The organism is Fictibacillus macauensis ZFHKF-1, from assembly GCF_000269865.1.
In the GTDB taxonomy this organism is placed as follows: Bacteria; Bacillota; Bacilli; order Bacillales; family Fictibacillaceae; genus Fictibacillus_C; species Fictibacillus_C macauensis.
Map to the genome: position 1 here is coordinate 1 of NZ_AKKV01000026.1, position 115343 is coordinate 115343.

General features: G+C 41.3%; 132 protein-coding genes and 7 tRNA genes (1 of these 139 running past the window's edge). 25 read left to right on the forward strand and 114 right to left on the reverse strand.

Annotation, left to right across the window (positions count from 1 at the left end; translation table 11 throughout):
* On the forward strand, window positions 1–863 hold an 863-nt coding region (locus A374_RS20825; protein ID WP_007202177.1), incomplete at its 5' end, for a hypothetical protein.
* Window positions 864–1235: 372 nt separating this feature from the next.
* Window positions 1236–1433, forward strand: coding sequence for a hypothetical protein (locus A374_RS10445; RefSeq protein ID WP_007202178.1), 198 nt, complete (start codon window positions 1236–1238; stop codon window positions 1431–1433).
* A gap of 34 nt (window positions 1434–1467) precedes the next feature.
* On the opposite strand, the gene A374_RS10450 is transcribed toward A374_RS10445, so the two are convergent.
* Genes A374_RS10450 through A374_RS10460 form a run of 3 tightly spaced genes read right to left on the reverse strand, consistent with a single transcriptional unit; the run spans window position 1468 to window position 3709 of the window.
* Window positions 1468–2445: an ROK family glucokinase gene (locus A374_RS10450; protein ID WP_007202179.1), complete on the reverse strand. Its 978-nt coding sequence runs from the start codon at window positions 2443–2445 to the stop codon at window positions 1468–1470.
* A gap of 15 nt (window positions 2446–2460) precedes the next feature.
* Window positions 2461–2649 carry a YqgQ family protein gene (locus tag A374_RS10455; protein WP_007202180.1) on the reverse strand — a complete coding sequence of 63 codons (189 nt, stop codon included), beginning with the start codon at window positions 2647–2649 and terminating at the stop codon, window positions 2461–2463.
* Between the two features lie 19 nt (window positions 2650–2668).
* Entirely contained in the window at window positions 2669–3709 is a 1041-nt protein-coding gene (locus A374_RS10460) for a M42 family metallopeptidase (protein WP_007202181.1), read from the reverse strand.
* A gap of 89 nt (window positions 3710–3798) precedes the next feature.
* Here A374_RS10460 and A374_RS10465 point away from each other — a divergent pair, with 89 nt between their 5' ends.
* On the forward strand, window positions 3799–4650 hold the full coding sequence (locus A374_RS10465; protein WP_007202182.1) for a hypothetical protein: 852 nt from the start codon (window positions 3799–3801) through the stop codon (window positions 4648–4650).
* On the opposite strand, the gene A374_RS10470 is transcribed toward A374_RS10465, so the two are convergent.
* The 6 genes from A374_RS10470 to rpmG form a co-directional block, all read right to left on the reverse strand.
* Entirely contained in the window at window positions 4622–5329 is a 708-nt protein-coding gene (locus A374_RS10470; RefSeq protein ID WP_007202183.1) for an HAD family hydrolase, read from the reverse strand. The genes A374_RS10465 and A374_RS10470 overlap by 29 nt on opposite strands.
* A 25-nt stretch (window positions 5330–5354) precedes the next feature.
* Window positions 5355–5531: a hypothetical protein gene (locus A374_RS20915; protein WP_169313999.1), complete on the reverse strand. Its 177-nt coding sequence runs from the start codon at window positions 5529–5531 to the stop codon at window positions 5355–5357.
* Between the two features lie 50 nt (window positions 5532–5581).
* Complete coding sequence (locus A374_RS10475; RefSeq protein ID WP_007202184.1) at window positions 5582–6166, reverse strand: molybdenum cofactor guanylyltransferase; 585 nt, start codon at window positions 6164–6166, stop codon at window positions 5582–5584.
* Window positions 6167–6294: 128 nt separating this feature from the next.
* A complete protein-coding gene (locus A374_RS10480) occupies window positions 6295–7080 on the reverse strand; it encodes a DUF92 domain-containing protein (protein ID WP_007202185.1) in 786 nt (261 codons plus the stop codon).
* Complete coding sequence (locus A374_RS10485; protein WP_007202186.1) at window positions 7077–7646, reverse strand: 5-formyltetrahydrofolate cyclo-ligase; 570 nt, start codon at window positions 7644–7646, stop codon at window positions 7077–7079. Before A374_RS10485 ends, A374_RS10480 begins: the two co-directional genes overlap by 4 nt.
* A 72-nt stretch (window positions 7647–7718) precedes the next feature.
* Window positions 7719–7868, reverse strand: coding sequence for a 50S ribosomal protein L33 (gene rpmG / locus A374_RS10490; protein ID WP_007202187.1), 150 nt, complete (start codon window positions 7866–7868; stop codon window positions 7719–7721).
* A 391-nt stretch (window positions 7869–8259) separates the two neighbouring features.
* Here rpmG and A374_RS10495 point away from each other — a divergent pair, with 391 nt between their 5' ends.
* Together A374_RS10495 and A374_RS10500 are read left to right on the forward strand one after the other, a co-directional pair.
* Window positions 8260–8454 carry a hypothetical protein gene (locus tag A374_RS10495; RefSeq protein WP_007202188.1) on the forward strand — a complete coding sequence of 65 codons (195 nt, stop codon included), beginning with the start codon at window positions 8260–8262 and terminating at the stop codon, window positions 8452–8454.
* 22 nt (window positions 8455–8476) lie between these two features.
* Window positions 8477–8935, forward strand: coding sequence for a hypothetical protein (locus A374_RS10500; protein ID WP_007202189.1), 459 nt, complete (start codon window positions 8477–8479; stop codon window positions 8933–8935).
* Between the two features lie 65 nt (window positions 8936–9000).
* Here A374_RS10500 and phoU read toward each other — a convergent pair whose 3' ends face one another.
* The 18 genes from phoU to A374_RS10590 form a co-directional block, all read right to left on the reverse strand.
* Window positions 9001–9657 (reverse strand): phosphate signaling complex protein PhoU, encoded by a 657-nt coding sequence (gene phoU, locus A374_RS10505; RefSeq protein WP_007202190.1) that lies wholly within the window; start codon window positions 9655–9657, stop codon window positions 9001–9003.
* Between the two features lie 17 nt (window positions 9658–9674).
* A complete protein-coding gene (gene pstB, locus A374_RS10510; protein ID WP_007202191.1) occupies window positions 9675–10448 on the reverse strand; it encodes a phosphate ABC transporter ATP-binding protein PstB in 774 nt (257 codons plus the stop codon).
* Window positions 10449–10461: 13 nt separating this feature from the next.
* Window positions 10462–11304, reverse strand: coding sequence for a phosphate ABC transporter ATP-binding protein PstB (gene pstB / locus A374_RS10515; RefSeq protein ID WP_050979740.1), 843 nt, complete (start codon window positions 11302–11304; stop codon window positions 10462–10464).
* A gap of 11 nt (window positions 11305–11315) precedes the next feature.
* A complete protein-coding gene (gene pstA / locus A374_RS10520; protein WP_007202193.1) occupies window positions 11316–12203 on the reverse strand; it encodes a phosphate ABC transporter permease PstA in 888 nt (295 codons plus the stop codon).
* Window positions 12200–13129 (reverse strand): phosphate ABC transporter permease subunit PstC, encoded by a 930-nt coding sequence (gene pstC, locus A374_RS10525; protein ID WP_007202194.1) that lies wholly within the window; start codon window positions 13127–13129, stop codon window positions 12200–12202. Before pstC ends, pstA begins: the two co-directional genes overlap by 4 nt.
* Before the next feature lie 70 nt (window positions 13130–13199).
* Window positions 13200–14114, reverse strand: coding sequence for a phosphate ABC transporter substrate-binding protein (locus A374_RS10530; protein ID WP_007202195.1), 915 nt, complete (start codon window positions 14112–14114; stop codon window positions 13200–13202).
* A gap of 240 nt (window positions 14115–14354) precedes the next feature.
* Entirely contained in the window at window positions 14355–16367 is a 2013-nt protein-coding gene (locus A374_RS10535) for a peptidoglycan D,D-transpeptidase FtsI family protein (RefSeq protein ID WP_007202196.1), read from the reverse strand.
* Between the two features lie 160 nt (window positions 16368–16527).
* Window positions 16528–17805 carry an MFS transporter gene (locus A374_RS10540; RefSeq protein WP_007202197.1) on the reverse strand — a complete coding sequence of 426 codons (1278 nt, stop codon included), beginning with the start codon at window positions 17803–17805 and terminating at the stop codon, window positions 16528–16530.
* A 238-nt stretch (window positions 17806–18043) separates the two neighbouring features.
* Entirely contained in the window at window positions 18044–18655 is a 612-nt protein-coding gene (locus A374_RS10545; protein WP_007202198.1) for a superoxide dismutase, read from the reverse strand.
* A 207-nt stretch (window positions 18656–18862) separates the two neighbouring features.
* A tRNA-Phe gene (locus A374_RS10550) sits at window positions 18863–18938 on the reverse strand.
* 5 nt (window positions 18939–18943) lie between these two features.
* Window positions 18944–19020 (reverse strand) — tRNA-Met (locus A374_RS10555).
* A 22-nt stretch (window positions 19021–19042) separates the two neighbouring features.
* A tRNA-Ser gene (locus tag A374_RS10560) sits at window positions 19043–19135 on the reverse strand.
* A gap of 13 nt (window positions 19136–19148) precedes the next feature.
* Window positions 19149–19225 (reverse strand) — tRNA-Ile (locus A374_RS10565).
* A 28-nt stretch (window positions 19226–19253) separates the two neighbouring features.
* Window positions 19254–19329, reverse strand: a tRNA-His gene (locus A374_RS10570).
* A 23-nt stretch (window positions 19330–19352) separates the two neighbouring features.
* Window positions 19353–19429 (reverse strand) — tRNA-Met (locus A374_RS10575).
* 3 nt (window positions 19430–19432) lie between these two features.
* Window positions 19433–19507, reverse strand: a tRNA-Asn gene (locus A374_RS10580).
* Window positions 19508–19654: 147 nt separating this feature from the next.
* The gene (locus A374_RS10585) at window positions 19655–20137 is read right to left on the reverse strand and encodes a DUF456 domain-containing protein (protein ID WP_007202199.1); all 483 of its coding nucleotides are present in this window, start codon (window positions 20135–20137) and stop codon (window positions 19655–19657) included.
* 18 nt (window positions 20138–20155) lie between these two features.
* Window positions 20156–21763 (reverse strand): Na/Pi cotransporter family protein, encoded by a 1608-nt coding sequence (locus tag A374_RS10590; RefSeq protein ID WP_040340544.1) that lies wholly within the window; start codon window positions 21761–21763, stop codon window positions 20156–20158.
* Between the two features lie 178 nt (window positions 21764–21941).
* Between A374_RS10590 and A374_RS10595 the strand changes: the two genes are divergently transcribed.
* A complete protein-coding gene (locus A374_RS10595) occupies window positions 21942–22709 on the forward strand; it encodes a DUF1189 domain-containing protein (RefSeq protein ID WP_007202201.1) in 768 nt (255 codons plus the stop codon).
* Between the two features lie 52 nt (window positions 22710–22761).
* Here the strand turns inward: A374_RS10595 and A374_RS10600 are convergent, their stop codons facing one another.
* Complete coding sequence (locus A374_RS10600) at window positions 22762–23637, reverse strand: DUF1002 domain-containing protein (RefSeq protein WP_007202202.1); 876 nt, start codon at window positions 23635–23637, stop codon at window positions 22762–22764.
* Window positions 23638–23820: 183 nt separating this feature from the next.
* Here A374_RS10600 and A374_RS10605 point away from each other — a divergent pair, with 183 nt between their 5' ends.
* Both A374_RS10605 and ispG read left to right on the forward strand, forming a co-directional pair.
* On the forward strand, window positions 23821–24141 hold the full coding sequence (locus tag A374_RS10605; protein WP_156793203.1) for a hypothetical protein: 321 nt from the start codon (window positions 23821–23823) through the stop codon (window positions 24139–24141).
* A 118-nt stretch (window positions 24142–24259) separates the two neighbouring features.
* Window positions 24260–25366 (forward strand): flavodoxin-dependent (E)-4-hydroxy-3-methylbut-2-enyl-diphosphate synthase, encoded by a 1107-nt coding sequence (gene ispG, locus A374_RS10610; protein WP_007202204.1) that lies wholly within the window; start codon window positions 24260–24262, stop codon window positions 25364–25366.
* Window positions 25367–25421: 55 nt separating this feature from the next.
* Here the strand turns inward: ispG and A374_RS19545 are convergent, their stop codons facing one another.
* From A374_RS19545 to A374_RS10635, 5 genes are all read right to left on the reverse strand, one after another.
* Window positions 25422–25811, reverse strand: coding sequence for a hypothetical protein (locus A374_RS19545; protein ID WP_007202205.1), 390 nt, complete (start codon window positions 25809–25811; stop codon window positions 25422–25424).
* A 124-nt stretch (window positions 25812–25935) separates the two neighbouring features.
* Window positions 25936–26148, reverse strand: coding sequence for a DUF1540 domain-containing protein (locus A374_RS10620; protein ID WP_007202206.1), 213 nt, complete (start codon window positions 26146–26148; stop codon window positions 25936–25938).
* A 73-nt stretch (window positions 26149–26221) separates the two neighbouring features.
* Complete coding sequence (locus tag A374_RS10625; RefSeq protein WP_007202207.1) at window positions 26222–26635, reverse strand: Fur family transcriptional regulator; 414 nt, start codon at window positions 26633–26635, stop codon at window positions 26222–26224.
* 18 nt (window positions 26636–26653) lie between these two features.
* On the reverse strand, window positions 26654–27502 hold the full coding sequence (locus A374_RS10630; protein ID WP_007202208.1) for a metal ABC transporter permease: 849 nt from the start codon (window positions 27500–27502) through the stop codon (window positions 26654–26656).
* 18 nt (window positions 27503–27520) lie between these two features.
* The gene (locus A374_RS10635) at window positions 27521–28276 is read right to left on the reverse strand and encodes a metal ABC transporter ATP-binding protein (protein WP_007202209.1); all 756 of its coding nucleotides are present in this window, start codon (window positions 28274–28276) and stop codon (window positions 27521–27523) included.
* Between the two features lie 172 nt (window positions 28277–28448).
* Between A374_RS10635 and A374_RS10640 the strand changes: the two genes are divergently transcribed.
* Window positions 28449–29753, forward strand: a complete 1305-nt coding sequence (locus A374_RS10640; RefSeq protein WP_007202210.1) for an NCS2 family permease — start codon at window positions 28449–28451, stop codon at window positions 29751–29753.
* An 84-nt stretch (window positions 29754–29837) separates the two neighbouring features.
* Entirely contained in the window at window positions 29838–30098 is a 261-nt protein-coding gene (locus A374_RS10645) for a DUF2624 family protein (protein ID WP_007202211.1), read from the forward strand.
* Between the two features lie 48 nt (window positions 30099–30146).
* On the opposite strand, the gene A374_RS10650 is transcribed toward A374_RS10645, so the two are convergent.
* On the reverse strand, window positions 30147–31040 hold the full coding sequence (locus tag A374_RS10650) for a deoxyribonuclease IV (protein WP_007202212.1): 894 nt from the start codon (window positions 31038–31040) through the stop codon (window positions 30147–30149).
* Between the two features lie 18 nt (window positions 31041–31058).
* Window positions 31059–32354 carry a DEAD/DEAH box helicase gene (locus tag A374_RS10655; protein WP_007202213.1) on the reverse strand — a complete coding sequence of 432 codons (1296 nt, stop codon included), beginning with the start codon at window positions 32352–32354 and terminating at the stop codon, window positions 31059–31061.
* Window positions 32355–32533: 179 nt separating this feature from the next.
* Between A374_RS10655 and vrrA the strand changes: the two genes are divergently transcribed.
* Both vrrA and A374_RS10665 read left to right on the forward strand, forming a co-directional pair.
* Window positions 32534–33277 (forward strand): VrrA/YqfQ family protein, encoded by a 744-nt coding sequence (gene vrrA / locus A374_RS10660; protein WP_007202214.1) that lies wholly within the window; start codon window positions 32534–32536, stop codon window positions 33275–33277.
* 82 nt (window positions 33278–33359) lie between these two features.
* Window positions 33360–34301: a 4-hydroxy-3-methylbut-2-enyl diphosphate reductase gene (locus A374_RS10665; protein ID WP_007202215.1), complete on the forward strand. Its 942-nt coding sequence runs from the start codon at window positions 33360–33362 to the stop codon at window positions 34299–34301.
* A gap of 54 nt (window positions 34302–34355) precedes the next feature.
* Here the strand turns inward: A374_RS10665 and A374_RS10670 are convergent, their stop codons facing one another.
* From A374_RS10670 to gpr, 37 genes are all read right to left on the reverse strand, one after another.
* A complete protein-coding gene (locus tag A374_RS10670; protein WP_007202216.1) occupies window positions 34356–35474 on the reverse strand; it encodes a Nif3-like dinuclear metal center hexameric protein in 1119 nt (372 codons plus the stop codon).
* Window positions 35471–36175 (reverse strand): tRNA (adenine(22)-N(1))-methyltransferase, encoded by a 705-nt coding sequence (locus tag A374_RS10675; protein ID WP_007202217.1) that lies wholly within the window; start codon window positions 36173–36175, stop codon window positions 35471–35473. The genes A374_RS10670 and A374_RS10675 overlap by 4 nt, the downstream gene beginning before the upstream one ends.
* Before the next feature lie 121 nt (window positions 36176–36296).
* Window positions 36297–36641 (reverse strand): cytochrome c550, encoded by a 345-nt coding sequence (gene cccA / locus A374_RS10680; protein WP_007202218.1) that lies wholly within the window; start codon window positions 36639–36641, stop codon window positions 36297–36299.
* A 174-nt stretch (window positions 36642–36815) separates the two neighbouring features.
* Window positions 36816–38435, reverse strand: coding sequence for an AMP-binding protein (locus A374_RS10685; RefSeq protein ID WP_007202219.1), 1620 nt, complete (start codon window positions 38433–38435; stop codon window positions 36816–36818).
* A gap of 26 nt (window positions 38436–38461) precedes the next feature.
* Entirely contained in the window at window positions 38462–39601 is a 1140-nt protein-coding gene (locus A374_RS10690; protein WP_007202220.1) for an acyl-CoA dehydrogenase family protein, read from the reverse strand.
* A 281-nt stretch (window positions 39602–39882) separates the two neighbouring features.
* Complete coding sequence (gene rpoD, locus A374_RS10695) at window positions 39883–41013, reverse strand: RNA polymerase sigma factor RpoD (RefSeq protein WP_007202221.1); 1131 nt, start codon at window positions 41011–41013, stop codon at window positions 39883–39885.
* Between the two features lie 33 nt (window positions 41014–41046).
* Window positions 41047–42861, reverse strand: coding sequence for a DNA primase (gene dnaG / locus A374_RS10700; RefSeq protein WP_007202222.1), 1815 nt, complete (start codon window positions 42859–42861; stop codon window positions 41047–41049).
* 83 nt (window positions 42862–42944) lie between these two features.
* Window positions 42945–43424 (reverse strand): YaiI/YqxD family protein, encoded by a 480-nt coding sequence (locus tag A374_RS10705; RefSeq protein ID WP_007202223.1) that lies wholly within the window; start codon window positions 43422–43424, stop codon window positions 42945–42947.
* 258 nt (window positions 43425–43682) lie between these two features.
* Window positions 43683–44507, reverse strand: a complete 825-nt coding sequence (locus tag A374_RS10710) for a pyruvate, water dikinase regulatory protein (protein WP_007202224.1) — start codon at window positions 44505–44507, stop codon at window positions 43683–43685.
* Window positions 44508–44529: 22 nt separating this feature from the next.
* On the reverse strand, window positions 44530–45180 hold the full coding sequence (gene ccpN / locus A374_RS10715; protein ID WP_040340548.1) for a transcriptional regulator CcpN: 651 nt from the start codon (window positions 45178–45180) through the stop codon (window positions 44530–44532).
* Window positions 45181–45271: 91 nt separating this feature from the next.
* Window positions 45272–46015 (reverse strand): DNA repair protein RecO, encoded by a 744-nt coding sequence (gene recO / locus A374_RS10720; RefSeq protein ID WP_007202226.1) that lies wholly within the window; start codon window positions 46013–46015, stop codon window positions 45272–45274.
* A gap of 35 nt (window positions 46016–46050) precedes the next feature.
* Window positions 46051–46191 (reverse strand): YqzL family protein, encoded by a 141-nt coding sequence (locus tag A374_RS20035; RefSeq protein ID WP_007202227.1) that lies wholly within the window; start codon window positions 46189–46191, stop codon window positions 46051–46053.
* A gap of 90 nt (window positions 46192–46281) precedes the next feature.
* Window positions 46282–47190: a GTPase Era gene (gene era, locus A374_RS10725; protein ID WP_007202228.1), complete on the reverse strand. Its 909-nt coding sequence runs from the start codon at window positions 47188–47190 to the stop codon at window positions 46282–46284.
* Window positions 47183–47581, reverse strand: a complete 399-nt coding sequence (locus tag A374_RS10730; protein WP_007202229.1) for a cytidine deaminase — start codon at window positions 47579–47581, stop codon at window positions 47183–47185. Before A374_RS10730 ends, era begins: the two co-directional genes overlap by 8 nt.
* Window positions 47582–47631: 50 nt before the next feature.
* Window positions 47632–48003, reverse strand: a complete 372-nt coding sequence (locus A374_RS10735; protein WP_007202230.1) for a diacylglycerol kinase family protein — start codon at window positions 48001–48003, stop codon at window positions 47632–47634.
* 5 nt (window positions 48004–48008) lie between these two features.
* The gene (gene ybeY / locus A374_RS10740; protein ID WP_007202231.1) at window positions 48009–48479 is read right to left on the reverse strand and encodes an rRNA maturation RNase YbeY; all 471 of its coding nucleotides are present in this window, start codon (window positions 48477–48479) and stop codon (window positions 48009–48011) included.
* A 9-nt stretch (window positions 48480–48488) separates the two neighbouring features.
* Complete coding sequence (locus A374_RS10745; RefSeq protein WP_007202232.1) at window positions 48489–50612, reverse strand: HD family phosphohydrolase; 2124 nt, start codon at window positions 50610–50612, stop codon at window positions 48489–48491.
* A gap of 115 nt (window positions 50613–50727) precedes the next feature.
* The gene (locus A374_RS10750) at window positions 50728–51693 is read right to left on the reverse strand and encodes a PhoH family protein (protein ID WP_007202233.1); all 966 of its coding nucleotides are present in this window, start codon (window positions 51691–51693) and stop codon (window positions 50728–50730) included.
* Window positions 51694–51698: 5 nt separating this feature from the next.
* Entirely contained in the window at window positions 51699–52892 is a 1194-nt protein-coding gene (yqfD, locus tag A374_RS10755) for a sporulation protein YqfD (RefSeq protein ID WP_007202234.1), read from the reverse strand.
* Between the two features lie 29 nt (window positions 52893–52921).
* Window positions 52922–53206 carry a sporulation protein YqfC gene (gene yqfC, locus A374_RS10760; RefSeq protein ID WP_007202235.1) on the reverse strand — a complete coding sequence of 95 codons (285 nt, stop codon included), beginning with the start codon at window positions 53204–53206 and terminating at the stop codon, window positions 52922–52924.
* Between the two features lie 160 nt (window positions 53207–53366).
* Window positions 53367–53729 (reverse strand): hypothetical protein, encoded by a 363-nt coding sequence (locus tag A374_RS10765; RefSeq protein WP_007202236.1) that lies wholly within the window; start codon window positions 53727–53729, stop codon window positions 53367–53369.
* Between the two features lie 2 nt (window positions 53730–53731).
* Window positions 53732–54724, reverse strand: coding sequence for a flotillin-like protein FloA (floA, locus tag A374_RS10770; protein WP_007202237.1), 993 nt, complete (start codon window positions 54722–54724; stop codon window positions 53732–53734).
* Window positions 54725–54726: 2 nt separating this feature from the next.
* Window positions 54727–55578, reverse strand: coding sequence for an NfeD family protein (locus A374_RS10775; protein ID WP_007202238.1), 852 nt, complete (start codon window positions 55576–55578; stop codon window positions 54727–54729).
* A 127-nt stretch (window positions 55579–55705) separates the two neighbouring features.
* On the reverse strand, window positions 55706–56152 hold the full coding sequence (locus A374_RS10780) for a GatB/YqeY domain-containing protein (RefSeq protein ID WP_007202239.1): 447 nt from the start codon (window positions 56150–56152) through the stop codon (window positions 55706–55708).
* Between the two features lie 14 nt (window positions 56153–56166).
* Window positions 56167–56340: a 30S ribosomal protein S21 gene (rpsU, locus tag A374_RS10785; protein ID WP_007202240.1), complete on the reverse strand. Its 174-nt coding sequence runs from the start codon at window positions 56338–56340 to the stop codon at window positions 56167–56169.
* 114 nt (window positions 56341–56454) lie between these two features.
* Window positions 56455–57123 (reverse strand): deoxyribose-phosphate aldolase, encoded by a 669-nt coding sequence (gene deoC / locus A374_RS10790; protein ID WP_007202241.1) that lies wholly within the window; start codon window positions 57121–57123, stop codon window positions 56455–56457.
* A gap of 77 nt (window positions 57124–57200) precedes the next feature.
* A complete protein-coding gene (gene mtaB, locus A374_RS10795) occupies window positions 57201–58553 on the reverse strand; it encodes a tRNA (N(6)-L-threonylcarbamoyladenosine(37)-C(2))-methylthiotransferase MtaB (protein ID WP_007202242.1) in 1353 nt (450 codons plus the stop codon).
* A gap of 6 nt (window positions 58554–58559) precedes the next feature.
* Window positions 58560–59312: a 16S rRNA (uracil(1498)-N(3))-methyltransferase gene (locus tag A374_RS10800; protein WP_007202243.1), complete on the reverse strand. Its 753-nt coding sequence runs from the start codon at window positions 59310–59312 to the stop codon at window positions 58560–58562.
* A gap of 5 nt (window positions 59313–59317) precedes the next feature.
* Window positions 59318–60274 (reverse strand): 50S ribosomal protein L11 methyltransferase, encoded by a 957-nt coding sequence (gene prmA / locus A374_RS10805; RefSeq protein ID WP_007202244.1) that lies wholly within the window; start codon window positions 60272–60274, stop codon window positions 59318–59320.
* A gap of 28 nt (window positions 60275–60302) precedes the next feature.
* On the reverse strand, window positions 60303–61427 hold the full coding sequence (dnaJ, locus tag A374_RS10810; protein ID WP_007202245.1) for a molecular chaperone DnaJ: 1125 nt from the start codon (window positions 61425–61427) through the stop codon (window positions 60303–60305).
* A 152-nt stretch (window positions 61428–61579) separates the two neighbouring features.
* Window positions 61580–63412, reverse strand: a complete 1833-nt coding sequence (gene dnaK / locus A374_RS10815; protein ID WP_007202246.1) for a molecular chaperone DnaK — start codon at window positions 63410–63412, stop codon at window positions 61580–61582.
* Between the two features lie 51 nt (window positions 63413–63463).
* Window positions 63464–64015: a nucleotide exchange factor GrpE gene (gene grpE / locus A374_RS10820; protein ID WP_007202247.1), complete on the reverse strand. Its 552-nt coding sequence runs from the start codon at window positions 64013–64015 to the stop codon at window positions 63464–63466.
* 33 nt (window positions 64016–64048) lie between these two features.
* Complete coding sequence (hrcA, locus tag A374_RS10825) at window positions 64049–65071, reverse strand: heat-inducible transcriptional repressor HrcA (protein ID WP_007202248.1); 1023 nt, start codon at window positions 65069–65071, stop codon at window positions 64049–64051.
* 88 nt (window positions 65072–65159) lie between these two features.
* On the reverse strand, window positions 65160–66305 hold the full coding sequence (gene hemW / locus A374_RS10830; protein WP_040340527.1) for a radical SAM family heme chaperone HemW: 1146 nt from the start codon (window positions 66303–66305) through the stop codon (window positions 65160–65162).
* A gap of 80 nt (window positions 66306–66385) precedes the next feature.
* The gene (lepA, locus tag A374_RS10835) at window positions 66386–68209 is read right to left on the reverse strand and encodes a translation elongation factor 4 (RefSeq protein WP_007202250.1); all 1824 of its coding nucleotides are present in this window, start codon (window positions 68207–68209) and stop codon (window positions 66386–66388) included.
* 174 nt (window positions 68210–68383) lie between these two features.
* The gene (locus A374_RS10840; RefSeq protein WP_007202251.1) at window positions 68384–68710 is read right to left on the reverse strand and encodes a DUF3679 domain-containing protein; all 327 of its coding nucleotides are present in this window, start codon (window positions 68708–68710) and stop codon (window positions 68384–68386) included.
* 21 nt (window positions 68711–68731) lie between these two features.
* Window positions 68732–69847: a GPR endopeptidase gene (gene gpr / locus A374_RS10845; protein WP_007202252.1), complete on the reverse strand. Its 1116-nt coding sequence runs from the start codon at window positions 69845–69847 to the stop codon at window positions 68732–68734.
* Between the two features lie 152 nt (window positions 69848–69999).
* Here gpr and rpsT point away from each other — a divergent pair, with 152 nt between their 5' ends.
* Window positions 70000–70266 carry a 30S ribosomal protein S20 gene (rpsT, locus tag A374_RS10850; protein ID WP_007202253.1) on the forward strand — a complete coding sequence of 89 codons (267 nt, stop codon included), beginning with the start codon at window positions 70000–70002 and terminating at the stop codon, window positions 70264–70266.
* 86 nt (window positions 70267–70352) lie between these two features.
* Here rpsT and holA read toward each other — a convergent pair whose 3' ends face one another.
* Window positions 70353–71372: a DNA polymerase III subunit delta gene (gene holA / locus A374_RS10855; RefSeq protein ID WP_007202254.1), complete on the reverse strand. Its 1020-nt coding sequence runs from the start codon at window positions 71370–71372 to the stop codon at window positions 70353–70355.
* 408 nt (window positions 71373–71780) lie between these two features.
* Here holA and A374_RS10860 point away from each other — a divergent pair, with 408 nt between their 5' ends.
* On the forward strand, window positions 71781–71915 hold the full coding sequence (locus A374_RS10860) for a YqzM family protein (RefSeq protein WP_007202255.1): 135 nt from the start codon (window positions 71781–71783) through the stop codon (window positions 71913–71915).
* 62 nt (window positions 71916–71977) lie between these two features.
* Here A374_RS10860 and A374_RS10865 read toward each other — a convergent pair whose 3' ends face one another.
* The 3 genes from A374_RS10865 to A374_RS10875 all read right to left on the reverse strand — a co-directional run bounded on the left by A374_RS10865 (window position 71978) and on the right by A374_RS10875 (window position 75563).
* Window positions 71978–74284, reverse strand: a complete 2307-nt coding sequence (locus A374_RS10865; protein WP_083842017.1) for a DNA internalization-related competence protein ComEC/Rec2 — start codon at window positions 74282–74284, stop codon at window positions 71978–71980.
* Window positions 74281–74856 carry a ComE operon protein 2 gene (locus A374_RS10870; protein ID WP_007202257.1) on the reverse strand — a complete coding sequence of 192 codons (576 nt, stop codon included), beginning with the start codon at window positions 74854–74856 and terminating at the stop codon, window positions 74281–74283. Before A374_RS10870 ends, A374_RS10865 begins: the two co-directional genes overlap by 4 nt.
* Window positions 74857–74921: 65 nt before the next feature.
* Window positions 74922–75563: a helix-hairpin-helix domain-containing protein gene (locus A374_RS10875; protein ID WP_007202258.1), complete on the reverse strand. Its 642-nt coding sequence runs from the start codon at window positions 75561–75563 to the stop codon at window positions 74922–74924.
* Window positions 75564–75654: 91 nt separating this feature from the next.
* Between A374_RS10875 and comER the strand changes: the two genes are divergently transcribed.
* Window positions 75655–76488: a late competence protein ComER gene (gene comER, locus A374_RS10880; RefSeq protein ID WP_007202259.1), complete on the forward strand. Its 834-nt coding sequence runs from the start codon at window positions 75655–75657 to the stop codon at window positions 76486–76488.
* Window positions 76489–76623: 135 nt separating this feature from the next.
* Window positions 76624–76794 carry a hypothetical protein gene (locus A374_RS20625; protein ID WP_156793205.1) on the forward strand — a complete coding sequence of 57 codons (171 nt, stop codon included), beginning with the start codon at window positions 76624–76626 and terminating at the stop codon, window positions 76792–76794.
* Window positions 76795–76846: 52 nt separating this feature from the next.
* Here A374_RS20625 and A374_RS10885 read toward each other — a convergent pair whose 3' ends face one another.
* The 8 genes from A374_RS10885 to A374_RS10920 are packed head-to-tail and all read right to left on the reverse strand — an operon-like array spanning window position 76847 to window position 81861.
* The gene (locus tag A374_RS10885; RefSeq protein ID WP_007202260.1) at window positions 76847–77581 is read right to left on the reverse strand and encodes a class I SAM-dependent DNA methyltransferase; all 735 of its coding nucleotides are present in this window, start codon (window positions 77579–77581) and stop codon (window positions 76847–76849) included.
* 8 nt (window positions 77582–77589) lie between these two features.
* Entirely contained in the window at window positions 77590–77943 is a 354-nt protein-coding gene (gene rsfS, locus A374_RS10890; RefSeq protein ID WP_007202261.1) for a ribosome silencing factor, read from the reverse strand.
* A 19-nt stretch (window positions 77944–77962) separates the two neighbouring features.
* A complete protein-coding gene (gene yqeK / locus A374_RS10895; RefSeq protein ID WP_007202262.1) occupies window positions 77963–78532 on the reverse strand; it encodes a bis(5'-nucleosyl)-tetraphosphatase (symmetrical) YqeK in 570 nt (189 codons plus the stop codon).
* Window positions 78501–79100, reverse strand: coding sequence for a nicotinate-nucleotide adenylyltransferase (locus A374_RS10900; protein WP_007202263.1), 600 nt, complete (start codon window positions 79098–79100; stop codon window positions 78501–78503). Before A374_RS10900 ends, yqeK begins: the two co-directional genes overlap by 32 nt.
* A gap of 5 nt (window positions 79101–79105) precedes the next feature.
* Window positions 79106–79396: a ribosome assembly RNA-binding protein YhbY gene (gene yhbY / locus A374_RS10905; protein WP_007202264.1), complete on the reverse strand. Its 291-nt coding sequence runs from the start codon at window positions 79394–79396 to the stop codon at window positions 79106–79108.
* Window positions 79383–80228 carry a shikimate dehydrogenase gene (gene aroE / locus A374_RS10910; RefSeq protein ID WP_007202265.1) on the reverse strand — a complete coding sequence of 282 codons (846 nt, stop codon included), beginning with the start codon at window positions 80226–80228 and terminating at the stop codon, window positions 79383–79385. The genes yhbY and aroE overlap by 14 nt, the downstream gene beginning before the upstream one ends.
* Window positions 80229–80239: 11 nt before the next feature.
* Complete coding sequence (gene yqeH, locus A374_RS10915) at window positions 80240–81340, reverse strand: ribosome biogenesis GTPase YqeH (protein WP_007202266.1); 1101 nt, start codon at window positions 81338–81340, stop codon at window positions 80240–80242.
* Complete coding sequence (locus tag A374_RS10920; protein WP_007202267.1) at window positions 81337–81861, reverse strand: YqeG family HAD IIIA-type phosphatase; 525 nt, start codon at window positions 81859–81861, stop codon at window positions 81337–81339. Before A374_RS10920 ends, yqeH begins: the two co-directional genes overlap by 4 nt.
* 411 nt (window positions 81862–82272) lie before the next feature.
* On the opposite strand from A374_RS10920, the gene A374_RS10925 reads away from it, so the two are divergent.
* Together A374_RS10925 and pssA are read left to right on the forward strand one after the other, a co-directional pair.
* Entirely contained in the window at window positions 82273–82413 is a 141-nt protein-coding gene (locus A374_RS10925; RefSeq protein ID WP_007202268.1) for a sporulation histidine kinase inhibitor Sda, read from the forward strand.
* Window positions 82414–82658: 245 nt separating this feature from the next.
* Complete coding sequence (pssA, locus tag A374_RS10930) at window positions 82659–83198, forward strand: CDP-diacylglycerol--serine O-phosphatidyltransferase (protein WP_007202269.1); 540 nt, start codon at window positions 82659–82661, stop codon at window positions 83196–83198.
* 354 nt (window positions 83199–83552) lie between these two features.
* On the opposite strand, the gene A374_RS10940 is transcribed toward pssA, so the two are convergent.
* On the reverse strand, window positions 83553–85331 hold the full coding sequence (locus tag A374_RS10940; RefSeq protein ID WP_007202270.1) for a M3 family oligoendopeptidase: 1779 nt from the start codon (window positions 85329–85331) through the stop codon (window positions 83553–83555).
* A gap of 927 nt (window positions 85332–86258) precedes the next feature.
* Between A374_RS10940 and A374_RS10950 the strand changes: the two genes are divergently transcribed.
* Window positions 86259–87623, forward strand: a complete 1365-nt coding sequence (locus tag A374_RS10950; protein WP_007202272.1) for a hypothetical protein — start codon at window positions 86259–86261, stop codon at window positions 87621–87623.
* A 511-nt stretch (window positions 87624–88134) separates the two neighbouring features.
* On the opposite strand, the gene A374_RS20630 is transcribed toward A374_RS10950, so the two are convergent.
* The 3 genes from A374_RS20630 to sigK all read right to left on the reverse strand — a co-directional run bounded on the left by A374_RS20630 (window position 88135) and on the right by sigK (window position 90096).
* A complete protein-coding gene (locus A374_RS20630; RefSeq protein ID WP_156793206.1) occupies window positions 88135–88308 on the reverse strand; it encodes a hypothetical protein in 174 nt (57 codons plus the stop codon).
* A gap of 60 nt (window positions 88309–88368) precedes the next feature.
* Window positions 88369–89226 (reverse strand): type II toxin-antitoxin system SpoIISA family toxin, encoded by an 858-nt coding sequence (locus A374_RS10955; protein WP_007202273.1) that lies wholly within the window; start codon window positions 89224–89226, stop codon window positions 88369–88371.
* Window positions 89227–89370: 144 nt separating this feature from the next.
* Entirely contained in the window at window positions 89371–90096 is a 726-nt protein-coding gene (gene sigK, locus A374_RS10960) for an RNA polymerase sporulation sigma factor SigK (RefSeq protein ID WP_007202274.1), read from the reverse strand.
* 176 nt (window positions 90097–90272) lie between these two features.
* Here sigK and A374_RS10965 point away from each other — a divergent pair, with 176 nt between their 5' ends.
* Window positions 90273–90548, forward strand: coding sequence for a DUF4359 domain-containing protein (locus A374_RS10965; protein ID WP_007202275.1), 276 nt, complete (start codon window positions 90273–90275; stop codon window positions 90546–90548).
* 182 nt (window positions 90549–90730) lie between these two features.
* On the opposite strand, the gene A374_RS10970 is transcribed toward A374_RS10965, so the two are convergent.
* The 6 genes from A374_RS10970 to A374_RS10995 all read right to left on the reverse strand — a co-directional run bounded on the left by A374_RS10970 (window position 90731) and on the right by A374_RS10995 (window position 96253).
* Entirely contained in the window at window positions 90731–91987 is a 1257-nt protein-coding gene (locus A374_RS10970; protein ID WP_007202276.1) for an MFS transporter, read from the reverse strand.
* Between the two features lie 172 nt (window positions 91988–92159).
* Window positions 92160–92576 (reverse strand): arsenate reductase (thioredoxin), encoded by a 417-nt coding sequence (gene arsC, locus A374_RS10975; RefSeq protein WP_007202277.1) that lies wholly within the window; start codon window positions 92574–92576, stop codon window positions 92160–92162.
* 12 nt (window positions 92577–92588) lie between these two features.
* Window positions 92589–93887 (reverse strand): arsenic transporter, encoded by a 1299-nt coding sequence (locus A374_RS10980; protein ID WP_040340530.1) that lies wholly within the window; start codon window positions 93885–93887, stop codon window positions 92589–92591.
* Between the two features lie 5 nt (window positions 93888–93892).
* Window positions 93893–94216, reverse strand: a complete 324-nt coding sequence (locus A374_RS10985) for an ArsR/SmtB family transcription factor (protein WP_420794947.1) — start codon at window positions 94214–94216, stop codon at window positions 93893–93895.
* A gap of 125 nt (window positions 94217–94341) precedes the next feature.
* Window positions 94342–94746: a hypothetical protein gene (locus A374_RS10990; protein WP_007202280.1), complete on the reverse strand. Its 405-nt coding sequence runs from the start codon at window positions 94744–94746 to the stop codon at window positions 94342–94344.
* Complete coding sequence (locus tag A374_RS10995) at window positions 94730–96253, reverse strand: FTR1 family iron permease (protein ID WP_007202281.1); 1524 nt, start codon at window positions 96251–96253, stop codon at window positions 94730–94732. The genes A374_RS10990 and A374_RS10995 overlap by 17 nt, the downstream gene beginning before the upstream one ends.
* Window positions 96254–97129: 876 nt before the next feature.
* On the opposite strand from A374_RS10995, the gene A374_RS20040 reads away from it, so the two are divergent.
* Both A374_RS20040 and A374_RS19550 read left to right on the forward strand, forming a co-directional pair.
* Window positions 97130–97342: an excalibur calcium-binding domain-containing protein gene (locus tag A374_RS20040; protein ID WP_420794948.1), complete on the forward strand. Its 213-nt coding sequence runs from the start codon at window positions 97130–97132 to the stop codon at window positions 97340–97342.
* Window positions 97343–97414: 72 nt separating this feature from the next.
* Window positions 97415–98569 carry a thermonuclease family protein gene (locus A374_RS19550; protein WP_007202283.1) on the forward strand — a complete coding sequence of 385 codons (1155 nt, stop codon included), beginning with the start codon at window positions 97415–97417 and terminating at the stop codon, window positions 98567–98569.
* Between the two features lie 61 nt (window positions 98570–98630).
* Here A374_RS19550 and bcaP read toward each other — a convergent pair whose 3' ends face one another.
* The 4 genes from bcaP to A374_RS11020 all read right to left on the reverse strand — a co-directional run bounded on the left by bcaP (window position 98631) and on the right by A374_RS11020 (window position 102167).
* The gene (gene bcaP, locus A374_RS11005; protein WP_007202284.1) at window positions 98631–100037 is read right to left on the reverse strand and encodes a branched-chain amino acid transporter BcaP; all 1407 of its coding nucleotides are present in this window, start codon (window positions 100035–100037) and stop codon (window positions 98631–98633) included.
* A 312-nt stretch (window positions 100038–100349) separates the two neighbouring features.
* The gene (locus tag A374_RS11010) at window positions 100350–100997 is read right to left on the reverse strand and encodes a response regulator (RefSeq protein WP_007202285.1); all 648 of its coding nucleotides are present in this window, start codon (window positions 100995–100997) and stop codon (window positions 100350–100352) included.
* Entirely contained in the window at window positions 100994–101821 is an 828-nt protein-coding gene (locus A374_RS11015; RefSeq protein ID WP_007202286.1) for a sensor histidine kinase, read from the reverse strand. The genes A374_RS11010 and A374_RS11015 overlap by 4 nt, the downstream gene beginning before the upstream one ends.
* Before the next feature lie 154 nt (window positions 101822–101975).
* Window positions 101976–102167 carry a CsbD family protein gene (locus A374_RS11020; RefSeq protein WP_007202287.1) on the reverse strand — a complete coding sequence of 64 codons (192 nt, stop codon included), beginning with the start codon at window positions 102165–102167 and terminating at the stop codon, window positions 101976–101978.
* 145 nt (window positions 102168–102312) lie between these two features.
* Between A374_RS11020 and A374_RS11025 the strand changes: the two genes are divergently transcribed.
* A complete protein-coding gene (locus A374_RS11025; protein ID WP_007202288.1) occupies window positions 102313–102879 on the forward strand; it encodes a LemA family protein in 567 nt (188 codons plus the stop codon).
* Entirely contained in the window at window positions 102879–103586 is a 708-nt protein-coding gene (locus A374_RS11030) for a TPM domain-containing protein (RefSeq protein ID WP_007202289.1), read from the forward strand. The genes A374_RS11025 and A374_RS11030 overlap by 1 nt, the downstream gene beginning before the upstream one ends.
* Window positions 103587–103636: 50 nt before the next feature.
* Here A374_RS11030 and A374_RS11035 read toward each other — a convergent pair whose 3' ends face one another.
* The 3 genes from A374_RS11035 to A374_RS21305 all read right to left on the reverse strand — a co-directional run bounded on the left by A374_RS11035 (window position 103637) and on the right by A374_RS21305 (window position 104327).
* Window positions 103637–103816, reverse strand: a complete 180-nt coding sequence (locus A374_RS11035) for a hypothetical protein (RefSeq protein WP_007202290.1) — start codon at window positions 103814–103816, stop codon at window positions 103637–103639.
* Between the two features lie 107 nt (window positions 103817–103923).
* Entirely contained in the window at window positions 103924–104067 is a 144-nt protein-coding gene (locus A374_RS20830; RefSeq protein ID WP_162098296.1) for a YrzI family small protein, read from the reverse strand.
* Window positions 104068–104195: 128 nt separating this feature from the next.
* A complete protein-coding gene (locus tag A374_RS21305) occupies window positions 104196–104327 on the reverse strand; it encodes a hypothetical protein (protein WP_274517056.1) in 132 nt (43 codons plus the stop codon).
* A gap of 664 nt (window positions 104328–104991) precedes the next feature.
* On the opposite strand from A374_RS21305, the gene menA reads away from it, so the two are divergent.
* Window positions 104992–105888 carry a 1,4-dihydroxy-2-naphthoate octaprenyltransferase gene (gene menA, locus A374_RS11040; protein WP_007202291.1) on the forward strand — a complete coding sequence of 299 codons (897 nt, stop codon included), beginning with the start codon at window positions 104992–104994 and terminating at the stop codon, window positions 105886–105888.
* A 341-nt stretch (window positions 105889–106229) separates the two neighbouring features.
* Here the strand turns inward: menA and A374_RS11045 are convergent, their stop codons facing one another.
* The 13 genes from A374_RS11045 to ruvX form a co-directional block, all read right to left on the reverse strand.
* Complete coding sequence (locus A374_RS11045) at window positions 106230–106472, reverse strand: YrhC family protein (protein ID WP_007202292.1); 243 nt, start codon at window positions 106470–106472, stop codon at window positions 106230–106232.
* Window positions 106473–106598: 126 nt separating this feature from the next.
* Window positions 106599–107735 (reverse strand): bifunctional cystathionine gamma-lyase/homocysteine desulfhydrase, encoded by a 1137-nt coding sequence (locus A374_RS11050; protein WP_007202293.1) that lies wholly within the window; start codon window positions 107733–107735, stop codon window positions 106599–106601.
* Between the two features lies 1 nt (window position 107736).
* The gene (locus A374_RS11055) at window positions 107737–108660 is read right to left on the reverse strand and encodes a PLP-dependent cysteine synthase family protein (RefSeq protein ID WP_007202294.1); all 924 of its coding nucleotides are present in this window, start codon (window positions 108658–108660) and stop codon (window positions 107737–107739) included.
* A 14-nt stretch (window positions 108661–108674) separates the two neighbouring features.
* Window positions 108675–109142, reverse strand: a complete 468-nt coding sequence (locus tag A374_RS11060; RefSeq protein ID WP_007202295.1) for an S-ribosylhomocysteine lyase — start codon at window positions 109140–109142, stop codon at window positions 108675–108677.
* A complete protein-coding gene (mtnN, locus tag A374_RS11065; protein ID WP_007202296.1) occupies window positions 109135–109839 on the reverse strand; it encodes a 5'-methylthioadenosine/S-adenosylhomocysteine nucleosidase in 705 nt (234 codons plus the stop codon). The genes A374_RS11060 and mtnN overlap by 8 nt, the downstream gene beginning before the upstream one ends.
* A gap of 22 nt (window positions 109840–109861) precedes the next feature.
* Window positions 109862–110506 (reverse strand): class I SAM-dependent DNA methyltransferase, encoded by a 645-nt coding sequence (locus A374_RS11070; protein ID WP_007202297.1) that lies wholly within the window; start codon window positions 110504–110506, stop codon window positions 109862–109864.
* Between the two features lie 173 nt (window positions 110507–110679).
* Window positions 110680–111243: a YrrS family protein gene (locus A374_RS11075; RefSeq protein ID WP_007202298.1), complete on the reverse strand. Its 564-nt coding sequence runs from the start codon at window positions 111241–111243 to the stop codon at window positions 110680–110682.
* A gap of 178 nt (window positions 111244–111421) precedes the next feature.
* Window positions 111422–111898, reverse strand: a complete 477-nt coding sequence (gene greA, locus A374_RS11080; protein WP_007202299.1) for a transcription elongation factor GreA — start codon at window positions 111896–111898, stop codon at window positions 111422–111424.
* Window positions 111899–112033: 135 nt separating this feature from the next.
* Window positions 112034–112675 (reverse strand): uridine kinase, encoded by a 642-nt coding sequence (gene udk, locus A374_RS11085; protein WP_007202300.1) that lies wholly within the window; start codon window positions 112673–112675, stop codon window positions 112034–112036.
* A 40-nt stretch (window positions 112676–112715) separates the two neighbouring features.
* Entirely contained in the window at window positions 112716–113357 is a 642-nt protein-coding gene (locus A374_RS11090; protein WP_007202301.1) for an O-methyltransferase, read from the reverse strand.
* Window positions 113358–113423: 66 nt separating this feature from the next.
* Complete coding sequence (gene mltG, locus A374_RS11095; RefSeq protein WP_007202302.1) at window positions 113424–114599, reverse strand: endolytic transglycosylase MltG; 1176 nt, start codon at window positions 114597–114599, stop codon at window positions 113424–113426.
* A 395-nt stretch (window positions 114600–114994) separates the two neighbouring features.
* A complete protein-coding gene (locus A374_RS11100) occupies window positions 114995–115288 on the reverse strand; it encodes a DUF1292 domain-containing protein (protein ID WP_007202303.1) in 294 nt (97 codons plus the stop codon).
* Window positions 115289–115299: 11 nt separating this feature from the next.
* Window positions 115300–115343: the end of a Holliday junction resolvase RuvX gene (ruvX, locus tag A374_RS11105; protein WP_007202304.1), read on the reverse strand. Its footprint extends 385 nt past the window's final position; only the last 44 of its 429 coding nucleotides appear in the window; its start codon lies beyond the right edge, outside the window; the stop codon is at window positions 115300–115302.

Consider the following 115343-nt stretch of genomic DNA (forward strand, 5'->3'; position numbering starts at 1 on the left):
ACTTCTTAAGGAGACTCATTGATTATGCTAAAAAACAAAAAGAAGAAGATTTCTATTTACTATATTGCGTAGCAATAGATCGGATGCATCCGCGTAATGCCGGAGTATTTTTATGGGTAACGCTGCTGATTGGAGGAATCATAACCCTTATCATCACAGTTGCTATTTATGGATCGGATTATGACTTAAAACCTTCTTGGTTTTATTTCGCAAACAGCTCCATTGTCATTAGCTTAATCCATTTTTTAATTTTCCGTTTTTTTACAAAGACAGAGAATTTCTATCGCTTTCAAAAAACGCTTGCCGTGATTTTAAGCATCGTAACGATAAAACTCTCATTAGACTTTTATATAGGTTTTATCATTTTTTCTGAAGGAGAGTACCTTTCTAGTACGTTTCGAAGGATTGCCCTCGTATCCTGCATTGGGGGTGTGATTTTTATGATATTGTCTTCGATTCGAGGCATTATAAAAGTAAGACAAGGAGCCTTTCGAAAAGGAGGGACAGGACTTTACAATTTCAAAGAGAATATCACTTCTCCTTTCAATGCTCCATTGATACTCGGCATTTTACTGATAAGTGGATCACTACTGAAAACATTTAATAAAATAAATTATAATTTCACAAAAACATTCAAGCTAGTTATTCTTCTATTGGTAGCTATTCTTCTTCAATATGCGCTTGCCATGGCCATTCCTGAATTTTTTCTCATTATCTATTGCAAATTCCGCTTCAAGTCATTCATCATCACTCCACCAAAACCTCCTTTACAGGAAATGCCGCGCGATGTGATTTTAGCGAAGAAAAAACCGATACATGCGAAAGCAAGTAAAACGGCAAAATCTAAAAAACATAAAGGGTAAAACTATTTGACGAGGTGAAGAAATTGAAAGTAAAAAGAGCTCCACTTGCATTCCAAAATGTTTTAAGTACTACAACGCGATGTCATATTAATGAGTGGTACGTTGTTGCCCGCGAGTTTTGGAATGAGTCCAATTATTTATCAAAATGTTCAACTGGACGAAATCATTTTGCCCACTCGAAAAATAGCAACGTCATTAGCAGAAAAATAGATCTGTTCACTAAAAAGGTAACTGAGTGTAGAATGACTCGGTTACCTTACACTTCAAACCCTCTGATCCAACTTTCCACACCCAAAAACTAGCCAAATACGTCTCCCCCTCTTTACCAAATCTAGTTAATTAGCTACACTAATAAAAAAGGGGGATTCACGAATGAATAACAAACAATGGACACTTATAGTAGCTTTCGTATGGCTTGGGACGATTGCACTTGGTTTCGCAAATGTCATCGGAACGTTGCCACGTCATGCTTTGTTTCTTAGTATTTTCTTTGTTTTTATGGCCGTCGCATTGCTCTCCTCTCTCATCGGTCTCTACATACTTAAACGCAAGAAACCAAAAACAACCTAGCTTCCCCACCAAAGGGAATGCTAGGTTGTTCTCGTTACATTTTCGTTTCTTCACAGCTACGTTTTGCCATCCAGGCACCGCCGAACACGCCTGCGTCGTTGCCGAGTGTGGCAATGGCAAATTCTGCGCCTTCTTTGACGCGTGGAAGGGCAAATTTTTCAAAGTTAGCTTTGACCGGCTTTAAGAGCTGATCACCAGCTTTTGAAACGCCGCCGCCAAGGACAATTTTGCCTGGGTTAATCGCATTGGATAAGTTGGCAATCATCAGGCCGAGATGATAGCCTACTTCGGCAAGAATGGAAAGAGCGAGTTCATCGTTTTGTTCACAAGCCTCAAATACATCTTTACTCGTAATGCCACCTTCTTTAGCCGCTGCGGCGTGAAGAATGGAATCTGGGTGTGCGTCTAAGCCTTCGTTTGCTAAACGGCTAATGCCGGTTGCTGAGGCGATGGTTTCAATACAGCCTGTTTTTCCACAGTTACACGGTGCGCCGCCTTCTGCAATCGCTGTAATATGACCAATTTCTCCGGCCATACCATTCGTTCCGTGTAGTATTTTTCCGTTTGCCACAATGCCGCCACCAACACCGGTACCTAACGTGACACACAGCAAGTCTTTCGCTCCATCACCTGCGCCGCGCCACATTTCACCGACAGCAGCAAGGTTCGCATCGTTATCAACAATCACCGGTAGACCTGTTTCCATTTCAAGTCGTTCTTTTAGTGGAAAGTTCACCCATCCGATATTAACCGCTTTATAAATAAAGCCACGTGAAAGATCAATAAAGCCTGGCGCGCCCATGCCAATACCATTTAGCTTTTCTTTTGACACTTGTAGGGCGTCTAACATTTCATCAATGCTTTTTCCGATATCCTTCGTAATGTTTTTTCCTTGGTCGGACGTGTCGGTCGGAATTTCCCACTTCTTAATGAGTTCACCATACTCACTAATAAACGCCATTTTAATTGTGGTGCCACCTAAATCAACACCTGCATACCATTTTTCATTCATCGCTCTTCACCTTCTCTAATTCAATCGTACATTCGCTCGCAGGATGAGCACTGCTTTTTGATAATCAGCAATGGTAATTAACCTCATATCATACAAGCCTCGTAACTCTTCTTGCATCAATTCTAGATCACCTTTCGGATGACCCGTATAGACAAAAATGCCATAACGCTTTAATAGTTGTTGAACATCGTACACTGTTTTCATCCGTCAGTCACCGCCTTTCTTACACGAGCGGAGATTGCACGTAACGCAATAACAGTTCAGCCGTGTGACGCAGTGAATCCACATGGGTGCGTTCAAATGCATGGGAGGCATCAATCCCTGCGCCAATTAAACCGTGCTTGACGTCATAGCCGGCACGTAAAGCCGCCGAGGCGTCTGAGCCGTAGAACGGATAGATATCCACTTTATATTCAATTTGATGCTTCTTTGCTAGTGTAACTAAATGTTTGCGTAATTCAAAGTGATACGGTCCGCTCGAGTCTTTTGCGCAAATGGAAACGGTATATTCATCTGTCGCTTGACCATCACCAATCGCTCCCATATCGACCGCAATGTATTCAACCGTTTCACTTGGGATGTTGGAATTACCGCCATAGCCGATTTCTTCATTATTAGAAATTAACAGATGAAGCGTATACGGCAGTTGTATTTGTTGCTCTTTGATCACGGAAACGAGATGCATAAGGATGCCTACACTCGCTTTATCATCTAAATGACGCGATTTAATAAAGCCGCTGTTCGTTACTTCGACGCGTGGTTCAAATGATATAAAGTCACCGGGAGCGATGCCTAGTTTTTCAGTATCTTCTCTTGATTTAACTGGTTCATCAATACGCACTTCAATATGTACTTCATCACGCGCTACGTCGCCTGCATTTTTGTACACGTGCACCGAGGTTTCGTGGACAAGAATCGTACCGGTATACACCTGGCCATCCATCGTATGAATGCGGCAATATTCTCCTTCAACTGCATTCCAACGAAAGCCGCCAATCATCGATAAAGACAGGCGACCAGACGGTTTAATGTCTTTTACCATGGCTCCTAGCGTATCAACATGGGCCGTTAATAAGCGATGCTTAGAATCATCAGCACCTTGGATCGTTGCTAATAAGCCACCTTTTTTACTTATTTCAAATGGTATCTCTTGTTCTTCAAAAAAACGAGCCACATAGTCAATGGCTTCCTTCGTATACCCTGATGGACTTGGAATGCGCACAAGTTCTTCAATATAACGCACAATTTCATTTACTTGAATCATTTACATTCGCTCCTTTTTCGTTCTTCTATTACGTACAAGCTATCATACACTATACTATGTAAGGTCATTTTTTAGGGAGGGATTTATCTGTGAAAAGAAAAGATTGGTCACTCCTCTTGATTGCCGCGTTTCTTTTCACTATCTTTTTGATTACCCATCAAGAAAAGAAACACATTCAAGAAAGCATCACGTACTTTCCGATTGATCACAGCGCAGGCTTTACAACGAGCGCGACAACACTTGCGTTACAGGATCAAATCTTTCTGTGGAGTACTTCCTCGACATCACAGCGCCCTTTATACTTGCGCCAAGATCTTTCATTTCTGTTTCATAACGGTGTACTCGCTAGTAAAGAAAGTAGTTGGGATCAGGAAACGACGACGATTAAGCAGCAACGCTCCTATACGAAGCCGACACCTGGGCTATATGAGAGCATCACCGATCACTACGGCGAAGTACATTCGTCTTCTTCACGGTTTGCCAGTGTGCAACAGATGAGTCAAGCTTCTCTCTATATTCAAAATAAAGCAGGCACACTCGCTGCCTTCACAACAGCAAACGACCGCCAAGAGCAGCAATTCAAAGAACAATCAGACGAAAAAAAGGCACGTTTCTTAAGTGAAACGTGGGCTTCGCTCTATCGAATTTTTCACATCCGAAGCGCTGATTATGACCGGCTGCCGCTTACAGCGTTAGCTTCCTATAATCACCAGGCTTTGTTTGGCTATAGCAAAAAAGAAAGTGCAGCGATCATCGGAAAGCTATGGGAAGGCTTGTACAAAAATTATTATCTAGGCGTACGTTCAGCAAACGGAACGCTCGTATCACCGCTTGGCAGTTCGGAGCCATTACTTCTATTTAGCAAAGATCGTACGCACATTCTCATCATTTTTCAGCTTTACAATCACGAGCCTATTTCGCTGCTTCAATATACGCGCTAAGCTTTGTCAACAGTGCCTCTGGTGTCGTTAAGCAGGCTGCATCACTTTCTTCGCTACTTGGTGCATACCAAATCGTCTGCCAGCCAGCTTGACGGGCTGGCACAATGTCAAGATGCCAGGAGTTCCCGATATAAAGCGGGGCTTTGTCGTTGTGAATGGTTTGAACCGTTGAAAAAAGCTGTGGGTTCGGCTTTTGCAACGTTCCTTCTTCACATATGTGAATGCGATCAGCACACAGCCACTGATTTAGTTGCAACGCTACAAGCTTTGCTTGTTGAAATGATCGACTGCCATTTGTAATCATGCCAAGCGGAATCGCCTGTTGTGTTAACTTCTTCAGTATATCAGAAATACCTGGAAAGAAGGTACACAATCGTGGGATCTGTTGCCGTAATGCTGCTTCAAACGAGTGCCATGACACAGCGCTCGCTACGTTCGCTCGTTGCAAGGAACGATGAAAACGGAGCGCGAGATAACGGTCGCGCGATAGTCGTTTTTTTTCATACGCTGGCCAATAGTCGTCACAACACGCCTTAAAATGGGGCAGCCAGTATGTCACGTCGTGCGAAGATAAAAAAGGATGCAAGGCCGCAAAGCTTGTAGACGCAGCGCGCGTAAATGCGTCGTTATAATTCAGCAATGTATCGTCAAGGTCCCAATAGATACTATCGATCATCATAAAAGAAGAGGCGCCACTATGCGCCTCAAAAGAGCTGTTTCATCATGGCATTCCGCACACCCGGTAAGCTCATCATCCGACCGACTGCAAATCGGCGAATCCACGGAACACCTAACACTTCATTTAATAAACGATATCTTGCTTGATAGCCAATGGCAATAATCGCCACAATCACAGCAAGTTTAATCAACCATCGTAACATCGTACCCGCCTCCTTACTGCTACTGTTTGCATAAGAAGGAAAAATTATTCTTACTTTACGTATTTCTCGTAATCCTCTTTCGTATTAATGTTCACAAAAAGCGACGCATCGTCTTCGGTTACAAATTTGACAGCGATTTGTTCAAGAAGCGCGCGGACGCTCCGCTTGCCTTCGTTTAACAATTGCATGAGCTGTGGCAAGATACGACGATGATACAGGGCTGTTAACGGTTGAATGACCCCCGCACTTACCGGGACGATTGCATCTCCATCAGGTTCTTGCTGCGCCATGTGCAGCAAACGATAATATACATCTGCTGTCATAAAGGGCGTATCGCACGTAATCACTGCAAACCACCCCTCAACACCTATCGCATTCATGCCCGAATACAAGCCAGCAAGCGGACCTTGGCCCATCACTTCTTGGCGATCTTGAATCACACTGACGTTCGTGGAAAGCTGTGATGCGATACGGTGATACGCAACTACTACACATTGTTCGGCAACTTCTTGTACGACACTAACCGCAATTTCATAAAAATAACGCTCTTTATACTGTGCGAACGCCTTATGCTCTCCAAAACGACGCGACGAACCACCGGCTAAAATAATTCCCCCTGTTATTGCTGCGTCCATACAACGATCCCTCCTGCCCTTCCTACTATAAAAAAAGCCTGACGCCTACTCAAGGATAGGGTTAGGCTTTCGCTCACTTTTTTCGATTGGTAACGTGTTACTCTACCTTAATTATAACATTGAACTTGCTACTGCATATATAGAAACAACATACCGGCAAGGAGACCACCGAGACAACAGCTTACAAAATTAACAACGTTATTATCAAAAAAGCGCCAGCCTTTATAGCGCTTTGTACGGTGTCCACAATGAATCTCTTCTTCCACCTCAGTCTGACATACGCGACAATGATAGGAAACTTGGAGTGAACCACCGACAATCGTATCGATGAGATTACCGCCAAAGCCTCCGAACACGACACTTAGCAATAACCAACCGTTAGAACTAGGAAAAGAAAAAAAGGCGAGCGCGACCGTTGCTGTAATCAATGCACCTAAAAACGCAGCGGTGGTGCCTAAAAGTGACACCGCACCGGACACACCGGGCGCCACTCGTTGCAGGCGCAAGAGATGAAAAGGCTGTCCTTTTGCTAATACGCCTACTTCTGAAGCCCACGTATCGGCCGTTGCTTCCGCTAAGGAACCAACAAACAAGACGAGCCAAAATGGATGCGGCAGAAGACATTGACCGCTCGCTGCTAGGAGCGCCACTCCTCCGTTTGCTAACACTTGGCCAATCGTACGTCCGTGTTTTTCATGAACCAGTGTAGCTAATTCTCTTTTTCGGCTTTTCCCCCATAATCCTATTACACTTGAGCTAAGAAAAAAGAACAATAACAGAATAAGACCGGCTCCACTAAAAGCTACATAAACGAGAATGCCGATTAACCAGCTACATAGCGCAGCTGCTCCCGTGAGTAACGAAAAACGATACGCACAGTAAACCGCAACAGCTAACAAAAGGGCAATGATCATTGCGCTTCTACCGTATAGATTTGCTCATCTGTCACAAGGCACTGCACGTTCACATCAAACGGTTCAGCAGGAATGTCCTCCATCACTTGAAAAGCATATGCAAGCGCAAGTGTCATGCCGTGATAGTCTGCTAAATAGCGATCATAATAACCGCCACCAAAGCCAATACGCTGGCCTGACGGGCTAAATACGAGGCCAGGCACGATGATAAGATCTATTTCGTTTCTAGAAAGCAGGCGACACGTTGCCTTCGGTTCATATAAATCTAAGTAAACGTTCTCAAGATCATCCCAGCTCGTAATTTCAAAAAATTGCATCGTCCTCTGACTAGGATTCACACATTTTGGAGCACATACGCGCTTGCCTTGTGCCCAGCTAGCTTCAATGAGTGCTTTTGTACTTACTTCAAAAGCGCGTGAGATCGTTATACTTACCGTTTGTGCTTGCTGCCATTCTTTCATCCCTACTACTTTATTAGTGATGCAATCGGCACGCACGAGATGTTCATCTGTCGATACGTTTTGTAACCGCTTCTTCATGTCACTTCGCAACGCCGCTTTATCCATGTTCGTCCCCCAACCTTTCTTTAGGTCATAAAAATTGCCCCTTCTGTGAACAGAAGAGGCAATTTTCTCACATTACTTCGTTTCGCGATGCAATGTATATTTTTTTAGACGTGGGCTATATTTTTTAAGCTCCAAACGCTCTGGGTTATTACGTTTGTTTTTCTTCGTAATATAGTTGCGATCACCAGTTTCAGTGCAAGCAAGAGTGATGTTTACACGCATGTATTTTCCCTCCAAACCTTAACCATTCAAGAATGGTGTACTGCTTTGATTAGTTTGTTTCCAAATTAATTCATACCCTAATATAATACCAGACACTTTTTATTTAGACAAGTGGTTTTATAGGAACAATTCCATTGCTTTTAGAAACCTTTTGATCTGCTCATGCTTGGAAAGTAATACCCATGTAAAAAAGGTTTTGTTTTTTAGTAATATATTACTTTTTTCTACAAATTTCTACAAAAACACATCTTTTTTACTTCTATTTCCGAACATTTTCCTAATTGAAAGGTAAAATTAAGGACAAAATTTAACGATTTGTCGAAAAAACTACTTTTCTTTCCAAGACTATGGTATAAAAATAGTGGAAGAATTTTATACAAGGAGGGTTATTATGGAATTTGCGATCTTTGCACTTCTGGCCGTTGGTCTTATTTTGCTCGTGTTTTCATTCCGTAAAGAACAATCAAGCAATGTTGAAGTTCAAATCGAAAACTTCTCCATTCAATTGATGAAGGAAATGTATGAAGTAAAGAAAAAGCTGAAGGTTCTTGAAGAAGAAATGATGATTGAGAAAACAAATAAATAATTCATTCTCAAAAGGAGTTCACATGACTAATCAAACGTTACGGGGGCTCGCTGCAGGATTCATTCTTTCTGCCGGAGTGATGGCAGCCGTTTATTATACCCAGCCAAAAACTACTGATGACAAAGCGTTGAACGCAAACAATGTAAATGATTATCTTCATGCAAAAGGCATGACGGCAGTAACAAATGATGAGCTTGAAAAGCTAAAAGCAAACCCAGCTCCACAACCTACGGCAACAAAACCTGCCGAAAAAGAAAAAGAAACAAAAAAGATTTATACAGCGAAAGTAAAAGTTTCTAAAGGCATGAGCTCTGGGGAAGTCATTGATTTCTTAAAAGAAAAGAAAATCATCACTGACACAAAAGGCTTTGCTGATTATTTAGAAAAACACAAGCTAGAAGGCGATATAAAATTTGGCTCACATAAAGTAAGCAGCGATATGACGTTTAAAAAGCTCGCTGAAGCCATTACATCGTATTAATGCACAAACGGACAAAGACTACAACTCACCTTCTATGGTGCGTTGCAGTCTTTTTTTAATACTTGTTATTCATTGAGGCCGTAACGTTTTCCTTTGACGAGGAAAAAGATGCTTTCGGCAATATTCGTCGCATGATCGCCTGTTCGCTCTAAATAGCGCGCAACGAGCAGCAGCTGGGTAATTTGACTAAGCGCATTCGGATGTTTCGTCATCACGTGCAATAAGTCTTCAGAAATGCGGCCATATAAGGCATCGACTTCATCATCGGTATCCGCTAATTGCTTAGCTAGGACAACGTCTTCTTCAACATAAGCTGTAACGGCATCATGGAGCATACCGATTGCGAGATCCGCCATCCGTGGCAAGTCTTGCAACGGCTTAATGAACGGCTCTTGAATGCGCAACGTCGCTTTAGCGATATTCACCGCAAAGTCGGCCATACGCTCAATATCTGATGAGATTTTAAGAGCGGCAATAATTTTTCGCAAATCGCTCGCCACAGGCGCTTGTTTTGCTAACAGCAGCAGCGCTTGCTCATTAATTGCATCTTCAAGCTCATTAATGCGACGATCTTCTTCGATGACCGTTAAAGCTAGCTCCCTATTCTGAGCAGTGAGCGCGATCATTGCTTTTTGGAGAGCTTCCTGAGCTAATTCTCCAATTGAAACAAGCTTGTCTTTTAATTCTTCTAACTGACTCGTGAAATTTTCTCTAACGACCATTTCGCTCTCCCCTTTGCTTATCCAAATCGACCCATCACATAATTCTCGGTACGAGTATCATTCGGCGTTGAAAAGATTTTTCCTGTTTCATCATGTTCAATGAGCTCTCCCATAAGGAAAAAGGCGGTTCGATCCGACACGCGTGCTGCTTGCTGCATGTTGTGCGTTACCATAACAATGGTATAGTCCTTCTTTAGTTGCATCGCTAATTCTTCAATCTTACTCGTAGAAATCGGATCGAGCGCTGAAGTAGGCTCATCCATAAGCAACACTTCTGGTCGTGTCGCAATGGTACGCGCGATACATAAGCGTTGTTGTTGTCCTCCTGACAGGCCAAGTGCCGAGGTGTGCAGACGATCTTTCACCTCATCCCACAAAAAGGCATCGCGAAGCGCTCTTTCGACGGTTTCTTCGAGCTCTTTTTTCTTAGACATTCCGTGAATGCGCGGACCGTAGGCGACATTTTCGAAAATTGATTTTCCAAACGGATTGCCTTTTTGAAAGACCATCCCTACTTGCTTACGAAGCGAAACAAGGTCCACCCCTTGATCCAGTAGATTGCGTTCTTGATAAAGAAGCTCTCCCGACATGCGTACTCTTTTCACATGTTGAATCATCAAATTGAGCGTTTTTATAAACGTTGATTTCCCACAACCAGACGGTCCAATAATCGCTGTCACTTCATTTTTGTAGATGGGTAATTCAATGTCCTTTAAGGCATGTTGACTGCCGTACCATACATTTAAATTTCGTACCGAGAAAATTTGCGCTTGTGCTGTTGCCACACTCATTGACTTCCCCTCCTTATCCGAATCGGCCTGTAATATAATCTTCGGTTTCTTTTTTTAATGGATTCGTAAATAGCTGATTGGTCTCACTATATTCGACCAAAATACCATCTAGGAAAAAGGCCGTTTGATCAGATATACGTGATGCTTGATGCATGTTATGTGTCACAATAAGAATGGTAAATTCTTCTTTTAGCTCTATCATTAAATCTTCTATTTTACTATTTGAAATCGGATCAAGCGCAGAACACGGTTCATCGAGTAGTAAGATGTTCGGCTTAAGCGCTAGCGCGCGCGCGATACATAAACGTTGCTGTTGACCTCCTGATAACGACAAGGCTGACTGATGAAGACGATCTTTTACCTCTTCCCAAAGCGCCGCTTTTCGTAAACATTCTTCAACCGTGTACATGAGTTCGTCTTTACCGGTTATGCCATGAAACTTAAGTGCATGAATCATGTTTTGATAAATAGATTTTGCAAATAAATTCGGTTTTTGAAACACCATGCCAATTTCTTTGCGCAGAGCTGCTGTGTTAATCTCTTGACCTAATAAATTCACATCATCGTATTGAATGACACCCGTACTCCGTGCACCCGCGATTGTATCATTCATGCGATTAATGCTGCGCAAAAACGTTGATTTTCCACAACCAGATGGTCCAATTAAAGCCGTGATCGCGCGCTCAGGAATTGAAAAGGAAACATTTTTAACCGCTTGATGCGTTCCATAATAAATGTTCACATCTTCAAAGGTTAGAGCTTGTTTACGTGCTAAAAGTGAGGAACCTTCGCGCACTTCTTTCTCTTTTGGTAACGTAGCTTGCTTCACTTTTTCCATTGTCATACTCAACATCATCACGTCCTTTTTTAAGCTTGTGCGGTTATTTTCTTATGAAGTAGTGATCCAATCCAACGTGCAAGCAAGTTAAACACAAGCACTGCTAGAATGAGAACCGCTGCTGATCCATCTGCTACTGCTCGCACATCAGGAATTAAACCTTGGGTATTCACAGACCAAATATGAACCGCTAATGTTTCTGCTGGTCGGAAAATGTTAAGTGGTGAAACAGAATCAAATGGATTCCAGTTACCAAAATCAAGCGTTGGTGTTGTAATCCCTGCCGTAAATAGTAAGGAAGCAGCTTCTCCAAACACACGGCCAGAAGCCAAGATGGCACCTGTTAAAATACCAGGAAAAGCAGCTGGTAGCAGCACCGTTTTAATGCTATGCCAATGGGTCAGGCCGAGTGCTAAGCTTGCCTCTTTTTGCTCCCGAGGGACAGAGCGCAGCGCATCCTCACAGACGCGAACCATGACCGGTAAGTTAAATACCGTTAGCGCGAGCGCCCCACCAATCATCGTATAACCCCAACCTGTTAAGTTAACAAAGACTAACAATCCAAACATACCTATGACGATAGAAGGCAAGGATGCCAGCACTTCAATACACGTACGAATTGTACTCGTAAGCTTGTTATCACGTGCATACTCAGCCATGTAAATTCCTCCACCTAAGCCGAGCGGAATCGTAAATAGCATTGTTAGCACTAAAATGTAGAAAGAGTTAAACAATTGACTGCCAATGCCACCTCCCGCCTTAAATGAGCTAGACGGTGACGTAAGAAAATCTAACGTTAATTTAGGGAATCCTTGATACAACATATAGCCAATTAAACCGAAGAGCAAGGCGGTAATCCCTGCTGCAATGCTATAAAAAACAAGTGTTGCTAGTTGGTCTCTTTGTCGACTATTCATGAAAACTTCCTCCTTGATGACAGATAGCGAATAAATAAGATGAAGAAGAAAGACATTGCTAATAAAATGAGCGCAAGCGACCATAACACATTGTTTTCCGTACTGCCAAATGTCGTGTGTCCCATATTTAACGTAATAATTGTCGTTAAAGTAGCTGCAGGATCGGTAAGTGCTTCCGGCAACGTTCGTACATTCCCAATGACCATTTGCACGGCAAGGGCCTCTCCAAAAGCGCGCGCCATTCCTAATACGATCGCTGTTAAGAGCGTAGGCATCGCTGCAGGTAAAACAACGCGCCAAATCGTTTGCCATCTTGTCGCACCAAGCGCAAATGAACCTTCACGCAATCCTCCTGGTAAGCTATTTAAACCATCAGCCGCAATACTTGCAACGGTCGGTAAAATCATAACAGCTAACACGAGCGTTCCCGCTAACACACTAAATCCTTGACCGCCAACGACCGAACGAAGAAACGGAACAAGCACTGATAAACCAATAAAGCCATAAACGACGGATGGTACCCCAACGAGTAACTCAATGACAGGTTGCAGTACTTTTTTCCCCCAAGATGGCGCAATTTCTGTCATGAAAATCGCACACCCAATCCCGAGCGGAGCCGCCAAACAAGCGGCTAAAATCGTGACAAGAAATGAGCCGAAAATAAAAGACAACGCACCATACGTTGGACTTTTGTGATCGGTTGGATTCCAGTTCGTACTACTTAGAAAATCAACAATACTCACACCATTTTCCAAAAATGCATCTAATCCTTTAACGGTTAAGAAAATCGTAATACTAAGTGCCGCACTAATAATAAGAAAGGCGCATACCATGACCGTCATCTTTCCGCGTCTTTCTAAATGAAGCGCGGTTTTATTTGTACTTTTTAAAAGACGACTACTCGCTCGTACCGTGTTACCATCCATTTTTCATACCCCTTTCATGACAGTAAGGGTTATGATTCGAGTGAACCATCCCCTTACCCATCATGCGTCTTTATTTCTTTGTGATTTTCCCCTTTGCATCACGTTCAACTTTCATTTTGCTTACAGCGATGTAACCTTGACTAGGGATGAGCTCTCCTTGAATAGCATCGCTCATCATATAGTCTAAAAATTCTTTTTCTAAGCCTTTTGGCTCACCTTTTGTATAAGAATGCTCGTACGCCCAGATTGGGAACTTCCCATCGATGACATTTTCCGCTTTTGGGGCAACACCGTTAATGCTTAATGGCGTAATCCCACTATTTTCTTTAAAGTAAGAGAAGGCTAAGTACCCGATTGCGCCTGGTGTTTCTTTAATAAGCTTTTGAACCGTGTTCGATGAATCTTCTGTTGCAGCACCTTCTACTGGTTTATTGCCATCTAATGCGTACTTTACGAATGTAGCACGTGTTCCTGATGAATCCGGACGATTAATGAGTGCAACCTTTTGATCTTTTCCACCGATTTCTTTCCAGTTCTTCACTTTTCCAGTAAACACTTTAATGAGGTTTTCTTTCGAAATATCTTTAAGGCCTACTTCTGGGTTAACAGCTGCTGACATACCAACAACCGCAATTTTATGATCAACAAGCTGATCAGCGGCAATGCCTTCTTTTTCTTCAGCAAACACATCAGAGTTCCCGATTTTCACGGCTCCTTGCGATACTTGGCTTAAGCCTGTACCACTTCCGCCCGCTTGTACTTGAATGTCTGCTTTCGGATTTTGCTTTTTAAATTCTTCTGCTGAGGCAGCAACAAGAGGTTGCATGGCGCTTGATCCCGAAATAACCATTGACTCAGAAGAAGAACTACTTTTATCACCCGCTGAAGCGGCTTTATTATCTCCATTTTTATTTCCACATGCTGTACTAACCACTAGCATGAGCGCAAGTACCGCTAAAAGATAGACTGATTTCATTTTTTTCATCATTAGGTCCCCCTAGAATTTTTTTCTAACGAAATAAAACACATCTTTCTTTTGATTCGGTCCTTTCTCTACCCCCCGGGTTTGAATATCTTTCTTACAGTTTTAATCATAATGAACGTTTATTAATGCCGTTTGAATCGTATGTAAAGAGATTGTAAATTAGTCAACGTACTTTACGGCGTGCAACGTGCACAAAAAACCCCCGCTGCTTGATCGCTACGGGGGTTTGCTTCTTATTTATTATTGATCTAATTCACCTTTTTGTTTCATTTTAAAGTACGTATCAAGCACGTCAGAGGCAATTTCGCTATTCGTTTGTCCTTCACGAATCTTCGGAACGACGACAGAAATCGCTACTTCTGGATTGTTATACGGCGCATAACTAACGAGTGTCTTATTATCTAAACCAGATTTCTTATCCACTTCAGCTGTGCCGGTTTTTCCTGCAGGGTTATACGTTTTATTGCGGAAAATCCCTGCTGCCGTTCCTTTACTTCCTATCATTACTTGACGGAAGCCTTGTTGCACAACATCAATATAACGTTGTGGCATTTCTAAGCGATTCAAAACATTCGGTTCAAATTTATAGAGCAGTTTACCGAGTTTACCATCTTTGACAGAAGGCTCGCGTACTTCTTTTAAGAAGTGGGGTTGCATGCGGTACCCATTATTAGCAATCGTCGAGACATATTGCGCCATTTGGAGCGGCGTATACGTATCAAACTGGCCAATCGCAAAGAACATCGCTTGCGCTAACTGATCGCTCATTCCCGTATTATAACCGGTCGCTTCTGAAGGCAAATCTACCCCAGTTGAAACGCCAAGCCCAAATTGGCTATACGAATTACGAAGCGTACGGAACGCTTGCTCTACGTGCTTATCGATATACCGTTTATGAGGATAATCATAACCTGCTAGCTTCATGGCAATGTTCCACATGTATACGTTAGAAGAAGCTTCTAACGCTTGAACAGGTCCAATATTCCCTAAGGAGTGAAAGGATTTCATCTTACGACCATCACCAAACACAAGGGGGGCATCATAAAAATGAGTCGATGGCGTAATGGCGCCTGATTGTAACCCTGTTAAAACCGTTGCTCCTTTGACAGCCGATCCCATCGCGAAGGAATTATACACGGCACCGTACGGAGCATTTTTATAGTTCCCTGTATCTTTATTGTATTGCTTACCGGCCATAGATAAAATAGCACCTGTTTTCGGGTTCATCATAACTACGTAGGCTTCCGTTAGATCGCGATTAGCATACGCCGTTCCCCCAGACTTCACTTGCTTTAAGCGTTTTTCTATAATGTTTTCTACTTGTTTTTGTAGCTTCAAATTCACAGTTAGTGAAATATCATTTCCTCGTGTACCGTCTGTTTCATCTGGATTGCCAACGGGCTTTCCACTTTTATTGGTCACATAGTGCATCGTAGATTTCTTCCCACGCAATAACGATTCATATTGCGCTTCAATAAAGCTCGTACCAATTAAATCTGTACGATCGTTACCGTGTGATTGATAGTAGGAAAGCGCATTTTCTGGAATACTTTTCACTTGTCCGAATAATTCCTTAAAGGTGCCTTTAAATGGATACGTTCGTTGCGCATCAGGCTTTACATCAACACCTGGTAGTTCATTTAAGTGCTCACTCACAACAGCAATTTCTTCTTGCGTAGCACCCATTTTCACCCGTTGTGGAGATAGGGCATATCCGCGCATCATTTCACTCTTAATCGCTAATACTTTGAGCTGCTTTTTCGTTAAAGAGGCGAGATCTTTTTTGGTCACAGAATCGATTAGACGCTGGTTATACGCTTTGTCGCTGAGCTTTTTTCGCTCTGAAGCTGAGACCCGCTTTTCCATTTCTTTTTTGTGTAAGTATATAAAATAGTCTTTTTTATCCCGATCGGTAAGACTTTTTGTACTTTTTGAAATATACAATGAAAGTTTTTTAGCAAGCGCATCAATTTCTTCCGGCGTTGTTTTTTGATTGCGCGTATATGTAATAGAATAAATCGGCTTATTATCCACAGCAATTTGATTCGTATCATCATAAATTTTGCCTCGAGGCGCATCAAGCTTAGCGGTTACATTTTCTGTACTTGAGACAGCGCGATGATATTCTTCTCCATCAACGATTTGAACAAATCCTAAGCGGAAAATCAAAACAGAAAAGAGGAGAAAAACGCCGAGGAAGAGAACATTCATTCGAAGTGGCACATGATTTTTTTTCTTTTTCTTTTTTTTCATTTCGTTCACCCTAACTTTTTTTAAGAGAGCTTTCATTTACTGAAATAATTTTAACAGTAAATTAATTAGAGTGAAAGCAATATGGTGAACTTCCCATCATTTCCTCATTTTTTCCGAAATTTCTTATAGGAAGCTTCTTATCAAGAGTATTTACATCATGTTACACTTTTGTTCCATCTTCCTTATCAGCATTATTTTCCGATGCATGGCGATCAACCGGTTGTCCCGCTCCGTGCAGAAAAGTAATATGACGAACACATAAAAAAATAAAAAAGTGACCTGCTCCTAAAATCGGCAATAGAATGGGAATGCTATCGTCACTCGTAAACAACGTAATTCCACTAATAAACACGAGAATCGACACAATTCTTCCCGCATTTAAAAACCATTCCCGAACCACAACGTATTCTACCCTTCTAGGGCCTGCCTCCTCCGCTCTGCCAATTACGTCATAGGTTAAAGAGGCATAGGGGACGAGCAATAAAGGATACGCTGCTGACACAAGCGCTCCATAGCCTAATAGCAGGGCATACGTAACCGGTAACCAAAAAATAAACGTTGAAACTAAGAGACAGAGACCGCCTACTAACATAGCACGTGTTCTTCGTGATGGCGTAATAAAGCGTGACACGAGAAAATAAGCAATAAAGGAAACGGCGGATTGCAACAGACCAAATGTACCAAGTGCCAGTTCACTTTCAGTGAGCATGAATACCCAAATCACAATTAAAAATACAAACGTCCCTTCACGAATGCCTTGAAAAAAATGCGCATGCAACACTTTTCGCCACTGATGATTGACTTTACGCAAGCGCCACACGACCCCAATGCAATAGCTTCCCTCGGACGTTCGTTTTGATAACAAGAAACTTAAGCCTACCGCTAAAAAAAATAAAAAGAGCGAAAATCCAAAGATAAAAGGATACCCCGCTTTTTGACTAAATACCGAAATAATAAGCCCTGATGCAAATGGACCCATCATACCTGCTAATGAAGAGAGAACTCCTAAATATCCATTAAATGCATCCCGTGTGTTCGGCTCCGTTACTTCAAACGTTAAAACGTTAAAAGCTAACCAGTAAAAACCAAGTCCAGCACCGAGCATCCCACCGAGTAACAGGAGATGGTTATTCACTTCTGCACCGAACAAGACAACGAGTAAATAAAAGAGAGATAAAATAGAAACACCGATTCGCAACACAACGACACGATCGATTTTTTTCGTCAACATGCCCGCCACATAAAATGCAATCGGCTGTACACAAACCATCGCCAAGTTGTAGAGCGCAATATTTAAAAGCTCTCCGGACTGCTTCCAAATGTAAATATTAACAAAGGAGTTCGATAGCGCCGTGCTTAAATAAAATAAGCCTCCGACAATGAGAAGCAAGCTCCACTCTTTGTCTCGTCTGAATACTTTTAGAATCGAAAAATTCATACGCACATTTGCTCCTTTCCCATGTGTAGTTTTCACTACAGATAAGGAGCTATTCATGAAAGTAAAAACTGGGTTAATTTCACACTTGTGCAGACGAATGGAAACTACTTGGTAAAAAAACGAGGGATTTACGACGTATGTATGTTGAATAAGGCACAGCAATCATCGAACAGGTTTATGTAAAGACAAAAAAAACACAGAAGTATACGCATGCGCAACTCCTGTGTTTTTAAAAAAATTATTTAGCGTTGTTATAACGTTTTTCTACTTCATCCCAGTTAACAACGTTCCAGAATGCATTGATGTAATCTGGGCGTTTGTTTTGGTAGTTTAAGTAGTAAGCATGCTCCCAAACATCAAGACCGAGGATTGGTGTTTTCCCTTCCATTACTGGGTTGTCTTGATTCGGTGTGCTAGTGATTTCAAGTTCGCCATTGTTCACAACAAGCCATGCCCAACCAGAACCGAAGCGGCCTTTTGCTGCATTTGCAAATTGCTCTTTAAATGCATCAAAGCTACCGAATTTGTTTTCTAGTGCTGTTGCAACTTCACCTGTTGGTTGTGAAGAACCACCTGGTGTTAGAAGCTCCCAGAACATTGTGTGGTTCGCGTGGCCACCACCGTTGTTACGTACAGCTGTACGAACGTTTTCTGGTAGAGAATCAATGTTAGCAAGCAAGTCATGTAAATCTTTGCTTGCAAGCTCTGCTTGACCTTCAAGCGCTGCATTCAAGTTATCCACATACGTTTTATGGTGACGATCGTGGTGGATGTTCATTGTCATTTCATCGATATGAGGTTCTAACGCATTTGCTGCGTATGGTAGAGCTGGTAGTTCAAACTTTGCCATTGTAGATCTCCTCCTTGGTATGTAAACCGAAATTTTAGATAAGAAACAAGAATGTTTCTAAAGTATCACAATACTTACTGTAACAGGTTTATCAGAAAGTTTCAATGATAACGCCTGATTGAGCTTACCTATAAAATGTACCCGAATTTTCATCGTTTAAACATACAAAAAAACCACTGCTTACGCAACGGTTGACTGTAAAAGAAATGGTGGCTCGAGACGGAATCGAACCGCCGACACGAGGATTTTCAGTCCTCTGCTCTACCGACTGAGCTATCGAGCCACATTTGGTTGCGGGGACAGGATTTGAACCTGCGACCTTTGGGTTATGAGCCCAACGAGCTACCAGACTGCTCCACCCCGCGATGATATTGTATGAAGTTAAAATGGAGGAGGTAGAGGGATTCGAACCCCCGCGGGTTGTTACACCCCTGTCGGTTTTCAAGACCGATCCCTTCAGCCAGACTTGGGTATACCTCCGTATAAAGTTACATGGTGGACCCTGTAGGACTCGAACCTACGACCAATCGGTTATGAGCCGACCGCTCTAACCAACTGAGCTAAGGGTCCGTACAGATAAACTATGTAAGTAAAAAAATGGGGCGACTGATGGGAATTGAACCCACGAATGCCGGAATCACAATCCGGTGCGTTAACCACTTCGCCACAATCGCCAGGATAAATCATTATGTGTATATGGTAGCGGCGGAGGGGATCGAACCCCCGACCTCACGGGTATGAACCGTACGCTCTAGCCAGCTGAGCTACACCGCCATATGGCTCCACAGGTAGGACTCGAACCTACGACCGATCGGTTAACAGCCGATAGCTCTACCACTGAGCTACTGTGGAATGTTGTCATCCTTTTTCACAAGGACAAGATTTACTATATCACGTTTTCATTATGTATGTCAACCTCTTTTTTCAAGGTTGTTTAACGTGCGTCGTTAAGACATGTATAAATATATCATGCCTTTCTTGCTTTGACAACCCCTTTTTTTAAAAAATATAAAAAAGAAAAATACCAATCATAAAAACGTGTAGCAATGCCTTGACTACTGTTCCTCCTAAAAAGCCGAGTACAGAGCCGATTCCTACTTTTATCGCTTGCCCCACGGACTGTTTTCCTGTGATGAGTTGCCCAATAACCGCACCGGCAAATGGACCAATTATGAGCCCAATGCCTGGAATGACAAATGGGCCAATTAAAAGGCCAAGCGTGCTTCCCCACGCCGCAGCCTTTGAACCACCAAACTTTTTTATACCATAGAGGTTACTTGCATAATCAACAAGAAAAAGACTAATCAAGCTAATGCCTTCAATAATAAGAAGCGTTGGCGTAAAAACATGAAAAGAATAAATCCATCCATATAACACAAAGCCTAACACGAGAAAAAGCGCACCTGGTAGAATCGGATAAACAAACGCCACAAAAGATAGTACAAAACAAAGACCAATGGTTACACTATATAAAAGATCCATCCATTCGTTCCTCCTTCGTTACGGGCGTTCCATGACCGCTTCAGCAATGTTAACGGCGTGATCACCGATTCGTTCGAGATTGCTAATAAAATCAACATACACAACACTTTCTTGTCCTGAGCTTACATTGTTATTAATGTTTAAGATATGTTTTTTGCGCAACGTTTTCTCCATTTCATCAATATCATCTTCTATATCTAACACTTCTTGAGCATATGCTTTGTTATTGCTTTCTAATGCTTCAATGGCTTTTTCAAAGCACGATTGCGTCAACACGAGCATTTTTTCAAAATCCGTTACCGTTAATGGCGATAGCTTAATATTGTTCCGGACCATATAGCAGACAAGATCAATCATATTTTTCATATGGTCGCCGATTCGTTCAATATCTTTGCACAAGCTTAATAACATCGTATGCTCCGTCGATTCGTTTTTTGATAGCGAGTGAATCGATAGCTTGACAAGAAATTTTGTAATTTGCCGATCAAAGCGATTGATTTCTGTTTCATATTGCATCGCAGCATCTGCATGCTTATTTTTACGCGTTAAAAAGAATTGCTGTGCTTGATACAACCCTTCCTTAGCGTAGAACGACATTTTTAATAGCTCTTGTCTTGCTTGGTGCAAGGCAAATTCAGGTGAGCTATTAATCACTTTTTCATCCAGCTTGACGGTTTTCGTATCCACAGTCCATTCATCGTCTTTAATGACTTTTTTCACAATAAGCACAAGGAGCGATATAAACGGAAACAATAAGATTACATTACCGACGTTAAAAATGCCATGCGCAAAGGCAATTTGCATCGCTTGCTCTAAATGAAGCACTTTCGTGAGCCAAAGAAGAAACGCCTTGTACGGTGTGAAGAGACAAAGAAACACAATCGTTCCAATTACATTAAACAACACATGAATAAGCGCGGCGCGTTTGGCATTTTGTGAGGCACCAATCGCGGCAATGACAGCTGTAATCGTCGTGCCAATATTGTCACCAAACAATAAAGGCAGCGCTCCATTGATAGAAATTAAGTCCATGGAAAACAGCTGTTGAAGAATCCCAACTGTTGCACTTGATGATTGCAGAATCATCGTAATGACCGTACCGAGAGCAACCCCGGCAAATGGCTGATGATTAATATAATCGCTAATGAGTTTAAAATTCAGGGAAGATTGCAGCGGTTCAAGGCCACTCCCCATTAATTGCAAGCCAAAAAACAGGCCACCTAAGCCAAATAAAATCCGTCCGATAAACACATATTTATAGTTTCTCATAAAAAAGACAAAGAAAGCGCCAATTGCTAGCACCGGTAAGCCGAAGCCAGCCGCATCAAACCCGATAATAAACGCCGTAAAGGTCGTGCCGATATTCGCACCCATAATAATGCCAACAGCTTGGCGTAACGTTAACATTCGGGCATTCACTAGCCCTACCGTTAATACCGTTGTCGCTGAGCTTGATTGAATGAGCATGGTTACAAATAAACCGGCTAAGATGCCAGTAAAGGTATTTGTCGTTAAACTATCCAGAATCGTTCGCAAGCGATCGCCGGCTGAATTTTGTAACCCTTCGCCTAGATACTTTATCCCAAATAGAAAAAGTCCTAGACCACCCATAAATTGAAATAGCATGTCTACAATGCTCAACGTGTCTAACTCTCCTTCACCAACAGTTCTTCTCTTTGTCATTATCACGTTTTACGAAATGTATGTAAAGACACTTTACAGAACCTTTACAATTGTCATTGTGACTTTTGGGAAAATTCGCTACTATAAGAAAAAAGAGACAAGTTTAAGAAAGAGGGACAACATGACTTTATTAACAATTTTCAAGAAAAGCCTTTTACCTTCTACACTTAGCCAACTACGCTTTTCATCTGTAAAGAAGGCAATCGGATATTTATTTGTTCTCATTCTCCTTACATCACTACCATATTCAATTATTTTATCTGCTACCATTCAAGAAGGAGTGCATGCCTTTAAAGAGGGAATTACAACGGGGATTTCTTCCTTCACCATTGAAAAGGGGCAATTTCATTCCGAGCTTACACAACCGCTCATTTCGCAACATAACGGCGTAACTGTTATTTTTGACTCTACTGGCACTTATTCGCCACAAGACGTACTTAAGCAAAAAAATGTGATTGCCTTTTTACAAAAAGACATCATCTTTTCTCTACAAAACACATCACAAATCAGTCCGTACGCCAGTCTTTTCAAGGAAAAGCTCACAAAAAAAGAGGTTGAAGGATGGATCGCTCATTACGAATCACTGCTATGGATTATCTATTCCCTCATTATAATCGGTTCGTATCTTTTTGCGCTTTTATTGAAGTTTATTGGCGTTTCTGTACTGGCCATAATTGGCCTTGTGCTTGCCAGTATTCTCCGTAAAAACATTAACTATCAGCGTTTATGGATTCTTGCCGCCTACACCGTTACGTTGCCAACCATTCTTTTTGCGGTCTTTCAATTAGTTTCGCTCAATCTCCCCTTTTCGTTCTCCTTGTATTGGGGATTTGCCATTGTGTTATTTTATCTTGTCCTAAGAAAGATCCCTTCTGCAAAAAAAGCCTAATAGAAGAAAAACAGACGTCCCTTGTCTAATGGGGCGTCTGTTTTTCTTCATATTAACTAAACCAGCCTTTGATCGTATCAATGACATCTGAAAAGAAATCAATGACTTTTTGGAAAAATGATTGTGTTTCTGGCTTATGTAAAAAGCCATCTAAATTATCACGCACATTTTTCAATTGATTTTGTACTTTATCCCAATCAATGTGGATATCTTTCATTTTATTAAACAAGGAAACAAGGCTATCTAGTTCACTGTCTGTTAAGGTAATGCCTAAACGGTCCGCTACTTTCTTAATAAGCGTTCGCAAGTCATCTTCTGTTTTAACCGGGTTTTCAGCAAGTTCTTGCTTAATGCCCGTAATGAGCTCAGATGCTTTTTTAGGACCAATTCGGTCACCAAGCTGCGCTGTTTTTACAATTTCTTCATTTGCTACTTGTTTCTTTTCTTCAGGTATGTTTACATTCGCTTTTTGTTCATACGCTTTAAGAATTCCTGTTAGGGCAGCTGTTCCTGAAACAGTAAAAGGAGCGGTCACATAAATATCAGCATCCTTTACACCTGCTGTTACGAGCGCATTGACAATCATGCTTTCGGTTACCCAATTGATATTTTTCGTCGTTACGTGCAGTCCTTTGCCACGTTCAGCAAGGGTAATCTTAGATGAAGAAATAGCACGCGTTCCAATTTGTGCTTTTGAAATATACTTGCCAAGATACTGATGTTCTTCGGCATTCGTTACTTTAACGATATCAACAGAAGATGAAACATTCATCTCTTGCAGGATTTTACTTTTTTGGTCAGGTGTTAAATTCTCACCTAATGTAACAATGACATCGCCGGGTGCCGCATCCGCAAATGCCTTTAGCGTACCAGAACACGTTACTAAGAGGATCATGAGTGGTAAAAGCCATGTCACGATCTTTTTCATAAGTTCCACCTCATTATTTATTTCCCTAAACCTAGGTCCCAAGACTCATGTAGGTAGTAACCATTTTACACTACAGAGGATAAAATCAGCAAATGAATCTTTCTTAAGAAATGATGAAGAATACCTCCCCCCTTTTTCACATATATATGTGCCATATATGAAATCAATCCAAAGGGGACGAGCATGATGAAAAAATTATTTCTGTTCGGCTTGGGCTTTCTACTTTTATACATTATTGCGTATGACTTGAAAATCGGAACACTTCCGTCTTATAATTTCAGTGCATCACCATCATCTTCCCCAGTGAAGATGGACAAGCCCTATAAACAAATAAAAACGGGAGAAGGCGATACTGTTCTTTCGATCATCGAAAAGTTGAATCCTTCAGCCACTTCCTTACCTATCACTAAAGTAATCAAGGATTTCCAAAAGCTGAATGGTAACTTGCGCCCAGAGAACATTCGTGCAGGCAAGATTTACAATTTTCCGATTTACAAACGATAAAACGATGGTTTTCTTGCCAAACTAACAAAACCATTGCTAAAATGAACTATTGTACAGAGGTACGTAGATGAAAGAGCCACACGCCCTTTCAAATGAAATATAAAGGAGCGGTTCACCAATGAGTGAAATTACGCATCGTTCAAAAACGAGACCTGTTAAAGTCGGTCCACTAACTATTGGTGGAAATAATCAGGTGATCGTTCAAAGTATGACTACGACGAAAACACATGATGTAGAAGCAACAGTTGCCGAAATTAAACGTTTAGAAGAAGCAGGATGTCAAATTGTCCGGGTCGCTTGCCCAGACATGCGTGCAGCTGAAGCCATTGCAGATATAAAAAAACAAATTTCCATCCCACTCGTAGTTGATATTCATTTTGACTATAAGCTAGCGCTTAAAGCGATTGAAGGTGGAGCTGACAAAATCCGGATCAACCCTGGTAACATCGGTCGCAAAGAAAAAGTAGAAGCGGTCGTTAAAGCAGCGAAAGAAAAAGGCATTCCTATTCGAATCGGTGTAAACGCTGGTTCACTTGAGAAAAAATATTTAGAGAAATATGGCTATCCTACAGCAGATGGCATGGTAGAAAGCGCCCTTGATCATATTAAGATTCTTGAAGACCTTGATTTTCATGATATTATCGTTTCCATGAAAGCGTCTGATGTAAACTTAGCGATTGAAGCGTATGAAAAAGCGTCTAAAGCATTTGACTATCCGCTTCATTTAGGGATTACAGAATCCGGAACACTGTTCGCTGGTACGGTGAAAAGTGCCGCTGGACTTGGGGTTATTCTAGCAAAAGGAATCGGGAATACAGTCCGTGTATCCTTAAGTGCTGATCCAGTAGAAGAAGTAAAAGTGGCACGTGAACTGTTGAAATCATTTGGTTTGCTCTCTGATGCAGCGACATTAATTTCATGCCCAACGTGTGGACGCATCGAAATTGACTTAATTTCCATTGCAAATGAAGTGGAAGACTATATTTCAAAAGTAAAAGCACCGATTAAAGTAGCTGTTCTCGGCTGCGCCGTAAACGGTCCTGGTGAAGCGCGTGAAGCCGATATTGGCATCGCTGGTGCTCGTGGAGAAGGCTTACTCTTTAGACATGGTGAAATCATTCGTAAAATTCCAGAAGATCAATTGCTCGATGAATTGAAAAAAGAAATTGATAAGCTGGCAGAAGAACATTACGAAAAGCTTGCTGCCGAACAACAACAACAATAATAGAAAAAGGAGCTTTCGCAACAAATCGCGAAAGCTCTTTTTTTTTGCTCTTGTATTAGAAAAAAGGGGCAAGAAGAATACTCATAATAATCGATGCTAAGCCAATGCCCACTCCAGTATAGCCTGCTACCGCTGATCCTCGTTTTGCACCAACAATGCCACAAACAATGCCGATGAGTCCAAACACAATCGGAACGATAAATAAAGATAACACGGAAGAAATAACGGCGAACATGGCCCATACTTTTCCTGCATGGACACTTTCGCGCCTTTCCTCTTCTGAACGAGAACGGCGATCAATCTGTTCTCCTCGTTCTTCGTGTTCTGGCAAGGCAACCGCACCACTTAAAGGCAATGCCTCCGCTGCCATTTCTTCACGATACAAGCTATTACGATCATCGAGGACGGGCTTATTCCGTCTATCATCACTATGCTTATGATCCACTAGAGATCCCTCCCTTTCTTAAAGGTCGAGCTCTCTTAGCTTCCCCTACTCCCCTTTTTCTATAAGTACATAAAAGAAACGATTGATGCTTCTATCCATCGCATCAATCGTTTCACAGTACGTCCTATTGTTTCTTTTTAAACGTGTAGCAGCATGTTTCTGCTGACTGGCGCGCATTATCCTTATGCTTTGCATCACCAATCAGTTCTCCACTCGCTTCCATTTTATACGAGTGATTCGCGTGCTTGTCGATCTCTACAAGGATTGCATCGGCACCACAATTGTTGCCTTCTCCCCAATAGGTACAGTTTGCAACGTTACATTTTACAGTCGGCATGGGCTCTCCTCCTTTTAATTATCAGTAGGATGCCACAATCTGCCGCTGTTCATACCTGCTTGCTAGTAATTATTTAGAGCGAACACGCTTGACAGTAGCCGTAAATTTCGAATTTATGACCTGTCACTGTAAAGCCTGAATCATTAACAGGAAGCTGCTCCATCGGACAGCCCGCTACCTCTTTTGTTTTGCCACACGTTAAGCATATAAGATGATGATGGTGTTCACTCGTTGGGCATTTAAAGCGAAACTTTTTTTCTCCGTCCAATTCGGTTTCTTCTAAGATTCCCAATTCTGAAAAAGTGGATAGATTTCTATAAATGGTATCAAAACTTAAACCAGGGTAATGGGGTTTCAGCGTCTCTTGAACGTCTTTTGCACTAATATAGCGTAATTCATTGGCAAACACTTGAAGCATATCTTTTCGTTTATCTGTATACTTGAAACCTTTTTCTTTCAAAAGATGTATAGCTTTAGTAACGTCCATCCTTTTCCCTCCGACTCTTTACGCGAATCGTTTGTTCGTCACGCGCAGTTTTTTCCAAAGTATAGAACCTATTAAGATTACTACTGAGACAATCACAATCGTGCCACCGGGCGCAAAGTTTAAATAATACGATGAAATTAACCCAACGATCACCGCTGTTTCCCCAAAAATAACAGCATAAATAAAGGTTTGTTTAAAGCCTTTCGCAATGCGAATGCTTGCGGCAACTGGTAACGTCATCAGCGATGAAACGAGCAAAATCCCAACAATTTTCATGGATGAAGCAATAACAAGGGCAACCATAATAATAAAAAGAAATTGAATCCACTTGCCTTTAATGCCAGAAACAGCCGCTTGCTCTTCGTCAAACGAGAGCACGAACAATTCCTTATACAATAAAATAATAAATAAAAACACAAGTATGGTAATGACAAAAATGCTCCATACGTCAGATGATTTAACCGCAATGACACTGCCAAATAAATAATTGAATAAGTCCGTATTAAAACCGTTCGCTAATGAAATAAAAATCACACTGAGTCCAATGCCTGCTGACATAATGATTGGAATGGCTAATTCTTCATAATGCTTATAGACTTTGCGCAATTGCTCAATCCCGACTGCGCCAGCCACTGAAAAACCCATTCCTAAATAAAGAGGATTCATTCCTTGAAAAAAGCTAAACGATTTACCGAGCAATAAGTTAGCCGCAATGCCAGCTAACGTAATGTGAGACAAGGCATCCGCAATCAGTGATTGTCGGCGTACGACAATAAAGACACCGAGAACAGGTGCTAACACACCGATCATAATCCCTGTTAAAAAAGCATTTTGTAAAAAATGATAATGAAAAAACGGGAAAGACATGAATTTTCCTCCGGGCTATTAATGAGAATGATTTAACACATGAACGTGATGACCATACATTTGCGTCATCGATGTTTCTTCGAATGCTTTCACGTCGCCGTGAAAATGAAGCTGTTTATTTAAGCAAGCTACGTGGGTAACATAGTCTGACATGACACCAACGTCATGCGTTACAAGCAATAACGTAATGCCTTTGTTTCGATTTAAATCTTTTAACATCGTATAAAAATCTGCTGCTGATTCGGCATCAACACCTACCGTTGGTTCGTCGAGAATTAATAGCTCTGGTTGGCTGACGAGCGCTCTGGCAATAAAAACACGTTGCTGTTGACCACCGGATAATTCACCAATATTGTGATGTAAATAGTCTTCCATCCGCACCGTTGCGATCGCTTGTTTAATCTTTTGTTTATCGCGTCTTGAAAGAAAGCGAAACAACCCGATTTTTCCAAACAGACCCATTGAAACGACTTCAAAAACGGTCGCTGGAAATGCCGTATTAAAGCTGTTTGCTTTTTGAGAAACATAGCCGATTTTCTCCCATTGTTTAAACGCTTCAAGCGCCCGACCAAAAAGAAACACATTTCCTTTTTGCGCTTTCATTAAACCGAGCAGATTTTTTATTAACGTTGATTTTCCTGATCCATTCGGCCCAACGAGACCGAGAAATGATCCTTGTGGGATCGAAAACGATATATTATCAAGCACGGCTCTTCCACTGTAATGAAACGATAAGCCTTCAATTTCTACAGCGGGCACGAGAGCTTTTTCCATACAACATGCCTCCAATGAATAGTAACGATTACGATTTAGCTCTGTAAAGTATACTAAATGTACCTTCATTTGTCTATCCTCTTCTCGTTTCGAAAACTTAGAGGTGGTCAGGCGTCTGACAATGAGATATAATTTTCTATGGCAGCTATGCTGCTGGGTGGGTGAGGGATAAGTGAATAAAGAAGGGAAACACGTGAACGTTTCAAAGTTATTTCGACTAAAAGAGCACCAAACATCCGTGAAACAAGAAGTACTTGCGGGGTTTACCTCTTTCTTTACGATTGCGTACATTGTAATCGTAAACCCATTGATTCTTGCCGATGCTGGCATGCCGTACTATGGCGTATTATTAGCCACAATCTTCACAACAGCACTTGGCTGTTTTTTGATGGGGTTTTATGCGAACGCTCCCATCATACTAACACCAGGTATGGGTGTGAATGCATTCTTTACGTATACTGTTGTTCAAGGAATGGGTTTATCTTGGCAAGAAGCACTTGCTGCTGTGATCGTATCAGGCATTTTGTTCTTGATTGTCGCTTCAACACGACTGAAAAACATCTTATCTGATAGCATTCCGGACTCATTAAAACACAGCATTACCGTAGGGATTGGTTTGTTTTTAACCTTTATTGGGTTACAAAAAGGTGGATTGATTGAAGCAAGCTCCAAAACATTTGTCAAGCTCGGGCACCTTAATTCTCCAACCGCCTTATTAACACTGATTGGACTTGTCATTACACTGTTTCTATTTTCTAGAAACATGAAAGGTAGCTTTATTATTGGCATCGCGGTCACATGTGTGATTGGTTATGTTACAGGATTTGCGCATGTTGCAGCCGAAACGCATCGCACGTTGCCATTTGCGCCTTTTAAAGCCTTATTTTTCGGTGCTGATTTTCACGGATTGATGAAAGGATCTTTCTGGATTGCCGCGTTCTCGTTAACGATGATTATTACGTTTGAGAATATGGGGCTTCTCCACGGCTTATTGCCTGATTCGAAAAAATTTCCTAAAGCCTTTCAAGCGAACGCCGCTTCTTCAATCCTGTCAGGAATTTTAGGCACAAGTCCTACGATTTCAACGGTTGAGAGCGCAGCTGGTATAGCAGAGGGTGGACGAACAGGTTTAACGAGTATCGTAACGGGGATTTTATTCTTAATCTCGATTGCGGTTGCTCCATTTCTTACTTTAATTCCTGATGGTGCCATTGCTCCAGTATTAATTATCATTGGTGGGCTTATGGTACAAAACATCCAACACATTCCGTTAAGTGATTTTACTGAAGGATTTCCAGCCTTTTTGATTATGGCGTTGATTCCTTTAACATATAGCATCGTAGACGGTCTTGCGTTTGGCTTTATTGCGTATCCTCTTTTAAAGATTGCTGTCGGGCAACGCAAGCAAATACCGCTTCCGCTTTATATTATCGCTCTCTTGTTTTTAATTAATTTTGTTTTTCATTCGATCGTATAAGAAAAAATCGCCTCAGGCGGTTTTTTTTTGTTCAGTTTCGTTTTCCCCCTTCATAGGATAAGGATGAATGGAGGGGGATCAACTATGAATCCAATTGTGGCCCATATGGTTAATCAAAAACTCAACCATTTAACGCCCGAGGAGCTTATAAGCTTAGCAAATCAACATAACTTTCCTGTCACCATGCAGGAGGCAACAAAGGTCGTTCACATTTTACGTCGCTACAAAATCAATGTGAATAATGCCACTCAACGAAAAACGATTCTTCAAGCAATCGGGCAAGAAGTTAATCAACAGAAAGCAAATATGATTGCAGCGATGATTGATGACTATTTAAACAAGTAATAGGAAAAAGACCAGGATCCTGTCTCCCTGGTCTTTTCTCATCAGACGTTATACGTGTAACAGCTGTTCTTGCAGTGTTGGCACAAATGTTTTCTTGCGTAACATATCAATTTCTAACTTATAAGGTGCGACTTTATTGTTCTTGTCTGTACCTACATACGGAGTTTCTAAAATTTTCGGCACGTCCATTAGCTGTGGATGATGCACAATATAATTGAGCGCATCAAAACCAATATGACCAAACCCAATGTTTTCATGGCGGTCTTTTGATGCACCGCGTTCATTTTTACTATCATTAATATGAAGCACCTTTAAGCGGTCAATACCGATCGTCTTATCAAACGTAGTGAGTACGCCATCAAAGTCTTCCACAATATTATAGCCAGCATCATGGGTGTGACACGTGTCAAAACAAATGGAAAGCTTCTCATTAAGACGAACGCCATCGATAATGCGCGCTAGCTCATCAAAATTACGCCCACATTCTGAGCCTTTTCCAGCCATCGTTTCCAGCGCAATTTGTACCGTTTGCTCTTGTGTTAACACTTCATTTAATCCTTCGATAATTTTCTTAATTCCTTCATCTGCACCAGCACCAACATGCGCTCCAGGATGAAGCACAATTTGTTTCGCACCAAGAGCCGCTGTTCGTTCTATTTCAGACGTTAAGAAATCGACCCCTAATTGAAAGGTTTCTGGCTTGATGGAGTTTCCAATGTTAATAATGTATGGCGCATGAACGACGACTTCCAGCATACCATGGTCTTTCATATGCTGAAATCCGGCATCAATATTTAGTTCTTCAATTTTTTTGCGACGCGTATTTTGCGGAGCGCCTGTGTAGATCATGAATACATTCGCACCGTAGGAAGCCGCTTCCTCACTTGCTCCTACTAGCATTTTCTTTCCACTCATAGATACGTGTGAGCCAATTTTCAACATGCGTACTCCCCCTCTACGTTATTTGTTTCTACGACGTTGTTGTTTTTCCATGCGGCGTTTTTCTTCTGCCCATTTCTTTTTATACCCAGGCTTTACTTTCTTCGGCTTTAACCCGTCTGCCTTGCTTCCTTCTTTCGCTGGCGCTGGCTTTTTACGCGCGCGCACAGCTACTTCTTTCCACTCACCATTGCGCCATTCTTCTTGAACGAAAGGAATTTTACGTTGTTGTAGTTTTTGAAGCGCAAGCTGATCACTTGGCTCAATAATTGTTGCTGCAATTCCTGTCATCCCAGCACGACCTGTACGCCCTGTGCGGTGAATATAGTAATCCAAGTCTTTTGGTAGCTCATAGTTAATGATATGGCTAATCCCTTTAATATCAATGCCGCGCGCCGCTAGGTCCGTTGCAACCACATATTGATATTCAGCTTTTTGAATGCGTTTCATAATGCTTTTACGTTCACGCGGCTGAATGTCGCCATGCAAGCGTTGCACATTTAAGCCAGCCGTGCTCATTGCATCGCTTACTTCATCAGCCATTTTCTTCGTATTAACGAAAATTAAGCATAAGTAAGGATTGTACGCTTTTGCCACTTCGATGAGCAGTTTCGTTTTATCTTTATGTTTCAACGGAATAAGCACATGCTTAATTTCTTTGGCTGTCGTCTGTTCTGGACTTACGTGCACGTGACGTGGCTGATTCATGTATTTCTTTAAGAATGGCTGTAACTTTTCTGGAATGGTTGCCGAGAAGACAAGCATTTGAATCGTTTCCGCCATGCGAGAAGCAAGTTGATCCACATCTTCAATAAAGCCCATATCAAGCATTTGATCTGCTTCATCGACAACGAGTGTTGTGGCACTATAAATGTTAAGACCTTCATTTTTCACAAGGTCATTAATGCGCCCAGGTGTTCCAATAATTAGATGAGGTGGATTTTTCAAGCGATCCGCCATGCGTTTACGATCGGTTCCACCGACAACTGTTTTCGCTGTAATCGGAGCTTCTTCTGGAAAATAAGCAGCAAGCTTTTCATACTCTTGGAAGATTTGTTGAGCTAGCTCACGGGTTGGAGCTGTAATTACTGCTTGGATTTCATTTTTTGTAGCATCAATCTTGTTTAAAATCGGCAGCAAAAACGCCATCGTTTTTCCTGATCCTGTTTGGGATTGACCAATAATATCATAGCCATTTAAAATGCCGGGAACGACACGTTCTTGAATATCGGTCGGTTTTTTAAAGCCTTGTTCTACGAGTGCCTCAATTAAAAATGGTTGTATGTTCAAACGGTCAAACGTTGTTTTTTTAGTCATTTTTTCATCACCTTACTTTTATCCTTTGTAATTGCCTACTTTACGTATTATAGAGGAAGTCCCACAAATAAGCTATGGGCAATCCTAGACTCTTCTATTTCTCTAGTCAATGACACACGTTTTCTAGAACTTCTTCATATTCTTTTAGAGAAGCATTTTTTTAGGAAGGAGGTTCTCTTATGAATCAGTATCCCCCAATTGGACCTGGTCATAGACGGTCTAGCGGGATGTCCGGTCCGCCACGGTTTAATCCCGGCTCTTCCTTTCGTTCTATGCCGAACGTACCAAGCACTGCCAGCCGTTCGCCGTTTAATATGCTGTCGATTGTTGAAAATGTCCAAAAAATGATGCAAGTAGCCGAAACAATGGGCCCGATGGTTAAGCAATATGGACCCATGGTCAAAAATTTACCTGATATGATGCGCTCATTGAAGGATTTTAAAGAAAACACAAATCGTAATCTGAAAGAAAAGAAAGAAGCGCGGATCGAAAAACGCGACGCAAAGGAAGAGACAACAGAGACAGCTGAGACAGCTGAGAAAAAGCAAGCGAGCAAACGCACCGAATCGCGACGGCCGAAACGAAAACGAAAAGGCAGCGAAGAAGACGTTCCTGCTGTAATGATTGAAATTGAAACGGAGAATGTGGATGAATCCTTTGTTCTCGAAAGCAGTGATTTAGCGTATTTACCGATTCAAGAATCAAAAATGATTGTCGGCCCAGCCGCAGAAAAAGCGAAGAAGAAAAAGCGAGAAAACGCCGCCCAAACATTTGAGAAAAATAAACAGCCACTGCACGCCATTGAAGCACACACAACGACCGAAGACATTCCTGAACCGGTGGAACTACTTGCTGCAAGTGAAGAAGAATACGTTTCAGGCCTATCTCGCCGCATTCAACCACCACCTAAGCTGTTCATCTAAGGGTAAGTTCATTGAGTTCTGCCCCACTCTCCTTTATAATGATAATGGTTAGTAACTGTATTACAGCAAGGGAGAGATGGAAATGAAAGTTGTAAGAATATCTCCTCGAGGTTATTGCTATGGTGTCGTGGATGCTATGGTATTAGCAAGACAGGCGGCGAAAGATCCAACGTTACCGAGACCAATCTACATTCTCGGCATGATCGTTCATAATAAACACGTAACAGATGCTTTTGAAGAAGAAGGAATTATTACACTTGACGGAAAAAGCCGACTCGATATTATTCGAGACATCGAGCAAGGAACCGTTATTTATACAGCTCACGGTGTTTCTCCGGAAGTTCGGCGCATCGCTCATGAAAAAGGGCTCATTGAAATTGACGCCACATGTCCTGATGTAACGAAAACACATGATTTAATTCGCGAAAAAGATCAACAAGGCTATCAAGTCATTTATATTGGTAAAAAAGGGCACCCAGAGCCTGAGGGAGCGATTGGTATTGCGCCACATGCGGTTCATCTGATTGAGAAAACAGAAGACATTGAAGAACTAGCGCTTTCCAATGAAAAAATTCTCATTACCAATCAAACGACGATGAGCCAATGGGACGTTGCTGAGATCATTAAGCAATTGCTGCTTAAATATCCGCATGCGGAAGTGCACAAAGAAATCTGTCTAGCCACGCAAGTACGTCAAGAAGCGGTTGCTGAGCAAGCAAAAGAGTGTGATCTTGTGCTCGTTGTCGGCGATCCAAAAAGTAATAATTCCAATCGCCTTGCTCAAGTCTCACAAGAAATTGCTGGTACGCGCGCCTTTCGTATTGCCGATGTAACCGAAATTGATTTAGAGTGGCTAAAAGGCGTACAAACGGTTGGTGTTACTTCTGGTGCTTCCACACCAACGCCGATTACAAAAGAAGTGATTACGTTTTTAGAGCAATACGACGAACAAGATCAAGAAACATGGGCGAAAGAACGAAAAGTTGCCTTAAATAAAATTCTCCCAAAAGTAAAAACAAAATAAATAAAAAAAACGATGGTTGTAACGCTGTAGCTAGCGTCACAAACCATCGTTTTTTTAATGAAACGTAAAAGGATCCGTCGACTGCGTTGAAGCCATCACTTCCGTCGCGTAATGCCCTGCTAATGCTTTTTGTAAATACTCGCACAAGCGCGGTTTCATAATTTTTTCAATGTGATGACCTGGATCAACGACCGATAAGCCGGCATATTGCGCATCATGCGCTGTATGATAATAAAGGTCACCCGTCACAAGTACATCCGCTCCCTTAGCGAGCGCGGCATGAATAAATTTATTACCATCACCACCGACGACAGCTACTTTTTTTATAAGGCGATCGTGTCCTTTTACAGCGCGTAAAGAAGCAACGCCTAACGTGCCTTTTACATGTTGAATAAAAGCGTCAAATGACAGTGCTTCATGAAGTGTTCCTACAATACCGATGCCATACGTTTTGTGCTCGTTTTGCAACTCATACACATCATACGCTACCTCTTCATACGGATGAACGTTATGCATTGCGGAAAGCACACGCGATAATCTATTAGAAGGCAAAACCGTTTCTAATTTCACTTCACGCACGTGTTCAATGTCTCCTTGTGAACCAAGAAAAGGCTGACTTCCTTCTAACGGCTTAAAGGTACCGGTTCCCTCACTACTAAAGGTGCAATGACTATAGTCACCAATATGACCTGCTCCAGCGGCTGCCAGCGCTTCTTTTACCTCTTCTACATGCGTTGTTGGCACATAGACAGCGAGCTTATACAACGTCTCTTTAGCCGTAACTTGTAAAAGAGACGTTTGCTCTAAGTGCAAGGCCTCTGCTAACCAATCATTCACGCCACCTTTAGCGATGTCTAAGTTTGTATGCGCCGCATAAACAGTAATGTTATGACGAAGCAGCTTCTCAATCATCCGCCCTTGCGAAGTGGCAGTATCAATGTTTTTTAGCGGTCGATAAATCATGGGATGATGCGCAATAATAAGTTGCACACCTTTTGCAATGGCCTCATCAACAACAGGCTCCAATACATCTAATACGACCATCACCTTTTCCACCGGAAGCGCTAAATTTCCTACTTGTAAACCAATTGGATCGCCTTCATAGGCTAGGTGCTTTGGCGCTAGCTTGTGAAGCTCGCCGATAACCTGATGTCCGTATGCATACTTTGTCATGCGAGAACCTCCTGAACCGCTGCGATTTTCTTCGTAATGACTTGCTTTCGTTCTTCAATCTCTGCTGAACGCCCGTCTTTCATTTGCTGTAGTATGCGTGTCCATTGTTCCATTTCTAACGTCCACTTTTCCCGAAAGGCATCGTTTTTTTCTTGCATTAAATAAGGACCAAGCAATAATTTTTGCGCAGCATTTTCCTCATAAAGCGTCCCATCTTGACCGAAATCAGCAACGAGCACTTCATAGATCTTACCGTCTTCTTTCATAATGCGTTCCGCTACTAATGTCCATCCTTCTCTATGCAACCATTTGCGAATTGTTTCGCCACCTACATTCGGTTGTAAAATTAAACGCGATACGCCTACAAGCTGATCTTTACCAGCTTCAAGAATGCTCGTAATCAATTGACCACCCATTCCACAAATCGTAACAACGTCTACTTCGTTTTCCCGTATAACAGCCAAGCCATCTCCTTTACGGACAGCAATGCTTTCTTCAAAGCCGGCTTCTTTCACTTCCTTAAGCGCAGAGTGATAAGGTCCATCATTTACTTCACCAGCGACACCTTTTGCTAGCTTGCCTTGAAGCATTAAGTAACATGGTAAGTACGCATGATCCGAACCGATGTCGGCCAACACGACGCCTGACGGTACGAAATCTGCTACGGTTTGTAATCGTTGTGATAAATTATCTCTTTTCATTTCAATCCACCTATAATCAATGTTTTTCTCTCTTCTATTATTAACAGGCTCTTAAGAAAAAAGCAAAGCTGACTGAGTGAATTCGCATGAATGCGAAGACGTTCAGTCAGCTTTACACTGCTTATTTTTTCTCTGATAACCATTTAGCGATAATTTGTGCTTCTTCACCTTTTACAACACCAGCGGGCATTTTGCCACCTTTACCATTTTTAATAATGTTAGAGATGTCTGCTTTTGAAAGTTTAGCGCCAGCTTTTTGTAAGTTAGGCCCTACTTTTCCTTCAAGCTTCTCGCCATGACAAGAAGCGCAGTTCTTTTTAAAGATAGCATCTGGATTTAGTGCAGCTTGTTCCTTTGCTTTCTTTGCTTCGTCTTGTTTATGTATGCCCCAAAATGAAATGCCGATGATGAGAATAATGCCGATCACTGCAGTAAATGCAAAAGGAATTAGCGGATTACGTTTCATAACAGTTCCTCCTTTATCTGTTCTACAATGGATGTACATTTTTGCCTTCTTATGTAATTGTTAACAATCCATTTCTTATTTTACTTGAAAATCATAGGGAAGGAAAGGAAAAGTTACACAATTCTCCTTTAGAACGCATGGTAAATAGGAAATCGTCCGCTAGGGAGCGGACGATCAGCTCATGATTCCCTTTGTGCGTGAAATCAATTGGCGAGCTTCTTCTCGTAATTTGTATTTTTGAATTTTTCCAGACGCAGTCATTGGGTACTCTTTGACGAAAAAAATATATTCCGGAATTTTAAACTTGGCGATTTGACCCGTGCAATACGTTATGATTTCTTCAGCACTCACCTGTTTTCCTTCTTTCAACCGAATGCTAGCCGCTACTTTTTCGCCATATTTCTCATCAGGCACACCGATGACTTGTACATCGAGAATGGCTGGATGGCTGTATAAAAATTCTTCCACCTCACGAGGATAAATGTTCTCGCCACCTCGAATAATCATATCTTTTAAACGGCCCGTAATCGTGACATAACCGTCCTCATCCATAACCGCTAAATCTCCCGTATGCAACCAACCTTCTTGATCAATGGCTGCCATCGTCGCGTCTGGCATCTTGTAATAGCCTTTCATCACATGATAGCCACGCGTACAAAGCTCACCAGGCTGTCCAATGGCCACTTCTTCATTTGTTACCGGATCAACGACTTTAATCTCCACACCAGGATGTTTCTTACCAACCGTTTTCACCCGTTTTTCAATAGGATCTTCTGGTCTTGTTTGGGTAAACACTGGTGAAGTTTCCGTTTGTCCATAGGCGATGGTAATTTCCGACATTCCCATGGCATTAATGACCTTTTTCATAACTTCAATCGGACATGTAGAACCAGCCATTACACCTGTGCGGAGTGACGATAAATCAAATTGTGAAAACTGCTCATCGTTCAGCTCGGCAATAAACATCGTCGGCACGCCATGAAGGGCCGTACACTTCTCTTTTTCAACCGTTTGCAACACGTCTCTTGGGTTAAATTGAACGATTGGCACCATTGTTGCGCCTGCCGTCATGGCCGTTAGCGTACCAATGACACAACCAAAACAATGAAAAAACGGCACTGGTATACATAACGAATCTTCTGCTGTTAGCTTCATCGCTTCGGCAAGGCGCTCGGCATTGCCTAACACGTTGTTATGCGTGAGCATGACGCCTTTTGGAAAGCCTGTCGTCCCAGACGTATATTGCATATTAATAACATCATCAGGATCCAGTGATTGTTCAATGGTGTATAACGTTTCATCCGTAATGTTCGCTCCATTGAGCAACAGGTGATCCCAACTCATCATGTTTTGGGGTGATTGTGGCCCAATGTGTACAAAAGATTCAAGGAGTGGAAATTGCTCCTTCTTTCGCATAACTTCTTGAGCCATTTCAACATAGGATGCGTCCCTATAGCCATCGATTAAGAACAGCATTTTCGTATCCGATTGTTTTAGTAGATATTCTAACTCTGCTTGCTGATAGCTTGTATTCACGGTAACAAGAACCGCACCGATGCGAGCAGAACCAAACTGCAACAACACCCACTCAGGGACATTTGTTGCCCATACAGCAATGTGGTCCCCCTTTTGAATACCAGCAGCCAGCAAGCCCTTTGCAACCGCTTCTGTCGCTTTATAAAAAGCCTCATACGTATAGCGAATGTTCTCTTTGCTATACACAACCGCTTCCTTGTGACCGTAAGCATCCACTTGTTCTTTTAACCGCGCTCCAATCGTTATTGGACGTTCCATCTACTGCTCACCCCATATTCAGTGTATTAACAGCCAATTTCTCGTGCAATGACCATGCGTTGTACTTCTGATGTACCTTCACCAATTTCAGTAAGCTTAGCATCTCTAAAGAAACGTTCCACTTGGTAATCGCGCATATAACCGTATCCACCATGAATTTGTACGGCTTCTGAGCAAATTTGCATGCATGACTCGGATGCATATAACTTAGCCATTGCCGCTTCTTTTGAGAATTTCTTGCCTTGATCCTTTAACCAGGCTGCTTTATACACCATGTTCCTAGCAAGCTCAATTTTCATGGCCATATCTGCAAGTTTAAATTGAATGGCTTGGAATTTTGATAGGGTAGAACCGAATTGCTTCCGCTCATTGGCATAAGCAAGTGCTCGATCATAAGCAGCTTGTGCAATCCCGACCGCCATCGCTCCAATACCAATACGGCCACCATCAAGCGTAATTAAAAATTGCTTAAAGCCTTCTCCTTGCTTGCCTAGTAGGTTCTCTTTCGGCACTGTCACCCCATCAATAACGAGCTCTGTCGTGTTTGAAGAATGAAGACCAAGCTTTTCGTAATTATCGATAACGGTAAAACCTTTTGCATCGGTTGGAACGATAATCGCACTAATTTCTTTTTTGCCATGCTCATTTCCTGTAATGGCTGTTAGCGCCAAATGCTTCGCATAGCTCGCATTCGTAATGTAACATTTGCTACCATTAATGACCCACTGATCGCCTTCTAGCTTTGCAGTCGTTTGTGTTCCACCCGCATCAGAACCAGCATTTGGCTCCGTCAATCCGAACGCACCAAACGATTCTCCTGTACAAATCGGAACTAAATATTTTTCTTTTTGTTCTTCTGTACCAAACAAATAAAGAGGTGCTCCTCCTAAAGAGACGTGAGCTGAATACGTAATCCCTGTTGAGCCACAAGCGCGGCTTAATTCTTCAACAGCGATGGCAAATGAAATCGTGTCCGCTCCTCCACCTCCATATTGTTCAGGAAACGGCAATCCCATGATGCCAAGCTTCCCTAATTTTTTAAAAATTTCAAGTGGAAATGCTTTGTCCTTGTCTCGTTGTTCTGCTCCTGGCGCGACTTCCTCATCAGCAAACTCTTTCATCATCTTTTGAATCATTGCCTGTTCATCTGTTAATGCGTAGTTCATGGATGACCCCACCTTTTTGTTAAATTTCTCCATTGTGTGTAATCGCTTTCAAGTTTATTATAGATATAAAGCCAGAATTTTTACAACATTAACATTTTTATTTTTTTCTACTCTTTCCTTTTTAAGGATTATTTTCTGAGACGATTTGCATTCACCTAACGTTTTCTAGTACAATTAAAATACTTGGAAAATATGTTTGATCTTAACAGAAATTACGACAAAATGCACCCTTTTTTCACGACAAAAAAGCCTGCACAAAGGCAGGCTTTCTCATATGGTTTCTATTCGAGGAAATCCTTTAGTCGTTTACTACGGCTTGGGTGGCGGAGCTTACGTAAAGCTTTCGCTTCAATTTGACGAATACGTTCACGAGTAACGCCAAATACTTTCCCTACTTCTTCAAGAGTACGCGTACGTCCATCATCAAGACCGAAACGCAAACGAAGCACGTTTTCTTCACGATCCGTTAACGTATCAAGCACATCTTCAAGTTGTTCTTTTAACAACTCATAAGCCGCTGCTTCCGATGGCGCTAGCGCATCTTGGTCTTCAATGAAATCACCAAGGTGTGAATCATCTTCTTCACCAATCGGTGTTTCTAAAGACACAGGCTCTTGAGCAATTTTTAAAATTTCACGAACTTTATCCGGCGTCAGTTCCATTTCAGCACCGATTTCTTCCGGTGACGGCTCGCGACCAAGATCTTGAAGTAACTGACGTTGAACACGAATTAATTTATTAATCGTTTCAACCATATGAACTGGAATACGAATGGTACGCGCTTGGTCAGCAATCGCACGTGTAATCGCTTGGCGAATCCACCACGTTGCATACGTACTAAATTTATACCCTTTGCGGTAATCAAATTTTTCAACCGCTTTAATAAGACCCATGTTTCCTTCTTGAATCAGATCCAAGAAGAGCATGCCACGACCAACATAACGCTTGGCAATACTTACAACGAGACGTAAGTTTGCTTCTGCAAGTCGACGTTTCGCCTCTTCATCGCCTTCTTCAATACGCTTAGCAAGAGAAATCTCTTCTTCAGCTGATAGTAGGTCAACACGTCCGATTTCTTTTAAATACATGCGGACAGGGTCGTTAATCTTAACCCCAGGAGGAACGCTTAAATCATTAAGATCGAATTCTTCTTCTTCTTCTTTTCCTGCTACAAACTTCGGTTCCTCTTCACTGTCATCATCTGTATCATCTGATACGTCGACCCCTTGTTCTTCAAGAAAATTATAGAACTCATCCATCTGTTCCGAATCTTGTTCAAATGGGGCTAATTTATTCGTGATAACTGAGTAAGTGAGCACCCCGTTCTTTTTACCTACTTCAACTAATTGCTCTTTTACTTGATCGATGGTTAATTCGCCTTCCGTCTCGCGACGATTGGGTTTCTCAGCCATTCGATCCCCTCCTTCCACACTTCAGAAAAAAAATTATGAACCTTTTAATTCCTTTTTCATTTGAAGTATCTCCATTGCTATTTGGGCTGCTTTCGCAAAGTCTTGCCCGCGTTCTGCTTCCTTCTTGCGCTTTTCCTTTTCCTGAATCTCAAGATACCTCGGATAGTCAGCGATTCTTCTTATATAATCACTCATTTCCTTTTCGGAAAGATCATCATTCACAGTCAGCATGGCTAGTTCCGAAACGATGCGCTTTAACTTTTCGTCTTCAATGCGTTGCAGTAACAACCCAGCATTTGGCACATTTCCTTCTTCATAGAAGGCATATAAATACGCTGCAATCGCACGATATTCTTCAATGTTAAAGCCTGCACCAAGCAACTCTTGCACCGAGATGGCAGTATCTGCATTCTTGAGCATATGCGCTAGCAAAATTCGCTCGGCATTTTGGTGAGCCGGCAAAAGTGGCTTGTTTAAATACGTTATACTTCTAGGTTTATTATTCCTGTTTGTATCAACATTATCCTTTTTTTGCTTTTGCTTCTGTTGCTTGTTTATTTGAAACTGCTGCTGTTTCAGCGCTTCCAGCGAGAGATTGAATTCATCAGCAAGCTGTCGCAAATAGTGGTCTTTCTCCACTGCATTTTTGAGCAAGCTAATTTCTTTCACTACCTCTTCGATATAGAGCATGCGTTCTCCTTCATCGTTAAGGTTTTTCCCTCGGCGGAAATATTGGATTTTAAATGCCATTACGGTTAAACTTGCCCCTATTACATCCCTGTTAAACTTCTCTGCACCAAATTTTTGGATATAGTCATCGGGATCAAGTCCATCTGGCATTTGTGCAATTTTTACGTTGCACTCTGCTTTTGCTAAAATACTAGATGCTCGAAAGGTTGCTTCGATTCCTGCCTGATCGGAGTCATAGCAAATGACAATCGATGCGACGTTTCGTTTAAGAAGTTTGGCTTGATCGTCTGTAAGCGACGTTCCTAACGTAGCCACACCGTTTGTTACGCCTGCTCGCCAAGCCGCGATCGTATCTACATAGCCTTCAAACAAGACTGCTTGTTGTTTCTTGCGCATGTTAGGTCTTGCCAGGTGCATGCCATATAGATTCGAACCTTTGTTAAAAATGAGCGTTTCTGGGCTGTTTAAATATTTGGGTTCGCCTTCATCAAGTATGCGTCCCCCAAAACCAATTGTTTTACCGTTTCGATCCCAAATCGGAAACATAATACGGTCTCGAAATCGATCGAAATATTTGCCATCAAACTCTCGCTTGCCTAGCAATCCTGCCTGCATACAAAGTTCTAGCGGCACATTACGACGCATGAGAAAGCTCGTTGCTGTATCCCATGAATTTGGCGCATAACCAATTTGAAACCGAGCAATTGTTTCTTCGTCAAATCCCCGATTTTTCAAATATTGCAATGCTTTGGCTCCTTGCGCTGTATTGACAAGACAATGATGATACAACTTAGCCAATAGCTCATGAGCCTCCATCATTGCGACTTTATCATCGGCTTTCTTACCGGATGGCTGTTGTTGTAGCTGTGGCAAGCTAATACCGGTTTTAGAAGCAATCTGTTGAACGGCTTCTAAGAACGAAAAGCCTTCTATGTTCATTAAGAAGGAAAAGGCATTTCCACCAGCTCCACAGCCGAAGCAATGATAAATTTGTTTTTCAGGAGATACAGAAAAAGAAGGGGATTTCTCACCATGAAATGGACAGAGTCCAAAATAGTTGCGCCCTTGCTTTTTCAAAGATACATAGTCACCAATCAAATCAACAATATCTTGTGACGAACGAACCTTTTCAATCAGTTCCTCTGGAATTCTTTCCATGGTCAACACCACTTTATTTACATTCCCAGCTGTGAAAAAAATCACACAGGGTATAGTATTTCGTTATCTTTCCGTAAAATCCTTCAACATTCGACGATTTTTTTAAATTGCTTGCAAAAACGCTCTACATCACTTGTTAAAAACTTAGCGGGACCTTTCGTTCGATGGCCGGCTCGCCGCTCCTTTCCCGACAAGTACCGCTCAAATAACAAGCGATCCATTTCTTCTTCACTATACATGTACCCGCGAGGATGAATAACTGTAACGCCTTTTTTCATGAGAATGCTCGCTAATCCATAATCTTGCGTAACAGCAACATCACCAGAAGCACTGTGATTCATCACATACAAATCAACCGCTTCCGCCTCCGAATCAACGACTACCCATTCTATCCCCTGTTCTGGCTCTGTAAAGTGTGCATAAGAAATAACAAATGATACAAGCAACGACATTTCCCGACATTGTTCGATAATCGCTCGTTTAATAGGGCCTGGACAAGCGTCGCCATCCACCCATACTTTCCTTATAGAATCAGACATATTGTAGATTTCTACATCCTCCATAAGATTCCTTCTCCTAAACACATTCTGTCGAAGAAAACCTCATTTTGTTTTTAAACGTTGTTTTTCTTTAACAAATGATTACAAAACACGCGGATCCATTCATTTCTAACCTTATTCTAGGTGTACTTTATAACTTTTAATCACAATTTTATATTATAACTAAAAACTATGAATAAAGCTAGAAAAAATGCCCGTAAAAAATCGTGCGAATCTCTCTTTATCCGCACGATTTCTTCGTTGACCAGCTACAGTCAGCCATTAACGATAGCTTTTTCCGATGTAAATGTTGTAAATATGATTCGCTGATTCTTCTACCGCTTTGTTGGAAACATCTACGACCCGACACCCAATTTTTTTAACGATTGCATCAAAGTACGCCAATTCTTGATGAATGCGGTTCATGTTGGCATAGTTTGCTTCCGCATTTAAACCAAGAGCCATGAGGCGTTCTTTGCGAATATCATTTAACTTTTCCGCCGTAATCCCTAAGCCAAAACATTTTCGTGGCGATACTTTAAACAGCTCTTCCGGTGGTTCTACTTCAGGAACGAGCGGCACATTAGCCACCTTCAAACGCTTGTGCGCTAAATATTGAGAGAGCGGCGTTTTGGATGTTCTCGAAACACCAATCAATACGATGTCCGCTTTTAAAATCCCCCGAGGATCGCGACCATCATCATATTTGACAGCAAATTCAATCGCCTCTACTTTTCGGAAATAATCATCATCCAATTGATGAACAATGCCAGGCTCATATCGTGGCACTTGTTGAAGCAAGCCTTGCAAGTTCGTCATCATCGGTCCGATAATATCAATGGCCACCACCTGGCTAGCCGCCGCTTCTTCAAGCAAACAGTCTTTCATTTCAGGGATCACGAGCGTAAAGGCAATGAGTGCTTCTTGCTCTTTTGCGAGTGCTACGACTTCTTTAATCGTCTCTTTATCTTCAACATAAGGAACGCGTTTTAGTTCAAGTGCCGCTGAATTAAATTGACTCGCTGCTGCTTTCACAACGAGTTCTGCTGTTTCCCCAACCGAATCAGATACTATGTAAACCACCGGACGTTTTCTAAGAACTGACATTTCTACCTCCTGTGTATATCCATCAAATAATCATCTCGTCTTTTGCAAGTTCAACGAACGCTTTCGTAATATTCGTTTTTGTAATTCTACCAATGACCTCAAACCCATCATCCTGTTCGGACTTTTTCACGACAGGAAGGCCATCAATTTGCTTCTGTATTAAAATTTGCGCGACATCGAATAAGTAATCCTCTTTCAGACAAAACGTAATATTCGGCATGCGCGTCATAATAATATTAATTGGCATTGCATTTAAATCTTGCTGGCCCATGCTTGCCCGCAGCAAATCTTTTCTTGAAACAACACCTACGAGGTGCGCTTGCTTGTTCACAATAAATAACGTTCCTACATCTTCCAAAAACATCGTACAAATGGCTTCGTACACTGTTGAAGATTCAGAGACAACAACTGGAATGGATGAAAATTCATGCACTTGAATTTTCTTAATCTTTTCTGTGAGCGCTTGTGAGCCTGTTTTTCCCGTGTAAAAATAACCGACGCGCGGGCGAGCATCCAAATACCCCGCCATCGTTAAAATTGCTAGATCGGGGCGTAGCGTCGCTCTCGTTAAATGAAGACGATCTGCAATATGTTCTCCTGTAATTGGTCCATGATCTTTTACAATTTGTAAGATTGTCTCTTGCCGTTTGTTCAGTTCGATTGTTCCCACCACCTTAGCATATGTTAAATGTGACATACTCTTAATTAAACATTATATACTAATTAAGGGTTCAAACGAAAAAAAATCTACTAATTCTTTCTTTTTATTGAAATTTGCTTAATTGATTGAGAAATTTTTTAGATTTAAAATAGATGCCCGAAAACTCTTCAATGTACATCGAGAGCACGGTACGGATCTCATCTTTCGTTGATTGTTTAAGCGTTACGTTTCCTAAACGCTGCAAATCAAAGTGATAAAACAAATGCAACAAACGCGCGGCTGCCGGTGTTAGCGGTAACACATTGGGATCGATCGCTAGGCAGCGCTCACAAAGAAAGCCGCCTTCTCTCATGGAAAACGAAAACGTACCTTCCGTTCGTCCACAATGAACACAGCGATTTACTTGCGGGCCAATCCCCGCTTGCACGAGCATTTTCATTTCAAAAATAGAGAGAATGACTTCCGGATCGACGCCTTCATCAAGAAGATGAAACGATTGATGTAAGTGCTCAAATAAATAGGGATTTGGGCCATTTTCTTCAGTTACTTTATCTAAAAATTCAACCATGTAGGCACAATACGCCGTCTTAAATAAGTCTTCTTTAATGCCTCGAAACGAATCAATGATTTCGCCTTGATTGAGCGACCCTAATCCGCGGTTTTTTTGATACACAAAATAGCCGTATGTAAAAAGCTGCGCAACAGAAGAGAGGCGACTTTTTGGTTTTTTCGCCCCTCTTGCCATTACGCCAATTTTTCCGTTTTCTCTCGTAAAAAGCGTTAGTATTACATTGCTTTCGCCGTAATCTACTTTACGAATCACAATTCCTTCAACCTTTTGTAGCATTAATCCCACCACCAGGTTTTATAATTGAAGGCACCTTATTGGATGGGAGCATCGAGCCCTGTAAAGAAATCAGGTTGATCACTTTGAGCTACAACGTCTCCTTCTAGTTCTTTAAACAACAAATAGGTATCAATATTGCCCGTTTCACAAAATACCTTCCAGGTAAATTCTTTCATGGACCGTTCCACCTTTCACGTTGTTTTTTTAACTTCTTGTCCTTATGGTTACCTTCCTTTTACTTTTCATGTGAAGGAAAAATTGGAAGTTTAATATTCATCCTCATTAAAGCCAAACTCTTTTAAGTTACTGAGCTTGTTGCGCCAATCGTTTTGGACTTTTACGAACAATTCCAAAAACACTTTGGACCCTAATAAGTTTTCAATATCTGTACGTGCTCGCTTCCCAATTTCCTTCAGCATCGATCCTTGCTTACCGATAATAATGCCTTTTTGTGATTTTCGTTCAACGATCACCGTGGCATGAATAAACACCACATTACGCTCTTCGCGTGTTTTCATTTCTTCAATGACAACAGCAATGGAATGAGGCACTTCTTCTCGTGTTAAGTGAAGCACTTTTTCCCGAATGAGTTCGCCTGCAATAAAGCGCTCTGGATGATCAGTTACTTGATCTTCCGGATAATATTGCGGTCCCTCTTCTAAATAATTCGTTATTTGCGTCATGAGCGTGTTCACGTTATTTCCTTGAAGCGCGGAAATCGGAATCACTTCCTGCACATTGATTTTTGACGAATAAAACTCGATCAATGGAAACAGCTTATCTGGCGTAATCGTATCAATTTTGTTGATTACTAAAAAGACAGGCTGATCGATTTGCTCAAGCTTATCAATAATAAACTGATCGCCTCGACCATAGCCTTCCTCTGCATTCACAACAAACAGTATTAAATCCACTTCACGAAGCGTTTGTTGGGCAATCTTCGTCATAAAGTCGCCTAAGCGATGCTTCGGTTTATGAATGCCAGGTGTATCAATAAAGACAACTTGTGCATCTTCTGTTGTGTAAACGCCTTGAATTTTATTACGTGTTGTTTGAGGCTTGTCACTCATGATGGCAATCTTCTGACCGATAATATGATTTAACAATGTTGATTTTCCAACATTCGGTCGACCGATGATGGAGACGAAGCCTGATTTGAAACCTGTTTTATTCATGTAAATCCCCCGGTGAAAACGCGCCCGGAAGCAATGCTTCCACAGTCGTTTCCTGAATATCTCCTTTTAAATTACTTAAATAAACCTTCATTTGCGGCGGACAAAGCTCTGACAATACTTGCCGACAAGCACCACATGGTGGAACCGGTCGATCGGTATCCGCTGTAACAGCAATCGCAACAAACTGTGTATCTCCTTCAGACACCGCTTTATAAAGCGCCGTCCGTTCCGCACAGTTCGTCATAGGATAAGCTGCATTCTCTATGTTCGCTCCGCGATAAACCTTCCCATCATTACTTAATAAAGCCGCACCGACGGGAAACTTGGAATAGGGAACATAAGCAAACGTTCTTGCTGTAAGCGCTTCTTCAATAAGCTGTTTCTTGTCCATTGTATAGCCGCCTCCTTTTCCTTATCTATGATCAACACTTGTACATTCATCTAATGCAGTAAAGAAGCAATCGGGTGTAAAAATAGGAGTAATCCGATTATAACAGCAATTGCACAAAAAACCAAAACCGCTCCCGAAGCGAGGTCTTTTACCTTTTTTGCTAACGGATGATACTCCTCTGTTACTAAGTCAACAAGATGTTCAATCGCCGTATTCACGATTTCTAAGGCAATCACTCCACCAATTACAAGCAAAAGGAGCGCCATTTTTTCTGCAGAAAAGTGGAGAAACATTGCCACTAGGGTAACAAGAATACCCACTCCTACATGAATAAAAATATTTTGCTCGCCTTGGAACGCGGTTTTAATTCCGCGTGCCGCATGAAGGAAGCTTTGCTTAAAGCGATGCATTCGCTTATGCATGAAGCTTACCGCGCTAAGCCGAATGCTTGCAGTATTTCGTCTTGACGACCGAACATTTCTTTTTCATCTTCTTCTGTCATATGATCATAACCGAGCAGATGCAAAAAGCCATGAAGCGTTAAAAATCCAATTTCCCTTGAAAGCGAATGACCGTATTCCTCAGCCTGTTCTTTCGCCGTATCAAGGGAGATGATAATGTCACCTAAGATGCGTGGCAGATCTGCACCAGAAATTTCAAGCTCTCCTTCTCCCATTTCTTCCATCGCAAATGAAATAACATCGGTTGCCCGGTCTTTATCGCGGTACTGCTTGTTTATTTCATGAATCACTTCATCCGTCACGAAGGTAATCGATACTTCAGCGTCTCCCGTAATGCCTTCCATTTCTGCTGCCTTTTCTAAGAGATTCCGAACGTCTTGTTCTTGCTGTGCGGTTACTTGTTCTGTTTCATCTGTAAAATCAATGTGTAACGTCATTTTTTCCACCTACTTTTTCAATTGCTGTTCTGGATATTCAATACGCGAATGAAAAATTCCATTTAACGTCTCACTTAGCGTTTGTGCGACGGTATCAAGTTCTTTGAATGTTAATTCACATTCATCAAATTGACCATCCTCTAGTCGCTCCGTAATGATTTTGCGAATAATCGCATCAATTTTTACAGGCGTTGGTTTAGAAAGCGAGCGAACAGCCGCCTCAACTCCATCTGCAATGCCCACTACTGCCGATTCCCGACTTTGGGCTTTCGGCCCCGGATAGCGGAAATCCGATTCAGGAATCTCTTTTCCGCATTGGTCCTTTGCTTTAATGTAAAAATAACGTAGCAAAGACGTACCGTGATGCTGCTCAGCAATATCGATAATTTCTTGGGGCAGCTTGTACTCTTTTAACATTTTTGAGCCGTCATACGGATGAGCAATAATTATTGTACTCGATAGTTGCGGCGCAATTTTGTCGTGCGGATTTTCCATGTTCATTTGGTTTTCAATAAAAAAGTGCGGACGTTTCGTTTTCCCAATATCATGATAGTACGCCCCGACTCTTGCTACCAACCCATTAGCTCCAATCGATTCACAGCCTGCTTCTGCTAAATTAGCAACCATAATGGAGTGATGATACGTCCCTGGTGCTTCAATTAATAACTTTCGCAACAGAGGGTGATTTGGATTCGAGAGCTCAATAAGCTTTGTAGTTGATAAAATTTGAAACCACGATTCTAACATCGGCATTAACCCAAGTGCCAGAATCGTTGAAACAAAACCAGATAATAAGCCAAGACCAAGCTCAATGCCAACTTGCCCGATCGTGTACTTCGCGTTTTGCAAAAATAAAATACTTAAAATACACAACACATTAACGAAGGCAACAAATGTACCGGCTTTCAGGATCCGTGTTTTGTAATGACGCTTTCCTAAAAATAAAACACCTGATAAGCATCCAACAAGCACATAAAAGGTTAGCGAAAAATTAAAGGTGCCTGTCGAGCCTTCATTAAAAAGTAAGCTAGCGCATAAGGCAAAAAAGAAGCTGCTTATAATCGCGGTTCGTTCGTCTAACAACATCTTAATCATCATGGCACCTGCCGCAAATGGTGCGACAAAGTAAATCCCATCAATCTCCATTTTATCGGCAAAGCTAACAAGCTTCATGCACAGGAGGGTAAAGGTGACAAGAATGATATACAGAAGCATCGTTTTTTTCGTGATCCGTTCTTTTGTTGGCGACTCCTGTAATAAATAATACAAGCCGACCATGAGAATCAGAACAAAAAGAAATAATCCTGTATACGGATAAAAACCCGTTTCCTTATCTAGCAAACCAACAAGCTTCAGTTGTTTAAATTTCTCTGGTGTTACAACATCGCCTTTGCGAACAATAATTTCGCCTTCTTTAATGACAACCGGCTCTGTTTCATCGATGGCTTTTTGTTTGGCGGCCTTTGTTTCATCCACATTTAACAAATAATTTGACACAATATTATTTTTTGTAATTTCTACAACCGCATTCATGAGCGCACGAGGAAGTTTTAAATTTTGGCGAATTTTATTTTCTGCGCGCTCGCGATAATCATCGACCTGTCCTAACGTAATCTTATTGCTTTCGGTTTCACTGATCACAGAAGAGGTGAATTCTCGTGCGGTATCCAAGTCATTGGAAGAAGCCTTAAAGAGTGCTTCATACGCATCTGGGGAGATTTTTTCGTTATCTACAAGACCTTTTACTTGCTCAATTTTTTGGTCAAGAGAAAGGGTGTCTTCTTTGTCCTTGTGACTTTTTTCGGTTTCGTTAATTTTTTTAATCGCTTTAAACAAATCACTCGACTTTGTCGCTTGCGTCAATGGACTGTTTTTATCGTACGAATAAATATTATCCACTTGATCCGCCGCTTCACCTTGCTTCTTCTGTGTTTCCTCCTTCATTTCAATCGTGATCGGTGATTGAATGTCGCGAGGCGAATAAGAATACGTTTCCACATCGACCGTATTTGGTCGGACGTTACTTACGAGCATTGCATACACAATGCATCCTAATAAAACAAATAACAGTACCTTTGCCTGTTTCGGTGAAGTTTGGTTCCACTTCAACACCTTCTGTTTTTGCTTCGTCAATTGTATAACCTCCGCTTGTTTCTGCTCATTATTATAGTAACAAAAACTGGACATGGAAGGTACTTATAAAAAAAAGAAAAAGCTTTCAGGTTAAAAAACCCGTCCCGCTTTTTCTCTAGTTCTCCTCACTCGTCTCATACGCGGCAATAATTCGTTGTACAAGTGGGTGGCGAACGACGTCTAACTGTTTCAATGCAATGATTGAAATGCCGTGCACACCTTGTAATGTCCGTTCTGCTACTTTTAAACCTGATTCTTTTCCCCGCGGTAGGTCAATTTGCGTGACATCACCGGTAATCACCATTTTTGAGCCAAAACCAAGTCTCGTTAAAAACATTTTCATTTGCTCAGGCGTTGTATTTTGTGCTTCATCAAGAATAACAAAGCATTCATCAAGCGTTCGTCCTCTCATATAGGCAAGAGGGGCAATTTCAATCGTCCCACGTTCAATGAGACGCTCTGTATGCTCTGCTCCTAATAAATCATGAAGCGCGTCGTACAGCGGTCGTAAATACGGATCGACCTTTTCTTTTAAATCACCCGGTAAAAATCCTAAACTTTCACCCGCTTCGACAGCTGGGCGCGTTAGAACGATTTTCTTAATGCGTCCTTCTTTTAAGGCGGCAACCGCCATCACAACGGCTAAATACGTCTTTCCTGTACCTGCTGGACCAATCCCAAAAACGAGATCGCGCTTTTGCATGGCGGATACATAATGACGTTGCCCTAATGTTTTTACACGAATCGGACGGCCTTTCACGTTCGTTGTAATTTCTTCAGAATACAGTTCTTTCATTTCATCTAGCATATCTTGATCGGCTAATTGCACGGCATACACAATGTCACGTTGGGAAAGATGCATACCGCCTCGTATGAGTGTTAATAACGTTAACAGCACATCCTCGACCTTTTGTGTTTGTTCAGCAGTGCCAGCGACAGAAATGCCTTCTCCACGCGAAACAATCGTAACATCCCACTTCTCCTCAATGATGGTTAGAAAGGCGTCATTTGGACCAAAGAGGGCTTGTGCTTCTGCTTGATTTTCGAGTTGCAAGCGGTGTAATTTAATCGGTTCTGTCAAACGACTCAGTCTCCTTGTTGGATAGGTATAGGTTGCTCAGATGCAATATTTTCTATTACTTGGTAATGCATCGATAAATTAACTTTACCATTAGAAACAGTCATCCGCAAAATTTTTTCATCAATAATTTTTGATCCGGGCGGCAACCGTTTAGCGACATCTTTGTACGCCATTTTTTTACCAGCGAGAATCGCTTCTTCTTTCGTATATTCTCGCTTTACGCCATCTGTTTCACGATACTGTTTTTTCTCATAGGAAAGTGGCATGGTCCACTTCCAAAACTTTAACGGTGTCTCATCTTCACTTTCTTCCTTATGCTTATAATCGCCTTCGCTAAAGCCCCAAACAGGTATAGAAACACCAAAAAGGTTCAAAAAATGACGGGAGGAAGAGCGGCCTGTATACGTATTAAAATGCGTAACAAGCGGTACAGAAACCTTTGATGTATACCACGTTTCTCCCATGACTACCCCTTTTGCCGGAACAAGCTCCGCATGCTGTTCATTGCCAATATAACCTGAAACGAGCAGACTGCCCTTAGAGACATATTGATTGATCGATACAACGGGCTGTCCTTTTTCAACGAACATATCATGGATCACCGCATCTTTTTTTGCCACTAAATGACGTGGAGAGGCTGTTTTTTCTCGTTTTGGAATATCTTTTTCAACAACTTGGAACGTAAAGGTTGTCCCGTGTAAGCCAACACCAATCCACGTAACGTTATCCATTTCATTCGTTAGCCTGCGCTGTATTTCACGAACATTGGGAAGCAGAAAAATAAATTTCCCTTTCGTTACACCGATTTTTTTCGCAGCCTTAATTAGCTCGTATTCTGTTTTAGGATTTGCTCCAGTGACGTTTATATTCCAAACCATGTTTGATAAGAGAACGACGGCAACAAAAAAAGCAAGTATTCCAAGCACAATTCCATTTCTTCGCCACAAGCGTAGCAACCAAAAAGCCCAGCCCATCTTTTCTAAAAAGCGCAGCTTACAGCCTGTCTTTTTTAAAACCGCAGAAATCTTTTTTAAATCTTTCGTATAAAAACAAAGCGATACCGTTTCTGGCGAAGTGCGACGAACCTCCCAAATTGCTAGCTTTTTTTCTAAGCAAGCATTCATAAACGTTTCAATCTGCTTTCCTCGCACTTCTACTTTCACATGATTAGACACAGGCTCTAGCCAATCTTTTTTCATGTACCTTTCCCCCTAACAACGGCCTTTTATTAAGATGGTGTTTCATAATAAACACCGTCAATCGCACCCTCAAGTAATATTTCCTCTGGCAAAATCGTTTTTATCACGAAATCACGTCCTTTAATAACAAGAGAACCCGTTTTAAGGCGCAGCATTAATTGTTCATTTGAAAACGAAATAACGCCACGATGATTTTCAATATAAATATGAAGTTGACCGATCATCGTGATGCGGGGCAGATCCATCATGGCATCCGCGGGGAGGTCTAATTTCTCTACCATCCATTTTGTTACCTGTTGTCTCCACTTCCCCATTCCTAACACCCCTCTCCTTTTATTTCTATGAGAAAAGAAGGCGCGCTATCACACTTTTTACAAAGGAACGAAGGTCGTTAGGCGATTCTTATAAACGCCACAAAAAAAAGAACACATCACAGGAAACTGCGACATGTTCTTTTAAAGAAAGGGTATAAAGTTAATTGTTTTTCTTACGATACGCGCGTGGTTTGCTAAGAATTTCAGACCAGACAATGGCCTGCACTACTTGCTTGCGATCTACGCTTACCGTCAACTCAGTGCTTCGATCACGATAGCGATTTCTTTCATGAAGAATCGTTTTTTCGTGAGCAATCATAGGAAGTGGCATGCTGACTTCTTCTGGTCGTGTTTCTGCTTCTTTATTTTTGTTCTCGTTTTTTTTCTTACTCTTTTTCTTTTTTTGTTTCGTTGTTGACGAGTCTTCTGGATCGCTGCCACTCATTTTTTTAATAAAGGTCCAGATCAGGCCGACAACAATAATCCATACTGGGAAAGGAACATGTTTTAAGAGATCTTCCATCCTTACTCTCCTTTAGAATTCGGTAAGTCATCTCCTGATTGAGGATCGGTCGATTTGCTAATGGATTCTCTCATCGACGTATCCGCCATCACATTCGTTAAATTCGCATAATCTAATACGCCTAGTTTCCCAGAGCGTAGAGCATCGGCCATCGCTAGCGGTACTTGTGCTTCTGCTTCCACTACTTTAGAGCGCATTTCCTGTACTTTGGCTAGCATTTCTTGCTCATTAGCGACTGCCATAGCTCGGCGCTCTTCCGCTTTCGCTTGCGCAATATTTTTATCAGCCATCGCTTGATCGGTTTGTAACGCCGCACCAATATTTTTGCCAATATCAATATCCGCTATATCAATGGATAAAATCTCAAAAGCGGTTCCGGAATCTAAGCCTTTAGAAAGAACCGTTTGCGAAATCGTATCTGGATTTTCTAATACTTTCTTATGATCCACGCTCGATCCAATGGTTGAAACAATGCCTTCCCCAACACGAGCAATGATTGTTTCTTCACCCGCGCCCCCAACAAGACGATCGATATTAGCACGAACCGTTATTTTTGCTTTCGCTTTCACTTCAATACCATTTAAGGCAACCCCTGCAATAAAAGGCGTTTCAATGACTTTTGGGTTTACGCTCATTTGCACGGCTTGTAAGACGTCACGACCTGCTAAATCAATAGCCGCTGTACGTTCAAAGCTTAAATCAATGTTCGCACGATGCGCCGCAATAATAGCATTCACGACACGGTCAACGTTACCACCAGCTAAATAGTGACTTTCTAATTGATTGGTTGATAGGTTCAAGCCTGCTTTTTGCGCTTTAATGAGCGGATTTACAACACGTGACGGTGTCACGCGTCGTAAACGCATGCCAATTAAGGTGAAAATGCCTACTTTTACGCCTGCTGCTAACGCCGAAATCCAAAGCGTAACCGGTACAAATGTAAATAGAATAATGACGGCAATAACAATAACGCCGACTAATATAAGTGATCCCATCTTTATTCATCCCCTTTTGTTAATGAGTTATGTTCTTCTACTTCCCGAACGACAATACGTGCACCTTCTACTTTTACAATCTTCACGTGCGTTCCTTTCGCAATAAACGTTCCTTCTGTCACCACATCAAGTCTGTCTCCATTGAAGTCGGCGGTCCCTGCTGGTCGAAGCGGCGTGAGCGCAAGCACTACTTTGCCGATCAATTCTTTGCGCTCATTACTCGATACATAGCCTTTTTCATTACTCGTACTATCAAAGAGCACCAGTTTTTTTAACGGACCATTGTAACCGAACACGCGCAAAAAGAAGTATGCGCCAATGACCGTTACACTTAAGGCGATGACGAGCGCACTTAATATGACGGTATACGAGCCAGCAGCAAGGACAAGACCATACACGGCTCCTCCTAAGCCAATAACGCCCAGAATACCACCTGGAACGAATATTTCAAGAAAAAGGAGGAATAGCCCTATGAAGAAGATAATCGCTGGATATACCCCTGCAACGCCCGCCAAATAGTGACCGAAGAAGTACAGGAAGAAAGACGCCGTTCCAATGGCTCCCGGAATGCCAAACCCAGGTGTAAAGAGCTCGATCACAATGCCTAAACAACCAATGGTTAAAAGGAGGACGATGACTACCGGATGCGTCGTCCACTTTCCTACTTTCTCCAGAAACGTCTCATCACTTGCTTGCGTCTTTTCTCCTGCCATTTCTACGAGATGGCTGTCGGCTATGTATACTGTAGATGGGACCGGTGAAGGGTGCGCATACCCTACTTTTCCCCCTATGACAGCCATTGCAAGAACAAAGATTCCAAAAAAGAACGCAGTCAGCTTTTTCACAACACCCACTCCCCTCCTCTCCATTTTACGATACTTCTTAGGAAAAGTTTCCCTTAATTTAAATTTTTCGGCGAAAATGCCTAAAAAAATGCAAAAAGACGCCCTTAAAGGAGGAACCTTTAAGGGCGTCTATAGATCATTTTGATAAATGTTGTTGAACAAGGCGGCTTACGAGTGATGCATCTGCTTTGCCTTTAATGTGAGGCAATACAGCTCCCATTACCTTGCCCATCTGTGCTTTAGATGTAGCACCCACTTCTTGAATGGCTGCTAAAACGAGATCATTAACCTCATCATCTGTCAGCTGCTTTGGCATATAATCGGTGATGATCGCAATTTCGGCTCTAATGCCTTCTGCTAAATCCTCACGACCTGCGTTTTCAAATTCATGGAGGGAGTCTTTTCTTTGTTTCATTTCACGTGCGAGAACAGTAAGCTCTTCTTCTTCATTTATGTCGCGTCCGAGCTTGATGGATTCGTTTTGAAGGGATGCCTTCACCATACGAATCACCGAAAGCTTTTGCTTATTTTTGTCCTTCATCGCTTGTTTCATGTCTTGGTTCAATCGTTCAAGAAGACTCATTACTTACACCTCACTTAGAACTTACGCTTTCTTGCTGCCTCAGCCTTCTTCTTACGTTTAACGCTTGGCTTTTCATAATGTTTACGCTTTTTAACTTCAGCCAAAGTTCCATCTTTGGAAACGGATCTTTTAAAACGACGAAGAGCATCATCAATGGATTCGTTCTTACGAACACGAGTTTCTGCCATTTTCTTTCCCTCCCTCCAGACCATCTAAGCTACGAAACATAGCCTAAATGCGTCACATATCTTTTGCAATTATAATATACGAAATGATAATGGTCAACAAGAAACAGTTTTGTTTTAATAATCTGAATCCGATGCCCGTCCTTCCACAATGGCAACGCTTGCACTTGCGCCGATTCTTGTAGCCCCCGCATCGATCATTTTTTGAAACGTTTCGGGATCCCGAATGCCGCCTGAGGCTTTTACGCCGATCGTAGGTCCAACCGTTTTGCGCATCAATGCAATATCTTCTACTGTCGCTCCACCGCTTGAAAAGCCTGTGGACGTTTTAACAAAGTGCGCACCAGCTTTCACCGCCAGCTGACATGCTCTCACCTTTTCTTCTTCTGTTAAAAGGGACGTTTCTAAAATGACTTTAACGAGCGCATTTCCTTTCGCTGCTTGTTCCACAACTGCCGCAATATCTTGCGTAACGATCGTGTCATCACCGCTTTTTAGAGCGCCAATGTTTAAGACCATGTCAATTTCACGCGCGCCATTTTGCAACGCGTTTCTCGTTTCAAATGCTTTCACATCTGAAGTGGTCGCACCAAATGGAAACCCGATGACCGTACAGACGAGCACCGATGATTTTTTTAAATGATCAAAAGCTGTGTACACCCAAAAAGGGTTAACACATACTGAGTAAAAACCGTATCTTTTTGCTTCCTCACATAGCGTGAGAATATGCTTGACCGTCGTTTCCGGCTTTAAAGCGGTATGATCGATCATTTTGGCAACATCCATACCAAGCACCCTCTTTTGTTTTTTAACAATAGGGTTTGAAAAAAAAGCCCGGTATATACCGAGCTTTTTCGTAATCCTTATACATTGATTGCTTTAGCAATCGTATTTTCTTCAAGAATGGTAACAAATTGCCCGTCGTTATAAGGATAGCCTGCTTTTGTAATTTTTACTTTGACAAGCTTACCGATCATATCCTCACGCGCTGGGAAACGAACTTTTAAATAGTTCGATGTATAGCCCACGAAGTGACCTGTTACGCCTTCTTCTTTATATTCCTCTTCTGGAATAACATCAACCACTTCATTTTCATAATGAGACGCATATTCTTTTGCCAATTGATTCGATAGCTCAATTAAGCGATGCACGCGTTCATTCTTCACATCTTCTGGTACTTGGTCTTCCATGCGCGCCGCAGGGGTACCCGTACGTTTTGAGTACGGAAACACGTGAAGCTCAGAAAACTTATGATCACGGATAAAATTGTACGTTTCCATAAACTCTTCTTCTGTCTCGCCAGGGAAACCTACGATCACATCGGAGGTAATCGCTAAACCAGGCAATGCTTTTTTTAGTTTGCCAATGCGATCGGCAAACATGTCCATCGTATATTTACGACGCATCCGACGAAGAACAGAGTCAGAGCCGGACTGAAGAGGAATATGAAGATGCGGAACAATCGTATCCGACGCATCCATAACCGCAATCACTTCGTCCGTAATTTGACTTGCTTCGATGGAAGAAATACGCAGTCGTTTCAATCCAACCACTTTTTCGTCCAATTCTTTAAGCAACATAGCGAAATTATAATCCTTTAGATCCTCACCATAGCCTGCTGTATGAATGCCTGTAAGCACGATTTCTTTATAGCCTGCATCCACAAGCTGTTGCGCTTGTGTAATGACTTCACTTGCGTCACGAGAGCGCAGAAGGCCTCGTGCCCACGGAATAATGCAAAACGTACAAAAATTATTACAGCCTTCTTGAATCTTGAGAGAGGCGCGTGTACGATCTGTAAACGATGGCACGTCTAACTCTTCATACACACGTGCTTTCATAATGTTGCTCACGCCATTAATCGGCAAACGCTCTTCTTTAAATTGTGCAATATACGTAAGCATTTTATGACGATCTTGTGTACCAACGACGATGTCTACGCCTGGAATCGCCATAATTTCTGCTGGCGACGTTTGTGCATAACACCCCGTTACACAAATGACCGCATCCGGATTTTTACGAATGGCACGTCGAATCACTTGACGGCTTTTTTTATCCCCTGTATTTGTTACTGTACATGTATTAATCACATAAACATCAGCTGTTTGTTCAAATTCTCGACGCTCGTACCCATCCGCTTGAAACAGTTGCCAAATCGCTTCTGTTTCGTAATGGTTTACTTTACAGCCTAATGTATGAAAAGCCACTGACGGCATTTTCAATCACCTCGTTAATTCAAAATGATAGGAAAGAGCAGCGAGCACATACGTACTGGCTGTTTCGGTTCGCAAAATACGTGGGCCTAAGCCACATAAAAGAAAGCCGGCTTCTTGTAGCTGACTTGCCTCTTCACTGCTCAAGCCGCCTTCAGGACCGATGACACAAAGCATTTCTTGCGCTGCGTCCATCGTTGTTAACAACTGAGCAAGCTGTTGTTTTTCCCCCGCTTTTGCTTCCTCTTCATATGCTACCATTTTGTATTTAAATTGTTTCGCTTTTGCTAGTAATTGCTTAAAAGAAATCGGCGGTTCAATCGTCGGTATCACTTGTCGATGCGATTGTTCCGCTGCTTCTTTTGCAATTTTCTCTAGTCGTTCCACTTTCTTTTTTCCTTTTTTCTCATCCCATTTAACGATACACCGTGAAGAGGAGAACGGTAAAAAAGCATGGGCACCAAGCTCGGTCCCTTTTTGAACGATTGTTTCTAACTTATCGCCTTTCGGTAACCCTTGGGCAATAGTCACTTGAATCGGTAGTTCCTTCTCTTCGGTTAGCCATTGAACAACCGTTGCAGAAACTTCTTCTTTCGCTAATGACACAATCTTACAACGAGCTGTTCGCCCGTTGCCATCACAGCAAAGAATTTCATCTCCTTCTGCCATCCGCATGACGCGCGTAATGTGGTTGGCATCATCACCTAAGAGGAGGACGTTCTCTAAAGACATTTGCTGCTCTGAAACAAAATAGCGTTGCATCCCGCTTATCCTTCTTTCGTGTCAGCGCTGTTTTTCGCAATGATCGCTACCCAATCTTCCATTTCAAGCGTTTCGACAATCTCAAAGCCCGCTTGAAGCAAAGATTGCTTCACGTCATTTTTCTTTCCTTGAATAATGCCTGACGTTATAAAGTAACCATCCTTCTTAAGCACCCTTGCGGCATCTGGAACAAATAACAAAATAATTTCAGCAAGCAAGTTCCCGACAATAACATCAACAGGTCCTTCAATGCCTTCTAAAAGATTATTTTGCCCTACTGTGACCGTAGACGCCACTTTATTAAGCTTCACATTCAAGCGCGCGCTCGTTACAGCTACTTCATCTAAGTCAAATGCTTCTACGTTCGCTGCTCCTAATTGTGCCGCAGCGATGCTTAATACACCAGAACCTGTACCTACATCAATGACATGATCGCCTTGGGTAATATACTTCTCAATCGCTTGTAAACACATAACGGTCGTAGGATGTGTGCCTGTTCCAAAAGCCATGCCAGGATCAAGCTCAATAATGACTTCATCGGAGCTAACCGGTTCATAGTCTTCCCACGTTGGCGTGATCGTAATTTTCTCAGAAATCTTCACAGGCTTATAATACTTTTTCCAAGCCGTTGCCCATTCTTCCTCATTCACTTCACTGATTGATACACGATTGTGTCCAAGATCAATATCATAAGTTATTAAGTTATTAATGCCGACTTTAATTTCTTCAACCGTTTCACCGAGAAAGCTTGTAACAGGTAGATAGGCTTTAACAATAACGCCTTCTTCCGGATAATCGTTAGGATCGAGTTGATAGATCTCCCCATATACCGAAGTCCGTTCTTTTACTAAATCTTCAGGATCCTCAATCACAACACCACTTGCACCTGCTTCGTGAAGAATGTTTGAGATTGGTTCTACTGCTTCCTGGGTAGTATGAATGCTAATTTCTGACCATTTCATATTCTATCAACTCCATTCCTAAACTCTGTTACTCGCCCTTAAAGGCTTTTTTTACTTTATCAAAAAAGGACTCTTGCTGTTCTTCAGGTACGCCGCCACTTTCTTCGGCAAATTCACGTAACAATTGTTTTTGCTTATCAGAAAGATTGGTTGGTGTAAAGACCTTCACTTGAATGTGTTGATCTCCTTGCCCACGACCGCGCACGTTTTGAACCCCTTTGCCACGCAAACGGAAATTCGTGCCCGTTTGTGTACCAGCTGGGATTTTTAATTTAATACGACCATGTAGCGTTGGGACTTCGATTTCATCGCCAAGCGTCGCTTGCGCAAACGTAATCGGCATTTCACAATAAATGTCATCGCCATCACGTTCAAAAAACTCATGCGGCAACACTTGGAATACGACGTACAAGTCACCAGCAGGACCGCCATTGACACCTGGTTCACCATGACCTGATAAGCGGATTTGCTGCCCGTTATCAACGCCTGCTGGAATTTTCACTTTAATTTTCTTCGTTGTTGTTACTTTGCCTTTGCCGTGACACGTTTTACATTTATCTTTAATGATTTTACCTGTGCCACTGCAATAGTTACATACGCGTTTGTTCACAATTCTTCCAAATGGCGTATTTTGTTCAACATTCATTTGACCGGAGCCGTTACAGTGCGAGCATGTTTCTGGCTTCGTACCAGGTTTTGCTCCAGAACCGTTACACGTATCACACGATTCTTCTTTTGGTATTTCAATTTCTGTTTCTTTTCCAAACACTGCTTCCTCAAATTTCAGGTGCATATTATATTGCAAATCCGAGCCCTGACGAGGTGCATTTGGATTTCTTCTACCGCCACCGCTGCCGCCAAAGAACATATCAAATATGTCGCCAAATCCGCCGAAATCAGCACCAGCTCCCCCAAAACCCCCAAATCCTTGGTTAGGATCGGTATGACCGAACTGGTCGTACTGCGCCTTTTTCTGTGGATCTTTTAGCGTGTCATAGGCTTCACGAACTTCTTTGAACTTATCCGCAGCATCCGCTTCTTTATTCACATCTGGATGATATTGCTTTGTTAATTTACGGTAGGCTTTCTTAATCTCGTCATTGGATGCATTTTTGTCCAACCCGAGCACTTCATAGTAATCACGTTTACTCATAGAATTCCACTCCCGAATCTTCACATAAAAATTATCTTACCACTGTTTCTTTTCATATTACAAGATGAAACTGTAAATTGTTAGCGCGAGCAAACAGAAAAAAAGTCAAAGCCAAGATGATCGCCTGACTTTGACTTTTGTTTCTTACTTCTTTATTTCTTTTTTTCATCATCGTTCATTTCTTCATATTCAGCGTCAACGACTGTGTCGTCCGCTTTCTTTTCGCCTGCTTCACCTTGAGCTGCTTGTTGCGCTTGTGCCGCTTGCTCATAAAGCTTCACAGAAAGTTGTTGAACGATTTCATTCAATGCGTCTTTTGCTGTTTTGATCGCTTCAAGATCTTCACCTTCAAGCGCTTTTTTCAGCTCTTCTTTTGCATCGTTTGCTTTTTTCGTTTCAGCTTCGTCTACTTTACCTTCAAGGTCTTTCAACGTTTTGTCTGTTGCAAAAATAAGTTGGTCGCCTTCGTTGCGAAGATCGATTTCTTCACGTTTCTTCTTATCAGCTTCCGCATTTTCTTCTGCGTCTTTTACCATTTTTTCAATTTCTTCATCAGAAAGACCTGAAGAAGACTTGATTGTAATCGATTGTTCTTTGTTCGTACCAAGATCTTTTGCACGTACATTTACAATTCCGTTCGCATCAATATCGAAGGATACTTCGACTTGTGGTACACCACGTGGTGCTGGAGGAATATCTGTTAATTGGAAACGACCCAACGTTTTGTTGTGTGCCGCCATTTCACGCTCACCTTGAAGCACGTGAATATCTACAGATGGCTGGTTATCAGCTGCTGTGGAGAATACTTGTGACTTCGTCGTAGGAATTGCCGTGTTACGGTCAATTAGCTTCGTAAATACGCCACCAAGTGTTTCAATACCAAGTGATAGTGGTGTTACGTCAACTAATACAACGTCTTTTACATCTCCTGTAATAACGCCACCTTGGATGGCAGCCCCAAGTGCTACAACTTCATCTGGGTTCACGCCTTTAAATGGCTCTTTACCAGTGAATTTCTTAATCGCATCTTGAACAGCAGGAATACGTGTCGATCCACCAACAAGGATTACTTTATCGATGTCGTTAGGTGAGAAACCAGCATCGTTTAATGCTTGACGAGTAGGGCCCATTGTACGTTCAACGAGATCAGAAGAAAGCTCTTCAAATTTCGCACGGCTAAGAGATAATTCTAAATGTTTTGGACCTGTTGCATCAGCTGTGATAAATGGCAAAGAAATTTGTGTTTGTGTAACACCTGAAAGTTCTTTTTTCGCTTTTTCAGCTGCATCTTTTAAACGTTGAAGCGCCATTTTATCTTGCGCAAGATCGATGCCGTTTTCTTGTTTAAATTGTTGTACAAGGTAATCGATGATCACTTGGTCAAAGTCATCTCCACCAAGTTCATTGTCACCAGATGTTGCTAGTACATCAAAGTTTCCATCGCCAATTTCCAAGATGGATACGTCAAACGTACCACCACCAAGGTCAAATACGAGGATTTTTTGATCTGTATCTTCTTCAAGACCGTACGCTAGTGCTGCAGCTGTTGGTTCGTTGATAATACGTTCAACGGTTAGACCCGCGATTTGTCCAGCATCTTTTGTTGCTTGACGTTGTGCGTCGTTAAAATAAGCAGGAACTGTAATAACCGCACGCTCTACTTTTTCACCAAGGTAGCTTTCTGCATCATTTTTTAATTTTTGAAGAATAATCGCAGAAATTTCTTGAGGTGTATATCCTTTTCCTTCAACTTCTACTTTATGTTGTGTTCCCATATGACGCTTAATTGAAATGATTGTGTTTGGATTCGTAACCGCTTGACGCTTTGCTACTTCCCCTACAGAACGATCGCCGTCTTTAAATGCTACAACGGATGGTGTTGTACGGCTTCCTTCTGGATTTGGAATTACTGTTGCTTCTCCGCCTTCCATGACAGCGACACAAGAGTTTGTTGTACCTAAGTCAATACCAATAATTTTACTCATTGTAAAATTCCCTCCATCTATTTATGTAATATTAAAGCCTTTAATATTACGTTATTGATTCACTTTTACCATTGCAGGACGTAACACCCTGTCATTTAATTGATACCCTTTTTGCAAGGTTTCAACGATTACGTTTGAATCGTATCCTTCTTCTTGGACTTGCATGACTGCTTGGTGCTTGTTTGGATCAAACAATTGTCCATCAGTTGCTATTTCTTCAAGTCCTTCACCTTTTACAGCATCCATGAGTTGACGGTACACCATTTCAACTCCTTGCAATACGGATTGCGCTTGTGCATCTTCTACTTGAACGTCTAGCGCTCGTTCAAAGTTATCAAGTGCAGGTAACAATTGCGTTAATAACGTTTGTGATTTGTATTTTAGTTGAGCGGCATTTTCTTCACGTGTACGACGTTTGAAATTTTCGAAATCCGCTTGCACACGAAGTAAACGATTTTCAGTTTCGCTCACTTGTTGTTGTAACGCTAGGACTTCTGCATTCTCTTCGTGCTCGTGTTCGGCATGCGCGTCTTCTACTTCCACTTCTGGATGCATTTCTTCTGCTAACTCAACATCTACGGTTTCTTTTTGTTTGTCTTCCATGTTGTCACCTCCCTAAAATGATAGCGGCCACTCTTAATATCGTTCATTAAACAATTGCGTTAATTGTTTAGACAATGTATCAAGCAAGCCGATTACTCGTTTATACTCCATTCTCGTTGGACCGATTAAGGAAATCGTTCCAATATGCTTATCATGAAAAGAGTACGATGCCTTTATTAGACTACAATCTTTAATGGCTGGAATGCCATTTTCATGCCCAATCGTCACGGATACCCCGTCGCGATCGGATGTTAATAGTCGTTCGACAATCGCCTTTTCTTCCAATGCATCGAGCAGAATTCTTACTTTTTCTACATCTTTAAATTCTGGTTGATAGAGCATTTTTGTTTTGCCGCCAAAAAACACTTTATCTTTTCTTCCCCATGTAAAGAGGTCAGCTAAAAACAACGTTGCTTGTTGATGATCCATTAAATGTTTCTGAAACACAAGCGCCAGCTCTTCATCCATTTTGCGATGAAGCTCTGCTAAAGGAACGCCGCTTAGCTTTTCATTTAAAATGTTGACGAGCGTTTCAATTTCTTTGGGTTGGATGCTTTCTGGAAGCATCACATGACGATTTTCCACATGACCTGTACTCGTTACGAATATCGCGACTGCTTGCTGGCCACCGAGCGGAATCAACTGAAGATGCTTTAACGTTGTTTCCAATGCTTCAGGTCCTAAAATAATCGACGTATAATTCGTTAGCTCTGAGAGGATTCTTGCTGATTGATCAAAAATGCGTTCCGTCTCTTCTAGCTTTTCATGAAACAGGTTTTGGATACTAAATAGTTCGGTTGTTGAAAGAGCCGCAGGGCTCAGCAAATGATCCACGTAGAAACGATATCCTTTTTCAGAAGGAATGCGCCCTGAAGACGTGTGGGTTTTCTCCAGAAATCCTAGATCCTCTAAATCGGCTAATTCATTTCGAATTGTTGCAGAACTAAAGTTCATGTCTTCACGCTTCGATAATGTTCGTGATCCGATTGGCTCCACATGCTGGATGTAATCATCAATCAGCACTTGAAGGATAAATAGCTGTCTCTCTGATAACATCCTTTCACCTCCGAGTTGTTAGCACTCCGAAACGCTGAGTGCTAAATCTACTATTAAATTACCAAAACCGACGGAAGATTGTCAACGATTAAACTGTCGTTACGCCAATGAATTCTTGAAAAACTTCATTTCCAAGAAAAACCCCTTGTTTTGTTAAGGCAATACGCGTCCCTTCTTTTTGCAATAAACCACGTTTAATAAGCGCCTCAATTTGTGTGCCAAACACGGTAAAAAACGAGCGACCATACCGTTTTATAAAGCGGGAGTCATCAACGCCTTCGCGTTTCCGCAAGCCCATAAACATTTCTTCTTCCATCTTCTCTTGGAGACTGAGCGTGTGCGAAGCAGTATAGGGAACACCCGCTTGATCAATAGCTTGAAAATATTTCTTGAGAGGTCCTGCATTTTCATGACGCACACCGTGAATATAACCATGAGCACCGGCACCTATTCCGTAATATTCATTATTGTTCCAGTATTGGAGATTATGCTTACTTTCATAACCCTTTTTAGCAAAATTCGAGATTTCGTATTGTGTATACCCGTGCTTCTCCATCTCTTCCATCAGCACTTCATACATACGTGCTTCTTCTTCATGCTCCGGAAGAAGCAACTCACCTTTCGCCGCTCGGTTATAAAAAACAGTCTTTCGTTCGAGCTGAAGCGAGTACGCCGAAAAATGAGGAACATCTAAAGAAAAGGCCTTTTCTAACGTTTCTTTTAAATGATCCACAGTTTGTCTCGGCAAGCCAAACATAATATCAAGTGAAATATTTGTTAAGCCAACACGCCTTGCGTCCTCCACTGTTCGAAACACATCCTCTTCAGTATGAGAGCGTCCTAATTCCTTTAAGAGAGACGCTTGAAAGGCTTGCACACCCATACTTAAGCGATTTACACCGTGCGCTTTCATAAGCTCTAATTTTTCAAGTGACGTTTGTTCTGGGTTTGCTTCTACACTATACTCTTGCAGTTGAGCAAAGGAGAAGTGCGACGACACCATCGTAAAAAACGTCTCCAATTGTTGAAGAGATAAGGCTGTCGGTGTGCCACCACCAACAAAAATGGTTTCCATTCCTTCTGTCGGTGCCGCTGCTAACGTATGCTGTAGCTCTTTTTCCATATAGGTTAAATACTCTTGAACGGGTTGTCCTTTAAGAAACACTTTATTAAAGTCACAATAGTGACAGATGTTTACACAAAAAGGAATGTGAAAATATGCTGCTTTCGGCAAAAAAAACACCTCTTTTTTTTCCTAGAAATGAGAGGAAAGACCGCAGCAATTTGCGGTCTTTCTCTCTTGGTTATCGTAGCCTATTCGTTATCCATGCGCAAAACAGCCATAAAGGCTTCTTGCGGGACATCGACGCGGCCAATGGTTTTCATTCGTTTCTTACCTTCTTTTTGCTTGTCTAATAGCTTACGCTTACGAGAAATGTCACCACCGTAACATTTTGCAAGAACGTTTTTACGAAGCGCTTTAATGTTCGAGCGCGCAATGATTTTTTGCCCAATCGATGCTTGAATTGGCACTTCAAACTGCTGACGAGGAATTAATTCTTTAAGCTTTTCCACGACGGCTTTACCGCGCTCATACGCAAAGTCTTTATGAACAATAACAGAGAGAGCATCAATTTTTTCAGCATTCAGAAGAATATCCATCTTCACAAGCTTCGATGCTTTATAGCCAATCAATTCATAATCAAGTGACGCATAGCCTTTCGTACTTGATTTTAATTGATCAAAGAAATCATACACGATTTCCGAAAGTGGAATCTCATATACCACGTTTACACGGTTATTTTCTAAGTAATCCATCGTTTGGAAGATGCCGCGTTTCTTCTGACAAATCTCCATAATCGTTCCAACAAAATCGTTCGGCGTCATAATGGTCGCTTTTACGTATGGCTCTTCCACGCGTTGAATGGATTGCGCATCTGGCATATTTGCCGGGTTATCAACGATTAGATCGGTACCGTCTGTTAACAAGACGTTGTAGATTACGCTCGGTGCCGTCGCAATTAAGTCAATGTTAAATTCACGCTCAATACGCTCTTGGATAATCTCCATGTGCAGAAGCCCTAAGAAACCACAACGATAGCCAAATCCAAGTGCTTGCGACGTTTCCGGCTCATATTGCAACGCTGAGTCATTTAATACAAGACGTTCTAACGCTTCACGAAGATCGTTGTATTTGGCATTATCAACAGGATACAAACCGCAATAAACCATTGGGTTCATTTTTCGATAACCTGGTAATGGCTCAGTTGCTGCATTCGTAACGCTCGTAATGGTATCCCCCACTTGCGTATCGCCAACGTTTTTAATAGCCGCTGTTAAAAAGCCAACATCGCCAACGGTTAAGAAATCTTTCGTAACTGCTTTTGGTGTGAAGACACCTAGTTCAACTACTTCAAACTCTTTCTGTGTGGCCATCATACGAATTTTATCGCCGACTTTCACGGTTCCTTCTGTCACTCGAATGTAAGTAACCACGCCACGATATGGATCGTACAATGAATCGAAAATAAGTGCTTGTAACGGGCCATCTGGATCACCTGAAGGCGCCGGCACTTTCTCAACGACTTGTTCTAAAATGTCTTCAATTCCAATTCCAGCTTTTGCTGAAGCAAGAACGGCTTCTGATGCATCTAAGCCAATAATATCTTCTACTTCTTTTCGTACGCGCTCTGGCTCTGCACTTGGCAAGTCAATTTTATTAATGACCGGCAGAATTTCCAGATCATTCTCTAACGCTAAATAAACGTTCGCCAACGTCTGCGCTTCAATTCCTTGCGCAGCATCTACAATTAGCAACGCACCTTCACAGGCAGCAAGACTGCGCGAAACTTCATACGTAAAGTCGACATGTCCTGGTGTGTCAATCAAGTGAAAGGTGTATATTTCGCCATCTTTCGCTTTATAGTTCAATTGCACGGCGTTAAGCTTAATCGTAATACCACGCTCACGCTCTAGATCCATAGAATCTAATAGCTGTTCTTTCATTTCACGTTGAGTTAACGCACTTGTCTTTTCTAAAATGCGGTCCGCTAGTGTTGACTTCCCATGATCGATATGAGCGATAATAGAAAAGTTACGGATCCGTGACTGCCTAGCTAATTTTTCTTCTCGATTCATTCAGTTCACTCCTGTATATGCGCAAAGTACACTAGTTTAGATTATAGCAATAGACGGACCGTTGTTCAATCACCAAAGGAAAAGACAGGGAACAATCGCGGGCGAGTGGGGCAAAAAAGAAGCGCCTCGCTCTCTATCAATGGGCGAGGCACTGTTTCCTTCAAGAGAAATCTCTTATGAAAGCGAGCCAAAAATGCGCGAAAAGATGGCGGAGAAAATGGACACGATGATCTTAAAAGACGTCGAAACGAAGGAAGAAATCGTGGCTCCAAGCGAGGAAAAAAAATTGCTCCCTCCCGTTTCGTTCACTTCTTTTTGGCGATCACTAAGCGATTGCGGTGACTTTTTTGCTGAAGAGAACGTTGTTGCGCTTTCGTTTTTTTCCTTTTTTACAACAGACGAGGGCGGTGTTGCTTCTTCTTTCCCTTGTTGCATACCAATGATCATGCCGAAAAAAAGGAGAGACGCAAGAAACAGTAATTTCACAACTAGCTTGGTCACACTTTTCACCTCAAATTGTGCTTAATGGGTATAAAGCGAACTATTCTCTTGATCCACTTGACGATGAAGCGCCGTATTTAAACCTCCAGCGAGCACGTTCGCCATATCTTCAATAAACGTATCCACCTCTTTAGGCGTCACCATTAAATTGTGGCCGATCGGAGATAACACTTCACGAATTAGCATTCTCTTCTCATCTTCTTCTAACGTACCGACCATCCCAAGAAAAGATCGACGTTCTTCTTCCGGAGGCAAATCATCGTCTTTTAATACTTTTTTCTCACCAAATGTCATCCATGATGGCACGAGTGACTTAGACGGCTGATCCTTTTCATTTATCTCTCTTCCAAAGTGTTTTAAAATATAATCAATTGTGTCACTCGTAATGGTAACGGCATCGACCACTGTTGGAATGCCAATCGCAATAACAGGGATACCGAGCGTTTCTTTGCTTAATTCTTTTCGCTTATTGCCCACTCCACTTCCTGGATGAATGCCGCTATCGGAAATTTGAATGGTCGTATTCAAGCGTTCTAACGAGCGGGACGCTAACGCATCGATCGCAATGACAAAGTCTGGTTTTACTTTTTTTATTACCCCATCAATAATGTCGCTCGTTTCGATTCCCGTTAGCCCCATTACGCCTGGAGCAATCGCACATACCGGTCGAAACCCTTCTTGGACATTTTCAGGTGACAAATCAAATAAATGTTTCGTAATTAATAAATTTTCCACAACGTCTGGTCCAAGTGCATCTGGCGTTACATTCCAATTGCCAAGACCGACAATAAGGCACGTATCCTCTTCTTTAATGCCAAGCTCAACAAGAAAATCCCGAAAGTCTTTAGCAAACACTGCCTGCACTTGCTGCTGCAGCTCTGAATCTTTCTCACGAATGCCTTGTACTTCAAAGGTTAAATACGTACCAACCTTTTTTCCGGTTGCTTCTGCTCCTTGCTCATCTATTTCCACGCGGGTAAACTTGATTCCTTCATGATTGCGTTCCTTAATTGTGATTCCTGGAACTCGATTTTCTGCATCTTTTGCTTGATCCTCATTTAGTAGCATTTCGTGGGCTTCGATCGCTAAATCCGTTCGCACGGTATAGCATGAAAGATCCAACTCTTTTCGTTCCATTTTTTTGCACCTGCCTGTCGCTTTATTACTGACTATTTTTACCTTCGAAAAGCCTTTTCATTCTTGTATTGCAATTAAGGGTACAAACTGTTAAAATACTTGGTGTCCTACTTTTTTGCAGCATCGACTGCAATATTAGGGAGGTGAATGGATTGGCTAATATTAAATCTGCAATTAAACGTGTAAAAACAAACGATAAGCACCGCGTTCATAACGCTTCTTTGAAGTCTGCTATGCGTACTGCAATCAAAACTTTTGAATCAAAAGTTGCGAGCAAAGATGCACAAGGAGCACAAGAAGCTTTTGTTACTGCTACGAAGAAAGTTGACAAAGCAGCAACGAAAGGACTTATCCATAAAAATGCAGCGTCCCGTCAAAAGTCTCGTCTTGCAAAAGCGTTAAACGGACTTAACGCGTAATTCGGGGAAGATGGTGAGAAACGACCTATATAGGTCGTTTTTTTAATGAAAAAAGATCCTGAAATAACGATTTCAGGATCTTTTTTTCATGCTGCCATCTTTAACATAAACAATTCAATTATTAACCGTTTTTCCATTTTGCCTGTTTTCATCGCATAATCTGCCTCTGCAATGCCATCTAACAAGTGTAACAGTTCCTCTTCAGCAAACATTCGCGCCTGCTTACTCGCTAATTTCACTACATACGGATGCAGTTTTAAACTAGTGGCCATCTGCTTTTCGCCATAGCCTTTTTTGCTAAGCTCTTTCACGCTAAAAATGATGCGAAATTGACGCGCCATCAAAGATAAGAGTTTAATGGGCTCTTCATTTTGCTTCATTAAGTCATAAAAAATACGCAGTGCTTCATCTATTTTTTTATGAACAATGCGATCAATTAAATCAAACACATTATCTTCTAGCGTTCTCGGTACGAGACTTTCAACAATTGAGACGGTAATCATGCCACTTTTGCCTACGTATAAAGAAAGCTTTTCCATTTCCTGCTCTAGGGAGTGTAGTTCGTTACCAGTTCTCGCCGTTAAATAATGCGCCGCTTCTTGGTCAATCTGCACACCAAGCTCAAGCGCTCTATTTTTTACCCATTCTGTTGCCGAATCCGCATTCAGCGGTTGGGCCATTACGAGCTCTCCTCGCTTTTTTACCGCTTTTACAAGCTTCTTACGTTCATCTAGCTTCTCAGCTGGAACAATGAAAACGAAGAGCGTAAAAGGCGGTGGATCAGCTACGTATGTTTCAAGAGTAGACAAGTCATGTTCAACTTTACTTTTCTCTTTTGCACCGGTTAAAAATAACGCATTTTTTACAACAACCACTTTCCGTTCACCCATAAAAGGGACGGTTTCAGCATCTCCGACGATCGATTGAATGGGCGTTTCTAAATAATCGTACGCACTATAGTTAAAATCACGGTCTTCTGGTGCTATAGCTTGGTCTACGATCGCTTGTAACGCTTCATCAATCACATACGTTTCCGTTCCGTATAAAACATAAAACGGTTGAAACTGTTGGCTTTTTAAATGTTTCTTTAATGGTGTTATTGACAAGCCGTTCACCTCATACTTTTATTCTTCTCTTATCGTATGATGAACAGCCCATTTTTTCAATAGTGAGCACTTGAAAAGAGGAAGCAGCAAAGACTGCTTCCTCATTTATGATAAACGCCATCCGTTAAGACCCTAGGATTCCCAATAGATAGCGAGTACACCGTACGCTGTGTTCTATCGTTAGAATATCCTATGCGACGTATTCTTATTGGTGACAAATCATTACAAATTTGTGTGGCGAAATCCCCTTTCCAACGACTGGCCAACTTGAAACAAATATGGATTTTTTTATCAGTATGACTTATACTGAAAGCATACACTACATGAAAAAAGCTATTTTTTCGCATAAGAAGGGAGGCACTGTTGCCTCAGCATTTAGTCATAAAGGACAAGGCAACGGGTGAAATCATGAATCAGTTTGAAGAAGATGTACAGAGCAAACGAAATGATTTAATCGATTCAGGCATGGGCTTTATTTACTCCTTTGGGTTTTTTACATTAATTTTTGTGATCGGCATTGTCATCAAATTAATCGCCGGCTAAACCTTCAAAAGAAAAGAATTCGTTTCGATGCAGCTGTCTCCTTCGAACGGGTTCTTTTTTTATTATTTCACGCTACTCGTTCGCCAGCGCAACACTTCCCCTTTTTCAAGCATACACTCAATATCGCCTACTTCATCGGTTCGTAATATCGTTATTCCTTGGTTGTTTAAGCGGTCTAGCACGTCAGCATTCGGATGACGATATAAATTGCGACGACCGACCGAGATCACAGCAAAAGCCGGTGAAACAGCTTTTATATACGGCTCGGTTGAAGACGTATGACTGCCATGATGACCAACTTTCAACACCTCTGCCCTAATGGGTTGACCGCTAGCAACGACTTGTTCCTCTCCTTCTCGTTCCATATCACCTGAAAATAAAAAGGAATGTCCCTCAAGCTCTGCTCGCAATACGATTGAACGGGCATTATACGACGCCTCTTCCCCTTTTGGAGACAGCACAGAAAACATTCCTTCACCTGCCCGCCAACTCATCCCTCTTCTTACCACTTTCACCGCAACGTGACGCTCTAGCGCCGTCTGCAGCACCTCTTTTTCTTCTTGCTTTTGCAATGCTCCTACTGGGTATATCACTTCTTCTACAGGAAATTTCGTTAGGATCGTTTGTGCGCTCCCGATATGGTCATGATGTCCGTGCGTTAAAATTAACTTCGTAAGCTTATGAATGCCACGTGCCTTGAGCGCTGGCAAAATAACGCGTTTCGCGAGATCATATGTTTTCTTTCGCTTGCGCCACGCTTCTCGTTGAAAGCTAACAACGCCTCCTGTATCAATTAAATACACCGCAGAATGACGTGGCATCTCTACTAAAATACTATCGCCTTGACCAACATTTAAAAAAGTAACCTTTCCTCGGCTATCAAACATTGGCAAATGATAATGAAGAAGTACTAAAAGTAGTAAAAGGACCCAACCGTAGCTGACTTTTTTTCCTAATCCATCTCGTTCCCACATTACAAGGATAAAAAAAATAACAGCATAATAAAGCCCAATAAACCAGACTCCAACCTCACCGAACACCCAACTGCGCGTATGCTGCGCTAAATAGAGTAAAAGCTGATTAGAGTAGGAAAGGACGGTGTTGCTACACAGCACAAAAAACGCCCCAAGCATCGGCACAAGAAGTAAAAAAAGCAAAGATACGGTAACGAGAGGAAAAACAAGCAGTGAAATAAACGGAATAAACACGAGATTAAGAGGCAAAGACCAAAGAGACAGTTCGTGAAAGGTATAAAGAATGATTGGAAAGGAAATAAGCTGACAGAGGATAGATGAAAAAGCTAATTGCGCCAAATAGGAAGTATAACGCCCCATAATCCAACGCGAAGAAAGTATTAACGTATACACATTAAAAAAGGAGAGTTGAAACCCTAGCTCAAAGGCGTAATATGGGTTAAGAACGAGCATCGCGAGCCCTACTGCCGTGATCGCAAACAAAGGAGGCAGCTTGCCCTTTAAGGCGCCAATAGCAAACACAATCATCCCCATACAGCCTGCTCGCACAATCGAAGACTCTCCACCGGTTACTAAAATGTACGGAGGCAATAGTGCTACCATCCACCACGAGGCGGTTTCCCGGGTCACACCGAAACGAATACTACTATAAAACAACAAGCCACATACAATCGCGACATTAAATCCTGATACCGCTAGTAAATGAGAAAGCCCTAACCGTTGATACGCCTCGATTACATCTTCTGAAATCCCCTCCTCCTCTCCAAACAATAGGGCCGAAATAACACCTGAGACAGAACGAGCAAAGTGGCGTTCCACAAAAGCAATTGCCTTTTGGCGTGCATTCGTGATCGTTGAAATTAGTTGAAAAGATTGCGACTGACAGTGAGCATTCGACATACGCTCAGGACGAAACATCCAATGAATGGACTGACGATGTAAATAGTTTTCATAATCAAGGCCTTCAAAATTCCGCTTTCCTTCAGGCGCAACGAGTGTACCTTCTAGCACACAACGCAATCCTTGACGAAGATTGAGCTGTAGCGCTTGTTTTTCTTGAAGAGAAGCTAGTGTATATTGCAGCACAACCGTCTCTGTTGCTGTTTTAAAAGAAAAGGAAAGGCCATCGCCATCAAAACGGGGCAAGGAAGCAACCTCGCCTTGTAGCGTTCTATGTCCTTCTTCTAATGAACTTTTATTATAGTGCTCTGTGACAAGAAATAGAGTATAGAAGGTGAAAAAAAACAGAAGGGAATAAAGTAGGTTTCGTCGTAGAGGGAATGTACGAAGAAAATGGAGCAATAGGAAGGGAGCAACCATCCACCATTTGTGCTCTGATGCTGCCCATATTCCCCCTAATGCACTTATGAAATACCAAACGCTTGTCGCGCTCATCGTTGGTAGGCGTTTGACGGATAAAGCTGTTCAATTTTATCTTGCAAGGATGCAATCGTCGCTGAGTCTGCGCCTACCTCAGCCGCATGAAGTAATTGGTGCATTAACTCTTTTTGCTCTTCATGTAGTGGGTTTAAGTGTTGATTGTGAAATGGCACATGTTTTACCGTTAAGCCAGCTTCCCGAAATTGTTCAATTGCATACGGATGATTTTTATAATCATTGGCATAGTATAGCGTTTTAATGCCACTTTGGATGATTGTTCGACAGCAGTGCAAGCACGGAAAATGTGTCACATACATTTCAGCACCTTCCACTGGCACACCAAATTTTGCACATTGTAGGATGGCATTCATTTCTGCATGAATCGTCCGTACACAATGACCGTCAATAACATAACAACCTTCATCGATACAATGGACACCACCCGAAATAGAGCCATTATAGCCCCCGGCAATGATTCGTTTATCTCTTACAATCGTTGCCCCGACTTCTAGTCGTGTACACGTGCTCCGCATAGCTAGCAAGTGGCTTTGCGCCATAAAATAATGATCCCAAGAAATTCGTTCCATAATGATCTCCTTTTCTTTCGTTTCTTTTTAGTGTAGGGATGTCCTTGTCTCTCGTCAACCATCACTTAGTCTAACGAAATTTGCTCCTTCATCTTCGCTAGCGATTTTTCCCCAATGCCCGAGACGTCCATCCGCTCTTCTATTTTTTGAAACCGTCCTTTTTCTTGTCGATAGGCGAGAATTGCCTTTGCGCGCGCCGGCCCTACGCCATTTAACTTCTGAAGCTCTTCTTCATTAGCCGAATTAATATGAACCATCACCCCAGCGCCTCCTCCATCACTCGCACTCGTAGTGGAGGGAGATCCAGCTGAAGCGACGCCCGGGACGTCTTTTTCTCCTTTAGCCGGAATATAGAGAAGCAATTCATCCCTCAGTAACATGGATAGGTTAACATTTCGTTGCTGCGCTTGTTTCGTAAAGCCTCCCGCCATCCTAATCGCGTCAAAAACGCGTTGTCCATTTTTTAATTCATACACCCCAGGATGGCGAACAGCTCCCTTTACATCCACTTTTACAAAACTTTTTTCTGTTCCGACCTCTGGTGGTTTGGTGCGTGTTTCTGCTTTTCCAGCTTGCAACGTTGGCGGTAATTTTTGTTGCGTTTCCTCATGATTTTCTTGCCTCCAAAAAAACAAAGCGATACAGCCAACAACAAGCAGAATTGGTCCAAAAATCTTTCCTTTTCTGATCCACTCTTCTTTGTTCAAATGAGTAAACCCCTTTCTTTTCAACCTTTACATAATCTTCATCGTTACAACATATACATGAGCCGTAATGCATTGGAGGGAGGAATTGTTCGTGAAAATAGGTTTTATTGGAACAGGAAACATGGGGAGTATTCTCGTATCTTCATTCATTGAGGCCAAAGCGATAGAGGCTTCCAGTGTGATGGTGACGAATCGTACCATCGCAAAAGCAAATGCACTGCAGGAGCGTTATTCAGCGCTTCAAGTGGCACCGAGCGCACAAGAGGTTATTGCGTTTGCCAACATAATCTTTATGTGTGTAAAGCCTCATCAGTTTATGGATATTTTACCGTCTCATCAACAATGGTTTACGAAAGAAAAGTTACTCGTTTCGATTACGAGTCCACTGCAGTGCGAAGAGCTTGAAAAGGTGGTCCCTTGCAGTGTTGCACGTGCCATACCAAGCATTACAAACCGCGCCTTAGCCGGTGCCTCGCTACTAACCTTTGGCACCCGATGTACAGCAAAACAGAAGGAGCAATTACAAACCTTATTTGACAGCATTTCGACCCCCCTTCTTATTAATAATGACATTACGCGCGTTTCATCAGACATAGCGAGTTGCGGGCCTGCTTTCATCGGATACGTGTTGCAATGCATGATTAATAGCGCCGTCGCGCAAACGAAGATTTCAAACGAACAAGCAACCGAGCTTACGAGTCAAATGATTATCGGGATGGGAAAATTGTTAGAAAAAAAGATTTTCACTTTGCCAACGCTCGTTGAAAAAGTATGTGTAAAAGGTGGGATTACGGGAGAAGGAATTAAAATTTTACAAGAGGACGTGGAGCACGTTTTTGATAAAGTCATTCAACGAACACATGAAAAATATGATGATGAGCGCGCTAAAATTGCGCAACAATTCCAAGCGCATCACTCTTCTTAAATTAAAGATTCGATCAAATTTTCTAAAATCCTTCTATGTTTTTAGGTGTTTTTTCCTACATCCTCTGTTCTCATCGTTTCAATAAATGGTATTATATAACCAATTACTTACGAAAAAACATGGAGGATTTTGCACATGACTACCGGTTCGTATTTGTATATTATTTGTGCCATCATCATTGTTGTTCTCCTTGCCGCGCTCGTCATCCGATGGGTGCGTACCACACGAAAACAACAGCAACGTCTCATGGATATAGAAAAGCAGTTAGCGATTCTCATCGATGAACGCACAACCACAGAAAAATAAAAAAGCCGAACATCATCACCACATTTTAAAGCGGTGAGATGTTCGGCATCACTTATTTACTACATACGAAAAAAAGACGTTCACTTTCCTCACCAATCGGCTCTCCATGCGGACCACCTAGTTGCTTCCTTACCGTAAATCCAGCTTGTTCTAATAGCTGTACGTACGTTTCGGGCGCAAGACTACGTTGCTTATGTAGTTCATCAAATCGGCGATACAACCCATTGTCTTCTTCAACAAAAAAGCTTAGTTCATGTTCAATGCTATGCGGTAATTCCCCTGCAAAACATTGCCAAATAAAAGGTACATGTTCATCGAGGCTTCCAAACGTTTGCTGTAAAAAAACGTGCTCCATTTTATAAAGCGAATGCACATCGAATAACAGCATGCCGCCTTCTTTCAAATGGCGATGTATACCTACAAAGGTACGCAATACCGCTTCTTCTTCTAGAATGTAATTTAATGAATCACAAAAAATAACGGCAGCATCAAACGTTGGTAAGCCTTCTAATTTCGTCATATCTTGTTGAAGAAAGTGTAGTGACACCTTTTGGCGCATCGCTTTCTCTTGCGCAATCACAAGCATATCTTCTGATAAATCCACACCTGTAACGTGATAGCCTTTTTGTGCCAAACGCAATGACATCGCCCCAGTGCCACAACCAAGATCTAACACAGATGAAATCTCATGATCTTTCGTTTCTTTTTCAAAAAAAGACAACCATTCATCGTACGGAACATCTTCCATGAGCTCATCATATACGTAGGCAAACTGTTCGTAACTCATCGTTTTCCTTACGTAAGCATGTCACCAATCTCTTCAGTTGGCGCATCTCCCCATAGTTTTTCAAGATTATAATACACACGCTCATCACGATGGAATACATGCACAACGATATCCCCAAGATCCGCTAATACCCAACGCGCTTGATCAAAGCCTTCTAAACGGTGAATGTCAACGTTGTTTTCAAGAGCTACATCTTTAATTTCTTTCGCAATCGCTTGAACTTGCTTTTCGGAATTACCATGACACATTACAAAATAATCGGCAATCGGTGAAATTCCTTGCATGTTTAATACGACGATGTTTTCTGCGCGCTTATCGTCAGCTGCTTTGACGACTAACTCTAAAAATTGTTGTTCTTTCAAAATAAAACTCCTCCAATAATTATCTATTTTTCCTTTTTCGCTGCAAATGATTATACGTTTCGATCGTAGCAGGGAAAATAAGCTGCTGCTGTTTCATAAGAAACGTTACTGTGTTTCGTAAAGCGGCAATACAAGCGACCTCTAAGTCCTCTTGCGCAAGAGCTCTTACCTCATCTACGCCGGGAAAGTTACGACCAGGTTCAATATAATCTGCTAAAAAAATGATTTGATCGAGCAGTGGCATGTCGACTGCACCCGTTGTATGATTGGTAATGGCACTTAAGATTTCTTGATTCGTAATGCCTACTTCATGTTCTACGAGATACGCCCCAACTGGCGCATGAAGCAACTCTGTACCGTAATGAAGCAGCGTCTCATCCATTTTTTGTTGGATGACGATGCGGCGCATTTCCTCTTTTGGACGAAATTTCGCATAATCGTGAAAAATGGCGGCAATTTCTGCTTTTTTACGATCTGCACCATAACGTTCTGCCAAAGCAATCGCCGTTTCCATCACACCAAGCGTATGAACATAGCGATGCTCTGTTAACTGTTCTTTAACGATTTCGAGGGCTTTCTTCCGTTCCATAAAGTCCCTTCACCTCTATTACACGTCGCACTCCATCTGGCAAAATGTACTTTGTATTTTTTCCTTCTTCTAGCCGTTGTCGGATAAATGTAGAGGATACATTAAACGATGGGACATACAGTTCCTCTACCGAAAAAGGATAGTGATTTTCTTTCAATGGATAATCTTCGCGATTAATCGCAATAAACGTTACTAACTTACCTAACGCTTCGATCTCATGCCACTGTTCTAAAGAATTCGCCATATCCCCACCGATAATAAAGAAAAATTCATGCGTTGGATAGCGCGTACAAAGTGTCCGCATCGTATCTATAGTATATGACGGACCCTCTCGTTCAAACTCAAGAAGCGAGAGGGAAAATTTATCATTATGACGGATTGCTTCTTGAACTAAGGCAATACGATCTTCATCACTTACGTTCCCCGCCAATTGCTTGTGCGGAGGCTGACTCGCTGGCATCCACCACACTTCATCAAGTGCAAAGGCCGCTAATGCTTCTTGAGCAATGAGCAAATGACCATGATGCGGGGGATTAAAGGATCCACCAAACACGCCAATTTTCGCCATAATCGTTACGGCAACTTAATCTCTTTATTTTCTTTTGATTCTTTATACAGTACAATCACACTGCCAATTACTTGAACGACCTGAGCTTTTGCTCCAGTAGCAAGCGCACGCGCGACATCGTCTTTATTTTCATCACAGTTTTGAAGAATGCTGACTTTAATAAGCTCACGCACTTCCAATGCTTCTGCAATTTGCGTTACCATATTTTCATTTACGCCACCTTTACCTACTTGAAAAATAGGTTGTAGACCGTTCGCCATAGATCGTAAAAATCGTTTTTGTTTACCTGATAACATAATTTCCTCCTACACTTTTCACTACAATTTGTTCCATTAATGAAACATTCGGTTCTTTGCCTGTCCATTTCGTAAAAGCTAACGCACCTTGAAAAACGAGCATTGCGACACCATTATCGATGATGGCTCCTTTTTCTTTGGCAAGCGTCAACCATTTCGTCTGAAACGGATTATAAATAATATCAATGACATACGTACCTTCGTTAAGATGTGTTAACGAAAGCGGTAATGGATCATCTTCGTTCATCCCCATTGAGGTTGTGTTGATCACAATCCCAAAGGAAGCTAGTTGTTCCTCCGCTTGTTGCAAGGAAAGGACAACGTCACTCTCTCGCAAACAATCGTTTGCGATCTGTGTTGCTTTTGCTTCTGTCCGATTAGCAATTGCGACTACTTTCGGATTTTTGTTCGCCAGCGCATAACAGATGGCCCGTGAGGCACCACCTGCTCCAATCACTAAGATGGTATCTTGCGAGGAGATCCTACGGTTCATAAGCCGTTCTACTCCTTTTACAAAGCCGGCACCATCTGTATTATAGCCAACGAGTACCCCGTTTTCATTCACAATCGTATTTACTGCCCCAATGCGGCGCGCTTCTTCACTAATCTCATCTAAAAAGGGCATCACGGCCGTTTTATGAGGAATCGTAACATTACACCCTTTATAGTGAAACGTTTTTAACGCTTCTACCGCTTGCTGAAGTTGCTCGGGAGGAACGTTAAATTTTTCGTATTCAAAAGATAACCCTTGCTCGTTGAACGCCGCATTTTGCATTTGTGGCGAAACAGAGTGATGCACAGGGTATCCAAGTAATCCGGTTAATTGCGCCATAACTTCCCCTCCTATATGAGCGAAGGTCTTAATGTAACGGCTACCCCTTCAGGCGCGTATGCAGCTACCTTTGCTCCCGCTTCTTTTACCGAAATCCAACCTAAACCAGAAAAGACAATGTCCGTATCTTTTTCTTTAATCATAAATTCATATCGTTTCAGTGGTGGTAGCTTCTCACGATCTTGTGGTGGCGTTAATAGCTCTCCTAAATGCTTTTCATAGAGATCATCCGCACGTTCAAGCTTCGTACGATGGATGTTTAAGTCATTAGAAATGTGACACACAAATGAACGGCGCCCACCTTTTATATAATCAAAACGAGCTAATCCGCCTAAGAATAAGGATTGTTCCTCATTCAGCTGATAGACAAGTGGTTTAATCTCTTTTTTTGGCATAATGATTTTCAGCTCATCTTTACTAACAAAATGCGCCATTTGATGATGATTAATAATACCTGGTGTGTCAAATAAAGCTGTTTCTTCATCCAAAGGAATGTCAATTAAGTTTAACGTCGTTCCCGGGAAATAAGAGGTTGTAATGATGTCTTGTTGCTCCGTACCAAGCTGTTTAATCAATCCATTAATAAAGGTTGACTTCCCAACATTTGTACAGCCGACTACATACACGTCTTTCCCTTCACGAAGTTCATCAATTTGCTCTGCCACTTCTTGCAAGCCTGTCCCTTTTGCAGATGACACTAAATGAACTTCTTCTGCTTTGACGCCATATTCCTTTGCCATCGTTGCCATCCATTGCTTTAAGCGGTTTTTATTCACTGATTTAGGCAATAAATCGACCTTATTACCGACGAGCATCAGTTTGTTTTTGCCAATATAGCGATGGATGCCCGGTAACCATGATCCGTTGAAATCAAAAATGTCTACGATTTTAACGACGAGTGATTGTGTATCACCAATACTTGATAAAATTTTACGATAATCGTCGTCCGTTAAATTCACATCTTGGATTTCATTGTAATGCTTTAAACGAAAACATCGTTGGCAAATGACCGCTTCTTTTTTCAAACTAGAAGGTGGAGCATATCCTAACCCTTCTTTGTCTTCCGTTTGAATCGGTACACCACAGCCGATGCATTTAATTTGTTCACTCAACCTTTATTCTCCTCCCAATGCAGCAATCCTTTACGTTTCAAGCGGCCTAAAATCACGCGCTCGATTTTGCGATTGACGCGTGTCCATAACCCATCCGTACTGGCAACCGGCACGACCATAATCGTATGTAAGCCCATACGATTGCCTCCAAAAACATCGGTTAACAGCTGGTCGCCAATGACAACCACCTCGTCTTTTGCCAGCTTCATATCAGACAGTGCCCGCTTAAAGGCACGTGTCATCGGCTTGCGCGCACTATAAATAAAAGGAATTTTTACAGGAGTAGAAAAGCTGCTTACACGCTTTTCAGTGTTGTTAGAAACAATCGTAATAATAATTCCTTGTTCTTGAAAAGACTGAAACCATTCCATTAATTCTGGCGTCGCCCCTGGCGAGTCCCAGGCTACCAGTGTATTATCTAAGTCGGTAATGATTCCTTTCACATTGCGTTCTTTCAACATTTCGGGAGTGATTTGAAAAATACTCTCGACGTGTTGGTCCGGCAAAAATTTTTTTAACATCCAGGACACCTCTATGTTATTCATTCAAGTTACACTTTTACATTGTACCAGTAATTCCGCGCTGAACAACTCTTTTATCAGAATCCATGAAGAGAAGATGAGAATCAGCAGAAAAGTTTTCGACAAAATTCCTTATCTATAGAAATGTGGATAACTTTATTCACACTATCCACCGCGTAATTCCTTGTTTTTCGCAAGTTGTATACAGACTACCCACAAGATATCCACTACCACCTGTGGATATCCGAACGATTGTTCTCTTTTCTAATTCATGATAAGCTGTATACAGAAATTGCTAATAACGTATAGTTTATGCAGATCAGCAGAAAAACATGACATACTCACCGGTACGATGCATCGTCAATGCATGATTTTAGGAGGTGACTATGCCACTCGTCTGGCATGAGAAGAATGGAAAATTTATCGGACGAACTGTTAATTGAATCCTACTACAAAGCAAAAGAGCTACAGCTTAGTACAGATTTTATCTTTTTAATTCAACGTGAAATTGAGCGACGCGCCTTACAAAATCGCCTACACTACACGTACTAATAACGACTGACTGCCGTCAATCACAGGCTTATTGAAGCTTATCGAGAAGCAACGTTCTCTTCTCGACAAGCTTTTTTTAAAGCGCACATTTGCGCTTTCTGCTCCCTTTTGTCGAAGCAGTTGCCGGAATCTCTCTTTCTTTTCCCTTCATTTCAAGCTATAATGGAGGTTATTACTCCTTTTTGGGATACAATCCATGAAGGTACAATACATAGAGAGCGTAAATGTAATTGGGGGTGATTTAATTGTTCATGCTTGAAAGTGTATCGTCCACTGTAAAAAAGGTAAAAAGCCAGGCAGCCAATATTTTAACATTGGTGAACTTATCCCTAGGTTCTCTCGCACTTCTTTTTATTTTTAAAGGTAGTTTAACAGCAGGGTTTGTTTTCATCGTGCTCGCTGCATTATTTGATCGTTTTGATGGAATGGTCGCAAGAAAACTACAAATCGAATCAGAATTCGGAAAGCAACTCGATTCTTTATGTGATTTAATTTCTTTTGGCATCGCGCCCGCTTTTCTATTATATCAAACAGCGCTATCAGACTTTGGAATTCCAGGAATGTTATTTACTATTATCTACATCGCTTGTGGAGCGATTCGACTCGCACGATTTAACATTACCGAGTTTACCGGCGCCTTCGTTGGTGTACCGATTACGGTAGCTGGTTGTATTCTCGCTGTCGGTTACTTATTAGTACCTGTCATTCCATCGTTTGTTTTTATGTTTATAACGATTTTACTATCCTTTTTAATGATTAGCACGCTTTCCATTCAAAAGCGCTAACACAAAAAACAGGCTGCACCTCACTTGAGATGCAGCCTGTTTTTTTATCTTTTTTCCTCGTTCTGCTTTCTTGTTGCAAATACAGCGGCGAAAATGACGCATGTTATACTGAAGAGCCATGTTACAATGCCATTATGCATCATAACATTTCCAACATAAATGATGGGAAATAGCAAAATAATCCATAACCACGAGACGAAACCAAATCGCACGGGTCTTCCCTCCATTTCGATATAAACCATTAACATATCCTTATTTTAACATTCCCCTTCCAACCATTACAAGATCGTTTCCGTGTAACCATTTTCTAAACATAAAAAAACGATCGAGATGTTACTCCCGACCGCTCTAGTATTATTTCGTTAGTTCAAGAAACTCTTCCACGTCTTTTAATGCTACATCGACACCTTTAGCCCAAAATTCTGGCTTCGTTACATCTTCATTTAAATGTTTCTGCGCTAATTCTTCTACAGTCATACTTGCCGTATCACGCAGCAACGCAATGTACTTGTCTTCAAACGCTTGTCCTTCTTGCTGTGCAATGGCATAAATGGATGCACTGAACAAAAAGCCAAATGTGTATGGGAAGTTATAAAACGGTACATCCGTAATATAGAAGTGAAGTTTAGACGCCCAGAACTCAGGATGATACACATCAAGCGCATTCACATACGCTTCTTTTTGCGCTTCTTCCATCAATTCATTTAAGCGCTCAACAGGCACAACGCCTTGCTTTCTTTCTTCATAAAAACGAGTTTCAAATAAGAAACGAGAATGAATGTTCATAAAGAAAGCGACCGAACGCTGTACTTTGTCTTCTAATAAAGAAATTTTCTCTTCTTTAGTTTGTGCATTTTTTACAGCCGCATCGGACACAACAAGCTCTGCAAATGTTGATGCTGTTTCTGCTACATTCATTGCATACGTCGTCGCAAAGTATGGCATATCATCCATCACATACGTATGGAAAGCATGTCCAAGTTCATGCGCAAGGGTAGATACGTTGTCTGGCGAACCAGAGAACGTCATGAAAATACGCGTTTCTTTACTTAATGGAAACTCTGTACAAAAGCCACCAGGACGTTTTCCATTACGATCTTCCGCTTCAATCCATTGTTTTTCAAACGCCATTTTAGAGAATTCCGCCATTTTTGGTGAAAACGAGCGGAAGTGATCAACGATAAAATTCGCTGCTTCATCATAGCTCATCTTGCTGCTCGTGCTAGAGATCGGCGCTTCCACATCATGCCAGCTTAATTTGTCAAGACCTAGCAATTTTGCTTTACGATTTAAATAGTCGACGAACAAGCCTTTTTTACTTTCAATCGCTTGCCACATTGCTTTTAACGTTGCATCTGACATTCGATTGATTTCAAGTGGCTCTTTTAAAACAGCATCCCAGTTACGATGCTTATACACGTTCGTACGGAATCCCGCAATGTGATTGAGTGCCTCTGCACAATAATCAGACACCTCTCCCCATGCTTTTGTGTATTGTGCAAACACATGCTCACGTTCTTCGCGATCAGCACTTGTTAGCTTGTTCGCTGCTTGTCCGACAGAAAGTACTTCTTCTTTGCCATCTTCCGTTACAGAAATGCCCATATTTCCAACAACTGTATCATATAACGTAGACCAGCTATGATAACCATCTACGGCTAAATCGTTAATTAACGCTTCTTGCTCATAGGAAAGCTTCTGAGCAGCACTCGTTCTGCGCTCTGTTAATGAAAACGAAATGGCTTCCATCTCTTTTTGTTGAAGCAAGGTTTGCCACTCTGTATCGCTCATGTGCGCTAACTTATTATCAAGGAGCACGGAAATAGAAGCAAATGAAGCATTTAACGCTTCTAGCTTGCTGCGAACATTTAACGCTTGGCGATCGTTCACATCTTGAGCAACGAGGCAACCTACAAAGGAAACGTATTCATTAATACGTGCTCCAGTAACTTGTACTTCTTGAACGATTGCCGCCATACTTGAAGCTTCACCTGTTAACGCATCCACTTTATGATGAAGTTCTTTAATTTCCGTTTCTAATGAAGCGATCGCTTTCATAAATTCTGGTGATTGGCTTCCACCTGAAAAAAACGTTTCCAAGTCCCAGCTTTCACGCAAACCTTGTAATAACATTCAAAATCCCCCTTGAGTATAAAAAATTCGATCTTTTTCCATTATAAAGAAAAGACTGAAAAAAATCGACTATTTAGTTTATTTAACATAAAAAAAAGAACCTCCCTTTTAATGAGAGATTCAATCTGTAATACTTTGAAAGATACTAAATAAGCAAATCAGGATCATAACACCGTACATAATTCCTTCTTCCATTTTCCATTCCTCCTTTTTTATTTAAGCTTCCCTCTACTATATGAACTTAATCATTCAATATGAATCTGCTTTTTCTACTAGAAGGAGCAATGCGTGTGTATGTTCGAAGTACGTTTGGTTGTGAGCTTTAGGGAAGTCCCCCTCTTTGCTACAAATAAAGGATGCCTAAGCTAACCCTTTTTATAACGTAAAAAAAACCGTCAATTCACGAATGAATTGACGGTTTCATAGGTACGACAGCCTTTGTTATGGAATAAGTATTATAGCTAATGATGAAGTCTGTCGACCTGTATAAGAAGAGTAGAAACTGTTCTTATACTAGAGATTTGATTAGGTCAGTTACTAGAGGGATGATTCCACCGATGAACTTAAGGATAGCTAGTGCGATATGCATTTGATTTCCTCCTCTTTATTTTCTGAATTGTTCTAACTGTTTTAGAACTTAAACTTATTATAGTTTTTAAATCGAATAATTGAAATAGTTTTCGACAACTTCACCCAAAAACTCCTATATTTTTTTATATTATGTAACTTTTTGTAATATTAATAGGTCTTTATTCCCTACCGACTTTTTGCTCACCTCTTTGTTTTTTAGTATAAAAAGGACTGGTAAATATGAAAGCGCTTTTTATTGGTAGATTTTTTACAAAAAACTTTTTTTCATTTTTTATGATCCAAATGATTTTTTGGATCGTTAGCTCTTCAAATACAAACAAAAAGGAGAGATTTTCTATGAAAATGAAAAAATCATTTGTTGCCATTCCACTTAGCCTTTCCCTTCTATTACCAACTGCAGGTATGGTTAGCGCTCATGAAGGACATTCCATGAACACGATGCAAAAAGGGCCGGTGACAGTAACCAATCCAGCCATCGATTTACGCGCTTCACTCGATCAACTTTTATCAGAGCATGCCTACTTAGCTGTTATTACGATGCAAAAAGGCGCAGATGGCGGTAAAGACTTCCAACAAGCAGCTGATGCTCTTAATAACAATACAAACGATTTATCAAAAGCGATTGCGTCTGTATATGGAAACGAAGCTGGTCAACAATTCAAATCAATCTGGGGTAGTCATATTGGCTATTTCGTTGACTACGTAAAAGCCACTGGTAAAAAAGATGAAAAAGCGAAACAAAAAGCAAGAAACAATCTGGCAAACTATCGTGTTAAGCAAGCAAAATTTTTAGCTAGCGCTACAAAAAATCGCCTTAAAGCTAGCGACCTTGAGGCTGGCTTGAAAATGCATATCACAGAACTTATGAATGCCTTTGATCATTATGTACAAAAAGACTATACAACCGCCTACAAAAAGACACGCGAAAGCATCAATCACATGTATGGCGTGGGCAAAAACTTAGCATGGGCGATCACGGATCAATTCCCTGCAAAATTTAAACATACAAAACCAAACACAGCCGCTGCCGATCTTCGTGAAGGGTTAAACTACTTATTATCTGAACATGCAGCACTTGCTGTCACTACGATGCAAAAAGGCGCAATGGGAGCAAAAGACTTTACAGCTGCTGCCAACGCCTTATCACAAAACACAAACGACCTTTCTAAAACAATTGCGTCTGTGTATGGTGAAAAAGCTGGTCAACAATTTAAAGAGATTTGGAGCAGCCACATCGGCTATTTCGTTGACTACGTAAAAGCGACAGGCAATAAGGATGAAAAAGCGAAAGCAAAAGCGATGAAAAATTTAGATGCCTATCGTGTTAAACAAGCGAAGTTCTTAGAAACAGCTACGAAAGGCCGCTTGAAAGCAAGCGATCTAGAAGCAGGTTTAAAAGTACATGTCGATGAACTGTTAAAAGCATTTAATTCTTATGTAGATAAAGACTATAACACGACGTATCCAACCGTTCGTGAAGCGTATGCGCACATGTTTGAAGTAGGGAAAGGCTTGTCCGGTGCCATTGCACAACAATTCCCAAACAAATTTAAAGGCATGCCATCTATGCCAAAAACCGGAATGGGTGGTGCGAGCGAAACAGATAACATGGATGTTGTCCTTTGGTCATTCGCTGGCCTAGCTGCCGCTGCAGCGATGGGCGCGATTGTTCTTCGTCGCAAAGGTGATCATAAGGCGTAAGGTAGGACTCCCCTCACTTTTTATAAGTGGGGGGTTTTTTGCTGTCATGACGATTGCTTTTTGTTTTTGCAACAAACACGATCACAGCCTACCACTTGAACATTCTACCATTCGCTCTACTCTATTCCTAACAGCATGGCGTATATTCTTGATACTCTGACTAGGTAAAGGCTCAGAAATGATCCCTCTAAAGTAGTGCACATAACAATCCCCCGTCTTTAGAAGAAACAACGGGAGACTTATTATGTACCATGCCATCACTCATCTTTCATCAAAGAGAAGCGTTTCGATAGTACACGCAACCAATATTCATTTTCCTTTTGCACAGCGAACGTTATATTTCTTGCGACACAATGCCGCTTATTCGGATTTCTCGGATATGATGGTCGTTGATGAAATTTCATCTCTAAAAAACACATCCCTTTTTTCTTGTTGCTTTAGCTTATGCAATGATCGAAAAAAATAACATAAAAAAAGAGAAGTAATCTCATACTTCCCCTCATTACGTGTATTATAAGGCTTGTCTAATCGCATCTCTGTCATTTGCTTTCATTCGGCCAATCGAACGATCCATATTAATCGTTGTAGGCCGTTTATTGGGATTTCTAGGAGGCCGTTTACCATGCTTCGAATCGCTTTGACTATCACCTTGTTTTACGTCTTTTGAAGGCATTGTAGTCGACATTGATCCCACACTCCCTTACACTTTTTTTCAGCATATCATATTCATTGTTCGATTTCCATCTTATGCATGAGGATCAGCTTCACTAGATAAAAATTGATCTTCCTTTGATAACAACCACAAATCCAACGTATACAATAAATTTAACATGAGAGACGCATCTGCTCCTGTTATTTCACTATTCTTTCTAGAACGAACGACAAAAAGGATATTATAATACTCACCAAAGTATGGAAACAATACAGACGAACATTCTTTTTCAAGAATCTCGATATTCTCCCCATCGAGCAACGTTTTAATTGCCTGTTTTTTTCTCATACCAACGCCCTTTGTCGTAAAATCATGATCCTTTAGAATTTCCTCATATGCTCCTTCAATATGGCGTTGGAAGATAACAGGATCAGGAGAAGACGCTACCATATAAGAATAGACATCCAGTTGAAAAGAAGCAGCGAAATTTCGTAAATAGGAAAGCACAAATTCTTCATATTTTTCAGGTGTAAATTGAAATTCTTCTACGTGCCACGTCATATTGCTTTTAGGCATCATTTCATTCACTTTAATGAGTTTTTCACTTAATTCAATAAACGTTCCCCGGTTTTTATTTATGCTTTCTACTAAACTCTCTTGTTTTAGCTCATTCGACATAAACTTTGTAATATCAGGTGTTTGAAAGACAAACAAATCAATGATCACAACACTTATACCAAGAGCAATCAAATACTCTAGTTTAAAGGTAGGATATGCGTTATACGTCCAGAAAAGAAAAAACATTCCTACACTAACACCATAATATATTTTCCGAATGGCGACTCTGTGCTTTAAATAGTAGTGCCTATTCCATATGTACAAACCGATACTACAAGCAATTCCAAGCAAAAGTAAGGAAAAACATAGGATCATTAACCAGCTTACTTCCAAGCGCAACCCCTCCTTTTCCCATTATACTCCATATATTGTCTCACTTCATCCTACTTACCGTCCTATTTATCATAAGAGAATCACAGTTTACACACTAAAAAAACTACTTGAAAGAGTAGGCTCTTCAAGTAGTTCTCATTTTGTTTAATAGGATGGTCGTTCTTTCTGACTTTGTTGCCGAGCACGATAAAATTCATGAAAAAGCTTCATAAGCGCCCTTTTTTCAATACGCGAAACATAGCTTCGGGATATGCCTAACATTTTTGCGATCTCGCGTTGCGTTTTTTCTTTTTTCAAATCTAACCCGAAGCGACCAACGATGACTTCTTTTTCGCGCTCATCTAACACATGGATATAATCATAAATCTTTTTCTTTTGCATTTTTAATTGAATGGCATCGACCACATCTTCCGTTTCCGCCTTCAGTACGTCAATGAGCGTAATTTCATTGCCTTCTTTATCGGTCCCGATTGGATCATGCAGCGACACATCTTTTTTTGTTTTTTTCAATGCGCGCAAATGCATGAGAATTTCATTTTCAATACAGCGCGCGGCATACGTCGCAAGCTTCGTTCCTTTTCCGCGCGAATAGCTTTCAATCGCTTTAATAAGACCAATCGTGCCGATGGATATTAAGTCTTCGTTATCTTCGCCCGTGTTTTCAAACTTTTTACAAATATGCGCCACAAGCCGTAAGTTATGTTCAATTAATTTACTGCGAGCTTCTTGATCTCCTTCTGCCATTGCCTTTAAGTATTCTTGCTCTTCTCCTTCAGAGAGCGGCTGTGGAAACGCATTATTTTTCACATACGAAACAAAGAGCATAATTTCCTTAAAAAAATACGCAGCGATTGCTAATAGTCCTGCCATTTGCACACCTCCCGCGAGTTATCACACTCTTCACTCTATGCGGGCTTAGGCTTGGCAGGTGTCTGTACGATAGATAATCATCGTCGAAAACGTTATAAACTTAAAAACCTCGATGAAAATTGTCATTGTATAAAAAATTTTTTAAAAGTGCAAACTCACTTTAGAGGTGAAAAAAATTGAAAAGAAAATCTATCATAACAGGATTCCTATTAAGCTTATTAATTTTGATGGCTGTAACTAATCCCAGTAAAACAGATTATGAATCGTGGGTTTCAGAAGAGATAACAAAAAAGGAAGGGGCACTAATGAGCTGGCTTTCAAAGCCAGTCATAAATTCAATGACAGAAAAAAATGATTATCTATTTTTTTCAGTTTACAAAACGAAAATCGGTAAAAATGTAATAACAACTTACGGAGCTTTTAATCATTTTCTTTGGTCAAATGAAAAATAATTAAGTAAGAGAAAGGCACCTCAGATAAACTATGAGGTGCCTTTCTAATATCTAAGTTAAACGATTTATTAATTACTCAACTATATAAGCACTTCAACAAAATTTTAGGTATGGGATCATTCTTAATGCTCATAGTGTCTGTTGGTTTGGTTATCTCTTCATACTAAAAATCCCACCATTAATTAGCGGGATTTTCCATAACGAATAAACAAAAACAGTAATAACACTGATATACTAGCGCCAACGTACGCTAACGTCGCATAACTAAAGCCTGCTACGACGAATCCAGATAAAACACCGCCTGCTGCACCAGACAAGGCAACGAATACATCCACATTTCCTTGTGTTTTTGCGCGCGTTGCTCCTGTTGTGGCGTCTATTAACAATGCGGTGCCGCTAATTAAACCAAAATTCCAACCTAAGCCTAATAATACAAGCGCAAGCACCATAAATACCATTGATTCAGGCGGTGCGACGGCCGCCGTAATACCTGCTAAAAGCAGCGTAAACCCAGAGGCAATCGCCATGACAAAACGTCCCCATTTATCTACAAGCATCCCGGTTATAAGTGATGGTAAATACATGGCCCCAACATGAAAGCCAATGACTAAACCAACATCTCCTAAACCGTGACCATGATGTCGCATATGAACGGGTGTCATCGTCATAATCGCAACCATCACGACTTGCGTAAGTACCATAACGGTGGCTCCGATCATCACGCCACGCTTGTTTTCTGTTTGTGGCAATCTCGCAGTATAACCAAGTGCCTTCTGTTCTTGTAGCTCCCATTTACGTGAGAGTAGTAACGGATCCGGTCGCAGCATGATAAAAAGAAGCACCCCTGCCAGCAAATAAGCAGCTGCTGATAAAAGGAAAGGGCCGGCCAATGCTGGAATGCCTAGAGAATTTGCCACTCTCCCCATCACATTGACTAAATTCGGACCCGCAATCGCGCCAAACGTCGTAAATACCATGGCCGTGCTAGCTGCTGTCGCGCGTTGCGAAGTTTCCGCTAAATCCGTTCCCGCATAGCGCGCTTGTAAGTTCGTTGCGGTTCCTGCACCATACAGAAGCAAACTAGCAAACAATAAGACAATGTTACTAAAAAGCGCCGCAGCAATCACACCGATTGCACCAAGTCCACCTAGCATAAAGCCCGTCGTCAACCCGAGGCGACGTCCAACTCTTTGTGAAAGACGACCGACTAAGAAAGCGCCGCCTGCCGAGCCTAGCGTAAATAAGGCCGTTGGAATTCCTGCATAGGCGTCCGTACCGAGCATTTGTTGGGCAAGTAGAGCTCCAACGGTAATGCCTGCCGCTAAGCCTGCCCCACCAAACATTTGTGACAAACTAACGACGACTAGCGTTCGTTTGTAGAGCGCTTTTTTCTGTGATACAAGCATCTCTTGCTGTCTTTCAACAGGTTTACTTAACATAATGATTTCTCTCGTGTTCTCTGCATCCGTACCCTCCGTTGTCCTTACTGTCATCACTATTCATTTTATGTTTAAATCATTGTTTCATCAATCTTATTCTAAAATACGTTAACCCACAAAAATATCCCGAATGATAGCTAGCCTCAAAGCAGTGTATCATTCGGGATTCTCTTTAGTTGCCGGTTTCCTTAAACCTAAGGATGCGCTCTCTTATTTCATCGCGAACGCGCTGGAAAAATTGCCACTTCTCCGCTTCTGTTCCTTGTGCTTTCGCAGGATCATCAAAGCCCCAATGATCACGTTTTACGTGGGACGGTGTCGTCGGGCACCGATCGGCAGCATCACCACATAGCGTTACGACTAAATCGGCCTGATGTAAAATGGTAGCATCGATTCGATCTGAAGTTTGCTTTGAAATGTCAATGCCAACTTCCTTCATCGCTTTGACCGCATTTGGATTTAAACCGTGTGCTTCAATGCCAGCACTTTTCACGTCCCATTCTTCGCTTAATAGCTGTCTAGCAAACCCTTCTGCCATTTGGCTGCGACAGGAATTGCCTGTGCATAAAAAATAGATGATTTTTTTCAAAAGAAAAACTCCTTACTGTATAATTTTCAACCAGAGATACAACCCGGTTAACGTAATAAATAACGTCGGTACCGTCAGTAGGACCCCTACTTTAAAATAGTAGCCCCATGAAATTTTGACGCCTTTTGTGCTAAGAACGTGTAGCCATAGTAGCGTCGCTAACGAACCGATTGGCGTCAGCTTTGGCCCTAAGTCCGAACCAATTACGTTCGCATAAATTAACGCTTCCTTCATCGTTGCTGTCGTTTGCACGTCAGAAATGGCTAACGCATCGATCATGACGGTCGGCATGTTGTTCATAACAGATGAAATAATAGCCGCAATAAAGCCCATGCCAATGGTACCAACGAACATACCGTGGTGCGTCATCGAGGCAATAACGTCCGCTAACACCCGGGTTAAGCCGACATTTTTTAGGCCATAAACGACAACGTACATTCCAATTGAAAAGAAGACAATCGCCCACGGTGCACCTTTAAGAACGGCTTTCGTTTGAATGACTTTGCTTGATTTTGCTGCTAATAAGAATATAATTGCCATGATCCCGGCAATAAAGGAAACTGGAACTGAAAGTAATTCGCCAACAAAATAACCGCCGAGCAATACGACTAAAACAACCCAAGAAAATTTAAACATCTTTTGATCTTTAATCGCACTAGCAGGCTTCTTTAGATCGTTGCTATTAAATGATTTAGGGATGCTGCGACGAAAATAAACATAGAGCACGAGAATACTCGCCAATAAACTAAACAGGTTCGGTACAATCATGCGACTAACATACGTTGAAAAATGAATACCAAAGTAGTCAGCTGAAACAATATTTACGAGGTTACTAACAACAAGCGGCAGTGATGTTGTATCAGCAATAAAGCCACTTGCCATAATAAACGGTAAAATCATCGCCTCTTTCATCTTTAAATTACGCACCATCGCGAGTACGATCGGTGTTAAAATTAATGCGGCACCATCATTGGCAAACAAGGCGGCAACAACCGCACCAAGAATGGTGATTAACAAAAACATTTTAACGCCACTTTCTTTAGCATACCGCGCCATATGAAGCGCTGCCCACTCAAAAAAGCCAATCTCGTCTAAAATAAGCGAGATAATAATGATCGCTACAAATGTGAGTGTTGCATTCCACACAATTCCCGTTACATCTACAACATCTTGAATGGAAACGACTTGAAACAACAGCGCTAAGATTGCGCCTCCACACGCACTCCATCCGATGTTAAGACCTTTTGGCTGCCAAATAACAAACGTTAATGTTACTAAAAAAATAACAACAGCAATGATACTCATATACATCCCCCCTAATTTTCACAACACGAATCTTGTTGCAGGTTACTCATTCCCTCTCGTTGACTTGGAAGATGGTTCACTAATTGTTGTACAAACGCATAGTAAGGGTAATCTGTATTCATTGAATAATAAATCCATTGCCCACTTCTACGTTCCTTTACAATTCCATGATCTTTTAATTTTCTTAAATGCTGACTCACTGCCGGCTGGCTCATATCAAAAATAGCAACAAACTCACAGACACAGCATTCTTGTTCGAACACACTTTTCACAATCGCAAGGCGTGTTTTGTCTCCTAGCACTTTTAAAATAGCAGCTGCTGTCGTTAGCTCAATAGTCAGTTTAATCCCCCCTTTCCCATCTTACATCATTTTATAAGTATATGCTTATATATGCAACTATGTGCTAATCACCAAAAAGCCCAAATGATCTAGAGCCTATCATTTGGGCTGTTCCTACCTTATTTTAATTTTTCAACATCCGACAGCACAGCGTCAAGCTGCTCTGCTGCTTTTGTTAACGTCTTAACGTCTAGCGGTGCAGATTTCGCACCTGCTTCAATTGTATGAAGCGGCGTTTCTACTTTCTCATACAGCGCAGCATCTTTGTCTTTTACGCCATCTTCAAAAGACTCCCAAGACTTTTCTAACTGTTCGCCCGCTTCTTTTACTTCATCCGTTTTCTTCGCTTTTAATTGCTCTTTAAGATCTTTTAGCGTTTGTTTCATCTCTTTTGCTCCTTGCATAGAAGCAGATGTCGTCTCTTTCTTTTCTTTCGCATCATCTTGTTTCGTTCCACAAGCAGATAGTGTTAAAGAAGCGGCGATCACGATTGGTACGATGAATTTTTTAGTTTGAATTGACATGTTTGAAATCCCCCTGAATGCGATTGTTTTGTTTATGTTTTAAAACTTTATCTTTTCGTTTATTGAGCACAATTGCCACGACAGCAACACAGAATAGAAGACCTTGTGAAATCATTCCCTCTACAGTCGGATAAAAAGCCAAAAAGTCAATGGTCGGCAGTCCTGTCACTTCTGTTGCTGGCAGTAAGCCCGCAAGTTGCAGTCCATGAATACCCATGCCGGCAAATTTAAAGCACAAGTAAAACATGAGAATGCTTGATCCTAAGAAAAAGGGACGCATCGGGATTTTTACCCCTACTTTTAAAATACCGTACGATACGATGATGAGTACACCAACACCAATCCCAATGCCTAGTAATAAGGATGACAGCTTGATGGCATTTGCCATGCCGATGAAAAACAGCACCGTCTCTGTTCCTTCACGAAAAACAGCTAAAAACGCAAGAGCGGCTAAAGAAAATAAACTGCCCGTATGAAGCGCTTTCGTACTTTTATCGTGAATGTAGCGATTCCATTCGGCAATGCTTGACTTACTGTGCAGCCAATAGCTCATGTATAGTAGCATTACCGCAGCAAATACCCCTGTCCAACCAGCAATTAAGAAATTATTACTGCCAAATGTTCCTGCTGAGAACAGCACATTGACAAGAATACCAAGCAGGATACTAACACCAATTCCTACAGAGACGCCCATCCAAATCCAGCGTTTCTTTCGTTCATGACCTGCCTTTTTCAAAAAGCCCATTAAAGCTACGATTACAAGTAGCGCTTCTAAGCCTTCGCGCAAAATAATTGTCGTCGCATCGAGCATGTTATAGCTCGTTTTTAAGGCTAGCGGTGCCAAGTAATCTCGCATACCTTGAATGGTTTTCTTTGCTTCTTCTATTTTAGTAGAAGAAAGCTGTGCGTAGGAGGTGACCATATCACGCTCCGCATCGCCATACACTTTGGCCGATTGCGTTAATACGGCTCCTTCCGCTACTAGCCACGACTTTCTAAATTGTTCAATGTCTGCTTTTGCACCCGCAATATTACCCGCATCAATCTTTTTTAATGACGCTTCTAATAACGTCACAAGACCAGCGATATCGCTTTCATTTGCCGTTGTAGCGGGCCCTTTTTGAGCGGTTACAGGATATTTCCCTTTAATAAAAGCTTCATTCGTTTTTCGTAATTGCTGTAAGCCCGCCATGACGTTTTTCTTTTTAACAGGCGATTGTGCAAGCGCAAACTGCACCTGACCCATCGCGTCTTCAATTTCTCGATACGCGGTCGTTGATTGTTCCTTTATACCAGCTTCAATGGACAACCACGTCGTTGAGAACCGTTGAAAGGCATCGCTCGTTTTATCTATTTTTCCTTGCTGAGACGCTTGCAACGCTTCCGTAACGAACTTATTTGCCGCGATCATATCGTCAGTGGCACTTCCCTTTGCGAAGCTATGTATCGGCACCATCCATACTGAAAGCAGCAGAATTGCCAGCAAAATTTGCACTTTATATTTCACTCATTCTCCCCCTCAATCCAAAAGAAGCTAACATCTACGAGGAGAATGATAATCATTATCACTACCTCTTTGCAAAGTATAATATGAATGAGAAGCGTTGTCAATTAGATTTTGTAAAGGGTAGCTTTCCCTATTTTATAGGATATTCGTACGCTTTTATTAGGGAAAAAGTCTCATAAACTAGAAATATCGTACTTTATGTAAGCTAGATTCGACTATGTTATACCGTTGCACTTGAAAATCCAGCCACGCAAACGCTGGTTGAATTGACACCTTGATCATGGGCACGTTCAGAGGAACCATTTCAAACATTTTTAAAGGCGGATTTAGCTAAAATAACCGTCGATTTGGAACCTTTAATCGGTACGAAATAGTCTAAAGAAGGCAGTCCCTATAGATTGGGACTGCCTTCTTAGCTTCTTTACAACCAAACCTCATTCAGAATTAACAATAATATTCTATTATTATATTGAACGATCGGCACCTTCTTTGTTAACACTATTCTTATTTCTTAGTTCAATACCCTCATCCCAAAACCGTTGTTCTAAATGACTTAGTATACAACCTAGTCTTTTTAGAAATGTTCCAAATCATTAAAAAAGACCGATTAAGCTATACTATCATTTCGAAACATAGTATTAAGAATATTCATTCAATAATGTATCTTTTTTAAAAATACGCCTACATCAAGCAATCATAAGATATAGGGGAACTTTTTAACTACATAGAAATAGGGATTTTTAACTAAAAAATTATTGCAATATGTGTAAAAGCAGTATAAAATAACTGTAAATACATAAAAAGGAAGTGTTTGTCATCAAGAAATACAGTGCCATTATACTAGCTTGTAGTTTAGCAGTTGGTTTAACAAGTAGTATTCAAGCGGAAGCAAAACCAACAACCGTAAAGATTAAAAGGTTCAAAAATTGTACAGCTTTAAATAGAGTCTACAAAGGCGGCGTCGCTAGAAGTGCTCACGTGAGAAATAAGGGCGGAAAAACGCATTACAAGCCGTTTGTTTCAAAAGCATTGTATGATGCGAACCGACGTAGCGATCGCGACAAAGATTATATCGCTTGTGAACGGTAAAGAAAACAACCTATCATGCTTAAATGATAGGTTGTTTTTCTGACGATTGATCAAGAAAAAAAGGAGATACAGATGAAGCATTCATTATCATTTCTAATACTAATAGTAAGCATCATCCTCATCTTGCCCATTACCGCTGCTGCCCACCCTGGAGCAAAGGACGAGCTTGGAGGACACTTTCGTCGTGCAGACTGCACGTATATCTTGCATGAACCAACAGCGTTAGCAAAAAGTGCCACATCCATTGCTGCACTCATAACACTTATAAAAGAAAATAATACGAACGCGCGCTGTGTTAATCAATTAAGTGAGGCACATCTTGATTTAGAGGGCTATACACCTTCTTCATCGGATTCAGCACCCGAAAAAAGTGAACCGTCTTCACTACCTCCATCAAAAAAGGATCCTTCCTCGCTTGTAATGGGGAAAAAGTATAGTGCAACTTTACAAAAATGTGTGGATGGTGATACGGCTACTTTTTTAATTCATGGTGAAAAATATCGCACACGCTTTCTTTATATCGATACGCCTGAATCGACCATTCGTCACGAAAAATTCGGAAAAGAAGCGTCTGACTTTACGTGTACGTTCTTAAAAAAAGGCGCCATAACAATTCAACCGGATGGCGGAAAGCTTTTTGATCATTATGGACGATTGCTTGCCTGGGTGTGGGTAGGAGATCAACTGCATCAAGAAGCTATAACCAAAGCCGGATTGGTAAAAAAGTTTTACGACTATGGCACATATCAATACGAAAGCATCGTGAAAGACGCGATGGTCTATGCTAAACAAAAGCATGTGGGTATGTATGCAACGCAGGCACAAGCTTCAACTTCTGATGAGGTAACACATGACACTTCCCCACCAACCTCACATCGTACACAAGAAACGAAGAAGGATGAAGCTACCGTAAAACAATCGGCTGCCACTCCTCATCAACAAGCAAAGCGTGAAGAAGTAAAACCAATCAGCACTGCTCTTTATCTTTTTATGATTTTATTCGTGCTATTGTTGTTCCTAACACCGGCCATTTTTAGAAAATGGGCTATTCCGCCTTTACTTCTCCATCGTCTCGTGAGTAGAAGATTTCTCTGGAATGTTTTGCTGTTCATTGTCTATCTCATGTTATCCGTCATTACCATTCCACTTCTTGTCGTAGAATGGATTCGCTTTGTGATCCTGCTACGTAAACGTAAACATGTAAATAACTATAATCCATACTTATAACCTAGCATCCTCATAAAAAAAACGATTCCGCACAATGGCGAAATCGTTTTTTTATGAGGTATTATCCATTCATACTTGATTGATTTAATGTGGAACGACGGCGAGAATAACCGAAATAAACGACTAAGCCAACCGCCAACCAAATCAAGAAAGAAAGCCATGTAATACCTGCAAGTTGTGTCATTAGAAATACACAGAAAGCAATGGCAAGTACCGGAATGACTGGCACACCTGGACAACGAAATGGACGTTGTAGGTCCGGTTGCGTTTTTCGTAGGATGAGAACAGCAACAGAGATGAGCGTAAACGCAAAGAGTGTACCGATATTAATAAGCTCTGCTAGTTTATTTAACGGAACAAGTCCTCCAACCGTCGCAGATATAATACCAACTAACCACGTAGAACCAAATGGTGTTTTAAATTTAGGATGAACATTAGAAAACATTTTCGGTAATAGACCGTCACGACTCATCGCGAAGAATATACGGCTTTGTCCATAAGACATAACGAGCAATACCGTTGTCATCCCGAGAATGGCACCAAGATCAATAAAGCCTGCTACCCAGTCTTGACCCGCATATTGTAGCGCTAAGGAAACAGGATGATCTACTCCTTTGAAATTGGCAAATGGAACGATTCCAGTCATAATGCACGTAACGATAATATAAAGCACTGTACAAACAGCAAGTGAAGCAATAATGCCGCGTGGTAAATCTTTTGCTGGATTCTTTACTTCTTCAGCAGCTGACGTTACAGCATCAAACCCGATATAAGCAAAAAACACGAGTGCCGCTGCTTGGAAAACGCCGCTAAAGCCAAATGGCGTAAACGGATGCCAGTTCTCAGGCTTCACGTAACCAACACCAACAAAAATGAACAGTAATACGACCGCTAACTTTATAATAACCATCACGTTATTTACGCGTGTTGATTCTTTCACACCACGAGAGAGAAGCAACGTTACTAATAATAAAATAACGAAGGCTGGCAAGTTAAAATAGGTTGTTGCCCCTTCTACTGTCCCTGGTGCAGCTGTTAGTGCTTTTGGTAAATGAATGCCAAATCCACCTAATAACGACTGAAAATAGCCGCTCCAACCGGCCGATACAGCGGAGGTCGTCAGTGCATATTCAAGGATGAGATCCCAGCCTATAATCCAAGCGATGAACTCTCCCATCGTTGCATAGCTATATGTATACACCGATCCTGATACAGGAACAAGTGCCGCAAACTCCGCATAAGCTAATGCGGCAAATCCACATGCTAAAGCTGCAATTACAAAGGATAGTATTAACCCTGGCCCCGCCGTTACAGCCCCCGTGCCCGTTAATACGAAAATCCCTGTACCGATTATGGCACCAATTCCGAGCATCGTTAAATCCCATGCTCCTAACTCTTTCTTTAGCGTCTCTCCCCTTTTACTCGTTGCAATTAACTGATCAATACTCTTTGTGCGAAAAAGGCTCATGAAGTGCTCTCATCCTTCCTGCGTATAAGATTCTCTGTTACTAAGCAAATTTTATCATACTATGTAGAATTTTCGCAATACTCTAAATAATTTACTACCTTTTGTCGGAAAGTAACTAGGAATAATGTCCTATGATGTCAAAAAAAGTCGAGGCAAACTACTACTTTTATCAGTTATTTCATCATGTCTCTATTGTGTTATATGGTTGATTGATGTGTAACGAAGGATGCGGTCAGGAGAGAAAGAAAACGAGGCTAGCACGTTTCCACGTAAAAAAATAAGGAGCAGCTCACTCGCTGCTCCATGATGATGCTAGTCTTGCGAGATCCACCCTTTTTGATAGGCGTAACTCGTTAACTGTACACGATTATCTAAATGCAATTTACTTAATATATTCTTTAAGTGACTTTTTACGGTATGCTCTGAAATATAATACGCTTGGGCAATTTCTTTATTGGACTTGCCTTTAGCGACAAGTTGAAGGACTTCTTCTTCACGATGAGAAAGCGGTGTTTTTTCTTTCTCAACCGGTTGCTTCGTAAATTCTTTTAAAATTTTTAGTGCCATGCTTTGTGACATCGGTACCTCATCAACGGCAAACGCTCGCAAATAGTCGTACCACTCACTTGATTTTAAGTTTTTTAATAAATAGCCTTGCGCCCCGCGTTTGACCGCTTCAAATAAATCGGTAATATCATCAGACACCGTCATAATGACTATTTTTATCGCTGGAAGTTTAAATTTAATCATCTTCGTTGCTTCTAAACCATCCATAATAGGCATCTTAATGTCCATCAAAATCAAGTCTGGCTGAAGCGCCTCTGCTTTACAGATCGCTTCTTGTCCGTTTTCCGCTTCGCCAATAATCTGAAATTCAGGATAATCTTCTAGCAGCTCACGAATGCCTTCACGGGCATGCTCGTGATCGTCAACAAGTAGGAGTTGAATGGGATGATTCACACGCTTCCTTCCTTTCGAATGGTCACTGTTACGATACCATTGTGTAGTTCTTTTGCAAACGTCGCATTCATCGCTTTTGCACGATCTTGTAAGATTTGCAACCCGTAGCGTCGTTCACTTTGTGGCCACTCTGTCATGGTCGTATCATTTTCAATACTAATCACAAAACCATTTGGCGGTAACTTCCTTCCTCTTAAACGAACCTCATTTGCGCTACCATGCTTCACAGCGTTCATAAGCGCCTCCTTTATACAAGCAAACAGTTCTATCTTTTCTTTCGCAGAAAGCGACGGTTCATCGAGCTCCCAGTCAAGATCAAGGACTAAGCCATGCTCTTCTTGTAACGTTGCCACATAGTTTTCTAGCATTTGTCGCCATTGTAGCTTTTCTTCAGCCGGTGGAACGCGCAGGTTCGTGATGGCTTGTCGTGTATCTTCATGAATATGTTGTAGCGTTTGTTGCATTTTTTGAAAGCGGGGATGATGTTCAATGTGTAACTCTTTTCCTAGCTTATCGGTTTTGATCGCTAATAAAAAAAGAGATTGTGCAATCCCATCATGTAGCTCACGTGATATTTTTGCTCGCTCTTGCAACGCACTGCGCTCCGCTTTTTCCTCATGCAGTTCACGCTGAATTTTTTCAAGTGATCCAAATAATTTTAATAAAAAAATAATGGTTACACCGAATACAATGAGTGGCGATAAAAGATTACCGGTTTCCATCGAAATATAATCCATTAAAAATGTATGACGAGCATACTCCCAAAGGCCAATCGCAACCGTTGGTAACATTAAAATTAACCATTTAATTTGTCGATACGTCATGTTCAACCTACCTTTTACTTCTTACTTTCCTCTCTTCTATTGTGACAGTTTTTCGCAAAAAATACATCACTACGAAGAGGGAAAGTAGAGCTTTAGTGGCAGCGACTAAAAAGAACGAGCACGCGATCGCCGCATGCTCGTTCTACTATAGTGCTTATTCCATTGCTTTATTAACAGCTTTAGACGCTTTCTCTTTCATATCGCCAGCTTTTTCTTGCGCTGTGCCTTTAGCGTGATCTTTATGACCTTCTGCTTTCATCTTTTCATTGTTAGTCATTTCGCCGATTCCTTTTTTTACGTTCCCTTTTGCTTGTTCCATTTTCCCTTTTGTTTGTTCCTTATTCATTGTATTCAGCTCCCTTTATCGTTGTGTACTAGGAATGTACCCTCGTTTTTTCTTTTGTAAACCTATCCACTTTTGCCATATTTACCGACTGATGCTCATAACTTAAGGGTAGACTAACCGTTAATACTGCATAAGGAGAGTGTGTATGAAAAAGAAATGGCTATGGCCCGTTATTATTATTGTCGTGCTCGTTGTCATTTTTACGATGAGCTACAACGGCTTTGTGAGCGCCGAAGAAAATGTGAGTCAATCGTACTCCCAAATTGAAACGCAACTACAGCGTCGTGTCGATCTTGTTCCAAATTTAGTGAGCACTGTTAAAGGATACGCTTCTCATGAAAAGCAAGTGCTTACGCAAATTTCTGATGCCCGCGCCCGCCTTGCAGGTGCAAAATCAACGCCTGAGAAAGCAAAAGCAAATGACGCCCTAACAGGCGCCCTCAGTCGCTTGCTCGTCATACAAGAACGCTATCCCGACTTAAAAGCTGATAAGCAGTTTACGCAATTAATGGATGAACTAGCAGGTACGGAAAACCGTATCGCTGTATCACGCCGCGATTATAATGAGCAAGTAGCCACGTATAATAAAAAGGTCAAACGTTTTCCAGGAACGCTCGTAGCCTCTCTTGGTGGATTTCATGAAAAGGACTATTTCAAATCAAGTCCAACAGCAAAAGAGCCACCTAAAGTGAACTTCGGAGAGCAACAATAATGAAACGCACCGCCTCCCTACTACTTGTGCTTTGTTTTCTTCTTTCTTTACCGTTGCACGCATCTGCAAGTGGTCAAAGTATTCCAGCACCGCAGGGAGATCTTTACGTACAGGATACTGCACACGTATTATCAGCAGCAGAGAAAAATGAACTACTTTCATTAGGAAGAGCATTAGAAGACAAAACAAGCGCACAACTTGCTGTACTAACCGTCCCTTCCATTGGCGAGATGAATATTGATGACTATAGCAATAAAGCCTACCGCGCCTATAAACTAGGAACAAAAAAACAAAATAATGGTGTTCTGCTCGTCCTTGCTGTGAAGGAAAAGAAAATCCGCATTGAAGTCGGCTACGGGCTCGAAGGAGCAATTACAGATGGCAAAGCTGGACGCATCATAGATGAAGATGCCATTCCGTCACTGCAAGCAGGAAAAACAGGCGAAGCAATTACGAAAACGTATCGCACACTTGCTAAAGAAATTTCAAAAGAATATAGTGGTGAGAAAAAGCCTGAACCGAAAGAAAAAACCTCCTTGCCTTGGTGGGCCATTATTCTCATTGTCCTTTTAATTTTCCTAGACATTAAGTTTCTAGGTGGTTTTTTCACCTTTTTTCTTCTATCTTTGTTGCGAAATGGTGGAAATGATAAACGTAATGGAGGAGGTGGCTCCTCAGGCGGTGGTGGCGCAGGACGGGGCTGGTAAGACCTCTTATGAAAAAGGTTCGCCTTTTTCTTAAGAGGTCTTTTTGTTTCTTACTTTTTTTGTTGTGTCATTAGTTTTTTTATATGATCTTTTGGTTCCCAACAATTAAATTGGTAAGAGGGTAATGTATCAAATCCAAGCCGCTCACAACGATACTGCATACGAGATGCCGTCTTTTCTGCTACAAAGTTCACACACGTAGCACAGCAGTGAAAATTTTTCCCTTTCATATGGCTTTTCTCCCCTTTTCTTCTTATTGTAACAAACAACCGTTACAAGATACCGTAAAAACAAGAAAACAAGTGAAGGTGCCCTTCACTTGTTTTCTTCATCTATTTTAAGGACGCACATTTCTATAGGCTTTCTCATAAGCCGATTCAAAGCGTGTGCGTACGACTTGTTCATGACCATATACTTTAGGCGCTGCCGTCTTTTTTTTCATAGAAATGGTAATCGTAGCAAAGAAAAGATTTAACGTCATACTCTCTCCTCCCTTCTTAAAACATGGTGCCTTCAGGTGTAATCCTTCTCCAGTGCAATCCAATCTAATAACAGCTCTTGTCGTGTAATCATTGGTCATCACTCCTTTACTTTGGTCATCATCTTTTTTTAATGCGTGTAGTGCATCGCTTTTTCATAGCTACCTTCAAATAACTTTTTCACACGTTCATTTTCAACTTCGTTTTGTTTGTTTCTTTTCACAGAAATCGTCACATTCATAAAAACTAGATGTAAAGTCAAGATCATCTCTCCTACTCGTTTGTTTTATATTTTTTGTATTAAAAAAGGCCGCAGAAACTTACGCGTTCCTGCGGCCTAAAATAGGCATAGAAAAGCCACAGGAACCGTTCAGCCCTGTGGCGCTTTTTTATCAATAGTAAAAAAGGCTACGCTTGTAGAATGGCCGAACATGGGATATTTAATTGTTGCTGCATTGCCATCTTGACTGCTTTCATTGTTGTTCGACCTCCTTTTATTTTTTCCTTACATGGCAATTATACCCAACACCTATTCACTTGTAAACCCCTTTTTTTCTCAAACAATGTATCTTATGCGTGAAAGAACGAAAAGATACCCCATTTTTAAAGATTTAAAGTGTTGAGTGATCGCGCCTTTATCTTGAGCTACTTCCACAGCAGCATACGTACCGTTACGCAATGTTAGTTATGGTAGGACGTGATCACAATCACTATCATAGCCGCTTGAATGTCTAATTCTTGATAGACATCTTGTGCGGGTCGCGAATCATCAATGATTTTTCCACTTTTCTTTCTCTATCCAAAGGAGGAAAATGAAAGAAAACCATCCAGCTATTTTATACGCTCCCAAGCATATGTTTACATTTTCACAAAGGAATGTTTTATAATAAAATATGTTTTCATTCTACTAGCAAAGGGGGATTAGGATGCTTAGTCCTAAAACCATTTTTAGATCCACGCGGCCGTTTTCCTTAACCGCCTCTATTATTCCGATTCTATTTGGAACCATTTTAGCGATAGAAAAAACATCTCTTTCTTGGGGAATGTTTGTTGCCACTTTAGTCGGTGCGCTTTGTATGCAATGTGGAACAAACCTTGTTAATGATTATTTTGATTATGTAAAAGGCGCCGATCAGCCAGGTTCCCTAAGTCCCTCAGGCGTAATTGATCGCAAAGAAATGACACCACGCCAAGTATATATAACCGGGCTTGTGTTCTTTCTCATTGCGACCATCATCGGTATCGTCCTTTACGTACAAACAGGTCCTGTCATACTCTACATCGGTATTCCAGCTCTACTTATCGGCTACTTTTATACGGCTTCACGGTTTGCATTAGCCTATAACGGTCTCGGTGAGCTCGCTTCAGGAACAACGCTTGGTGTTCTAGCGATTATTGGTGCTTACTATGTGCAAACAGCAACCGTTAGCGGCGAGCTTATTCTCGTATCATTACCGAATGCCTTCTTAATTATGGCGATTCTTCATGCGAATAACTTACGAGACATAGATACAGACCCACTCATTCATAAAATAACCATTGCTGGCTTGCTCGGCAAAACGGGTGCTCGTGTTGAATATTATGTATTAATGTTTGGTGCCTACTTGATTTTAGCTTTACTCGTTATTTTTCATGCGCTGCCACTATGGAGTTTACTGGCGTTTCTTACATTTCCCATTGCTTATAAGGCGGTTGCGATTGCAACGAAAACGTGGGATCCAGCGGAACTTAATAAAGCGCTTGGCTTAACGGCTATGCTTCATTTAAGTTTTGGACTGCTTCTATCTATTGGCACGTGGATTGGCTTGTATTTCTTTTCCTAAAAAACAGCCCTAACTTATAAAAATGGCTTCAGCATCGTTTTTTGATGCTGAAGCCATTTTTTGATGTCGCTCTTTATTTTCATTTTAGATTGTCTTGTGTTCTTGCGTTCAAGTTTCACAAGCGTACCTGATTCGCGCGCAAACCAAGGCAAATCCCCCTCTGAGCAAGAGCAGAAGATCAAAAAAAGAGTAAATCAAGCGCTAAGCTCGCGTTGCACCACAAAACAGAGGAAATGATGTGTCCCAAGTTCTTTTTTCTAAAGATGTTTTAATTTGCTGAAACGGGGTATAGAATAGCAAACAGAAAAAGAGAACTCGGGGAATCCCCAAGCTCTCTTATATTATTGTTCATACGCTTGATCTAATTTTTTTCGCAAATGTTGGACATAACTATATAATGCAATCGTAATAGAGAGACCTATAAATGAAGAAGTACCACAAACAATCACACTATTTGTATCTTTTCCAGCAAAGGGAATAACCGTTCCTAAATACATAAACGCACTTAATGATAATAAAATTACCCCAAAGCGTTGGAAATCTTGAATTTTCACTTTTAATTGTTCAATTGCTTTTGTTTCCATGTAACAGAACCCCTTTCTTGTCCATTATTTTTCTACCATAACATATTTCAGCTAGGAAGAGTGTGTAAAAATTTTGACAAAATAAAAAGAGAACGCCTATTTCCAAGGAAATAGGCGTTTTCCGTTTTATGCTTCTAATGCTTGCTTTAAATCCTCAATTAAATCTTCCGCATCTTCAATACCAACAGAGATTCGTACAAGTCCGTCTGTAATGCCGAGCTCTTGACGACGATCCGCTGGAATCGATGCGTGTGTCATTTGCGCAGGTAATGAAATTAAGCTTTCAACCGCACCAAGACTTTCAGCGAGCGTAAAGTATTTCACTTGTTGCAAGACACTTTCTGCTTTCTCTTTGCTTCCAACATCAAAGGAAACCATCCCACCAAAGCCACCAGCTTGTGTTTTTGCTAATTCATGTTGCGGATGACTCGCTAACCCTGGGTAATGAATTTTACCAACCGCAGGATGATTGCTTAAAAAGTCTACGATTTTCTTCGTATTCGCTTCATGTGCTTCCATACGAAGGCCGAGCGTCTTAATGCCGCGAATGAGCAACCAGGAATCTTGTGGTCCTAACACCCCACCAGTAGAGTTTTGCACAAAGTGTAACTCTTCCGCTAACGCTTCTCCTTGAACGACGACAATACCTGCGACAACATCACTATGTCCACCTAAGTATTTGGTAGCGGAATGAAGAACGATATCTGCACCATGCGTAATTGGTGTTTGCCAATATGGTGTACTAAACGTATTATCGACAACGAGTAGTAAGTTATGTTCTTTTGCTAGCGCTGCAGACGCTTTTAAGTCTGTCACTTTAAGCAATGGGTTCGTTGGTGTTTCAATATACAATGCTTTTGTATTTTCACGAATGGCTCCCTTTACTTCCTCTAGGTTTGTTGTATCAACAAACGTCGCTTCAATGCCAATACGATTTAATACTTTAGTAATGACACGATATGTGCCTCCATATACATCATCTGTTAAGATGACATGATCACCTGCTGAGAAGAGCATCATCACTGCGGTAACAGCTGCCATACCAGAACCAAAGGCAAAGCCTCGTGTTCCTTCTTCTAAATCTTTAACAAGCTCTTCTAGCGCAAAACGTGTAGGGTTACCTGTACGAGAATATTCATATCCTTTATGCACACCTACAGCGTCTTGCTTATACGTACTTACTTGATAAATCGGTACTGATACGGCTCCTGTCGCTTCATCTCCAGGTATTCCACCGTGAATTAATTTTGTTTTCCGTTTCACGTTAAATGCCTCCCTCAAAAATCTTCTTGCTAATGTATCGATCGCTTCCGTCTGGGAAGATTGTAACAATTCTTGATCCTTTTGGTGCACTCTGTGCTTCCAGTAAGGCTGCATGCAAGGCCGCTCCTGATGAACTACCAGCAAGCACGCCTTCTTTCGCCGCTAACTCTTTCACACGCGTAAAGGCATCCTCATCAGAAATCGTATGAATGCTATGGAAATAGGAGCGATCCATATAACTTGGTAGAAACTCCATGCCAATGCCTTCCGTTTTATGAGAACCCGCTTCTCCACCATTTAAAATAGACCCCTCAGGTTCTACTATGACGGTTTTTAGCGACGTATTTTGACTGTGCAAATATTGCGCTGTTCCCATAAACGTGCCACCCGTGCCAGCACCTGCTACAAAAATATCAACATGGCCGTCTAGCTCTTTCCAAATCTCTGGACCGAGCGTTTTATAATACGTAAGCGGATTCGCAGCATTAGAAAATTGTGCCGGTGTATAGGAACGAGGAATTTCTTCTAAAAGCGCTTCCGTCTTTTCAATAGCACCTTTCATACCAGCTTCAGTTGGCGTATTAATAATCTTGGCGCCAAGCGCTCTCATAATGGCTTGCTTTTCCATACTGAATTTTTCAGGCACAACAAATATAACGTTAATGTTGCGATTAATTGCCGCTAATGCAAGGCCAATTCCCGTATTCCCTGCTGTTGGTTCAATAATCGTACCGCCTTCGACGAGCTTACCGGTAGCAAGAGCATCTTCTATTAACGCTTGACCGAGACGGTCTTTCACACTACCGCCAGGATTCATAAACTCTAGCTTCGCAAATAAGCGCACATCGTTAGGAAGTTGGAACTGTGTAAGTTCCAACATTGGCGTGTTTCCGATTAGTTCATGGATGTTCTTATATACGGTCATCACCTAGACTCCCCTTATTCAGCAAATACCTTATGCCATTCATCTTTTTTTGCTAACATTGCTTTAGCAATCTCTTTTGCGCCTTCTAGACTATGATTTGCTGCCCATCCACATTGGACGACGTTACAAGCAGGTACTTCTGTCGCTTGTAGCACGTCTTCTAACGTTTTTTCAAGCACAGCTAAAATTTCATCATAGTTGTCATGATTAATAACAGATAAGTAGAAACCTGTTTGGCACCCCATTGGACTAATATCAACAACTGAGTCATGATGATTACGAATGTTTTCTGCCATCAAATGTTCAATCGAATGCAAACCTGCCATCTCCATATGATCTTCGTTTGGTTGGCAAAAGCGGATGTCATACTTATGAATCATATCCCCGTTTTTTCCTTCTGTTGTACCGGCAAGACGTACATAAGGTGCAGCGACCTTCGTATGATCTAAATTAAAGCTTTCTACGTTCATTTTTTTAACCATGCTGTTTCAACTCCTCTAACATTAATAAAATCAATTCAGCCGAATTTTTCGAAGCTGTTTCTAAAAATTGATCGTAAGAGATGCGTGCATCTTTTCCTGCGATATCCGAAAGCGAACGAATAATGACAAAGGGCACATCAAACTGATGAGCGGTTTGTGCAATCGCTGCCGCTTCCATTTCAGCTGCATATAAGCCTGCTAGTTTACTTTTAATAAATTCTACGCGCTCATGATCGCTCATGAATGAATCACCAGAAGCAATTAATCCTTTTGCCACTTGAATGCCGCTTACTTTTTCCGCACTTTTTTCTGCAATCGCAACGAGTGTTTCATGTGGCATATAGCAGGCTGGCATTTGTGGTACTTGCCCGTATTCATAGCCAAAAATCGTTGCATCCACATCATGGTGACGAACCTCTGTCGAGATCACAACGTCTCCTACATTTAATGTACTATGAAATCCGCCAGCTGAGCCTGTATTAATAATATAATCTGGTTGGTAGCGCTCAATTAACAAAGTTGTAGCGATTGCCGCATTCACTTTACCGATTCCAGATTTTAATAAGATAATATCTAAGCCATCCAGCTGACCGCTATAAAATTCACAGCCTGCCATCGTTACATCTTCACGATTGCTTAATTTTTCACGTAAAATAACGACTTCCTCTTCCATCGCACCAATAATTCCGATTTTCATACACACAGCTCCAATGACTCTCTTATTTGCTTCTTTTTACAGCTTCCATTAGCCAGACGTAACCATTTAGCTTGTTGAAAGCAACTTCAAATCCGTGCTTTTCAAACAGCTCATTTAAGACATCTATCGTTGTATAGTACTCACTTTGCAAATCATGAAGTAAATTTGCAAAGCCCTGCTCACTAACAATACGATGACGTTCGGTACGATCGGCTTCGTTCACGAAAGCGGTATCCGCAAATACAATTTTACCATTTTCCTTTAAAAGCTGGCTATATAATTGAATAGCAGAGTCTTTCTCTTCGTTCGTTAAATGATGAAACGCGTACGTGCTGACAATTGCATCTGGCGTTGTTGGCAATTCAGGAAAGGCTAAAAAGTCGCCATCATACAACGTTAACTCTGGAAAACGCGCACTCGTTTTACTGCGCATCGCAGAAGACGGTTCAACGCCATATACTGTGCGTCCTGCGGCGAATAGCTTTTCCGTTAAGTTTCCTGTACCAACGCCGAATTCTAAAACGGTTCCTTCCGTTTTAGAAACAACCGTTTCTAAAATCGTGTCATAGTGTTCAAACACTTCTTTATATTCCTCATCATGGCCGGTTACGGTTTGATCATATGACTCGGCCCACTCATCAAATAACGATATAAACTCTCTACCCATCTAACACTCCACCTTTAAAATATATAATTCCTATCAATATAGTATGAATTAAATTGCTTATAGGTTACAAGATACCATAGCCCCTTTACTTAATCAATCATTTACACCTAAAATTTTCTTCAAAAAAAAAGACGAATCAGCGCTGATCACTGATTCGTCTTTCGTACGTTGTTTTAAGATTGTTTTTTTACAGCGAGTGGTTTCCACCCTTTGTCGTTTTCCCATTGAAGTTGAACTTCATAGCGTGAACCATCTTTTTTTGATAATACTCGTCCTAAGGAACGATCAGGGCCGCCGCCATTTCCGAGCCACAATAAGGTCATCTCATCTTGCGCTATGCCTGTTGCATACGATAACGCCTTTAGTTGCTCATCCCAGTCCGTAGATCCTTTGTCATAGCTTTTCGTATGTTCGCCCTTTTGAGACGTACCTACTGCTTCCCAAGGACCATTCGGGCCGCCACCTTCTTTTTTCTCATCCTTTTTTTCCTTATCTTCTTTTGAATCCTCTTTTTCTTTGTCACGGTCATGATTCGCCTGATCATTTGCAGATTTGTTTGCATCATTTGCAGAGGAAGTTGAAGGTGTGTCTTTTGATGACGAGGCACGGTCGTCGCCTCCGCCTTTAAAGATCCCGAATCCAACAGCGACAATCAGTACGATAACGATAATGATCGCAATGTTGAGCGTGCGATTTTGTTTTCTTCTCTCGAAGCGGGAATTATGTTTTTTACTCATACGAACCTCCTCATAGTTAGCTTAGTTACTTTTCATTTTACCACGATAAACTCATTCGACAAGTTTGAGATTTTATGTGTGTCGGATTTCCCACCATCTTTTGTTAAATCGGCATAAATCACGGCTTCTTAAAGGAAAACATAAAAAAAGCGCCCTACAAAGAGCGCTTTTTGCTGACTTACTTTACTTCTAAAATGCGAACTTGGATTTCTCCACCTGGTGTTTGTACAGCTACTTCATCACCAATTTTTTTACCTAAAAGGCTTTTCGCCATCGGAGAATCATTGGAGATCTTGCCTTCAAACGGATCGGCTTCTGCACTACCGACAATCATATAGGTTTCTTCGTCGCCATCTGGAAGCTCTAAAAACTTTACAGATTTACCGATTGAAACAACATCACCAGCTGTTTTATTTTCTTCAATAATAACAGCATCACGAATCATTTTCTCTAATTGTACAATGCGGGCTTCAACGAACGCTTGCTCGTCTTTCGCAGCATCGTACTCAGAGTTCTCAGATAAGTCACCGAAGCTACGCGCAATCTTAATGCGTTCTACAACTTCTTTTCTTTTTTCTGTTTTTAAGTATTCAAGGTCATTCTCTAATTTTTGTTTTCCATCTAATGTCATATAGTGTTTTTTTTCTTCTGACATCTGATCATCACTCCTTTAATTCATCATGCGTCTTTGTTGACGTAGTATGTAACACCATACTAGAAAATAAAGCGCTTGCCAAATCTTTTGCTGACAAAAAAAGCGCGAGCGGTAATAAAAAATGAGGGCATCGCCTCATTTTTCTACAATGGCTTTCTCCTCCAGAATGGTTTGTATTTTCGTTACCATTAAATCAATTGCGACTCGGTTTTGTCCACCTTCTGGAATAATAATATCGGCATATCGTTTCGTTGGCTCAATGAATTGGTTATGCATTGGCCGAACGACGGATGTGTACTGTTCGATGACAGAATCCAATGTTCTTCCGCGATCACGTGTGTCGCGTACGATTCGGCGAATGATGCGAACGTCAGCATCTGTATCAACAAACAATTTAATATCCATAAGATCGCGTAGACGGTCATCTTCTAAAATAAGAATTCCTTCTAATATGATAACGTCTTTTGGTTCAACTGGAATAATTTTATCACTTCTTGTATGCGCTGTATAGTCATAAACTGGCTTTTCTATGGATTTATATTCCAAAAGAGAACCAATATGTCCGATTAACAACTCATTATCAAACGCTAACGGGTGATCGTAATTTGTTTGATAGCGCTCTTCCATTGTTTTTTCGGCTTGATCTCGGTAATAGGAATCTTGTTCGATAATCAAAATCGATTGATCTTGAAATTGACGGTAAATTTCTTTCGCTACCGTTGTTTTTCCAGAACCTGATCCTCCTGCTACCCCTATGACGATTGGTTTTTTTGCCATGGTCTTACTCCTTCCACATTCAAGGCACTGCCGATCTCTTTTATTTTTTTACTGAAATTGCTAATCCATCACCAACGGGAAGAATAGCGGTCTCATACTCTGGATGCTGCATTAAAAATTCATTGTAGGATTGAATTTTTCTAATCAAGGCCCGGAGTCTTCTTGTTTGCGCAATACGTCCGTCGGCAACATATCCTTTAAATAGGATGTTATCAGAAAAAATCACCCCACCAGATGATAAATACTTGCTATAGTTATCAAAAAAGGGACGATATTGCCCTTTTGCAGCATCGATGAAAATGGCATCAAACGGCGCTAATTGCGCTACATCCTCTACACATTCGTTGGCGTCGCTATGAAGCACCGTAATTCGATCTTCAAGAGAGAAGCGCTTGATGTTTTCAAGCGCTACGTTATATCGCTCATCGTCTCGTTCAATCGTAACGATGGTAGCTTCTTTCACTGTTTGTGCCATTCGAATAGCAGAATATCCGATCGCAGAACCGATCTCCAATATTCTTTTCGGTTGGAGAAGGCGTAATTGCTGTAGTAGCACTTCCATCCCAATTAACTCCATAATGGGCACTTCATGCTCACGAGCATACGATTCTAGTTCCATTACTTCCTTGTCTCTTTGGGGAATAAGCTCTTCCAAGTATGTTTCGATATTTTTTGAAATCAAAGAACCTTCCTCCTTACAGAACTCAACCGAACTATTATATCATAAATGGACGCGGGGAGAATAGATTTATCCTTGTTCCTCATGCTTTTTCCACTCACTTTTATAACGGTTAATCGCTTTTTGATGATCGGCAAAGTTTTTCGTATAAATGACTTCACCACTTGGACGTGCATAGAAGAATAAGTAATCCGATTTTTCGGGATGAAGCGCTGCTTTAATTGACGGTTCACCTGGAGAATTAATCGGGCCAATGGGAAGTCCTTTATATTTATACGTATTATAGGGAGAGTCAATTTTTAACTCTTTGTATAACAGCTTCACTTTAAAATTCTTTCGTGCATATTTGACAGTCGGATCCGAACCAAGCGGGATTTGCTTTTTGATACGATTGTAAAATACGCCGGCAATTTTCCCACGATCTTGATCTGCTTGTGCTTCGCCTTCAACAATTGCCGCCATTGTTAAGAGTTGATACGGTGTTTTCTTCATGTCCTTCATGTCTTTTTTATAGAGATCAAGCACGTTTTCTGTTTTCGCTACCATGCGTGTTACAATCTCTTTAACACTTGTTTTTTTCGTATTAAATACATATTTCGCTGGAAATAAGTAGCCTTCAAGTGGATAATAAATTTTCTTATTAAATACCTTCTTGTCGATGATTGGGTATTTGCCTTGTAATTCTTTTACGAAGGCACGATCATTCATAACTTGTAATACGCTCTCTTCGGATTGACCGGTTTGTTTCGCAATAACCTTCGCTACTTTTGGAACGGTAAAGCCTTCTGGAATTGTAATGGATACGTGATGACGCATGCCCTCTTTTCCTTCTGTTAACACCGATAAAATTTGATCGGCATCCATCCCGGTTGTAAAATCATATGTTCCTGCTTTTAAGTTGCTTTCGTTTTTGTATTTTGCATACCAAGCAAAAATCGTACTACTTTTAATAACGCCTTTTTTCTCAAGTTGATCCCCAATATCATTAATGGACGAGCCTTGTGAGATCATTACTGTGATGTCTTGTTCTTTCTCACTGTTCAACGGACCGAGCGCACTTTTTATGTATGTATAGCCAAAGATCAGTACAGCAAGGAGCACAACGAAAAGCGATAGAGCAATTTTCAATCCGGTTCTCTTTTTCTTAGGACCATTGGGTAATGGGCCGCCGGACACAGTGTTCAATAATAGCATGAGCTTATCTCCCCTTTCATCTGCTTTATTATACTGATAAGTAAAATTCATGTCTAGTTTCCTCGAAATTTGTTTCCAATCATTAGTATGTACAGTTTCGTCAAGAACTAGCGATTAAGATGAAGAAGGACTTGTGATTCAGTATGTTTTGGGTGTTTTTGCACGTGGAATTGTTGTTGCGTACGATGCTCTACGCACGAAATTTTTGTGTTGCACAATATTTTCATTTTTTTTGGCGTTTTCATAGGTTTGGCTCTTGTTTTGCTTTTTTTATCCCATGCACATGCTTTTGCACACGATTTGTCTTGCTTGCGCTTGAAACTGGTACTCCTGCGCCCGATTCATTCTCAGTCAATTTTTCCGCATGGGCTTACAGGCATACAATGAAAAAAATGGCTTTATCACCCAACTGATGATAAAGCCATTTTTTGTGAATGAAGATCTTTTTACTCTTCGTCTTGTAGAGCGTTTAATGTTTCTTCAATCATTTCCCACTCTTCGTCTGTTTCTAAAGGATAAAGCTCAAGATCATCTTCGCCTTCGCCTTTTTCTACGATACGGAATGGATACACTTCTTGCTCTTCTTCTTCATCTTCTTCTCCTTCGCCAGCTGGAACGAGTAGAATGTATGAATGACCTGTCGGAGTTGTGCTTCCGTCAATTTGTAGTAATACTTCAAATAAATTCTCTTCCCCATCTTCTCCAGGGATTACAATGTGTTCTCTTTCTTCGTTTGCCATTATGGGTCACCTCATTTGTTTAATTGCTGTCTGTCTAAATAACCTTGCAGGATTA

Bases quoted from the DNA above. Each gene is read 5' to 3' on its own strand.
- A374_RS10445 (WP_007202178.1), top strand. From the start codon at position 1,236: ATGAATAACAAACAATGGACACTTATAGTAGCTTTCGTATGGCTTGGG.
- A374_RS10450 (WP_007202179.1), bottom strand. From the start codon at position 2,445: ATGAATGAAAAATGGTATGCAGGTGTTGATTTAGGTGGCACCACAATT.
- A374_RS10455 (WP_007202180.1), bottom strand. From the start codon at position 2,649: ATGAAAACAGTGTACGATGTTCAACAACTATTAAAGCGTTATGGCATT.
- A374_RS10460 (WP_007202181.1), bottom strand. From the start codon at position 3,709: ATGATTCAAGTAAATGAAATTGTGCGTTATATTGAAGAACTTGTGCGC.
- A374_RS10470 (WP_007202183.1), bottom strand. From the start codon at position 5,329: ATGATGATCGATAGTATCTATTGGGACCTTGACGATACATTGCTGAAT.
- A374_RS20915 (WP_169313999.1), bottom strand. From the start codon at position 5,531: ATGTTACGATGGTTGATTAAACTTGCTGTGATTGTGGCGATTATTGCC.
- A374_RS10475 (WP_007202184.1), bottom strand. From the start codon at position 6,166: ATGGACGCAGCAATAACAGGGGGAATTATTTTAGCCGGTGGTTCGTCG.
- A374_RS10480 (WP_007202185.1), bottom strand. From the start codon at position 7,080: ATGATCATTGCCCTTTTGTTAGCTGTTGCGGTTTACTGTGCGTATCGT.
- A374_RS10485 (WP_007202186.1), bottom strand. From the start codon at position 7,646: ATGGATAAAGCGGCGTTGCGAAGTGACATGAAGAAGCGGTTACAAAAC.
- rpmG (WP_007202187.1), bottom strand. From the start codon at position 7,868: ATGCGTGTAAACATCACTCTTGCTTGCACTGAAACTGGTGATCGCAAC.
- A374_RS10495 (WP_007202188.1), top strand. From the start codon at position 8,260: ATGGAATTTGCGATCTTTGCACTTCTGGCCGTTGGTCTTATTTTGCTC.
- A374_RS10500 (WP_007202189.1), top strand. From the start codon at position 8,477: ATGACTAATCAAACGTTACGGGGGCTCGCTGCAGGATTCATTCTTTCT.
- phoU (WP_007202190.1), bottom strand. From the start codon at position 9,657: ATGGTCGTTAGAGAAAATTTCACGAGTCAGTTAGAAGAATTAAAAGAC.
- pstB (WP_007202191.1), bottom strand. From the start codon at position 10,448: ATGAGTGTGGCAACAGCACAAGCGCAAATTTTCTCGGTACGAAATTTA.
- pstB (WP_050979740.1), bottom strand. From the start codon at position 11,304: ATGATGTTGAGTATGACAATGGAAAAAGTGAAGCAAGCTACGTTACCA.
- pstA (WP_007202193.1), bottom strand. From the start codon at position 12,203: ATGAATAGTCGACAAAGAGACCAACTAGCAACACTTGTTTTTTATAGC.
- pstC (WP_007202194.1), bottom strand. From the start codon at position 13,129: ATGGATGGTAACACGGTACGAGCGAGTAGTCGTCTTTTAAAAAGTACA.
- A374_RS10530 (WP_007202195.1), bottom strand. From the start codon at position 14,114: ATGAAAAAAATGAAATCAGTCTATCTTTTAGCGGTACTTGCGCTCATG.
- A374_RS10535 (WP_007202196.1), bottom strand. From the start codon at position 16,367: ATGAAAAAAAAGAAAAAGAAAAAAAATCATGTGCCACTTCGAATGAAT.
- A374_RS10540 (WP_007202197.1), bottom strand. From the start codon at position 17,805: ATGAATTTTTCGATTCTAAAAGTATTCAGACGAGACAAAGAGTGGAGC.
- A374_RS10545 (WP_007202198.1), bottom strand. From the start codon at position 18,655: ATGGCAAAGTTTGAACTACCAGCTCTACCATACGCAGCAAATGCGTTA.
- A374_RS10585 (WP_007202199.1), bottom strand. From the start codon at position 20,137: ATGGATCTTTTATATAGTGTAACCATTGGTCTTTGTTTTGTACTATCT.
- A374_RS10590 (WP_040340544.1), bottom strand. From the start codon at position 21,763: ATGCTATTTCAATTTATGGGTGGTCTAGGACTTTTTCTATTTGGGATA.
- A374_RS10595 (WP_007202201.1), top strand. From the start codon at position 21,942: ATGACTTTATTAACAATTTTCAAGAAAAGCCTTTTACCTTCTACACTT.
- A374_RS10600 (WP_007202202.1), bottom strand. From the start codon at position 23,637: ATGAAAAAGATCGTGACATGGCTTTTACCACTCATGATCCTCTTAGTA.
- A374_RS10605 (WP_156793203.1), top strand. From the start codon at position 23,821: ATGATGAAAAAATTATTTCTGTTCGGCTTGGGCTTTCTACTTTTATAC.
- ispG (WP_007202204.1), top strand. From the start codon at position 24,260: ATGAGTGAAATTACGCATCGTTCAAAAACGAGACCTGTTAAAGTCGGT.
- A374_RS10620 (WP_007202206.1), bottom strand. From the start codon at position 26,148: ATGCCGACTGTAAAATGTAACGTTGCAAACTGTACCTATTGGGGAGAA.
- A374_RS10625 (WP_007202207.1), bottom strand. From the start codon at position 26,635: ATGGACGTTACTAAAGCTATACATCTTTTGAAAGAAAAAGGTTTCAAG.
- A374_RS10630 (WP_007202208.1), bottom strand. From the start codon at position 27,502: ATGTCTTTCCCGTTTTTTCATTATCATTTTTTACAAAATGCTTTTTTA.
- A374_RS10635 (WP_007202209.1), bottom strand. From the start codon at position 28,276: ATGGAAAAAGCTCTCGTGCCCGCTGTAGAAATTGAAGGCTTATCGTTT.
- A374_RS10645 (WP_007202211.1), top strand. From the start codon at position 29,838: ATGAATCCAATTGTGGCCCATATGGTTAATCAAAAACTCAACCATTTA.
- A374_RS10650 (WP_007202212.1), bottom strand. From the start codon at position 31,040: ATGTTGAAAATTGGCTCACACGTATCTATGAGTGGAAAGAAAATGCTA.
- A374_RS10655 (WP_007202213.1), bottom strand. From the start codon at position 32,354: ATGACTAAAAAAACAACGTTTGACCGTTTGAACATACAACCATTTTTA.
- vrrA (WP_007202214.1), top strand. From the start codon at position 32,534: ATGAATCAGTATCCCCCAATTGGACCTGGTCATAGACGGTCTAGCGGG.
- A374_RS10665 (WP_007202215.1), top strand. From the start codon at position 33,360: ATGAAAGTTGTAAGAATATCTCCTCGAGGTTATTGCTATGGTGTCGTG.
- A374_RS10670 (WP_007202216.1), bottom strand. From the start codon at position 35,474: ATGACAAAGTATGCATACGGACATCAGGTTATCGGCGAGCTTCACAAG.
- A374_RS10675 (WP_007202217.1), bottom strand. From the start codon at position 36,175: ATGAAAAGAGATAATTTATCACAACGATTACAAACCGTAGCAGATTTC.
- cccA (WP_007202218.1), bottom strand. From the start codon at position 36,641: ATGAAACGTAATCCGCTAATTCCTTTTGCATTTACTGCAGTGATCGGC.
- A374_RS10685 (WP_007202219.1), bottom strand. From the start codon at position 38,435: ATGGAACGTCCAATAACGATTGGAGCGCGGTTAAAAGAACAAGTGGAT.
- A374_RS10690 (WP_007202220.1), bottom strand. From the start codon at position 39,601: ATGAACTACGCATTAACAGATGAACAGGCAATGATTCAAAAGATGATG.
- rpoD (WP_007202221.1), bottom strand. From the start codon at position 41,013: ATGGCTGAGAAACCCAATCGTCGCGAGACGGAAGGCGAATTAACCATC.
- dnaG (WP_007202222.1), bottom strand. From the start codon at position 42,861: ATGGAAAGAATTCCAGAGGAACTGATTGAAAAGGTTCGTTCGTCACAA.
- A374_RS10705 (WP_007202223.1), bottom strand. From the start codon at position 43,424: ATGGAGGATGTAGAAATCTACAATATGTCTGATTCTATAAGGAAAGTA.
- A374_RS10710 (WP_007202224.1), bottom strand. From the start codon at position 44,507: ATGTCAGTTCTTAGAAAACGTCCGGTGGTTTACATAGTATCTGATTCG.
- recO (WP_007202226.1), bottom strand. From the start codon at position 46,015: ATGCTACAAAAGGTTGAAGGAATTGTGATTCGTAAAGTAGATTACGGC.
- A374_RS20035 (WP_007202227.1), bottom strand. From the start codon at position 46,191: ATGAAAGAATTTACCTGGAAGGTATTTTGTGAAACGGGCAATATTGAT.
- era (WP_007202228.1), bottom strand. From the start codon at position 47,190: ATGAATAAAACAGGTTTCAAATCAGGCTTCGTCTCCATCATCGGTCGA.
- A374_RS10730 (WP_007202229.1), bottom strand. From the start codon at position 47,581: ATGGACAAGAAACAGCTTATTGAAGAAGCGCTTACAGCAAGAACGTTT.
- A374_RS10735 (WP_007202230.1), bottom strand. From the start codon at position 48,003: ATGCATAAGCGAATGCATCGCTTTAAGCAAAGCTTCCTTCATGCGGCA.
- ybeY (WP_007202231.1), bottom strand. From the start codon at position 48,479: ATGACGTTACACATTGATTTTACAGATGAAACAGAACAAGTAACCGCA.
- yqfD (WP_007202234.1), bottom strand. From the start codon at position 52,892: ATGAAAAAAGATTGGCTAGAGCCTGTGTCTAATCATGTGAAAGTAGAA.
- yqfC (WP_007202235.1), bottom strand. From the start codon at position 53,206: ATGGGGAAGTGGAGACAACAGGTAACAAAATGGATGGTAGAGAAATTA.
- A374_RS10765 (WP_007202236.1), bottom strand. From the start codon at position 53,729: ATGGAAGATCTCTTAAAACATGTTCCTTTCCCAGTATGGATTATTGTT.
- floA (WP_007202237.1), bottom strand. From the start codon at position 54,724: ATGGGATCACTTATATTAGTCGGCGTTATTGTTATTGCCGTCATTATT.
- A374_RS10780 (WP_007202239.1), bottom strand. From the start codon at position 56,152: ATGAGTCTTCTTGAACGATTGAACCAAGACATGAAACAAGCGATGAAG.
- rpsU (WP_007202240.1), bottom strand. From the start codon at position 56,340: ATGGCAGAAACTCGTGTTCGTAAGAACGAATCCATTGATGATGCTCTT.
- deoC (WP_007202241.1), bottom strand. From the start codon at position 57,123: ATGGATGTTGCCAAAATGATCGATCATACCGCTTTAAAGCCGGAAACG.
- mtaB (WP_007202242.1), bottom strand. From the start codon at position 58,553: ATGCCGTCAGTGGCTTTTCATACATTAGGCTGTAAAGTAAACCATTAC.
- A374_RS10800 (WP_007202243.1), bottom strand. From the start codon at position 59,312: ATGCAACGCTATTTTGTTTCAGAGCAGCAAATGTCTTTAGAGAACGTC.
- prmA (WP_007202244.1), bottom strand. From the start codon at position 60,274: ATGAAATGGTCAGAAATTAGCATTCATACTACCCAGGAAGCAGTAGAA.
- dnaJ (WP_007202245.1), bottom strand. From the start codon at position 61,427: ATGAGTAAACGTGATTACTATGAAGTGCTCGGGTTGGACAAAAATGCA.
- dnaK (WP_007202246.1), bottom strand. From the start codon at position 63,412: ATGAGTAAAATTATTGGTATTGACTTAGGTACAACAAACTCTTGTGTC.
- grpE (WP_007202247.1), bottom strand. From the start codon at position 64,015: ATGGAAGACAAACAAAAAGAAACCGTAGATGTTGAGTTAGCAGAAGAA.
- hrcA (WP_007202248.1), bottom strand. From the start codon at position 65,071: ATGTTATCAGAGAGACAGCTATTTATCCTTCAAGTGCTGATTGATGAT.
- lepA (WP_007202250.1), bottom strand. From the start codon at position 68,209: ATGAATCGAGAAGAAAAATTAGCTAGGCAGTCACGGATCCGTAACTTT.
- gpr (WP_007202252.1), bottom strand. From the start codon at position 69,847: ATGGAACGAAAAGAGTTGGATCTTTCATGCTATACCGTGCGAACGGAT.
- A374_RS10860 (WP_007202255.1), top strand. From the start codon at position 71,781: ATGAATCAGTTTGAAGAAGATGTACAGAGCAAACGAAATGATTTAATC.
- A374_RS10865 (WP_083842017.1), bottom strand. From the start codon at position 74,284: ATGAGCGCGACAAGCGTTTGGTATTTCATAAGTGCATTAGGGGGAATA.
- A374_RS10870 (WP_007202257.1), bottom strand. From the start codon at position 74,856: ATGGAACGAATTTCTTGGGATCATTATTTTATGGCGCAAAGCCACTTG.
- A374_RS20625 (WP_156793205.1), top strand. From the start codon at position 76,624: ATGACTACCGGTTCGTATTTGTATATTATTTGTGCCATCATCATTGTT.
- A374_RS10885 (WP_007202260.1), bottom strand. From the start codon at position 77,581: ATGAGTTACGAACAGTTTGCCTACGTATATGATGAGCTCATGGAAGAT.
- yqeK (WP_007202262.1), bottom strand. From the start codon at position 78,532: ATGGAACGGAAGAAAGCCCTCGAAATCGTTAAAGAACAGTTAACAGAG.
- A374_RS10900 (WP_007202263.1), bottom strand. From the start codon at position 79,100: ATGGCGAAAATTGGCGTGTTTGGTGGATCCTTTAATCCCCCGCATCAT.
- yhbY (WP_007202264.1), bottom strand. From the start codon at position 79,396: ATGTTATCAGGTAAACAAAAACGATTTTTACGATCTATGGCGAACGGT.
- aroE (WP_007202265.1), bottom strand. From the start codon at position 80,228: ATGGCGCAATTAACCGGATTACTTGGATACCCTGTGCATCACTCTGTT.
- A374_RS10920 (WP_007202267.1), bottom strand. From the start codon at position 81,861: ATGTTAAAAAAATTTTTGCCGGACCAACACGTCGAGAGTATTTTTCAA.
- A374_RS10925 (WP_007202268.1), top strand. From the start codon at position 82,273: ATGGAAAATTTATCGGACGAACTGTTAATTGAATCCTACTACAAAGCA.
- A374_RS10940 (WP_007202270.1), bottom strand. From the start codon at position 85,331: ATGTTATTACAAGGTTTGCGTGAAAGCTGGGACTTGGAAACGTTTTTT.
- A374_RS10950 (WP_007202272.1), top strand. From the start codon at position 86,259: ATGAAAATGAAAAAATCATTTGTTGCCATTCCACTTAGCCTTTCCCTT.
- A374_RS20630 (WP_156793206.1), bottom strand. From the start codon at position 88,308: ATGTCGACTACAATGCCTTCAAAAGACGTAAAACAAGGTGATAGTCAA.
- sigK (WP_007202274.1), bottom strand. From the start codon at position 90,096: ATGGCAGGACTATTAGCAATCGCTGCGTATTTTTTTAAGGAAATTATG.
- A374_RS10970 (WP_007202276.1), bottom strand. From the start codon at position 91,987: ATGTTAAGTAAACCTGTTGAAAGACAGCAAGAGATGCTTGTATCACAG.
- A374_RS10980 (WP_040340530.1), bottom strand. From the start codon at position 93,887: ATGTATATGAGTATCATTGCTGTTGTTATTTTTTTAGTAACATTAACG.
- A374_RS10990 (WP_007202280.1), bottom strand. From the start codon at position 94,746: ATGTCAATTCAAACTAAAAAATTCATCGTACCAATCGTGATCGCCGCT.
- A374_RS19550 (WP_007202283.1), top strand. From the start codon at position 97,415: ATGAAGCATTCATTATCATTTCTAATACTAATAGTAAGCATCATCCTC.
- bcaP (WP_007202284.1), bottom strand. From the start codon at position 100,037: ATGAGCCTTTTTCGCACAAAGAGTATTGATCAGTTAATTGCAACGAGT.
- A374_RS11015 (WP_007202286.1), bottom strand. From the start codon at position 101,821: ATGACGTATCGACAAATTAAATGGTTAATTTTAATGTTACCAACGGTT.
- A374_RS11020 (WP_007202287.1), bottom strand. From the start codon at position 102,167: ATGAATAAGGAACAAACAAAAGGGAAAATGGAACAAGCAAAAGGGAAC.
- A374_RS11025 (WP_007202288.1), top strand. From the start codon at position 102,313: ATGAAAAAGAAATGGCTATGGCCCGTTATTATTATTGTCGTGCTCGTT.
- A374_RS11030 (WP_007202289.1), top strand. From the start codon at position 102,879: ATGAAACGCACCGCCTCCCTACTACTTGTGCTTTGTTTTCTTCTTTCT.
- A374_RS11035 (WP_007202290.1), bottom strand. From the start codon at position 103,816: ATGAAAGGGAAAAATTTTCACTGCTGTGCTACGTGTGTGAACTTTGTA.
- A374_RS20830 (WP_162098296.1), bottom strand. From the start codon at position 104,067: ATGACGTTAAATCTTTTCTTTGCTACGATTACCATTTCTATGAAAAAA.
- menA (WP_007202291.1), top strand. From the start codon at position 104,992: ATGCTTAGTCCTAAAACCATTTTTAGATCCACGCGGCCGTTTTCCTTA.
- A374_RS11045 (WP_007202292.1), bottom strand. From the start codon at position 106,472: ATGGAAACAAAAGCAATTGAACAATTAAAAGTGAAAATTCAAGATTTC.
- A374_RS11055 (WP_007202294.1), bottom strand. From the start codon at position 108,660: ATGACCGTATATAAGAACATCCATGAACTAATCGGAAACACGCCAATG.
- A374_RS11060 (WP_007202295.1), bottom strand. From the start codon at position 109,142: ATGGTTAAAAAAATGAACGTAGAAAGCTTTAATTTAGATCATACGAAG.
- mtnN (WP_007202296.1), bottom strand. From the start codon at position 109,839: ATGAAAATCGGAATTATTGGTGCGATGGAAGAGGAAGTCGTTATTTTA.
- A374_RS11070 (WP_007202297.1), bottom strand. From the start codon at position 110,506: ATGGGTAGAGAGTTTATATCGTTATTTGATGAGTGGGCCGAGTCATAT.
- A374_RS11075 (WP_007202298.1), bottom strand. From the start codon at position 111,243: ATGAGTAAAAAACATAATTCCCGCTTCGAGAGAAGAAAACAAAATCGC.
- greA (WP_007202299.1), bottom strand. From the start codon at position 111,898: ATGTCAGAAGAAAAAAAACACTATATGACATTAGATGGAAAACAAAAA.
- udk (WP_007202300.1), bottom strand. From the start codon at position 112,675: ATGGCAAAAAAACCAATCGTCATAGGGGTAGCAGGAGGATCAGGTTCT.
- mltG (WP_007202302.1), bottom strand. From the start codon at position 114,599: ATGAATTTTACTTATCAGTATAATAAAGCAGATGAAAGGGGAGATAAG.
- A374_RS11100 (WP_007202303.1), bottom strand. From the start codon at position 115,288: ATGGCAAACGAAGAAAGAGAACACATTGTAATCCCTGGAGAAGATGGG.